The organism is Mumia sp. zg.B17 (assembly GCF_019550915.1).
GTDB lineage: Bacteria > Actinomycetota > Actinomycetes > Propionibacteriales > Nocardioidaceae > Mumia.
Window position 1 is genome coordinate 1 of record NZ_JAHWCI010000004.1, and the last position, 114605, is coordinate 114605.

The 114605-nt window shown below is 69.2% G+C and carries 107 protein-coding genes and 1 pseudogene (1 of these 108 running past the window's edge); 52 read left to right on the plus strand and 56 right to left on the minus strand.

What is annotated here, in order from left to right:
* From KV097_RS05095 to KV097_RS05145, 11 genes are all read left to right on the plus strand, one after another.
* Nucleotides 1-950, plus strand: a 950-nt coding sequence (locus KV097_RS05095; protein ID WP_255559231.1) for a carbohydrate ABC transporter permease, incomplete at its 5' end; no start/stop codon positions are given.
* Nucleotides 947-1756: a carbohydrate ABC transporter permease gene (locus KV097_RS05100; protein WP_220341489.1), complete on the plus strand. Its 810-nt coding sequence runs from the start codon at nucleotides 947-949 to the stop codon at nucleotides 1754-1756. The genes KV097_RS05095 and KV097_RS05100, both read left to right, overlap by 4 nt.
* 48 nt (nucleotides 1757-1804) lie before the next feature.
* Complete coding sequence (locus tag KV097_RS05105) at nucleotides 1805-4639, plus strand: sugar-binding protein (RefSeq protein WP_220365248.1); 2835 nt, start codon at nucleotides 1805-1807, stop codon at nucleotides 4637-4639.
* On the plus strand, nucleotides 4636-5382 hold the full coding sequence (locus tag KV097_RS05110) for a glucosamine-6-phosphate deaminase (protein WP_301021790.1): 747 nt from the start codon (nucleotides 4636-4638) through the stop codon (nucleotides 5380-5382). Before KV097_RS05105 ends, KV097_RS05110 begins: the two co-directional genes overlap by 4 nt.
* A complete protein-coding gene (lhgO, locus tag KV097_RS05115) occupies nucleotides 5379-6602 on the plus strand; it encodes an L-2-hydroxyglutarate oxidase (protein ID WP_220365249.1) in 1224 nt (407 codons plus the stop codon). The genes KV097_RS05110 and lhgO overlap by 4 nt, the downstream gene beginning before the upstream one ends.
* The gene (locus KV097_RS05120; RefSeq protein WP_220365250.1) at nucleotides 6599-7504 is read left to right on the plus strand and encodes a dihydrodipicolinate synthase family protein; all 906 of its coding nucleotides are present in this window, start codon (nucleotides 6599-6601) and stop codon (nucleotides 7502-7504) included. Before lhgO ends, KV097_RS05120 begins: the two co-directional genes overlap by 4 nt.
* A 13-nt stretch (nucleotides 7505-7517) precedes the next feature.
* Nucleotides 7518-8369 carry a fumarylacetoacetate hydrolase family protein gene (locus KV097_RS05125; protein WP_220365251.1) on the plus strand — a complete coding sequence of 284 codons (852 nt, stop codon included), beginning with the start codon at nucleotides 7518-7520 and terminating at the stop codon, nucleotides 8367-8369.
* A gap of 74 nt (nucleotides 8370-8443) precedes the next feature.
* Nucleotides 8444-9658 (plus strand): heparan-alpha-glucosaminide N-acetyltransferase domain-containing protein, encoded by a 1215-nt coding sequence (locus KV097_RS05130; RefSeq protein ID WP_220365252.1) that lies wholly within the window; start codon nucleotides 8444-8446, stop codon nucleotides 9656-9658.
* Nucleotides 9655-10224, plus strand: a complete 570-nt coding sequence (locus KV097_RS05135; RefSeq protein ID WP_220341483.1) for a hypothetical protein — start codon at nucleotides 9655-9657, stop codon at nucleotides 10222-10224. Before KV097_RS05130 ends, KV097_RS05135 begins: the two co-directional genes overlap by 4 nt.
* Before the next feature lie 59 nt (nucleotides 10225-10283).
* Nucleotides 10284-13406 (plus strand): PD-(D/E)XK nuclease family protein, encoded by a 3123-nt coding sequence (locus KV097_RS05140; protein ID WP_220365253.1) that lies wholly within the window; start codon nucleotides 10284-10286, stop codon nucleotides 13404-13406.
* Complete coding sequence (locus KV097_RS05145; RefSeq protein WP_220365254.1) at nucleotides 13403-16696, plus strand: exodeoxyribonuclease V subunit beta; 3294 nt, start codon at nucleotides 13403-13405, stop codon at nucleotides 16694-16696. Before KV097_RS05140 ends, KV097_RS05145 begins: the two co-directional genes overlap by 4 nt.
* 27 nt (nucleotides 16697-16723) lie before the next feature.
* Here KV097_RS05145 and KV097_RS05150 read toward each other — a convergent pair whose 3' ends face one another.
* A complete protein-coding gene (locus KV097_RS05150) occupies nucleotides 16724-17497 on the minus strand; it encodes a hypothetical protein (RefSeq protein ID WP_220365255.1) in 774 nt (257 codons plus the stop codon).
* A 153-nt stretch (nucleotides 17498-17650) separates the two neighbouring features.
* On the opposite strand from KV097_RS05150, the gene KV097_RS05155 reads away from it, so the two are divergent.
* Entirely contained in the window at nucleotides 17651-17935 is a 285-nt protein-coding gene (locus KV097_RS05155) for a type II toxin-antitoxin system Phd/YefM family antitoxin (protein ID WP_220341479.1), read from the plus strand.
* The gene (locus KV097_RS05160) at nucleotides 17932-18321 is read left to right on the plus strand and encodes a PIN domain-containing protein (RefSeq protein WP_220341478.1); all 390 of its coding nucleotides are present in this window, start codon (nucleotides 17932-17934) and stop codon (nucleotides 18319-18321) included. The genes KV097_RS05155 and KV097_RS05160 overlap by 4 nt, the downstream gene beginning before the upstream one ends.
* Nucleotides 18322-18369: 48 nt before the next feature.
* Here KV097_RS05160 and KV097_RS05165 read toward each other — a convergent pair whose 3' ends face one another.
* A complete protein-coding gene (locus KV097_RS05165; RefSeq protein WP_220341477.1) occupies nucleotides 18370-19107 on the minus strand; it encodes a D-Ala-D-Ala carboxypeptidase family metallohydrolase in 738 nt (245 codons plus the stop codon).
* Between the two features lie 144 nt (nucleotides 19108-19251).
* Here KV097_RS05165 and KV097_RS05170 point away from each other — a divergent pair, with 144 nt between their 5' ends.
* Both KV097_RS05170 and KV097_RS05175 read left to right on the plus strand, forming a co-directional pair.
* Nucleotides 19252-20217, plus strand: coding sequence for a hypothetical protein (locus tag KV097_RS05170; RefSeq protein WP_220365256.1), 966 nt, complete (start codon nucleotides 19252-19254; stop codon nucleotides 20215-20217).
* Nucleotides 20214-20639: a hypothetical protein gene (locus KV097_RS05175; RefSeq protein ID WP_220341475.1), complete on the plus strand. Its 426-nt coding sequence runs from the start codon at nucleotides 20214-20216 to the stop codon at nucleotides 20637-20639. The genes KV097_RS05170 and KV097_RS05175 overlap by 4 nt, the downstream gene beginning before the upstream one ends.
* 7 nt (nucleotides 20640-20646) lie before the next feature.
* Here the strand turns inward: KV097_RS05175 and KV097_RS05180 are convergent, their stop codons facing one another.
* The 14 genes from KV097_RS05180 to KV097_RS05245 all read right to left on the minus strand — a co-directional run bounded on the left by KV097_RS05180 (nucleotide 20647) and on the right by KV097_RS05245 (nucleotide 35526).
* The gene (locus tag KV097_RS05180; protein WP_220365257.1) at nucleotides 20647-21330 is read right to left on the minus strand and encodes a TIGR00266 family protein; all 684 of its coding nucleotides are present in this window, start codon (nucleotides 21328-21330) and stop codon (nucleotides 20647-20649) included.
* A 19-nt stretch (nucleotides 21331-21349) separates the two neighbouring features.
* The gene (locus KV097_RS19680; protein ID WP_220365258.1) at nucleotides 21350-23314 is read right to left on the minus strand and encodes a translation factor GTPase family protein; all 1965 of its coding nucleotides are present in this window, start codon (nucleotides 23312-23314) and stop codon (nucleotides 21350-21352) included.
* Between the two features lie 246 nt (nucleotides 23315-23560).
* Nucleotides 23561-23845, minus strand: a complete 285-nt coding sequence (locus KV097_RS05190) for a Fe-S cluster assembly protein HesB (protein WP_220365259.1) — start codon at nucleotides 23843-23845, stop codon at nucleotides 23561-23563.
* A 94-nt stretch (nucleotides 23846-23939) separates the two neighbouring features.
* Entirely contained in the window at nucleotides 23940-25967 is a 2028-nt protein-coding gene (locus tag KV097_RS05195; RefSeq protein WP_220365260.1) for a sulfatase, read from the minus strand.
* 58 nt (nucleotides 25968-26025) lie between these two features.
* Entirely contained in the window at nucleotides 26026-26949 is a 924-nt protein-coding gene (locus tag KV097_RS05200; RefSeq protein ID WP_220365261.1) for an alpha/beta fold hydrolase, read from the minus strand.
* Nucleotides 26946-27698 (minus strand): 3-hydroxybutyrate dehydrogenase, encoded by a 753-nt coding sequence (locus tag KV097_RS05205; protein WP_220365262.1) that lies wholly within the window; start codon nucleotides 27696-27698, stop codon nucleotides 26946-26948. Before KV097_RS05205 ends, KV097_RS05200 begins: the two co-directional genes overlap by 4 nt.
* Nucleotides 27695-28366, minus strand: coding sequence for a TetR/AcrR family transcriptional regulator (locus KV097_RS05210; RefSeq protein ID WP_220365263.1), 672 nt, complete (start codon nucleotides 28364-28366; stop codon nucleotides 27695-27697). The genes KV097_RS05205 and KV097_RS05210 overlap by 4 nt, the downstream gene beginning before the upstream one ends.
* The gene (locus KV097_RS05215; RefSeq protein ID WP_220365264.1) at nucleotides 28363-29940 is read right to left on the minus strand and encodes a class I adenylate-forming enzyme family protein; all 1578 of its coding nucleotides are present in this window, start codon (nucleotides 29938-29940) and stop codon (nucleotides 28363-28365) included. Before KV097_RS05215 ends, KV097_RS05210 begins: the two co-directional genes overlap by 4 nt.
* Nucleotides 29937-31013, minus strand: coding sequence for a branched-chain amino acid ABC transporter permease (locus tag KV097_RS05220; protein WP_220365265.1), 1077 nt, complete (start codon nucleotides 31011-31013; stop codon nucleotides 29937-29939). Before KV097_RS05220 ends, KV097_RS05215 begins: the two co-directional genes overlap by 4 nt.
* A complete protein-coding gene (locus KV097_RS05225) occupies nucleotides 31010-31885 on the minus strand; it encodes a branched-chain amino acid ABC transporter permease (protein WP_220344956.1) in 876 nt (291 codons plus the stop codon). The genes KV097_RS05220 and KV097_RS05225 overlap by 4 nt, the downstream gene beginning before the upstream one ends.
* A complete protein-coding gene (locus KV097_RS05230) occupies nucleotides 31882-32616 on the minus strand; it encodes an ABC transporter ATP-binding protein (RefSeq protein WP_220365266.1) in 735 nt (244 codons plus the stop codon). The genes KV097_RS05225 and KV097_RS05230 overlap by 4 nt, the downstream gene beginning before the upstream one ends.
* Entirely contained in the window at nucleotides 32613-33377 is a 765-nt protein-coding gene (locus KV097_RS05235) for an ABC transporter ATP-binding protein (RefSeq protein ID WP_220365267.1), read from the minus strand. The genes KV097_RS05230 and KV097_RS05235 overlap by 4 nt, the downstream gene beginning before the upstream one ends.
* Before the next feature lie 30 nt (nucleotides 33378-33407).
* The gene (locus KV097_RS05240) at nucleotides 33408-34613 is read right to left on the minus strand and encodes a substrate-binding domain-containing protein (RefSeq protein WP_220365268.1); all 1206 of its coding nucleotides are present in this window, start codon (nucleotides 34611-34613) and stop codon (nucleotides 33408-33410) included.
* Nucleotides 34614-34776: 163 nt separating this feature from the next.
* A complete protein-coding gene (locus tag KV097_RS05245; RefSeq protein WP_220365269.1) occupies nucleotides 34777-35526 on the minus strand; it encodes a VOC family protein in 750 nt (249 codons plus the stop codon).
* 98 nt (nucleotides 35527-35624) lie between these two features.
* On the opposite strand from KV097_RS05245, the gene KV097_RS05250 reads away from it, so the two are divergent.
* From KV097_RS05250 to KV097_RS05270, 5 genes are read left to right on the plus strand one after another with little or no spacing between them, the layout of a single operon-like run.
* Nucleotides 35625-37262 (plus strand): AAA family ATPase, encoded by a 1638-nt coding sequence (locus KV097_RS05250; RefSeq protein ID WP_220365270.1) that lies wholly within the window; start codon nucleotides 35625-35627, stop codon nucleotides 37260-37262.
* Nucleotides 37263-37273: 11 nt separating this feature from the next.
* Nucleotides 37274-37726, plus strand: coding sequence for a hypothetical protein (locus KV097_RS05255; RefSeq protein ID WP_220365271.1), 453 nt, complete (start codon nucleotides 37274-37276; stop codon nucleotides 37724-37726).
* Entirely contained in the window at nucleotides 37726-37941 is a 216-nt protein-coding gene (locus KV097_RS05260) for a DUF2997 domain-containing protein (RefSeq protein WP_220365272.1), read from the plus strand. The genes KV097_RS05255 and KV097_RS05260 overlap by 1 nt, the downstream gene beginning before the upstream one ends.
* Nucleotides 37922-38683, plus strand: a complete 762-nt coding sequence (locus KV097_RS05265) for a helix-hairpin-helix domain-containing protein (RefSeq protein WP_220341465.1) — start codon at nucleotides 37922-37924, stop codon at nucleotides 38681-38683. Before KV097_RS05260 ends, KV097_RS05265 begins: the two co-directional genes overlap by 20 nt.
* Nucleotides 38667-39296, plus strand: a complete 630-nt coding sequence (locus tag KV097_RS05270) for a 4Fe-4S single cluster domain-containing protein (RefSeq protein ID WP_220365273.1) — start codon at nucleotides 38667-38669, stop codon at nucleotides 39294-39296. Before KV097_RS05265 ends, KV097_RS05270 begins: the two co-directional genes overlap by 17 nt.
* 28 nt (nucleotides 39297-39324) lie before the next feature.
* Here KV097_RS05270 and KV097_RS05275 read toward each other — a convergent pair whose 3' ends face one another.
* The 4 genes from KV097_RS05275 to KV097_RS05290 all read right to left on the minus strand — a co-directional run bounded on the left by KV097_RS05275 (nucleotide 39325) and on the right by KV097_RS05290 (nucleotide 44009).
* Nucleotides 39325-41274, minus strand: a complete 1950-nt coding sequence (locus KV097_RS05275; RefSeq protein WP_220365274.1) for a hypothetical protein — start codon at nucleotides 41272-41274, stop codon at nucleotides 39325-39327.
* Between the two features lie 13 nt (nucleotides 41275-41287).
* Entirely contained in the window at nucleotides 41288-42217 is a 930-nt protein-coding gene (locus KV097_RS05280) for a MurR/RpiR family transcriptional regulator (RefSeq protein WP_220365275.1), read from the minus strand.
* An 82-nt stretch (nucleotides 42218-42299) separates the two neighbouring features.
* A complete protein-coding gene (locus KV097_RS05285) occupies nucleotides 42300-42833 on the minus strand; it encodes a hypothetical protein (protein ID WP_220365276.1) in 534 nt (177 codons plus the stop codon).
* 78 nt (nucleotides 42834-42911) lie between these two features.
* Entirely contained in the window at nucleotides 42912-44009 is a 1098-nt protein-coding gene (locus KV097_RS05290; protein WP_220365277.1) for an NAD(P)H-binding protein, read from the minus strand.
* 162 nt (nucleotides 44010-44171) lie between these two features.
* On the opposite strand from KV097_RS05290, the gene KV097_RS05295 reads away from it, so the two are divergent.
* Entirely contained in the window at nucleotides 44172-47573 is a 3402-nt protein-coding gene (locus KV097_RS05295) for a M14 family zinc carboxypeptidase (RefSeq protein WP_220365278.1), read from the plus strand.
* A 75-nt stretch (nucleotides 47574-47648) separates the two neighbouring features.
* Here the strand turns inward: KV097_RS05295 and KV097_RS05300 are convergent, their stop codons facing one another.
* Nucleotides 47649-50312, minus strand: coding sequence for a DEAD/DEAH box helicase (locus tag KV097_RS05300; protein ID WP_220365279.1), 2664 nt, complete (start codon nucleotides 50310-50312; stop codon nucleotides 47649-47651).
* Between the two features lie 135 nt (nucleotides 50313-50447).
* On the opposite strand from KV097_RS05300, the gene KV097_RS05305 reads away from it, so the two are divergent.
* The 5 genes from KV097_RS05305 (at nucleotide 50448) to KV097_RS05325 (ending at nucleotide 56261) form a co-directional block, all read left to right on the plus strand.
* On the plus strand, nucleotides 50448-53876 hold the full coding sequence (locus KV097_RS05305; protein WP_220365280.1) for a helicase-related protein: 3429 nt from the start codon (nucleotides 50448-50450) through the stop codon (nucleotides 53874-53876).
* 41 nt (nucleotides 53877-53917) lie between these two features.
* Nucleotides 53918-54439, plus strand: a complete 522-nt coding sequence (locus KV097_RS19685) for a GNAT family N-acetyltransferase (RefSeq protein WP_220365281.1) — start codon at nucleotides 53918-53920, stop codon at nucleotides 54437-54439.
* Nucleotides 54440-54525: 86 nt separating this feature from the next.
* Nucleotides 54526-54864 (plus strand): PadR family transcriptional regulator, encoded by a 339-nt coding sequence (locus tag KV097_RS05315; RefSeq protein ID WP_220341456.1) that lies wholly within the window; start codon nucleotides 54526-54528, stop codon nucleotides 54862-54864.
* Nucleotides 54861-55799 carry a hypothetical protein gene (locus KV097_RS05320; RefSeq protein WP_220365283.1) on the plus strand — a complete coding sequence of 313 codons (939 nt, stop codon included), beginning with the start codon at nucleotides 54861-54863 and terminating at the stop codon, nucleotides 55797-55799. The genes KV097_RS05315 and KV097_RS05320 overlap by 4 nt, the downstream gene beginning before the upstream one ends.
* Nucleotides 55800-55823: 24 nt before the next feature.
* Nucleotides 55824-56261, plus strand: coding sequence for a hypothetical protein (locus tag KV097_RS05325; protein WP_220365284.1), 438 nt, complete (start codon nucleotides 55824-55826; stop codon nucleotides 56259-56261).
* Between the two features lie 3 nt (nucleotides 56262-56264).
* On the opposite strand, the gene KV097_RS05330 is transcribed toward KV097_RS05325, so the two are convergent.
* The 3 genes from KV097_RS05330 to KV097_RS05340 are packed head-to-tail and all read right to left on the minus strand — an operon-like array spanning nucleotide 56265 to nucleotide 58735.
* Complete coding sequence (locus KV097_RS05330) at nucleotides 56265-56846, minus strand: GNAT family N-acetyltransferase (protein ID WP_220365285.1); 582 nt, start codon at nucleotides 56844-56846, stop codon at nucleotides 56265-56267.
* 60 nt (nucleotides 56847-56906) lie between these two features.
* Nucleotides 56907-57728, minus strand: coding sequence for a polyphosphate kinase 2 (ppk2, locus tag KV097_RS05335; RefSeq protein ID WP_220341452.1), 822 nt, complete (start codon nucleotides 57726-57728; stop codon nucleotides 56907-56909).
* 35 nt (nucleotides 57729-57763) lie between these two features.
* Complete coding sequence (locus KV097_RS05340; protein WP_220365286.1) at nucleotides 57764-58735, minus strand: hypothetical protein; 972 nt, start codon at nucleotides 58733-58735, stop codon at nucleotides 57764-57766.
* Between the two features lie 228 nt (nucleotides 58736-58963).
* On the opposite strand from KV097_RS05340, the gene KV097_RS05345 reads away from it, so the two are divergent.
* The gene (locus tag KV097_RS05345) at nucleotides 58964-59710 is read left to right on the plus strand and encodes a hypothetical protein (protein WP_220365287.1); all 747 of its coding nucleotides are present in this window, start codon (nucleotides 58964-58966) and stop codon (nucleotides 59708-59710) included.
* A 29-nt stretch (nucleotides 59711-59739) separates the two neighbouring features.
* On the opposite strand, the gene KV097_RS05350 is transcribed toward KV097_RS05345, so the two are convergent.
* Nucleotides 59740-60084: a YciI family protein gene (locus tag KV097_RS05350; RefSeq protein WP_220344937.1), complete on the minus strand. Its 345-nt coding sequence runs from the start codon at nucleotides 60082-60084 to the stop codon at nucleotides 59740-59742.
* A gap of 60 nt (nucleotides 60085-60144) precedes the next feature.
* Nucleotides 60145-60357, minus strand: coding sequence for a hypothetical protein (locus KV097_RS05355; protein WP_220365288.1), 213 nt, complete (start codon nucleotides 60355-60357; stop codon nucleotides 60145-60147).
* A 26-nt stretch (nucleotides 60358-60383) separates the two neighbouring features.
* On the opposite strand from KV097_RS05355, the gene KV097_RS05360 reads away from it, so the two are divergent.
* Nucleotides 60384-60962, plus strand: coding sequence for a CGNR zinc finger domain-containing protein (locus KV097_RS05360; protein WP_220365289.1), 579 nt, complete (start codon nucleotides 60384-60386; stop codon nucleotides 60960-60962).
* Nucleotides 60963-60987: 25 nt separating this feature from the next.
* On the opposite strand, the gene KV097_RS05365 is transcribed toward KV097_RS05360, so the two are convergent.
* The 4 genes from KV097_RS05365 to KV097_RS05380 form a co-directional block, all read right to left on the minus strand.
* Nucleotides 60988-61335, minus strand: a complete 348-nt coding sequence (locus tag KV097_RS05365; RefSeq protein WP_220365290.1) for a DUF86 domain-containing protein — start codon at nucleotides 61333-61335, stop codon at nucleotides 60988-60990.
* Nucleotides 61325-61618 (minus strand): nucleotidyltransferase family protein, encoded by a 294-nt coding sequence (locus KV097_RS05370; RefSeq protein WP_220365291.1) that lies wholly within the window; start codon nucleotides 61616-61618, stop codon nucleotides 61325-61327. The genes KV097_RS05365 and KV097_RS05370 overlap by 11 nt, the downstream gene beginning before the upstream one ends.
* 173 nt (nucleotides 61619-61791) lie before the next feature.
* Complete coding sequence (locus KV097_RS05375; protein ID WP_255559233.1) at nucleotides 61792-62106, minus strand: nucleotide pyrophosphohydrolase; 315 nt, start codon at nucleotides 62104-62106, stop codon at nucleotides 61792-61794.
* A gap of 13 nt (nucleotides 62107-62119) precedes the next feature.
* Nucleotides 62120-63835, minus strand: coding sequence for a DUF2075 domain-containing protein (locus KV097_RS05380; RefSeq protein WP_308289350.1), 1716 nt, complete (start codon nucleotides 63833-63835; stop codon nucleotides 62120-62122).
* 571 nt (nucleotides 63836-64406) lie between these two features.
* On the opposite strand from KV097_RS05380, the gene KV097_RS05385 reads away from it, so the two are divergent.
* Nucleotides 64407-64736, plus strand: a complete 330-nt coding sequence (locus KV097_RS05385; RefSeq protein WP_220365293.1) for a hypothetical protein — start codon at nucleotides 64407-64409, stop codon at nucleotides 64734-64736.
* A gap of 209 nt (nucleotides 64737-64945) precedes the next feature.
* Here the strand turns inward: KV097_RS05385 and KV097_RS19690 are convergent, their stop codons facing one another.
* The 3 genes and pseudogenes from KV097_RS19690 to KV097_RS05395 all read right to left on the minus strand — a co-directional run bounded on the left by KV097_RS19690 (nucleotide 64946) and on the right by KV097_RS05395 (nucleotide 66973).
* Nucleotides 64946-65515: a restriction endonuclease gene (locus KV097_RS19690; protein WP_308289352.1), complete on the minus strand. Its 570-nt coding sequence runs from the start codon at nucleotides 65513-65515 to the stop codon at nucleotides 64946-64948.
* A gap of 105 nt (nucleotides 65516-65620) precedes the next feature.
* Nucleotides 65621-66136, minus strand: a pseudogene (locus KV097_RS19695) (restriction endonuclease); the annotation flags it as partial.
* Between the two features lie 381 nt (nucleotides 66137-66517).
* A complete protein-coding gene (locus KV097_RS05395) occupies nucleotides 66518-66973 on the minus strand; it encodes a very short patch repair endonuclease (protein WP_220365294.1) in 456 nt (151 codons plus the stop codon).
* A gap of 213 nt (nucleotides 66974-67186) precedes the next feature.
* Between KV097_RS05395 and KV097_RS05400 the strand changes: the two genes are divergently transcribed.
* Nucleotides 67187-68326, plus strand: a complete 1140-nt coding sequence (locus KV097_RS05400) for a DNA cytosine methyltransferase (protein ID WP_220365295.1) — start codon at nucleotides 67187-67189, stop codon at nucleotides 68324-68326.
* A gap of 212 nt (nucleotides 68327-68538) precedes the next feature.
* Complete coding sequence (locus KV097_RS05405; RefSeq protein ID WP_220365296.1) at nucleotides 68539-69522, plus strand: NaeI family type II restriction endonuclease; 984 nt, start codon at nucleotides 68539-68541, stop codon at nucleotides 69520-69522.
* 302 nt (nucleotides 69523-69824) lie between these two features.
* Here the strand turns inward: KV097_RS05405 and KV097_RS05410 are convergent, their stop codons facing one another.
* From KV097_RS05410 to KV097_RS05445, 8 genes are all read right to left on the minus strand, one after another.
* Nucleotides 69825-70670: a DUF6339 family protein gene (locus tag KV097_RS05410; RefSeq protein WP_220365297.1), complete on the minus strand. Its 846-nt coding sequence runs from the start codon at nucleotides 70668-70670 to the stop codon at nucleotides 69825-69827.
* Entirely contained in the window at nucleotides 70670-71680 is a 1011-nt protein-coding gene (locus KV097_RS05415) for a hypothetical protein (RefSeq protein ID WP_220365298.1), read from the minus strand. The genes KV097_RS05410 and KV097_RS05415 overlap by 1 nt, the downstream gene beginning before the upstream one ends.
* Nucleotides 71677-73803, minus strand: coding sequence for a helix-turn-helix transcriptional regulator (locus KV097_RS05420; protein ID WP_220365299.1), 2127 nt, complete (start codon nucleotides 73801-73803; stop codon nucleotides 71677-71679). The genes KV097_RS05415 and KV097_RS05420 overlap by 4 nt, the downstream gene beginning before the upstream one ends.
* A 742-nt stretch (nucleotides 73804-74545) precedes the next feature.
* Nucleotides 74546-77494, minus strand: a complete 2949-nt coding sequence (locus KV097_RS05425; protein WP_220365300.1) for a vitamin B12-dependent ribonucleotide reductase — start codon at nucleotides 77492-77494, stop codon at nucleotides 74546-74548.
* Between the two features lie 45 nt (nucleotides 77495-77539).
* Complete coding sequence (nrdR, locus tag KV097_RS05430) at nucleotides 77540-78028, minus strand: transcriptional regulator NrdR (protein WP_220341425.1); 489 nt, start codon at nucleotides 78026-78028, stop codon at nucleotides 77540-77542.
* Between the two features lie 234 nt (nucleotides 78029-78262).
* Nucleotides 78263-78502 (minus strand): DUF6343 family protein, encoded by a 240-nt coding sequence (locus tag KV097_RS05435; RefSeq protein WP_220365301.1) that lies wholly within the window; start codon nucleotides 78500-78502, stop codon nucleotides 78263-78265.
* Between the two features lie 131 nt (nucleotides 78503-78633).
* Nucleotides 78634-79368 (minus strand): M50 family metallopeptidase, encoded by a 735-nt coding sequence (locus KV097_RS05440; protein WP_220344914.1) that lies wholly within the window; start codon nucleotides 79366-79368, stop codon nucleotides 78634-78636.
* 25 nt (nucleotides 79369-79393) lie between these two features.
* On the minus strand, nucleotides 79394-79804 hold the full coding sequence (locus KV097_RS05445) for an MmcQ/YjbR family DNA-binding protein (RefSeq protein WP_220365302.1): 411 nt from the start codon (nucleotides 79802-79804) through the stop codon (nucleotides 79394-79396).
* A gap of 101 nt (nucleotides 79805-79905) precedes the next feature.
* On the opposite strand from KV097_RS05445, the gene KV097_RS05450 reads away from it, so the two are divergent.
* The 3 genes from KV097_RS05450 to KV097_RS05460 all read left to right on the plus strand — a co-directional run bounded on the left by KV097_RS05450 (nucleotide 79906) and on the right by KV097_RS05460 (nucleotide 81985).
* On the plus strand, nucleotides 79906-80478 hold the full coding sequence (locus KV097_RS05450; RefSeq protein ID WP_220365303.1) for a DUF6318 family protein: 573 nt from the start codon (nucleotides 79906-79908) through the stop codon (nucleotides 80476-80478).
* A gap of 371 nt (nucleotides 80479-80849) precedes the next feature.
* On the plus strand, nucleotides 80850-81269 hold the full coding sequence (locus KV097_RS05455) for a PKD domain-containing protein (RefSeq protein WP_220365304.1): 420 nt from the start codon (nucleotides 80850-80852) through the stop codon (nucleotides 81267-81269).
* A gap of 56 nt (nucleotides 81270-81325) precedes the next feature.
* Nucleotides 81326-81985 (plus strand): sugar O-acetyltransferase, encoded by a 660-nt coding sequence (locus tag KV097_RS05460; RefSeq protein ID WP_304610672.1) that lies wholly within the window; start codon nucleotides 81326-81328, stop codon nucleotides 81983-81985.
* A gap of 26 nt (nucleotides 81986-82011) precedes the next feature.
* On the opposite strand, the gene KV097_RS05465 is transcribed toward KV097_RS05460, so the two are convergent.
* From KV097_RS05465 to KV097_RS05495, 7 genes are all read right to left on the minus strand, one after another.
* Nucleotides 82012-83187 (minus strand): hypothetical protein, encoded by a 1176-nt coding sequence (locus KV097_RS05465; protein WP_220365305.1) that lies wholly within the window; start codon nucleotides 83185-83187, stop codon nucleotides 82012-82014.
* A 77-nt stretch (nucleotides 83188-83264) separates the two neighbouring features.
* On the minus strand, nucleotides 83265-84398 hold the full coding sequence (locus tag KV097_RS05470; protein WP_220365306.1) for a hypothetical protein: 1134 nt from the start codon (nucleotides 84396-84398) through the stop codon (nucleotides 83265-83267).
* Nucleotides 84399-84539: 141 nt separating this feature from the next.
* On the minus strand, nucleotides 84540-85487 hold the full coding sequence (locus KV097_RS05475) for a fibronectin type III domain-containing protein (RefSeq protein ID WP_220365307.1): 948 nt from the start codon (nucleotides 85485-85487) through the stop codon (nucleotides 84540-84542).
* A gap of 357 nt (nucleotides 85488-85844) precedes the next feature.
* Entirely contained in the window at nucleotides 85845-86492 is a 648-nt protein-coding gene (locus KV097_RS05480) for a potassium channel family protein (protein ID WP_220365308.1), read from the minus strand.
* A gap of 56 nt (nucleotides 86493-86548) precedes the next feature.
* Nucleotides 86549-87775: a fibronectin type III domain-containing protein gene (locus KV097_RS05485; RefSeq protein ID WP_220365309.1), complete on the minus strand. Its 1227-nt coding sequence runs from the start codon at nucleotides 87773-87775 to the stop codon at nucleotides 86549-86551.
* A 190-nt stretch (nucleotides 87776-87965) separates the two neighbouring features.
* Entirely contained in the window at nucleotides 87966-89189 is a 1224-nt protein-coding gene (locus KV097_RS05490; protein ID WP_220365310.1) for a hypothetical protein, read from the minus strand.
* A gap of 51 nt (nucleotides 89190-89240) precedes the next feature.
* On the minus strand, nucleotides 89241-89603 hold the full coding sequence (locus KV097_RS05495; RefSeq protein WP_220347004.1) for a DUF1330 domain-containing protein: 363 nt from the start codon (nucleotides 89601-89603) through the stop codon (nucleotides 89241-89243).
* A gap of 146 nt (nucleotides 89604-89749) precedes the next feature.
* Here KV097_RS05495 and KV097_RS05500 point away from each other — a divergent pair, with 146 nt between their 5' ends.
* The 5 genes from KV097_RS05500 (at nucleotide 89750) to KV097_RS05520 (ending at nucleotide 92907) form a co-directional block, all read left to right on the plus strand.
* Nucleotides 89750-90103, plus strand: coding sequence for a helix-turn-helix transcriptional regulator (locus KV097_RS05500; RefSeq protein ID WP_220365311.1), 354 nt, complete (start codon nucleotides 89750-89752; stop codon nucleotides 90101-90103).
* A gap of 28 nt (nucleotides 90104-90131) precedes the next feature.
* Nucleotides 90132-90608 (plus strand): SRPBCC domain-containing protein, encoded by a 477-nt coding sequence (locus KV097_RS05505; RefSeq protein ID WP_220341411.1) that lies wholly within the window; start codon nucleotides 90132-90134, stop codon nucleotides 90606-90608.
* Between the two features lie 102 nt (nucleotides 90609-90710).
* On the plus strand, nucleotides 90711-91796 hold the full coding sequence (locus tag KV097_RS05510) for a low specificity L-threonine aldolase (protein ID WP_220365312.1): 1086 nt from the start codon (nucleotides 90711-90713) through the stop codon (nucleotides 91794-91796).
* Nucleotides 91793-92074 (plus strand): SelT/SelW/SelH family protein, encoded by a 282-nt coding sequence (locus tag KV097_RS05515; RefSeq protein ID WP_220365313.1) that lies wholly within the window; start codon nucleotides 91793-91795, stop codon nucleotides 92072-92074. Before KV097_RS05510 ends, KV097_RS05515 begins: the two co-directional genes overlap by 4 nt.
* On the plus strand, nucleotides 92071-92907 hold the full coding sequence (locus KV097_RS05520; RefSeq protein ID WP_220365314.1) for a serine hydrolase: 837 nt from the start codon (nucleotides 92071-92073) through the stop codon (nucleotides 92905-92907). The genes KV097_RS05515 and KV097_RS05520 overlap by 4 nt, the downstream gene beginning before the upstream one ends.
* Nucleotides 92908-92916: 9 nt before the next feature.
* On the opposite strand, the gene KV097_RS05525 is transcribed toward KV097_RS05520, so the two are convergent.
* Nucleotides 92917-93414, minus strand: a complete 498-nt coding sequence (locus tag KV097_RS05525; protein ID WP_220347000.1) for a hypothetical protein — start codon at nucleotides 93412-93414, stop codon at nucleotides 92917-92919.
* Nucleotides 93415-93693: 279 nt separating this feature from the next.
* Here KV097_RS05525 and lexA point away from each other — a divergent pair, with 279 nt between their 5' ends.
* On the plus strand, nucleotides 93694-94407 hold the full coding sequence (lexA, locus tag KV097_RS05530; protein WP_220341406.1) for a transcriptional repressor LexA: 714 nt from the start codon (nucleotides 93694-93696) through the stop codon (nucleotides 94405-94407).
* Nucleotides 94408-94441: 34 nt separating this feature from the next.
* Here lexA and KV097_RS05535 read toward each other — a convergent pair whose 3' ends face one another.
* Nucleotides 94442-96499: an ATP-dependent DNA helicase gene (locus KV097_RS05535; RefSeq protein WP_308289351.1), complete on the minus strand. Its 2058-nt coding sequence runs from the start codon at nucleotides 96497-96499 to the stop codon at nucleotides 94442-94444.
* A 236-nt stretch (nucleotides 96500-96735) separates the two neighbouring features.
* Between KV097_RS05535 and KV097_RS05540 the strand changes: the two genes are divergently transcribed.
* The 5 genes from KV097_RS05540 to KV097_RS05560 are packed head-to-tail and all read left to right on the plus strand — an operon-like array spanning nucleotide 96736 to nucleotide 101737.
* Nucleotides 96736-97710 carry an ABC transporter ATP-binding protein gene (locus KV097_RS05540; RefSeq protein WP_220365315.1) on the plus strand — a complete coding sequence of 325 codons (975 nt, stop codon included), beginning with the start codon at nucleotides 96736-96738 and terminating at the stop codon, nucleotides 97708-97710.
* Nucleotides 97711-97712: 2 nt separating this feature from the next.
* Nucleotides 97713-98432, plus strand: a complete 720-nt coding sequence (locus KV097_RS05545; protein ID WP_220365316.1) for an ABC transporter ATP-binding protein — start codon at nucleotides 97713-97715, stop codon at nucleotides 98430-98432.
* A 10-nt stretch (nucleotides 98433-98442) separates the two neighbouring features.
* Nucleotides 98443-99333 (plus strand): branched-chain amino acid ABC transporter permease, encoded by an 891-nt coding sequence (locus tag KV097_RS05550; RefSeq protein WP_255559239.1) that lies wholly within the window; start codon nucleotides 98443-98445, stop codon nucleotides 99331-99333.
* Entirely contained in the window at nucleotides 99333-100409 is a 1077-nt protein-coding gene (locus tag KV097_RS05555; protein WP_220341403.1) for a branched-chain amino acid ABC transporter permease, read from the plus strand. Before KV097_RS05550 ends, KV097_RS05555 begins: the two co-directional genes overlap by 1 nt.
* 5 nt (nucleotides 100410-100414) lie before the next feature.
* Nucleotides 100415-101737, plus strand: a complete 1323-nt coding sequence (locus KV097_RS05560) for an ABC transporter substrate-binding protein (RefSeq protein WP_220341402.1) — start codon at nucleotides 100415-100417, stop codon at nucleotides 101735-101737.
* A 110-nt stretch (nucleotides 101738-101847) separates the two neighbouring features.
* Here KV097_RS05560 and hflX read toward each other — a convergent pair whose 3' ends face one another.
* The 3 genes from hflX to KV097_RS05575 form a co-directional block, all read right to left on the minus strand.
* Complete coding sequence (gene hflX / locus KV097_RS05565) at nucleotides 101848-103326, minus strand: GTPase HflX (RefSeq protein ID WP_220341401.1); 1479 nt, start codon at nucleotides 103324-103326, stop codon at nucleotides 101848-101850.
* 31 nt (nucleotides 103327-103357) lie between these two features.
* A complete protein-coding gene (gene dapF, locus KV097_RS05570) occupies nucleotides 103358-104182 on the minus strand; it encodes a diaminopimelate epimerase (protein WP_220365317.1) in 825 nt (274 codons plus the stop codon).
* Between the two features lie 84 nt (nucleotides 104183-104266).
* A complete protein-coding gene (locus KV097_RS05575; RefSeq protein ID WP_220346997.1) occupies nucleotides 104267-105364 on the minus strand; it encodes a CARDB domain-containing protein in 1098 nt (365 codons plus the stop codon).
* A 127-nt stretch (nucleotides 105365-105491) separates the two neighbouring features.
* Between KV097_RS05575 and KV097_RS05580 the strand changes: the two genes are divergently transcribed.
* Complete coding sequence (locus tag KV097_RS05580) at nucleotides 105492-106136, plus strand: TetR family transcriptional regulator (protein ID WP_220341398.1); 645 nt, start codon at nucleotides 105492-105494, stop codon at nucleotides 106134-106136.
* Nucleotides 106133-106603: an SRPBCC family protein gene (locus KV097_RS05585; RefSeq protein ID WP_220365318.1), complete on the plus strand. Its 471-nt coding sequence runs from the start codon at nucleotides 106133-106135 to the stop codon at nucleotides 106601-106603. The genes KV097_RS05580 and KV097_RS05585 overlap by 4 nt, the downstream gene beginning before the upstream one ends.
* On the opposite strand, the gene miaA is transcribed toward KV097_RS05585, so the two are convergent.
* On the minus strand, nucleotides 106586-107515 hold the full coding sequence (gene miaA / locus KV097_RS05590) for a tRNA (adenosine(37)-N6)-dimethylallyltransferase MiaA (protein WP_220365319.1): 930 nt from the start codon (nucleotides 107513-107515) through the stop codon (nucleotides 106586-106588). The two genes, KV097_RS05585 and miaA, sit on opposite strands and share 18 nt — an antisense overlap.
* Before the next feature lie 65 nt (nucleotides 107516-107580).
* Here miaA and KV097_RS05595 point away from each other — a divergent pair, with 65 nt between their 5' ends.
* The gene (locus tag KV097_RS05595) at nucleotides 107581-107844 is read left to right on the plus strand and encodes an antitoxin (RefSeq protein ID WP_220341395.1); all 264 of its coding nucleotides are present in this window, start codon (nucleotides 107581-107583) and stop codon (nucleotides 107842-107844) included.
* A gap of 166 nt (nucleotides 107845-108010) precedes the next feature.
* Nucleotides 108011-111019 carry a beta-glucosidase gene (locus KV097_RS05600; protein ID WP_220365320.1) on the plus strand — a complete coding sequence of 1003 codons (3009 nt, stop codon included), beginning with the start codon at nucleotides 108011-108013 and terminating at the stop codon, nucleotides 111017-111019.
* A gap of 85 nt (nucleotides 111020-111104) precedes the next feature.
* Here KV097_RS05600 and KV097_RS05605 read toward each other — a convergent pair whose 3' ends face one another.
* Nucleotides 111105-111779, minus strand: coding sequence for a hypothetical protein (locus KV097_RS05605; protein ID WP_220365321.1), 675 nt, complete (start codon nucleotides 111777-111779; stop codon nucleotides 111105-111107).
* A 49-nt stretch (nucleotides 111780-111828) separates the two neighbouring features.
* Here KV097_RS05605 and KV097_RS05610 point away from each other — a divergent pair, with 49 nt between their 5' ends.
* Nucleotides 111829-112299: an NUDIX domain-containing protein gene (locus KV097_RS05610; protein ID WP_220365322.1), complete on the plus strand. Its 471-nt coding sequence runs from the start codon at nucleotides 111829-111831 to the stop codon at nucleotides 112297-112299.
* Between the two features lie 65 nt (nucleotides 112300-112364).
* Complete coding sequence (locus tag KV097_RS05615; RefSeq protein ID WP_220341391.1) at nucleotides 112365-112607, plus strand: antitoxin; 243 nt, start codon at nucleotides 112365-112367, stop codon at nucleotides 112605-112607.
* Nucleotides 112608-112629: 22 nt separating this feature from the next.
* On the opposite strand, the gene miaB is transcribed toward KV097_RS05615, so the two are convergent.
* A complete protein-coding gene (gene miaB, locus KV097_RS05620; protein WP_220365323.1) occupies nucleotides 112630-114120 on the minus strand; it encodes a tRNA (N6-isopentenyl adenosine(37)-C2)-methylthiotransferase MiaB in 1491 nt (496 codons plus the stop codon).
* Nucleotides 114121-114358: 238 nt separating this feature from the next.
* Here miaB and KV097_RS05625 point away from each other — a divergent pair, with 238 nt between their 5' ends.
* Nucleotides 114359-114605: the start of an amino acid ABC transporter ATP-binding protein gene (locus KV097_RS05625; RefSeq protein WP_220347015.1), read on the plus strand. 482 nt of this gene lie beyond the right edge of the window; 247 of the gene's 729 nt are visible here — the first part of the coding sequence; its start codon is at nucleotides 114359-114361; its stop codon lies off the right edge, out of view.

Below are 114605 nucleotides of genomic sequence, written 5' to 3' on the forward strand. Positions count from 1 at the left end.
CCCCGGCGGCGGGGGCGCCCGCCCGGGCGGCGCCCGCCCGCCGGGGGGGGCCCCGGCCGGGCGGTCGGCGGCGCCACGGTCCCCCCGGAGAGCCGCGAGCGGTCGCGTACCTCTACATCCTCCCCGGGTTCGTCGTCCTCACGCTCTTCCTGCTTGCCCCGCTGGCATACGCCGTGTGGCTGTCGTTCTTCGCGTGGGACGGGCTCTCCCCCGGCACCTGGGTCGGCCTTCAGAACTACGCCGACGTGCTGACCGACCCGACGTTGCGCGCCCCGTTCGGGCACGCCCTCGTCCTCGTCGTGTTCTTCTCGCTCGTCCCCGTCCTCCTCGGACTGCTCGCCGCGTCGCTTCTGATGCGGTCGACCGTCCGCGGCCGAGGCGTCTTCCAGGCGGTCGTGTTCGTGCCGCAGGTGATCGCCCTGACGGTCGTCGCGGTGGCGTGGAAGCGGATCCTCGCCCCCGACGGGCCGCTCAACGAGGCCCTCCGCGCGATCGGTCTCGACGGCCTCACCCGCGGCTGGCTGGGCGACCCCGACACCGCCCTCGTCGCCATCGGCGTCGTCGGGACGTGGCTCGGGACGGGACTGTGCACCGTGCTCTTCCTCGCGGGCCTCTCGCGGGTGCCGCGCTCGATCTACGACGCCGCCCGTCTCGACGGCGCCGGGTTCTTCCGCGAGACATTCGCGATCAGCCTGCCCTCGCTGCGCAACGAGCTCGCCGTCGCCCTGACGCTGACGATGGTCGCCGCGCTGCGGACGTTCGACCTCGTCTATCTCATGACCTCCGGCGGCCCGGGCGGCGCGAGCGCGGTCCCGGCGTACGAGGTCTACATGAAGTCGATGCGCCAGGGCGAGGTCGGCACCGGCGTCACGATCGCGCTGATCCTGGCGGCGTTCATCATGCTCCTCACCGTGCTGGTCAACCGGATCCCCGAGCGGGAGGAGCGATGAGCGAGCCTCGCCTCGAACGCAGCGTCACGATCGTCGTGCTCGCCCTCGGCACCGTGGTCGCGCTCTTCCCGATCGCGATGATCGTCGCGTCGGCGTTCGTCTCCGACAACCCCAACGAGACCGGGATCGTCTGGAGCAACCTCGCCACGGCGTGGGACGAGGGCCACTTCTCGACCTACATGCGTTCCAGCGTGATCGTCACCGTCTGCGTGGTGGTGCTGGCGACGGCGCTCTCGTGCCTGCTCGGCTACGCGTTCGGGACGATGCGGTTCCGCGGGTCCTCGGTGCTGTTCTACGTGCTGCTGCTCGGCCTGATGGTCCCCAACGAGGCCATCGTCGTCCCGCTCTACTACCAGCTCCGCGACCTCGGCCAGACCAACACCTACCAGGCGCTGATCTTCCCGCAGGTCGCTCAGTCGCTGGCCTTCGGCACGTTCTGGATGAGGGCCTACTTCCGCGGCACCTCGCGCGAGCTCGTCGAGTCGGCCCGGCTCGACGGCGCCGGCCACTTCCGCGTCTTCTGGTCGATCCTGCTGCCGATGGGCCGTCCGGCGATCATCACGATGGTCGTGCTGTTCTCGATGTGGACGTGGAACGAGTTCCTCCTGCCGCTGGTGATGATCCCCAGCAACGAGGACCTCCGGACGGCGCCGCTCGGGCTGACGTTCTTCAGCGGGCAGTACACCGGCTCGCCGTCGCTGCTCGCCGCGGCCGCGCTCATCGTGGCGCTGCCGATGCTCGTGCTCTTCCTGGTCGCGCAGCGGCACTTCATCCGCGGCATGACCGAGGGGGCGGTCAAGGGCTGACCCGCTCAGCCGCACGTCGACGATCGACCGAGAACCAGAGGGGGACTCATGATCCAGCGCACCACGAACACCATCGACTCCGGCGGTGCCGCACCACCACGATGGCGCAGGCTCGCCACGACGTCGGCAGCCGCGGCCTTGCTCGGCGCAGGGCTCGTCGCCGGCCCGGCCGCCGCGGCACCGGCGTCGTCCGGTCACGCCGACCGGCCCAGCACGGGGAGGCACTCGACGGCAACCGATCTCGACGTGCTCTTCGTGGGTGCCCACCCCGACGACGAGTCGGGACGGCTCTCGACCTTCGGCCAGTGGGGCGAGCAGTTCGGAAGTCGCGTCGGCGTCGTCACCATCACCCGCGGCGAGGGCGGTGGCAACGCGGTGGGTCCCGAGGAGGGCCCTGCGCTCGGCGTCATCCGCGAGCGTGAGGAGCGCGCTGCGGTGGGCACCGCCGGCGTCGAGGACGTGTTCAACCTCGACAAGGTCGACTTCTACTACTCGGTCAGCGCGCCGCTGCACCAGCAGGCGTGGGACGAGGAGGACACGCTCGAGCGACTGGTCCGGATCGTCCGTGAGACCCGTCCCGACGTCGTGGTGACGATGACCCCGGCCCCCACCCCCGGCAACCACGGCGGCCACCAGCAGGCCGCGCGGCTGGCCGCGGAGGCGTACGCCGTCGCCGGCGACCCGCGGCGCTTCCGCTCGCAGATCACGAAGGAGGGCCTGCGCGCGTACGCGCCGGACAAGCTCTTCCTGAACTCCGCCCGCGGCTCCGGCCCCGCCGGGTCGTCGTGCCCTCGCGCGTTCACCCCGACCGACCCGACCGACGACGTGTACGGCGTGTGGGCCGGCGGGCGGTCGGCCAGCGGCAAGACCTGGGCGCTCGTCGAGCGCGAGGCGCAGCGCAAGTACGCCTCGCAGGGCTGGGCCGGGTTCCCCGACCCCAGCACGGACCCCCAGGCGATCGGGTGCGACTACTTCACCCAGGTCGCCTCGCGCGTGCCGTTCGCCCGAGGCGACCAGTCGGCCGCCGCGGCGTCCCCGGCAGCGATGCTCCACGGTGCGGTGCTCCAGGCTCCGCGCGGGCTTCCGCTCGGCACCGGACTCGAGCTCACCGGCGAGACGGTCGACCTCGTACCCGGGCAGAGCGTGACGCTCACCGCGCGCCTCACCGCTCCCCCGCGCGCCCGCCTGGTCCAGGCGACCGGCACCGTGGTCCTCCCCGAGGGGTGGCGCGGGACGCGGTCCGTCAGGTTCGGGACCGTGCCGCGCGGACGGACGGTCACCCGCCAGGTCACCGTCACGGCGCCGGCCGACGCCGCGCCCAACACCCGGGCGCTCATCGGGCTCGACGTCCGCTCCGGCTCACGGACGGGCTACACCAACCAGAAGCTGTCGGTGACCCCGGACGTGTCCGGGACCCAGCAGCTCCTCCCCCAGGTCGCAGAGTTCGAGGCCTGGGCGCCGACGGTGGGCCTCCCGCAGCTCCGTGGGCTGGTCGCGCCGGTCCTGACCCTGCCCAGCGGCGGAAGCCGTACGGTCGGGATCGACGTCACCAACCGCAGCGACACCCCGCAGTCCGGCACGGTGACCGTGGACCTGCCCGACGGCTTCGCGACGGCCGACGACACCGTCGCGTACGAGGACCTTGCGCCCGGGGCGACGCAGCGCGTCGAGATCGAGGTCACCAACACCGACGACACGCTCCCGACGTCCAACGAGGGCGGGGCCGGCGGTGACTACGCCTACACGATCACCACGACCAGCACCTCTGGCTCCTCCACCGCCACGGCGGCGCTCGAGCTGGTGCCGACGGCACAGGTCGGCGAGACGGCGGCGCCGACGCTCGACGGTACGGTCGCCCCCGGGGAGTACGCCTCGACGCTCGATCTGTCGCGGCGGTGGGAGGGCGACGCCTGCACCTCGCCTGCCGACTGCAGTGCGACCGGCTACGTCACCCGTGCGGGCGACGATCTCTACGTCGCCGCCGAGGTGACCGACGACGTCAAGAGCGCCGTGCTCGCGGCGTCGGACTGCAAGCGTCACTGGCGCGTCGACTCCCTCGAGGTCGCCATCGACCCGACGGGGACGTCGGAGAACACCTCCACCACCTTCAAGATCGGGGCTCTCCCGTTCACCGCCGAGGGTCAGTCGTGCGCCGCCCGCGACGCCGACAACCGCCAGGGCCCGATCGGAGCGTTCCCGATGGCCGGGGAGGGCGGCTCGGACGAGACGACGCTCGACCCGGGCAACGTGGCGCCAGGGTTCGAGATGGCGTCAGCCGTGACCGCGCCCTACACGGGCTACGTCATCGAGATGAAGATCCCGCTGTCGGCGCTGCCGGCGACGGTCGACCCCGACCGCATGGGCTTCAACATGTTCGTCTACGACTCCGACACCCAGGACAAGGCGGGCCAGACGCGGCTCGGGTGGTCCACGTGGGGTGGCGTCCAGGGCGATCCCTACCGGTGGGGTCGCGTCGAGCTCGGCGGGGGTGCGACGCCGCAGGTCGAGACCACGCCGCCGACGCTGGACTTCCCGGCGCTCGACAGCCTCGACTCGCCGCAGTCGGTCGAGCAGGCCGTACGCTCCGGCGTCGGGCTCTCCGGCCTGCCGACCCTCGACCCGAGGCGGACCGCGCGCGTGGTCCGGGCGACGGTCCGGGGAGGTACGGCCATCGTGACCGTGGACGTGCGGCAGCGAGGCACCGCGCACCTCTTCGCGGTCGCGGGCGCCGATGCTCGCGAGGTCGGCTCGACCGAGGTCGCGCTGCGGCCCGGACGACACCAGGTCCGCATCCCGGTGACGGCGCGGCCCACGTCGGTGCTCCTCGGGTTCGATCCTGACCGCTCCGAAGGCACTGCGAGCTCGTCGGTGAGGGTGCGGTGACGCAACCTCTCGGAGCCACCGCCCGCCACCTGGTCCGCGACGACGCGGACCAGGTGGCGGCGACGGCCGCCGACCTGATCCTCGAGGCGTGCGACGACGAGTGCTCGGTCGGGCTGGCGACCGGATCGTCCCCGCTCGGCGCGTACGACGAGATCGTCCGACGCGTCAGGGCGGGGACGGCGCCGCGCCGGGTGGCGCGACGCGGCTATCTCCTCGACGAGTACCTCGGCCTCCCCGTAGGCGACCGGAACTCGTACGCGTCGGTCATCCGGCGCGAGGTCGCCGACGCCCTCGGCCTCGAGGTCCGGGGCCCGGACGGGCAGGCCGCCGACCCCGACGCCGAGGCCGAGCGCTACGGGCGCGAGGTGGCGGAGGCGAGGGTCGCCGTGCAGGTCCTCGGGATCGGGCGCAACGGGCACCTCGGGTTCAACGAGCCCGGATCGGCGCTCGACTCCCGCACCCGGGTCGTCCGGCTCACCGAGACCACCCGGCGCGACAACGCTCGCTTCTTCGACTCCCTCGCCGAGGTCCCCACCCACGCCATCACGCAAGGCCTCGGCACCATCATGCAGGCACGGCGCCTCGTCCTGATCGCCCTGGGTGAGCGCAAGGCCGACGCCGTACGCGCCGCTCTGCACGGACCGGTCGACCCCGCCTGCCCAGCCTCGGTGCTGCAGCGGCATCCCGACTCCTACCTCGTCACCGACCGGGCGGCCGCGGGTGAGCCAGGAGCGGACCGATGACCATGCGTCACGCCGTGATCGGAGGCGGGATCCTCGGCGTCGCTGTCGCTCGGGAGCTGCTCCGCCGCGACCCGGCCGCGCACGTCACCCTGCTGGAGAAGGAGCCGGAGCTCGCCGCGCACCAGACCGGGCGCAACAGCGGCGTGGTCCATGCCGGGCTGTACTACGAGCCCGGGTCGGCGAAGGCCCTGATGTGCCGGCGAGGGGTGGCGCTGCTCGAGGCGTACTGCGAGGAGAAGGACATCCGGCGCGTCACGTGCGGGAAGGTGCTGGTCGCGCTCGACGACGACGAGCGCGCACGCCTGGCCGGGATCGAGCGTCGGGCCCTCGCCAACGGCGTCCCCGGGGTGCGGATCCTCAGCGCGGCCGAGCTCCGGGAGATCGAGCCCCATGTGGCCGGGATCGCCGCGCTGCACTCGCCGTCGACCTCGATCGTCGACTTCGCGGAGGTGACGCGAGCTCTCGCTGCCGACGCGGTGGCGGCAGGAGCCAGCCTGCGGCTCGGCCACGAGGTCACCGCCATCGGTCGGCGGGGGGCCGAGGTCGTCCTGGCGGTCGCGGCGGGCGGAAGCACCACCGACATCGCCTTCGACCACGTGGTGGCGTGCGGAGGTCTCCAGAGCGACCGGCTCGCCGCCATGGCGGGCGACGACCCCGATCCGGTGATCATCCCGTTCCGTGGCGAGTACTACGCCCTCCGCCCCGAGCGGCGCAGCCTGGTCAAGGGGCTCGTCTATCCCGTTCCCGATCCTCGCTACCCGTTCCTCGGCGTGCACCTCACGCCCCGCGTCGACGGCGAGGTCCTGGTCGGCCCCAACGCCGTGCTCGCCCTCGCCAGGGAGGGGTACGACTGGCGCACCGTGTCCGCGCACGACCTGGCCCAGGTGGCTCGCAGCCCGGCGTTCTGGAGGTTCGCGCGTCACCACTGGCGGACCGGCGTGAGAGAGACGGCCGGATCGCTGAGCCGGCGTCGCTTCGTCGCCGCCGCCCGCGCATACCTGCCCGAGCTCGCCGACGACGACGTGGTCCCCGGGCGGGCAGGCGTCCGAGCCCAGGCGCTCGACCGCGACGGCGGGCTCGTCGACGACTTCCGCATCACCGCACGCGAGCGCCTCGTGATCCTCCGGAACGCGCCCTCGCCCGCTGCCACGTCCGCCCTTGCCATCGCCGAGCACGTCGGCAGCCTCGTCGCCGCATCCACCCGTACGGAGGACCTGTGAACGTCACGCTCGAACCAGGGCTGTGGGGCGTGCTCGCCACGCCCTTCGATACGGCTTTCGCCCTCGACCTTCCCTCGCTGCAGCGCGAGGTCGGGTCGTTCGTCGCCGACGGCTGCGACGGCCTGGTCGCGCTGGGCGTCTTCGGGGAGGCGGCGGCGCTGTCCGACGACGAGGCGGTCGCCGTCGCACGCACCGTGGCGGCGAGCACCGACCTCCCGTACGTGCTGGGGTTGTCGGAGCGCGACCCCGAGCAGGTCGTACGACAGGCCGACCGCCTGCTCGCCTCGGTGCCCCGACCGCCGGTCGCCGTGATGGCTCAGATCAACGACCCCGATCCCGGGTCGGTGGCGGCGTCGCTGCGCCGGCTGCACGAGGAGACAGGATCAGCGGTGCTGCTCCAGGACTACCCCGTGGTCTCCGGCATCACCGTCCCTGACGAGACGGTCGTCGCGATCGCCCGGGCGTGTCCGTTCGTCGTCGGCGTCAAGTCCGAGACTCCCCCGACGTCGCTCGCGGTCGCCCGCCTGACGGCTGCCCTGGACGTGCCGATCTTCGGTGGGCTGGGAGGAGTCGGGCTCCTCGACGAGCTGATGGCGGGCTCGGCCGGCGCGATGACCGGATTCAGCCATCCGGCCGCGCTCGCCGCCGTCCTGAGGTCGTACCGGGACACCGGCTTCGAGGACGCCCGGGCGCAGTGGGCGCCGTGGCTTCCGCTCGCCACCTTCGAAGGCCAGGTCGGCATCGGCCTGTCGATCCGCAAGGAGCTCTTGCACCGGCGCGGGATCCTCGGCACCAGTCGCGTCCGTCCGCCCGCGCGTGCCCTCCCGCCCGAGCTCGTCCCGCTCCTCGAACGCCACCTGGCCACCGTCCCGGCGTCCGGGCCCCTCTCGTCCGCCCTCTGAAGGAGGACCGCCCGTGCGACTCTCGACCATCCAGCTCAACGGCCGACCGACCGCGTGCGTGACCGTCGCCGAGGGACTCGCCCGGATCGACCAGGTGCTCCCCGGGGCGCCGGACGACGTGATGACTCTCCTCGAAGGCGACCGTCTCGGCGAGCTCGCCCGCGCGATCGCTGCCGGCGTCGACACCTCTGCCCTGGTCGATCCCGAAGGAGCGGTGCTCACGCCTTGGACGCGGCCGCGCAAGATCCTCGGCATCGGGCTCAACTACCGGGCGCACGCGGGTGACCTCGGCGAGGAGGCACCCCGTACGTCGCCGGCCTCGTTCCTCAAGGCCGACCACACCATCGTCGGGCCCGGCGAGCCGATCGTCGTCCCCGGCGACCTCGGCACGGTGACCTCGGAGGCCGAGCTCGGTCTGGTCGTCGGCCGGCCCTGCTACCGCGTCAGCGTCGACGAGGCGATGGCGTACGTCGCGGGGGTCGTCGCGGTGCTCGACCAGACGGCCGAGGAGGTCCTCCTCGAGAACCCCCGCTATCTGACCCGGGTCAAGAACTACCCCACCTTCTTCGCCTTCGGGCCCGAGCTGATCACCCTCGACGAGGTGCTGGCGGAGGGGCCGCTGGAGGATCTACGCGTCGCAACGATCCACAACGGCGCGGTCCACCGCGAGGACGTGGTGGGCGGCATGACGTTCTCCCCCGCAGAGCTGCTGAGCTTCCACAGCCACGTCATGCCGTTCTTCCCTGGCGACATCCTGTCGACCGGGACACCGGGCGCCGTGGCGATCCAGGCGGGCGACACCGTGCGGTGCGAGCTCGGCGACGGGCTCTCCTTCCTGGAGAACCCGGTCAGGTCGGTCGGGTGAGCGCTCCCCCGGCCGTACGCTGAGCGCATGACCGGCGATGTGACCCTCGTGATCGTGGTCTGAGCCAGGCGACGATGTCCTCCCCGGCGGCCGACACGCGCAGACGTGAGCGATCGACCATCCTCGCCACGCGGCGGCTGCTCGGGGTCGACGCAGCACGCGCCGTCGCGCTGATCGGCATGATGGCGACCCACCTGGAGTCCAGGATCGGGCCGGACGGCTCGACGTCCACGGTCCATCTCCTCGCGGCAGGGCGTGCCTCCGCCCTGTTCGCGCTGCTCGCCGGCGTCGGCATCGCGCTCGCCAGCGGCGGCACCCGGCCCCCGCGCGGGCGCTCCTGGCTCCAGGCTGCGGCCGCAACGTCGGCCCGGGCCGGCGTGATCTTCGCGGTCGGCCTCGTCCTCGGCTCGTTCGAGTCGGGACTGGCGATCATCCTCTGCTACTACGGCGTGCTCTTCCTGGTCGCGCTGCCGTTCCTCCGCCTGAGCGCGGGCTGGCTGATCGGGCTCGGCCTCGTCGCCGCGGTCGTCATGCCGGTGATCAGCCAGGCGTTGCGCCACACGGTGACGGTGCCGCTGGATTCGGCGGTGCCCGACATCGTCACGGTCGTCACCGATCCCGCCGACACCGTGGTCAACCTTCTTCTCACCGGCTACTACCCGGTGGTGACGTGGACGGCCTACCTCCTCGTGGGCATGGGCGTCGGCAGGCTCCCGCTCGGTCGGATCGGTGTCGCCGCCGGCATCGCGGTGACGGGCACCCTCCTGGCGATCGCAGCCTGGGTGAGCTCGTCGAGCTGGCTCGCTGGAGGCGGACTCGAGGTGCTGAAGGCGGCCGGCACGGGCGACACCCTCGCGTGGGTGCCCGTCGACGAGAACCTCCTGCACGTCGGGTTCGCGGGGAAGACACCCACCTCCTCGTGGGCATGGCTGGGGATCGCCTCACCGCACTCCGGCGCGCCGCCGGACCTCCTCCACACCCTCGGGACCTCGCTGGCCGTGCTGGGTCTGATGCTGATGCTGGAGCACGTGATCGGGCGGTTCCTCTGGCCTGCCGCCGCGATCGGGAGCATGACGTTCACGCTCTACTCGCTGCACGTCGTCCTCATCTCGACGCTGCTCCCGCGCACGATCGACCACGCGCTCCTCGTCCACGTCACGGTGGCGGCGCTGATCGCGGTCCCGTGGCGCCGCTACGTCGGCCGCGGGCCGCTCGAGGCGGCCGCCGCAGCCGCCGCCCGGGGTGCGGCACAGGCCGTCGGAGGAGGCGGCCGTACGATCGATCCGTGACTGCCACGACCTTCCGGATCGGCGACGGACAGCCGGTCGCGTACGAGACCGCACTGCACTTCTGGGTCAAGAGCGCCCGCGAGGTGCTCGTCGAGAAGGCGCGCGAGTACGGCGGTGACGTCACCGATCAGGACCTCGCGGCCGAGGTGCAACGGCGTACGGGCGTGAAGGCGCAGGGTCAGTCGGCGACCTGGATCGGCGACGTCCTCGCCGAGGTCGCCGCCGACGCCCACGAGCGCGGCGAGCCCGCGATCACGTCGCTGTGCGTGCGGGCCGACGGGACGGTCGCCGACGGCTACCGCGAGGCCGTGGCGCGGGTGACCGGCTCGCCGGTCGCCGATCCGGATCGCCACGCGGCTGCGCAGCGGTTCGCGTGCTACCAGCGGTACGGTGCGCCGCTCCCCTCCGACGGCGGCCGGCCCCGACCGTCCTCCCGGGTCGCCGCGCACGCCCCACGGACGTCGCGCCGGGAGCCCACGCTCCGCAAGGTCGAGCGTCCCGGCGTCGTCTGCCCGCGGTGCTTCCTCGAGATGCCGGCGACCGGCGTGTGCGACTCCTGCGGCTGAGGTTCGCCCCGAACCTCCCTTGACCCCGCTACGGTCGGGAGAGCACGAGAGGGGGGCGGATGTCGACTCGGGTCCTGACCGCGCCCTACGGGCGAGCCGCACTCGACGCGCTGACCGCGGTGGTCGCCGAGGCCAAGGGCACCGACCCCATGGCGCCCGTCACCGTGCTCGTGCCGACCAACGTCGCCGGGATCGTCGCGCGGCGTCACCTCGCTCTGGGCCTGCGCGACGGCGCGCCCGGTGTCGCCGCGCTGACCGTGACCACCCTGCCCCGGCTCGCCGAGCAGGTCGCCGCGGCCCGGATGGACCCTCGACGGCCGGCGACGCAGCCGGTCCTCGCCGCCGCGTGGCGCCAGGCGCTCGACCAGGACCCCGGCGTCTTCGCTCCGGTGACCGACCATCCCGCGACGATCCGTGCCCTGGTCGCCGCTCATCGAGAGCTCCGCGACCTCTCCCCGGGCGGCCGCGCCCGTGCGCGCGACTCCACGGGCCTCTCGGCCGACCTCATCCGCCTGCACGAGCAGGTGGTGGCCCTCACCGACCCCGTGTCGTACGACGCGACCGACCTGCTGCGCGAGGCAACCCGTCTCGTGGAGCAGGGCGCCCCGGGCGCCGCCCCGCTCGGTGCGGTCGTCCTCTTCCTTCCCCAACGCCTCACCCGGGCCGAATCGGGACTCGCGCGTGCGCTGGCCGGGACGTCCGACTGCGTCGTCGTCGCGGGCATGACGGGGGTTCGGCGCGCGGACTCCGCCGTCCGTCACAGCCTCGATCTCATGGGGCTCGCTGTCCCGGAGGAGACGGCCGTCCCTCGCCCTGTCGCCTCTCGGGTCCTGCACGCCTCCGATGCCGACGACGAGGTCCGCTGCGTCGTGCGCGAGGTCGTCGCAACCCTGGACCGAACGCCCGCGCACCGGGTCGCCATCCTCTATGGCGCCCGCGTCCCCTACGCGCGCCAGCTCCACGAGCACCTCGAGGCGAGCGGGCTCACCGTCAACGGCCCGGCGACCCGCGCCGTGCAGGAGCGCGCGATCGCACGCGGTCTCCTCGGCATCCTCGACGCCGGCCGGACCGGTCTCGGCCGGGCGGACACGTTCACCGCACTCGCCGAGGCACCGGTGCTCGCCTTCTCCGACCGGCGCGTCCCGGTCTCGCGGTGGGAGCGGATCTCACGGCGCGCGGGCATCGTCGGACGAGGCGACTGGCGCACGCGTACGACCACCTTCATCGCCGACCAGCTGCGGCTCAAGGACCAGGAGCTCGCGCAGGAGAGCCCGCGCGAGGGACTTGTCGCGGCCGCCGATCGGGAGATCGGCGCCGCCGGCGCGATGCTGGAGTTCGTCGACCTCCTCGAGCAACGGTTCGAGGAGGCCGCGCGGATCAGCCGCTGGCAGGACCTGCGCACGTGGGCGCTCGACCTCCTTCACGACCTGTACGGGACGTCCGAGGCGTGGGCCGCGCTCCCTGCCGAGGAGCAGTACGCCGCGGTCGCGGTCGAGTCGGCGATCCACGGTCTGGCGGCGCTGGACGCGTTCGAGCTCCCGGTCGACGTCGAGACGCTCGCGGAGATCCTTGCCGTCGAGCTGGAGTCTTCGCTCCCCCGCGTCGGTCGCTACGGCGAGGGAGTCTTCGTCGGTCCGGTGTCGGCAGCGGTCGGCATGGACCTCGACGAGGTGTTCGTGCTCGGTCTGAGCGAGGACTCGTTCCCTGGCCGCCTGCACGAGGACGCGCTGCTCAGCGACACGCTCCGCACGGCCACCGGCGAGCTGGATCCTCTCCGCTCGACCCTCGACGACAAGCAGCGCCACCTCCTCGCTGCGCTGGCCGCGGCGCCGAGGTCGACCGCGTCCTTCCCGCGGGGCGACCTGCGGCGCAGCACCACGCGGATCCCGAGCCAGTTCCTGCTTCCCAGCCTGCGCGAGCTCACCGGCAACAAGGAGCTCGCGGCGACCGAGTGGGACCACCCGGACAAGCACCGCGCGTCCACCGACGGACTCCTCGTCGGCAGCCGCTCCTTCGCCGACGGCATCCTCACGACCGACCTCCCGGCGTCCGAGCAGGAGTGGCAGATCCGCGCCGCAGCCAGCGGGACCCTGCTCGCGCCGGAGCCCGCTGCGCTGCTGTCCGCGGCACGTGCCCTGATCGACGCACGCGCGAGCACCCGGTTCACCCGTTACGACGGCAACCTCGCCGGTGCGGCCGGCCTTCCCGACTACGCGCACAGCGATCAGGTGGTCTCACCCACCGCCCTCGAGTCGTACGCGCGGTGTCCCTTCGCCTACTTCGTCCAGCGACTGCTCCGCGTGGAGCCCTTGGAGCAGCCCGAGGAGATCGTCCAGATCTCGGCGGCGGAGATCGGCACCCTGGTGCACGGCGCGCTGGATGCCCTCATCACCGAGAGCGCCGGCGCCGGCACTCTCCCGTCGTACGCCGAACCCTGGACCACGTCGCAGCACCAGCGGCTGCAGGAGCTCGTCACCGAGCGTGCGATCGATCTCGTCGAGCGCGGGCTCACCGGCCACCGGCGGCTGTGGGAGGCCGAGCTGGACGCCCTGCGGCAGGTGGTCGCACGCATGCTCGTGGACGACGACGTCTATCGGGCGCGGCGTGACGCCGAGGTGGTCCGAAGCGAGCTCGAGTTCGGCATCGGGAGCGATCGAGACCCCGTCGCTGTCGCACTGCCGGACGGTCGGCTGCTGATGCGCGGCAGTGCGGACAAGGTCGACCGGACACGTGACGGCGTCCTTCTGGTCACCGACGTGAAGACCGGCCGGGCGGACCCGTTCCGTGAGCTGGGGCAGGACCCGGTCGCCGCCGGGACAAAGCTCCAGCTCCCCGTGTACGCGCTGGCGGCGCGTGAGCGCGTCGCCGACAAGCCGGTCACCGGTGTCGAGGCGATGTACTGGTTCGTCCGCCGCAACGCCGGTGAGCGGATCCCGGTCACGCTCGACGACGATCTCGAGACGCGCTACGCCCAGACGCTCCAGACGCTCGTCGACGGCATCGCCGCGGGCGTCTTCATCGGACGCCCGAGCGCACAACCGGCGTACGGCTTCGTGGAGTGCGAGTTCTGCACACCGGGCGGCCTCGGCCACAAGGAGGCGCGACAGCGCTACGAGGACAAGCGGAGCGACGCCGCGCTCGTGCACCTGATCGAGCTCGTCGACCCTGAGGCGCTGGCATGACGTCGCTCACGACCCTGAACGACAAGCCCGCCCGCGACCGGATCACGACAGAGACCGACCGCAACCTGTTCGTCGACGCCGGGGCCGGCTCCGGCAAGACCCGAGCACTGGTCGACCGGGTGACGTTCCTGGTGCTCGACGCCGAGGCGCCCGTGCCGCTTCGCCACATCGTCGCGGTCACCTTCACCGAGAAGGCCGGGGCCGAGCTGCGGGACCGGCTGCGCGTCGCCTTCGAGGGCGCGCGACGCTCGTCGGTCATGCCGGAGCGCCAGGCGCGCGCCTCCGAAGCTCTCGAGGACCTCGACTCCGCCGCCATCGGCACGCTGCACGCCTTCGCGCAGCGCATCCTGACCCGACACCCGATCGAGGCGGGTCTCCCCCCGCTGATCGAGGTCCTCGACGAGGTCGCGTCCTCGGTGGCGTTCGAGGAGCGCTGGACGGTCATGCAGCGCGAGCTCCTCGACGACGACGCGATGGGCACGGCCTTGCTCCTCGCCCTCGCCGCCGACGTGCGACTTGCCCACCTCCGCTCGTTGACCCGCGCCTTCAACGCCGACTGGGACCTCATCGCCGACCGTGTCCCGCAGCGCGCCCCGGCCATCGTGCTGCCCGACCTGTCCGCGCTCTGGGAGGCAGCGTCCAGACTCGCGGCGCGGGCTGACGAGTGCACCGACGAGAGCGACAAGTTCCTCCCTCGTCTGGCCGCCTTCGGTGCCTGGGGCGACGAGCTCCGGACTGCGGTCGACGATCGCGCTCGATACACGACGCTCCTCCGCGCCGACACGCTCAAGACGTCGTACGGGCGCGGCGCGAACTGGCCCGATCTCGCGGGTCTGAAGGCAGCGTGCAAAGAGCTCCAGGCTCGCGCCGCCTCCGTCGCCCACGAGGTGACCGAGGCGACGCTGCGGCCGCTCGCATCCTGGATCGCTCACCGGGTGCGCGCCGACGCCGAGCGCCGGGCCGCGGAGGGCCGCGTCGAGTTCCACGACCTGCTCGTCCTGGCGCGCGACGTGCTGCGCCGCGACGCGGACGTGCGTGCCGCTCTGCAGACACAGTTCCGGCGCATCCTCCTCGACGAGTTCCAGGACACCGACCCGATCCAGATCGAGCTTGCCGTCCGCATCGCCGGTGGCCGCGACGCCGACGCCGAGGACTGGCACGACGTCGTCGTCCCGCCGGGCTCGCTCTTCGTCGTCGGCGATCCGAAGCAGTCGATCTACCGGTTCCGCCGCGCGAGCATCGCGCTCTACCTGGACGCCCGAGACTGGTTCGGAGCCGACGACCGCGTGACGCTGACCACCAACTTCCGCACCGTCGCTCCCGTTCTGGGGTGGGTCAACGACGTTTTCGCGACCGTGATCGAGGCGTCACCCCGCTCCCAACCGGAGTACGCCCCGCTCGACCCCGCGCGGAGCGAGCACCCGTCCGTCGGACCGGCGGTCACGGTGCTCGGTCGCGTGGAGCACACCGAGTCGATCAGAGCAGATGCGCTGCGTGCCGTCGAGGCCGCCGACGTGGCCGCCACCATCCGGCGGGCGCTCGACGAGGGCTGGACAGTGCGGGACGAGCGGACCGGGGGGTGGCGACCGGTCGTGCTCGCGGACGTGGCGATCCTCATCCCGTCCCGCCTCTCGCTCGAGGCGCTGGAGACCGCGCTCGACCGCGAGGGCCTCCCCTACCGGGCCGAGTCCAGCTCGCTGGTCTACCAGGCGGCCGAGGTCCGAGACCTCCTGACGGCTGCACAGACGATCGCGGATCCCAGCGACCAGTTTGCGAGCGTGCAGTCCTTGCGCTCGCCGCTCTTCGGGTGCGGCGACGACGACCTCTGGTCCTGGAAGCACGCCGGCGGGTCGTTCCACGTGCTCGCTCCCACCACGAAGACGCTCGAACGCCTCGAACGGCCCAATCATCCGGTGGCTGCCGGGTTGGACGCGTTGCGCGACCTCGTCCGCCGGGCTCGCTGGATGACGCCGAGCGAGGTCCTCACGACGATCGTGGCCGAGCGGGTAATGCTGGAGACCGCCGCGGTCGGCCCCCGCGCCCGCGACGGGTGGCGACGCCTGCGCTTCGTCGTGGACCAGGCCCGCGCGTGGTCGGAGGTGGAGCACGGAGGGCTCCGTGCCTACCTCGAGTGGGCCAGGCGTCAGGCCGACGACGCGGCGCGCGTCGCCGAGGCGGTGCTGCCCGAGACCGACGTGGACGCCATCCGGATCATGACCATCCACGGGGCCAAGGGCCTGGAGTTCCCCGTGGTGGTGCTCTCCGGCATGAGCACCCGCTCACAACGGCGCAAGGGCGTCCAGCTGCTCTGGACCGACGACGGCTACGAGGTGCGGCTCGTCGGGCAGGTCCAGACCAACGACTTCGAGGAAGCGGCCCCGGTCGACGAGCAGATGGACGCCCTGGAGCGTCGGCGCCTGCTGTACGTCGGTGCGACCCGAGCGCGCGACCATCTCGTGGTGTCGTTGCACCGGGTGGCCGACAAGACCGACACCAACGCGTGCATCCTCGCCGACGCCGGTGCAGGAGAGAACGCCTGGGCGACCGACGCTTCCGGCCTCGACGGCGACTCCGCTCCTGCCGAAGGCGCTCGTGGACGTCGGCGTGACCTTTCTCCCATGCCGCCGCCCGATCTCGCCGCCTGGCAGGCCCTGCTGGACGACGCACGTGCCGCAACCCGACTCACCGCGGTCCAGAGCGCCTCGGGCCTCGAAGGGACCGATCCGGAGATCGTTCTCCTCGACACCCCGCCGGCAGACGCCGGCCGCGCCAAGGGTGGGCGCGACGTCGAGCTCCCCCCGTGGCGCAAAGGTCGTTACGGGTCGGCGGTCGGACGTGCGGTCCACGGGGTGCTGCAGGCGGTCGACCTGGCCACCGGTGCGGGGCTCGACGACGCGGTCGCTGCGCAGTGCCGCGCCGAGGCCGTGACGGACTTCTCCGCCGAGGTTCGCGCTCTCGCAGCCTCCGCGCTCAAGGCGCCGGTGGTGAGACGTGCCGCTGAGCGGGAGCACTGGCGGGAGTCCTACGTCGGCACCGTCAGCGAGGACGGCACGATGATCGAAGGCTTCGTCGACCTGATCTACCGCGACGACGACGGCACGCTGCACGTCGTCGACTACAAGACCGACGACGTCCCGCAGGCTGCGCTCGGCGCACGGACGGCCTTCTACCGCCCGCAGGTGGCGGCGTACGAGGAGTGCCTCCGCGCGGCGACCGGTGCCTCTGTCACGACGTCGCTGCTCTTCCTCGGCGTCGGCCGTGAGGCGTGGGAGGTCCCCGTCGGTCGGTGAGCCCGACGTCGCAACGCCGGCTTCGCGTCAGACCAGCGCGTTGCGGGCACGCTGCTCGTAGAGCGCCAGGAAGGCCTCGAGCAGCTGGAGCGCGGCCAGGGCGGGCAGGAGGGCGTTGGTCGGAGCGCCGAGCGCGGCCCACGGGCGTCCGTGGGCGAAGGCAGAGCCCAGCGTCCACGGAAGGAGCACCCCGAGGCTCGGCCGCGGGAGCTGCGCGTCGGCGTACGCGACGGCTGTCTCGACGCGATAGCCGCGCCGGACCTCGTCGACGTCGAGCCGACGACGACGCGCGACCATCTCGAGGGAGATCAGCCGCGCCTCGGCGGGGGGAAGGCTCGGCAGGCGGAGGTGCCGGGTCGCCGCCTCGGAGTCGGCGATGTCCTGGGCGTGCCATCGCAAGGTGCGTTCGATGCGGTCGTCGCGGCTGGCGGGTCCGAGGATCCAGTAGGCGGTGGCGAGGTTCTCCAACGCGCCGTGCGCGAGCGACCAGGTGGCCGCCGAGTGCGGGGCGTCCGCGTCGACCACGAGTGTCTTCACGGCATGCAGGTGATCGATCCCCGCGGTCAGGCACCGCCGAAGGGTCTGGCTGGTGGCATACGGGCCGCTGGTGATGTCGTCGGCCGACAACGACGACCCGGACGCCACGGGGAACTCCTCGCGCGCGCTGCAGCGCTGCATCACACGCTCGATCAGGACGCCGTTGCTGGCCCATCTCTCCAAGGCCTGCTCATCGAGGTCGACCAGGGCGAGCTCAGGGACGGAGCGCCCCGTCGCGGTCGTGGTGGCGTGGTCGTCGAGCATGCGGGAGTCCTTGGCCGAGGGCAGTCACGGGGGTCGAGCGTTCCCGTGGAGGGCGGGGGTGCGCGTCACCGTATCGGAGCACGGACACCACGTTCCACTCGCGCGGTCGACCCGCGACGTCCGCTGTGTGTACATCGCTGTACGTTGTTGTACATGTCCACCGTCACGATGAGTCAGGCACGGGCCCAGCTGGCGGCGCTGCTGGACCGCGTCGAGGCTGGCGAGGAGATCACGATCACCCGCCACGGCCGCGCGGTGGCCCGCCTCTCCGCTCCCCGCACGGCACGAGCGGCACGCGCGGACCATCTCTTCGCGGCGGCCGACGCCATCGCCGACGAGGTCGACAGCTATCGAGGGCTCCCGCTTCCCCGCGCGCCCCGAGAGGCGGATGCGGACGCCGCGGTCCGGTCGCTCCGCGCGGACCGAGACTCTTGGTGACGGTCGCCTTCGACGCTGGCGTCGTCATCTGTGCTGCGGTCGCCGACCAGCGGGGCGCGATCCTGCTCGACGCGATCGACGCCTCGTCTCCCGACGTGCCGGTCGGGATCGGATCGACGCTGCTCTTCACCGAGGCGCTCACGGTCGCCGACGACCGTCGTGACGAGCGCCTCCGCATGATCGCGATCCTTGGCCGGCTCGCGCTCCTCCCCGTCACTCAGGACGTCGCCGTGGTGGCTGCCGCCCTCAAGCTCCGGCACCGGCTCAAGACTCCCGACGCGCTGCACCTCGCCACCGCGATCACCGCGGGTGCCGATCAGTTCGTGACGATCAACCGACGCGACTTCGGCTCGCGGATCACCGAGATCGACATCGTCCACCCGTGAGCGCTGTCCCGCCTGGCGGGCATCTGTGATGCCCGCCAGACGGGCAGCTCAGATGCCGCAGGTGGGTGCGGACCAGAAGCGCGACGCGGGTGCTGCCACATGGACGTGGTCGTCGTGACCTGGGTAGCCCGGCCCCAGGATCATCGCGAACCCGTGGTTGCGTGCCTGCTTCGCGATCGTGCAGAACCCCTGGGAGCCGGCACCGAGATCGGCGGCGTCGCCGTAGAGGTGCCGACTGTTGGACGCTCCTCCGACCGCGCTGTTGCACGACGTGCTGCGGAAGCCGCTGTTGACCGTCAGTGGTCGATCACCCAAGGCGTGGCGGAGTGCCTGGAGCTTCCACATCGTGACGAGGGCGTTCGCCCGTGCCGTCGCAGCGGACACCGCCCCGCCCGACCAGGTGCTGTTGCACCGGTTCAGCTCGGCATAGCTGAAGTTGGCCGGCGTGCAGTCGTCGTCCTGCAGCGCGTAGATCTTGGAGTACGTCTGGGCGTTCGCGACTCCGTCGGCAGTGAGACCGTACGCCTGCTGGAAGCGCGTGACGGCCGCCTTGGTGGCGGGGCCGTAGCTGCTGTCGAGGGCGAGGACACCCCCGGAGCCGGGATAGCCCGACACCCGGATCTGGAGCTGACGGACGTCGTCACCCGTCGATCCTTGGGACAGCGTGCGGGACCACGTGTAGCAGGCGTCGGCAGAGGCCGGACCGGCCGTGGCGACCACGCCGAGCGTGGTGGTGGCGATCACGAGGGCAAGTGCTGCGACGAGATGACGGATGGATCGGACCACGGTCTGCCTCCAGGGGTGAGGATCGTTGTGCCAAGGTTCGTCGCACTCGTCGATCTTGGCAACCCCCAACCGCGGGCGCACCGCCTGAGGGAGGCTGTGGACAACGCTGACGCGTGACGGTCGGTTCGCGGAACAGTTCGGCGCATGCCGCTGTTCGACCCGTACCCCGCGTCACCCGAGCAGATCCTTGCCTCGGCCGGCGAGATCGAGGGCCGCGCCACTGCCGTGGGCTCCGTCGTGGACGAGACGGTCCGCCGGGTCGTGGCGGCCTCGTCCCACGTCGACGGGTCGCTCCTCACCGCGATCCCGCTGGGGGCGGGGCCGGTCATGGCGCTGGGTGGCCAGGTCGACGAGCGCTCCCGATACGCGGCGACCGTCGTCCGGGCCTGGGCTGTCAGCGTGACGATCTACGACGCAGGTGTGGAGGCGCTCAACGCGGAGTACGACGCGGCCGCCGCCGATACTCGCGCGGCGACGACCGCCGACCTTCATCACCGGCACGCCGTGCTGGAGGGCTCGCTCGACGACGCCGCGCGGCAGCTCGCCAGGCTCCTCGACGCCGGCCCGTCGGACGACGGCTGGCGACGGCTCGGCGGGCTCGGCCCCGTGCCTTCCTCGTACGCGCCGCCCGTGGCACGGCCCCGGCGCGGCGGCGACCCCGCCGCGATCACGGCGCTGACGGTCCTGCTGGGCGATCCACGCGCCTGTCTTCCCGAGACCGGCAACGTCGCGGACTGCCTGGTCGAGGCCGCCTCGGTCCTGCCGGTCGGCAAGCTGCTCAAGCTCCGCAAGCTGCTCAGAGCCTTCGAGAAGGCCGACGACGTCAAGGACACCAGCAACTACGTCGACGACGTCGCCGACGTCCTCGATGAGCTCCCACACGGCCGGCGGCGGCACGTTCGTACGGTCGCAACCGAGCAAGAGCTCCGCGACCTCTACGGTCGCCTCACGTCCCGAGGTCTGCCCACCGAGATCGATCGCTACGACGGAATCGCCGTCAAGCGCCCAGATGGCATCATCATCGGACTCCGGGAGGAATCACGAAGTGGTGGTGTCACGATCGACGTCATCGCTGGGGACGGCATCAAACGGAAGGTTCATATCCAATGAAGTCGGCAGATGGCCTGACCCTTGATCAAGAGATCCTCTCCAGCGGCTGCCTCGATTGGGTTGATGCCTCAGAGGTCATCGGTATCGCCCGCAATCTCGACTCCGCGTCCGCGCTCGACCCTGCGGACCTCCGCGATCTCTGCATCGGTGTCATCGCGCGGCTTTCCGCGAGCGGGTTGATCGAGATCGGTGAGCTGGGCAAGGACAGCCGATTCGTCCCCTGGGACGGAAGCGAGCCCGAGAACCTCCGCCGCCTCGCGCGCGAGTGGGCACGGCGCGCGGACCCGTACCCCCAGATGTGGGACCTCTTCTGGCTCAACACGACGCCTCGCGGTGACGAGATCGGCAACGCGATCACCGACTGGGTCAACGCCGACCCCGAGACGCGAGGTCCTGCTCCCTCGGTCGACCCGGCACGGTGAGCGGGTGTCAGTTCGAGCTGGTGTCCCGCGGCAGCTTCGGGATCAGCCAGCCGAGGAACGCATCCTGGCTCCGCGTCTGCAGATAGACCCGTCCGGGGCCGGTCAGGTCGACGACGAAACCCTCCCCGCTGAGCAGCGTCGACTTCCAGCCGCCAACCTTGCGCACCTTGAAGTCGACCCCCTCGCTCCAGCCGACGAGGTGACCGGTGTCCACGACGTGCCGCTCCCCCGGCGCGAGGTCCATCGTCTCGATCGCGCCGTAGCTCGCGACGAGCAACGGCCCGGTGCCCGTGCAGCGGAGCATGAACAGACCCTCGCCACCGAAGAACGTCTTCGCGCCGCCCCACTTGCTGTCGACCTCGATCTCGGATCCGGCGGCGAGGTAGGCCCCCGACTGGAGAAACACGGTCTCTCCGCTCAACGTCCACGTCACGATGTCGCCGGGCAGCACGGGCGCGAAGGTGATCGTGCCCGGCCCACCCTGCGCAGTGAAGGTGTTGACGAAGAACGACTCGCCACCGAGCACCGCTCGACGCAGACCCTTGAGCATGCCGCCGCCGGTCGAGGTCTGGATCTCGACGTTGGACGACATCGCCATCATGGCTCCACCCTCGGCCTTGACCGACTCGCCGGGCGAGAGGGTGCAGACGGCAGCGGCGTAGCCAGGGCGGCTGGTGATATCGATGTCCATGTGGGCAGTGTGCCAACTCCTACCGCCTTACGCTGTGGAACCACGCGTCGCGGTCTCGGGGGTCTGCACCGGTCCGTCGTCGGGTCGGCGGCGTGCCGCCCTGCGGTACGGGTGCATGGTGGTCCAGCGACGCGGTCAGCACGGCCTCCCCACCGCTCAGGTCGGACAGGCGACGCGAGAGTTCCGGCACCGCCACCGAGGGGAGGTGACCGGTGAGCACGGTGAACCCGTCCTGAGGCGCCGATCCGGCCACCGTCCCGCCGAGCCGGCCGATGAGCGAGAGCACGCGCGCCAGCGCCTTGTCGGGGAGCTCGACCTCGTACCGGTCGATCGGCTGGCACACCTGCGTCCCGGCCCGCTCGAGTGCGGCGATGACGACGACCGCCGCGAGGTTGCGGAAGTCGGCGCCGACGCTGGACATGGCCTTGTTGAACGACTGGTGCGCGTGGCTCTGCCGAGGCCAGTAGCCCGACGTCGTCATCGTGACGAGGCAGCCGGTGACCTCCCACCCACGGAGCCCTTGTCGGAGCGCCGCCCGGGCACCTTCCTCCGTCGCAGCCACGAACGCCGGTGGGAGGTTGCCACGCTCGCTGCCCGCCGAGAACGCGACGCCGCTCCCCCGCGCTCCCGGCTCCACCCGAAGGCCGATCGTTGCCAGGTACGGATTGCCGGCGACGCCGATCTCCTCGAGCGCGTCGCCGTCGCCGACGACCCGCTCGAGGCACACCACCGAGGTCTCCGCGAACCTGACCCGCACGCCGTAGCGCTCCTCGAGGACGGCGGCGATGACCTCCTTCTGCACCTCACCATGGAGCCGGACGACGGCCTCCCCCTCGACCTCGTCGACACGCAGGTCGATCAACGGGTCCTCGTCGGCGAGGTCGGCGAGCCCGGCGAACATCGTCGCCCGCTGCGTCGGGTCGTCCGGGGTGACCACGGTCTGCATCGTCGGCGGCGGAAAGCGGTACGAGGTCCGTCCCGGTGCGCTCCCCAGCACGTCGCCGATCCGGACGTCCAGCCCTCGCACCACCGCGACCTCGCCCGCCTCGACCGACCTCGTCGTCTGCAGGCCGCCGGGTCGACTCACCGCGAGCTCGGTCACGGGGGCCGGGGGGAGGCCGGCCGCGGTGACCTTCTCCCGCACCCGGAGCGTGCCGGACCACCATCGGACCCACGCGCGACGGCCCCGCACGTCGCGATCGATCGCGAATACTGTCCCGCCGCTCGGGTCCTTCGCCGCCGGAGCCGGGCGAAGGAGCGTCGTGATCGCGTCACGCAGGGCATCGACGCCGGCGCCGGTGATCGCTGAGCCGACGAGGAGCGGGGTCACGGCCCGTCGGAGTACGGCGTCGCGGAGGCCCGCCGCGAGCTGGTCCGGCATGATCGGCCGGCCCTCGACCCAGCACGCCAGGACGTCGTCGTCAGCCGACGCGACCGCCTCGATCAGCCGCGGGTCGTCGGACTCCACCGCCTCGACGCGCGCGTCGCGGTGCCCGATGTTCCGTACGTGCGAGAGCACGGTGACGTCGGCCGTCAGCCGCCGCCGTACCTGCGAGACGACGTGGTCGAGATCGGCGCCGCGCCGGTCCACCTTGTTGACGAAGAGCAGCGTCGGCACGCCGAGCCGCCGGAGGGCGCGCCAGATGGCGACCGTCTGAGGCTGCACGCCTTCGACCGCGGACACGACGAGCACCGCGGCGTCGAGGATCAGCAGCGAACGCTCCACCTCTGCGATGAAGTCCGGGTGGCCCGGCGTGTCCACGATCGTGACCGCGAGGTCGTCGAGCGCGAAGGTCGCGACGGAGGCACGGATCGTGATCCCACGCCGACGCTCCAGGTCGGAGGCATCGGTGCGGGTGGTTCCGGCGTCGACGCTGCCGAGAGCGACAACGGCACCGGCGTCATACAGGAGTCGTTCGGTCAGGCTGGTCTTGCCGGCATCAACGTGCGCGACGACTCCGAGGGTGAGTGGGGACGAGATCACAGGGCAGCTCCACGACTGGACGGAAGACGGTCCGGGGCGTGGTCGCTGCTGGCATGCTCGTGGTGCCTCTCACTGGTGGTCGGTTGTCTGCACCCTGGCACGGCAGGCGCGAAACGGTCGAACGGATTTCGACGGGCTGCCACCGGTTGCGGCCCCATGGGCCGTGACGAGACGAAACCGCCCGCGGTCTCGACGGATGCCGAGGCCGCGGGCGGCTCTCTCGTACGACGGTGTCGTACGGCGTGCCTACTGCGCCGGACGCTCGGCGAGCTGGAACTGCACGGCGCCCTCACTGGTCACCTGGGCGTCGAGGATCTTGTCGTCGAGCACCTGCGAGGCGGCGCCGTCGAGGTACACCTTGGCGTCTCCCGACTCGACGAGCGTGTCGCCCGGCTCTCCGACGAAGACCGCCGAGATGGCGAACCCCTCGTCCGTCGGTCCGCTGATGCGGAGCCCCCCGTCCTCGGACGGGACCTGCTTGTTGATGAGCGTCGTGACGATGTCGCTGGCGTTCTCGGTGAGGGTGAGCATGAGCTCTCCTTCCGTGGCGGTCAGATCACCCCACCGTTCGTCGGGATGCCGGCCCGTTCAAGTCGGGCGTCCACTGGGTGGACACTCGACTCGCCTAGCGGCGGTGCGCGGTGACCCCGTCGAGCGTGATCGTGCCGTCGTCCAGGCGGACGCTCGTCGCATACCGGTACCTCGCCCGTACGGCGGGGTCCGCGAGGTCGATCGCTCCCCCGACGTCGACGGAGAAGAGGAACTCCCACCCGCTCCCTTGGTCGGCGTACGCGGTCGCGGTGGTGCCGCGGAGCACGAAGGCGTAGCGGGCGTCCGGTCCCGCGAGGTCGACCGTCCCGTCGAGGTTCCCCAGCGGCTCGGCGCCGGCGGTGATGAGCGTGCCGTCCACCCGAAGGTCCCAGCCGACCCGGTTCAGCCCGTTGTGGTAGCGGAAGAGCAGGTAGTTGTCGGCATCCTCAGCCAGTCCGACGAACACCGTGTCCTGGTTGCCCGCCTCCGCGAACGTCCCGGGGTCCAGGACGAGCGCGACCTCGTCGGAGGTCGGTGACACGTCGGAGAGGAAGACGAGGTGCGTCAGCCGCGAGGCGGAGACGGCGAGCTGCCCGTCCCGTACGGCCACCTCCCCCAGCCGCGCGCCGACCGGCAGGGTCGTCCAGCGCGACAGGTCGCCGTCGAAGGTCTCGGCGAGCTCGCGGCGTGGGTACGCACGCCTCGACGGCGCTGGCGGAAGCAGGTCCACATCGGCCATGTGCGCGCGGAGCATCGCCCGCAGGATCCGCTCGGTCACGACCTCGTCGGCGGAGATGTCGGTCGTCTCGCCGGGGTCGCGCGCGAGGTCGTACAGCTCCGTCCGTCCGTCACGCAGGTACTGGACGAGCTTGTGCCGACCGTGCCGCACCGCAGCGTGCGGATGGGTCCGTCCGATGAAGTGGGGATAGACCCAGAACAACGTGTCGCGCCGGAGCCGGCCTCGGCCCGTGAGCAGCGGCGCGATGCTCCTCCCGTCGAACTCGCGCCCGGGCCGACCACCGGCGAGGTCGAGCGCGGTCGGGAGGATGTCGATCGTGCTGGTGGGCGTCGTGTCCTGACGTCCAGGACGGATCGTCCCGGGCCACGAGGCGATCAGCGGCACGCGGATGCCGCCCTCGTACAGCTCGCCCTTGCCGCCACGCAGCGGCACGTTGGCGTCGCGGTACGGGCCACCGTTGTCGGCGGTGACCAGGAGGAGAGTGTCCTCGGCGATCCCCAGATCGGTGAGCGTCGCGGCGATGCGCCCGACCTGGTCGTCGATGCTCTCGAGCATCGCCGCCAGCACCGGCCGGTTGGGCGACTCGTCCGCGCCGGGCTTCGCGCGGTACTTCGCCACGAGCTCGGGCTTCGCGTCCAGGCTCGTGTGGACCGCGTAGTTCGACAGGTGGAGGAAGAACGGCTCGTCGCGGTGGCGGGTGACGAAGTCGACGGCCTCCTGAGCCAGTCTGTCGGTGAGGTACTCGCCGGGCTCGCGCGCCGGGAGGCTCGGCATGAAGGAGTACGGGTGGAAGTAGTCGCCGTCGCCGATGTACAGCTCCTCGGAGGCGATCGCCTCGTCGAAGCCGTGCGCGAAGGGGTTGCCGGGACGGCTCCGGTAGTCGCCGGAGTAGCGCTCGGTCAGGTGCCACTTGCCGATCAGGCCGGTCGTGTATCCGTACGGTCCGAGAACGTCGGGCACCGTGCGGAAGTCGGTCGAGAGGTGCTTGTCGCTGGGCGCCGGCTCCCCGCGCAGGAAGTCGGTGATGCCCGTCCGCGCGGGATAGAGGCCGGTGACGAGCGCCGCGCGGGTCGGCGAGCACAACGACGCCGCCGCGTACGCCGACTCGAACCTCAGGCCTTCGCGTGCCAGACGATCGATGTGCGGGGTCTCGTTGAAGCTCGTCCCGCAGCAGCCGATCTCGTCCCAGCCGAGATCGTCGATCGAGATGACCAGGACGTTCGGTCGCCGCCGGCGTCGCCACGTCACGGCGTCCGCGCGGGTGACCGCGCTCGGCGCCACCGTCAGCGTGAGAGCACCCGCAGCGATGCCGCGGAGCACGGTGCGCCGGGTGGGTTCGGGGACGTGCTCGGAGGCCTCAGGAATCGACATGGGCGTGGTCACCTTTCGCTTCTGGCACGAGGTGAGTCGTGCAGCCGTTCGAGGCTAGTGACGCGTCGGGTCAGGGGTCGAGGTTCTCGGTCGGGATGAGCGAAAGGCTGCGGGCGATCTCCTCGCGGATGAGACCCGCCACGGCGTCCGCCCCGGGCGCGGACAGGACCAGGGTGTAGTGGTTCAGACCGTCGACGCGGCAGTGCCGGACGCTCGGGGTGCCCGCGAGCAGGGCGGGGATGCGGTCGTCGGAATAGAGCCCGGGTTCGTCGTCGAGAAGGCCTCGCGGCACCGTGACGAACAGGGTCCGGTGGCGAAGACGTGCCAGTGCCTGCACCGGAGCGGCGCCGCCGTTGAGGTCCACCGTGTCCTCGGCCATCGTCGCGTAGCTCGTCGCCGCCCGTAGGCGCGGCGGCTCCCCGACCAGGTCGTACGCCAGGTAGTCCTCGAGCTCGCGGGACCAGGCCTCGGTGAACGCCGGGTGCCGCCGCCAGAACCCGAGGTAGGCGTCGGTGTCGGCGAACTCCATGGCGAGGCGCTCCGCGGTCGGCCCGAGCACCATCGCGATCACCTGGTCCGCATCGAGCCCTGCGGGGACGTCCAGCGGCAGCCCTCCGTCCAGCAGTACCAGGCTGCGCACACGCTCCGCGTGCTGGTCAGCGAGGACGCAGGCGACGAAGCCGCCCATCGAGTGCCCGACCACGGTCACCGCCTGGGCACCGACGGCATCGAGTACGCAGGCCAGGTCGTCCGCGTGCGCCGTCATGCCCGCAGGTCCCGTGACGGCGTTGCTGCGGCCCCGCCCTCGAAGGTCGGGAGCGACGAGCCGGACACCGGGAAGGCGCGCAGCGAGAAGGTCCCACGACCGGTGCGACGCCGTGACGCCGTGGACGAGCAGGAGCGTGGGCGCCGCGATGTCGGTCGCATCCCAGATCCCGACGCGCAGGTCACCCCCTCGTACCGAGACGTCGACGGTGCGGTAGCGCTGCGTCATCGCGCGGTCCACCCGCCGTCCATCGTGTACGAGGCACCGGACACCATCCCTGCGTCCTCGGAGCACAGCCACGCGACGAGCGACGCCACCTGCTCCGGCTCGATCAACCGCTTGACCGCGGTCTCGGTGAGCATCACCTTCTCGACGACCTCCTCCTCGGGGATGCCGTGCGCCCGCGCCTGGTCCCCGATCTGCTTCTCGACGAGCGGTGTCCGGACGTACGCGGGGTTCACGCAGTTGCTCGTCACCCCGTACGGACCACCCTCGAGCGCCGTGACCTTCGAGAGCCCTTCGAGCCCGTGCTTGGCCGCGACGTAGGCCACCTTGTACGCGCTGGCGCGCAGGCCGTGCACGCTCGAGAGGTTCACGATCCGTCCCCATCCCCGCTCGTACATGCAGGGAAGGGCGGCGCGGACGAGCAGGAACGGCGCCTCGACCATCAGGCGCTGGATCAGGCGGAAGTCGTCGGGAGCGAGCTCCGTGATCGCAGCCACCCGCTGGATCCCCGCGTTGTTCACCAGGATGTCCGTGTCGAGGACCACGCTCTCGAGGGCCTCCGTGTCAGCCAGGTCGACCACCCAGGTGTGGCCGTCGATCGCATCGGCAGCGCGGGCGGTCGCCTCCCGGTCGATATCCGCGACCGTCACGTCAGCGCCGCGAACCGCGAGGGCGCGCGCACAGGCGAGGCCGATCCCGCTGGCCCCTCCCGTGACGACAGCGCGGCGTCCTTCGAGCGGGTGGTCGGTCATGACCTCTCCTTCGGCGCGAGGCCGCCGTTGACCAGGCGCATCATCTCGTCGATCACGTGGTCCGGGACGGCGGCCGGAGGGTTTCCGTCGGCGTCGCGCTCCCACAGCAGATAGCGCATGCCGAGCAGCTCCCCCATCCCCATCAACGCCCACGCCGCGACCTCGGGATCGATGTCACTGATCTCCCCCGCCGCCTGCGCCTTGGCGAGACCGGCGCGATAGCCCTCCACGATGCGGGTGTAGTGCAGCCGGAGCATCTCGGGTGACACGAACTCGGCCTCCCGCACGATCCGGTAGAGCGCCGGATGCTCGGCGGTAAACCGGAAGAACCCTTCGAAGCCGGCACGTTCGGCCTCCAGGCGGTTCTGCGCGCCGCTCATCGCCTCGGCCATCGAGTGCCGGACGCGGCGGTTCAGGTCGACGACGAGCGCTTCGAAGAGGGCCTGTTTGGAATCGAAGTACAGATAGAAGGTGCCGAGCCCGCATCCTGCCCGTTCGGTGATCTTCACGATGGAGGCGTCGTGGTAGCCGAGCTCGGCGAACACCGCCTCGGCCGCGACGAGAAGCCGAGCACGGGTCGCCTCCCCTCGTTTGCCCAGCGGCCGGCCCTGGGCGGAGGACACCGTCTCCACCTCGTCGAGCCGGAAGTCGTCGGCGGCACTGCTCATTTCTGTCCCCCTGTCGTCATGGCGTCCTCACGCAGTCGCGGCCGGACGATCTTCCCGAGAGCGCTGCGAGGGAGCACCTCGCGCACGTGTACGTCCCTGGGGACCTTGAAACCCGCGATGCTCCCGCGGAGGTAGGTCTGGATCTCGTCCGCGGTGAGGCGAGCCCCCGACCGCGGCACCACGAACGCGGCACCCACCTCGCCCCACACGTCGTCGGGGACGCCGACCACCGCAACGTCGGCCACCAGCGGGTGCGCAGCGATCGCCGCCTCGATCTCGGCGGGTGCGATGTTCTCGCCACCGCTGATGTAGATGTCCTTCAACCGGTCGACGATGCGGTAGCACCCGTCTGCGTCGCGGTTCGCGAGGTCGCCTGTCGCCAACCGGCCGGCGACAAGCGCTTCGGCTGTCGAGCGCGGATCGCCGAGGTATCCGGCGAAGAGGCTCGGCCCGCGGACCCACAGCTCACCCGTGCCGGGACCGACGACGTCCTCGCCGGTCGCGATGTCCCGCAGTCCCACGTCGACGTACGGATAGGGCCGCCCCACCGCGCCGGGGTGGGCCTCCGCCTCGTCGGCACGCAGCATCAGGACGTTGGGACCGGCCTCGGTGAGCCCGTAGCCCTGGGTGATCCGCACGCCGCGGTCGGCCCATCGGCGCCAGAGCGGGTACGGCATCGCCGACCCGCCCGACATGGCCACGCAGAGACTGGAGACGTCGGCCTCGGGGAAGAGCGCATCCTCCGCCAGGAGGTGGTACTGCGTCGGCACGCCCATCATCGCGGTGATCCGGCGCTCCCTGATCAGGCTCAACACCCGGGAGGGCTGGAACGAGCGCTCGATCACCACCGTGGCGCCGGCCCGCCAGGCGAGCAGCGGCTGAATGTTCCAGGCGGCGACGTGGAACTGCGGCAGGGTCGCGAGCACGACGTCCGACGAGGTGATCTCCACCGCCTGGCCGAGCGCCAGGTTGTTCCAGAAGCAGCTCGCGTGGGTGAGGACGACCGCCTTGGGTCGTCCGGAGCTGCCCGAGGTGACGATCACCAGCAGAGCGTCGTCGTCGCGCGCGGGGCGTGGTGCCACCAGGTCGCCGTCGACGGTGCCCCTCAGTCCCATCGACGGTGGGACGGCTGCCTCGACACCGGTGGTGCCGAGCTCGGCCACCGGTGGCACCGTCGGCAGCCGGGTCAGGGTCTCGCGCCCGAGTGCGGAGTACTCGTCCTCCACCAGCAGGAGCGCCGGATCGACCGTCGCGACGAGCTCTGCGAGCTCGCTCGCGGTCAACCTCCACGAGAGCGGCACCAGCGCGAGAGCGGCTTGTGCGCAGGCGAAGAAGACGACGACGTGGTCGATGGAGTTGCCGGTCAGCGTCGCGATGCGGTCACCGGGGGCGTACCCGGCGTCCTGCAGGGCACACGCCAGATCGCTCGACCGTCGGGCGAGCGCCCCGTAGGTGATGGTGACGCCGCGGTCGTCGATCGCCACGGCGTCGGGGTCCTGGCGGGACCGGTCGACCAGCCACCGCCCGAGCGTGTGGGCGCCCTCGTCGGAGCTCGGCCACGGCTTCTGCGTCATGCTGCCGACTCTGCCAGCGGAGACTCGTCGCGACCCTCACGACGCGTCCGGGTGCGGGTCGTGGTCCGGGCTGCGCCCGCGATCCCACCGGGGAAGAACATCACCACGAGGATGAACACGGTGCCGAGGATGAACATGGGCTCGGAGAGCGGGACGCGCAGCACCGCCGGCAGCGACTCCACGGTGTCCGAGTGTGCGAGCAGGGACAGCCGCTGGTTGAGCACCGTGTAGACGACGGCGCCCACGATCACCCCCCAGCGCGACCCGACGCCGCCGAGGACGACCATGACGAGGATCGTGATCGTGAGATCGGCGGACACCACCCGGGGCACGGTCCCGCTCTGCAGCAGGAGATAGACCGCACCCGTCAACGAGGCGAGCACGCCGGCGACGGTGAAGACGACCAGCTTCGCCGCGTACGGCCGGATCCCGAGCACGCGGACCCGCAGCTCGTTCTCGCGCGTGGCCGCGGCGACGTGGCCGACCCTCGAACGGTCGATCCACACGACGACCGCGTAGACGAGCACCAGCATGGCCAGCGTCACCCAGTAGAGGTTCCGCGTGTTCGCCACGCCCACCATCCATTCCGGGACCTGGGCGGTGGCCAGGCTGAGTCCTTCGTCGCCACCGGTGGAACCCCAGGGATTACGTCGGACGAGGACGGACGCGGCCTGGGCGAACGCGAGGGTGACCATGGCGAACGGGATCCCCGTGACGCGGAGGCTGATCGCTCCCGTCACCTGGGCCACCACGAAACAGCCGACCAGGGTGACCAGCAGCGCGGACCACAGCGAGAGGCCCGTGCGCTCGAGGACGATCCCCAAGCCGTACGCTCCGGCGCCGAAGGCGAGCGCGTGACCGAACGAGAGCAGTCCCGCAGTGCCGAGCATGAGGTTGTACGACAGCGCGAGCGCGGCGAAGACCATGCACAGAGCGAGCAGGCTCAACGCGCCCGGCTGGTAGGTGGCACCGGGCAGGATGCCGGGGACGCGCACGTTGAGCAGCGGCAGCACCGCCATGAGCACGATCAGCGCCGTGCCGCCGACGGCGGCGGGGATCGGTGGGCGAGTCATGCGCGGGCTCCCATCAGTCCGGTGGGGCGTACGAGCAGGACGGCAGCGAGCGCGAGCACGACGACGAAGTCACCCGTGCCCGAGAGGTAGTAGTTGGCGAACTGCTGCAGCAGCGCGACCAGCACCGAGGCGACCGCCGCACCGGTGAGCGAGCCGAGTCCGCCGATCACCGTGACGATGAACGCGAAGATCAGCAGCGAGCCGCCGAGGCTCGGCGACACGTAGCCGAAGTAGTGCGACGCCAGGACACCCCCGAGTCCGGCCGCGGCCCCGCCAATGGTGAAGACGAGCGTGAACGAGCGACGGACGTCGATCCCGAGCGCGGTGACCATCGCGCGGTTCTCCACGCCCGCGCGGATGATCATCCCGTAGCGGGTATGCCGCAGGAACATCACGATCGCGACGAGCACGACGCCGGCGACCGCGATCACCACGAACCGGTCGTTGGGGATCGCAGCTCCGGCGATCGAGGTCGTACGGTCCAGCCACTCCGGCCCGCGGATGAAGCGCGCGTCCGACCCCCAGATGCCTTCGAAGAGGGCCACCGTCGCCAGGGACAGTCCGACGGTGACCAGGACCTGCTCGATGTGACGCTCGTAGAGCGGGCGGATGAGGACGAGCTCGGTGAGCGCCGCGACCAGCGCACCGACGGCCGCGCCCACCAGCATCGACACCGCGAACCCGAGCCAGCTCGTCGCGTCGATCCGCTGCGCGACCATCCAGCCGAGGAATGCCCCGAGCGTGAGGAAGCTGCCGTGCGCGAAGTTCAGCACGTGCATCAGGCCGTAGATCAGCGACAGCCCGGAGGCCACGAGGAAGTAGAGGGCACCGAGTCCGAGACCCGTCACCGCGAGCAGGACGACGGTGCTCACCGCGCCACCTCGCTCGAGATGTCACCGTGGACGCCGAGGAGCCGTGTCGTGAGGTCGGCGTCGTCGAGGAGTGCGGTGGCGTCGCCGGTGTGGACGACGCGACCACCCTCGATGACGATCGCCGGGCCGGCCAGGCGGCGTACGACGTCGAGGTTCTGCTCGACCAGGAGGATCGGCACCGTCTTCGCCGCCTCCTCGAGGGCGTCGGTGACCTCCAGGACGACGCGTGGCGCGAGCCCCTTGGTCGGCTCGTCGACGAGGAGGATGCGGTTGTCGTTGACGAGGGCGCGGGCGAGCGACACCATCTGCTGCTGACCTCCGGACAGCGTTCCCGCCACCTGGTCGCGACGGCCCACGAGGTCGGGGAACAGCGCGTCCACGAGATCGTGGCGGGGTTGCGCCGTGCGTACGGCGAGCCGGAGGTTCTCCGCGACCGTGAGCTTCGCGAAGACCTCCCGGTCCTCGGGCACGTAGCCGACGCCCCGCTGCACGATCTTGTGCGTCGGAAGGCGATCGATGCGCTCGCCGGCGAGCCGTATGTCTCCCGTGCGGTGGATCAGGCCGAGGATGGCGCGGAGCGTGCTCGTCTTGCCGACGCCGTTCCGACCGAGGATCGCCGTCACTCCGGACGACGGCACGGTGAGACTGACGTCCTCTACCACCTGCTGTCCGTCGATGTCGGCGCGGAGATGCTCGACGGCGAGCACCGGCTCACCGGGCGTGCTGGTCATGCGCTCGCCCCCAGGTAGGCGTTCTGGACGGTCGGATCAGCCATCACGGCCGCGGGTGTGTCGTACGCGAGAAGGTGGCCGAAGTGGAGGACGGCCACCTTGTCGACGAGGCCGAGCAGCACATCCATGTGGTGCTCGACCATCAGGACGGTGCATCCCTTGTCGCGGTGGAGCGAGCGGATGATCGCGCCGAGCCCGGCGACGTCACCCGACCCGATACCTGCCATCGGCTCGTCGAGCAGGATGACGTCCGGGTGGCACGCGAGGAGGACGGCGATCTCGAGCTTGCGCTTGTCGCCGTGCGAGAGGCCGCCGGCAACGACGTCAGCCTTGCCGGCGAGCCCGACCTCGTCGAGGTGGTTCGCGGCCGCTCGGCTGGCGGCGTCGCTGCGCCGCGGGAACCGGACGACCGAGAGGCTGCCTCCGCGTGAGACCTGTGCCGCCAGCCTGACGTTCTCGAGCAGGCTGAGATCGGGGAACAGGCTCGACGTCTGGAAGGTGCGCCCCAGTCCCGCACGCGCTCGCTTCGGCACCGACATCGCGGTGACGTCCTCGCCGTCGAGCAGCACCGCGCCCTCGGTGGGAGCGGTCAGGCCGGAGATCACGTTGAACAGGGTGGTCTTGCCTGCGCCGTTCGGGCCGATGATCCCGACCATCGCTCCCCGGTCGACGGTGAGGTCGATCCCCTCCAGGATGGTCGCTCCCCCGATCCGCAGACCGAGCCCTCGGACCTCGAGCGCGGGCGTTGCTGCTGCCGTCATCTCGCCGCCGTCCTCCTCTGCGTCACGCCGTCACGACGCCTCGGGCGGGGCGACCTGGTCGGCCGGGACGACGTTGGCCACCTCGGGCACGAACGCGTCACCATCGGCGACGAGCTTGGCCTGGAACATGTCCTGGACCAGCGCGTGGTCGCTGGCACGGATGGTGGTCGCGCCCTTGGGACCGTCGAACGACCAGCCCTCGAGCGCCTTCACCATCGCGTCGACGTCGTCGCCGCCCTCCTCGACCGCGCGGACGATCATCTGTCCGGCGACGAATCCGTCCGGCGAGAAGAGGTCGGGCTGGCTGCCGTTCTCCTCGAGGTAGGACACGAGCGCCTTGTTGACCTCGTTGTCGGTCGCGGTGCCGAAGTAGTGGCTCAGGAAGTTGATCTTCGCCGAGGCCGGTCCGTAGGCGCCGTACGTGGCGACGTCCCCGAGGCCGGTCACCACCGGTGCAGCGTCGAAGACTCCCTGCTGCTCCAGTGCCTGCCACATGCTGCCCGAGCTCGCACCGGCCCAGGCGACGAAGACGAGGTCGGGCTTGCTGTTGACCACCTGGCGGGCGAAGGAGGTGAACTCCGTGACGTCCTCCGCCACCAGGACGGGCTTGACGGTCCCACCCTTGGCGCCGGCACCCAGCACCGCCTGGACCGCGGCGACGTTGCCCTGACCGAAGGCGTTGTCCTGGGCGAGGACGGTGATCGTCTTGCCCTGAACCTCCTCGAGGAAGGTCGCCGCCGTCGCGACGTCCTGGAAGCTCTGCCGTCCCGATCGGAACGTGTAGTCGTTGATGCCGGTCACGGCATCGGCTGCTGCGGGCCCGGCGATGTAGAGGACCTTGTTCTGCTCGGCCTGCTCGGCCAGCGCGAGCGCCACGCCGGAGGACGCCGTGCCGGCGATGATCTTCACACCGTCGCCGATGTATTCCTTGGAGAGCTGCACGGCCTTGTCGACGTCGCCGGCGTCGTCGCCCTCGGTGATCTCGATCGTGGTGCCGTCGACCTCGTTCGTGCCGTCGGTCGCATGGTCGAGACCTGCCTCCAAGCCCTCGAGGTAGGCCTTGCCGTACGCGGCGAGGGGCCCGGACTTGGACGTGATGACTCCGACCTCGACCGTGTCGCCGTCAGCCGCGGCGTCGTCGTCCGACGACGGAGCGCATGCCGCGAGGGTGAGCGCTGCGGCGAGCGCTGCGATGGGGGCCGCGAGGGTGCGGCGAGTGTTCTTCCGTGTGCTCATCTCCGTGCCTTTCCTCCCTGAAAGGACCGAACCTGAAACCTGATTCGGGTTCCAGAAACGTAGGGCTCCGGAGGATGTGATGTCAACCACATGGCTGGTCGCGCTGGGGCGCGGGCAGCACCCAGCACCCGCCCTGGGCAGGTGGGAGCGGGACGAGCGGAGCCTAGGGGTGGGTGAGCCGGGTCCGGGAGAGGAACGCGTCGGGGCTGCGTGACTCCAGGAGCTCGAGGCGGACACCGTCTCTCGTGGTGCCGTAGCAGACCGCGGCGATGCCACCGCTGGACTCGGTGACCGGGTGGTGCCACGTCGTCCCGTCGATGCTGCCCCGTACGGCGTCGATGCCCTCGACATCCACGCACAGGTGGTTGACCCCGAGGTCGACCGGACGCGCGGGTGCGTCCTCCGCACCACCGCTCACCTCGACCGTGACCGGACCGGGGATGGGCGGGACCGCGTGCGCCGCGGCGTCGGCGACCTGGACGAGGACCCCGACGAGGCCGCTCACCCCTTCTGCGGCGACCAAGGTCACCGGCGTGCCATCGGGGCACCGTACGCGGTGGTCGCCCAGGGGCGTGCCGCCCGCGTCGACCGCGCGGGCGTACGCCTCGTCCGGATCCGTTACCGCCCACGCGAGACCCTTGACGCCGGGCGCACCACGAGGCCGTACGGCGGGGGTCGGCGACGAGAACGCGAAGAGCTCCATGAACGCCGCATCCGTCCGGAGCAGCACCACGTCGGCCGCGGTTCCCTCGGTGGCCAGCGACTCGTCCGCAGGGGCCGTCCCGACCGGCCAGCCGAAGGCACCGTGCTCGGTCGCGCCGAGACCCTCCACCCAGAAGCGTCGCGCTGCCTCGAGGTCGGCGACGCTGATGCCGACGTGGTTGAGAGCGACGATCCGCCCGGCGTTCTCCATGCCCGGAACCTATCGGTGGTGCGGCGGGCCGGTCGACCTCTCGCGCTGACCCTGTGTGTCGGGCAAGATGTGCGCAGCGCACCGGAGGGGGGTCGGACATGTCCGCGTTCCAGGACACACTCAGCGTGTTGCTCAAGGCGCGGTTCGCCATCCTCTACGTGGAGACGTTCGAGGAGCGCCGGGTCGAGCACGAGATCGCCGCGGCTGTCGGACCTGAGGGACTGCTCCCCAAGGCCCGCCCGGTCTTCGGCTGGAGCATCACGACCGGACTCGTCGACCCGGACGGGGCGGCACAGGGCAACACGACCGAGCCGGCCCGAGCTCTCGAGTCGATCCAGCGGCACACCCAGCCCGCCGTCTTCGTCTTCCGCGACCTCCACGCGCACCTGGGTGACGGGAACCGGCCGGCCGACCCAGCGATCGTTCGCCGGCTGCGTGACGTGGCGGCCGCCTTCCAGCAGGGCACCAGCGCCCGGTCGCTCATCCTGGTCTCCCCCGTGGTGCGGATCCCTCCAGAGCTCGAGAAGGACGTCTACGTCCTCGACTTTGCCCTCCCCGGCGAAGCCGACATCCGCGCGATCCTCGACAGCATCATCGCGAGCAACGCCGACGGCGGCAGGATCAAGGTCAACGTCGACGAGCCCGACAAGGACCGGATGATCAAGGCGGCCCTCGGGCTCACCGAGCTGGAGACCGAGGGCGCGTTCGCGCGTGCCATGGCCAGCAACGGACAGCTCGACGCCAGCGACATCGACGTCGTCATCCAGGAGAAGCGACAGACCGTCCGCAGGAGCGGGGTCCTCGAGTACGTCCCGTCCGACCTCGATCTCACGCAGGTCGGCGGGCTGGAGAACCTCAAGCGCTGGCTCGGGCGGCGCGCCGACTCCTGGCTCGCCGAGGCCCAGGAGTACGGGGTGCCTGCACCGAAGGGTGTCCTCATCACCGGCGTGCCCGGCTGCGGCAAGTCACTCACCGCGAAGGCCGTGGCCTCCGCCTGGGGGATGCCCCTGCTCCGCCTGGACATCGGCAAGGTGTTCGCCGGCCTCGTCGGCTCGAGCGAGCAGAACATCCGGAGCGCGATCCGAGCGGCCGAGGCTGCCGCACCGGCCGTTCTGTGGATCGACGAGATCGAGAAGGGCTTCGCCGGCGTGTCCGGCGGCGGAGGTGACTCCGGGACGTCGGCTCGGGTGTTCGGCACGTTCTTGACCTGGATGCAGGAGAAGTCCACGCCGGTCTTCGTGATCGCGACCGCCAACGACGTCCAGTCCCTGCCACCCGAGTTCCTCCGCAAGGGCAGGTTCGACGAGATCTTCTTCGTCGACCTTCCCGATCCGGTCGAACGCGACGAGATCTGGCGGCTCCAGATGATCAAGCACATCGGCAACGCCCCCGCGCACGCCTCCTTCACGCCGGACGACCAGCTGGTCGCCGATCTCGTCGACGCGACACAGGACTTCTCGGGTGCCGAGATCGAAGAGGCCGTCATCGCGTCCCTCTTCGACGCGTTCGCGCAGAAGCGCGCGATCCGGGGAGCCGATCTGAGACTCGCGGTGGAGCGGACGGTCCCCTTGAGCATCACCCAGCGGGAGGCGGTCGCCGCGATGCGTTCGTGGGCGGGCCGACGCGCTGTCTCGGCCAGTCTGCAGACCGCACTACGCGAGCCCGACGTCGCGCCCGGCCCCGTCCCGGAGATTCCCGCACCTTTCGAGTCCGGTGGACGCCGGATCGACTACTAGGACGGACGCGCATGAGTCTTGAGATCCTGCTGATCCCTCTTGCCATGGCGGCCGTCGGCGCCGCCAAGGCAGCGATCGACGACGGTCCGCGGGGCCTGGGGCCGAGGGAGCTGACGGTCCGGTCACGACTGAGCGACGGAAGCCTGGTCGCCGGAGCACTCGCCGATCTGGACGCGACGGTGAGCGTGACGAGTCCCGACGAGATCCGTGCGTCCTTCGATGCGCGCGCCCTGTCGCTGGACCGTAACGACGAGGGCCTGTGGGTCGCCCGCTTCGACGAGACCTGGACCGAGGAGGAGGCCCTGGGTCTCGTCACGGACCTCGACGCGGCCTACGGCGTGTGCGTTCAACGCGAGGTCGTACGCAAGATTCGGGAGCGAGCACCGGCGGCCGGCCTGTCCATCGCCGAGGAGTCGGTGGACGACGACGCCGTCACCCTGGTGCTGGACGTGAGGAGCGACTGATGGCGACACGCAAGCAGCTCCGCGTTCGTGTCGCGCGAGACGGCACGGTCTCGGCCGAGACGATCGGGTTCACCGGTCCGGAGTGCCTGGATCAGGTGGCCGTGCTCGAGGATCTCCTCGACGCGCTCTCGAGCTCCAGCTCCTTCACCGAGGAGTACTGGCAGACCGACCACGTCCAAGAGGAGGGGCAGAGCCTTGACACAGGACGCGGGTGACATCCTTCTCGCTCAGCAGTCGACCCGGTGGAAGGTGGCGAACAGCCTCTGGCTCGCCGTCCTCGTGCTGGGCTTCGGGTGCTTTTCCTTCGTCGGCTGGATCTGGGCGGCACTGCTCGCGCAGTCACGGGTGGTCTCGCGGGCGGCAGTGCTCTGGAGCAGCCTCGGGATTGCCGTTTTCATCGCCATCGGCGCGACGCCGGGCACTGAGGCCGACCCCTACGAGATGGCCGAGCCCTGGGGCACGATCGTGATCGTGGCCATGGCCGTGGCGTGGGTCGGAGGCCTCATCCACGCAGGGATTCTCTGGCGTACCGTCCTCAAGGAGCGCCTACTCCGGCTGGACCGGATCGCCTGGGCGGTCGCCGAGCACCGGAGTTCTCAGCCGCCGGTCCCATGGTCGACCTCGCCCCCACCTCCCCCGGCGCCCTTCCTCGGAGTCAGCGCAGCCGACTACTACGGGCCACCGACCTCCGCGCCTCCTCCGCAGCCCCCCGCCTACCTCGACATCAACGCCGCCCCCGCCGACGCCATCGCGTTCCTCCCCCGCATCGGTCCCCAGGTCGCCGGGCAGATCGTCGCTGCCCGCACTCGCACGGGCGGGTTCCGTGACCTCGACGACCTCGCAACCTCCGCACAGCTCCAACCGCACCAGGTCGCCGGGATCCGGGGCTCCGTGACGTTCGGGCCCTTCAACCCTCAGCGACCACCTCAGGGTCCTGGGCGTGTCCTCGACATCTAGCCCCGTGCGGGTCGCTCGCTCGATCCCCCGGACGACGGCCGAAGGCCCCGGCACCCGCTTCGCGCTGTGGGTGCAGGGCTGCACCCTGCAGTGCCCGGGCTGCTTCAACCCTCACCTCTGGACCCAGCGCGGTGGCGACCTCGTCGCCCCGGAGACCTTGCTCGACGCTGTTCCCGCCGATGTCGAAGGCGTCACGCTGCTGGGTGGGGAGCCGTTCGAACAGGCCGGCCCTCTCGCCGTCTTCGCAGCCCTGGTCCGGCAACGTGGACAGAGCGTCATGACGTTCACGGGGTTCACCCTCGACGACCTCCGGAGGAAGGAGAGCGGCGACGTCGACGCGTTGATCGCGCAGACCGACCTGCTCGTCGACGGGCCCTTCCTCAAGGATCAAGTCGACCTTGCGAGGCCATGGGTCGGTTCGCGCAATCAGCGCTTCCACGCGCTCGGACCGCGATACCGCACGCTCGTCGACGAGCTCGACGGCATCGGCGATCGTCTGGAGATCCGCGTGAGCGCCGACGGGACCGTCAGCGTGAACGGGTGGGCGCCGACCGCCACCCTCGACCTGATCTTGGCGGACCTCGGCCGCAGGCAGTCGCGGACGCGACGATGACGGCGCGCCCGTGACCGCCTGACCGACCTCACCGCATCCGCAGCAGCCGCGCCTCCCCCGCCCGCAGAGTCAGACCACCAGAGCGCTGACGCGACCAGTCGTCGTCGCCGGGGTCGTACGCCTCCGCCTCGGCGGGCAGGGTGAGGCGGACGCGAGCGCGGTCGCGCCGTGAGTAGTTGGCGACGAGCGTGTGCAGCCGGTCGTCGGCATCGACGAACCGGCCCAGGACGACCGGGTCACCGCTGACGGCGGAGACGAGCGCGTCGCCCTCGAACGGCGCGAGTCCCGCAGGCGGGTTCGCCAGCCCGGCGACCTGCACGGCGGTGGAGGTCAGCTCCAGCATCTGCTTGCCGAGCGGTGCGAGATAGTCGGCGTTGACCTGCTTCGTGTCGCGATAGAGACCGGTGCGCTTGCCCTCGACGGTGATGAGGCCGTTCGTGAACGCCTCGCCACGCGCGGGGTCCGGCGTCCAGTACGTGAAGTACTGGATGCCCTTGCAGCCGTACGCCAGGCTGATCGAGATCTGCCACAGCAGGTCCGCCTTGGTCGGGATCGCGTGGTTCGCATAGCCGACGCTCTGGATGTAGATCCACGGGTCACGCCCGTGCTTGAGGGCGGCAGCCCGCACCTGCGCCCAGTTGTCGAAGTAGCCCAGGTCCTCCCCGCTGGCCAGGATCGGATAGCGGTCGAACGAGAGCACCGGCGAGTCGATGTCGCGGGCCGCCTGCTCGTAGCCGGCACCGAAGCCGGGGAAGAGGTTCACGTACGACAACGCGTCGGCGTACGCGTCGTTGGCCATCGCCACCGCCTTCGCCACCAGCGGCAGGCGGGCCACGCTGGGCTCGTCGAAGAGGTGCAGGCCGGCGAAGGCGCCGTACCCCGATCCAGCGGGCAACCGCCACGCGCCGAGACCCTCGTCGAAGCTGTCGCGGAACAGCGTCGCTCCCCCGGCGCCGGTGATCACGACGTTGTCGAAGTACGCCGACTCCGAGCCCGCCTCGCGGAATCCGGCCGAGCCGGCGGCGTGCGTGCTGTCGGTGGTCGTGTCGACCAGCACGCCGTCGATGCGGGTGGTGATCGTCGATCCGCTCAGCGCCGTCTCGACGTGATAGGTCCGACCCTCCTCGAGCTGGTACGGCAGCGCGACCTGCGTGACGATCGGGTTGCCGTTGACGAACACCGCCTTCTTGAGCACCGCCTTGCCGTCGCTCCCCTGGGTGGAGAGCAGCCACACGTACGCGTTGGCCTCGTCCTTGATCCGGAACGCCCACCCGGCCTGCGCATAGCCGCCCGCACCGGTACGTAGCGGCTCGGTGTCGAAGGCGAACGTGTAGTCCTGCCACGCCGCACCATCCGCGACCCATCCGATCGAGCCGCTGCCGCTCCCCCGCAGCACGTGCAGGCGGCCGCCGACCGTGCGCCACGACGGCGCGTAGCGGTTGACGGCGTTGGTGATCCGCTGGCGCAGCTCGTCCTCGCTGATCGTGAACGGCTGGGCCGGGTCGCCGACGTTCATGGTCTGCAGCAGCCACTTGATCTCAGGGTCCTCGACGAGGACGTAGACGCCGGCCTCGTCGGCGACCCGCAGCATGTGCGTCGTGATCTGGACGTCGGAGTTCGAGTAGTTGCCACCGTGGACATAGGTGAAGCCCGCCTCGGCGATCTCGCGGTAGCGCTCGACCGTCGTCTCGGTCGGCGGCGGCGGCCAGAACAGGCCGATCGGGAACCGCCCGTCGTTCATGATCGGGCCGCCGGTCGTGGCCGACGCAGCGCGTGCGAGTGCGGCTGCCGCGGTGGCGGCACCAGCGGCGGCCGCGGTGGCCGTGGTGGCCGTGGTGGCCGTGGTGGCTCCGGTCGTCGCGCTCGCCGCTCCGCCGCCGAACGGCGACGCGACCCCGGCGGCCACCAGGGCTCCGCCGAGTGCGAGGAAGGACTTGCGACTGAGTCCGTCGGCGGGCGGGTCGGATTCTGCGGTCATGGGTCCCCCTGGGTCAGTGTTGGCCGGTCGTGTCGGTACGGGTCTGGGTGCGGCGTCGTTCGGGTCGGCGTGGCCGGACGGCACGCTCGGTCACGGACAGGAGCTGGACGGTGCGGTCGTAGTCGTGCTGTCCCACGGCGAGATAGAGCATCTCGACGACGGCGAGCTCGGAGTGACGGGACGCGAGCGGACCGTCTTGGAAGGTCGTCGCCTCGGCGACGGTGACCAGGACGTTGTCGGCGAGCGCGGCCAGCCGCGACCGTGGCCCCGCGGTGATCGCGACCGTGAGTGCGCCACGGTCTCGTGCGGTGGCGAGCATGTCGAGCGTCTCGTCGGTCTCTCCCGAGTACGAGATCGCGATCGCGACGTCCCCGTCGCCGAGCTGCGCGGCTGCGACGAGGCCGTCGTGGACATCGGCGTACGTCCAGCACGCGATGCCGATACGGCTCAACCGGAGCTCGAGCTCACGGGCCATCACCCCGCTGCCGCTGACCGCGTACACGTGGACGCGCTTCGCGCCGCTGATCGCTCCGGCCGCTGCCGCGACGGCGTCGAGGTCGAGTCCCGCGAGGGTCGAGTGCACGGCGCGGGCGCCGACCGCCTCGAGGGTGCGGGCCACGTCGGCGAGCGAGTCGCCGGGGGCGATCTCGCGACTGATGTCGGCGTTCCAGCTGCCGTAGGCCGTCGCGGCCGCCTCCCTGATGACGCTGACCCGCAGGCTGGGATAGCCGTCGAGACCGAGCGTGCGGCACAGGCGAGACACCGCCCCCGTCGAGGTGCCAGCGCTGGCGGCGAGATCGCTGATCGTCCCCGCTACCGCGGAGTGCGGGTCGTCGAGGATGCACTCCGCGGTGAGACGCGTCGACTCGGGCAGGTCCGGCACGAGCATGCGCATCCGGGCGAGGACCCCGTCCGTCGGTGCTGTGATGCCGGTCACAGTCATGACAAGGACTATCGCGCGCTGCGGTCGTACGCGCAAGAGGCGATAGGGATTCTCAGCGAGTCAATCGTGCCCGCCCGCGCTCTCAGTAGCCGAACACGTGCGCGCTGGTGACGTCGATCTCCCGCCGCGCATCGCCGAAGAAGGCACCGACCCGATGGGCGACGCGGACGAACGGGCGCTCCCGAACGGTTCCGTCGGCGCGCGTGTTCGCCTGAGGAACGATCAAGAAGAGGTGTTGCGCATCCGGCGCGACATGCGTCTTCCACACGTCCTTGAGGTCGTGGTTGTTCGTGACCGTGCCGCCCCGTTCGACCTCGGCAATGACGCCGCGCCCGGTCGCGAGCGGGTAGAAGAAGTCGGGCCGGGCCCGCGTGACGAGGCCGTCCTGCGGTGTCAGCACGATCTCCTCGCCGAACCCGAGCCGCGCACGGAGAAGCATCGCGACCAGACTCTGGATGGCAGCGCTCTTCGCTCCGTAGACATGGGCGGCCGCGATGTCCTCGACGCTCGTCTCCAGGTATGTCCGCAGGTCCGAGGCGAGCGGGTCCACCGCCGCCAGCTCCCTCTGCTCGACGGCGGTCAGTGCGTGCTTGGCGAAGCGGACGTACTCGACCACGCCCCGCAGCTTCGCAGCTCGGACGCAGCGGAGCTACTCGGAGCGGCGGGAGCGGCTCCCCCGGCTCAACTCATCGACTCAGATGTCGGTCGGCATCATCGCCGTGCCGCTCTTCATCCGCTCGCGGAAGCTGCCGGTCGGGAACTCCCGGTCCTTCAGCCTCTCCATGAAGCCCCGCAACGTGCGCGTCCCGTACGCCGGCGCAACGTGGTCGACGACCGACCAGTACTTCGCGGCCTCGAGGTAGTAGGCCACCGGCGCGACCTTCTTGCTCATCTTGCCGATGCGCCGCAGCCGCGCGATCTTCTTGTCCCACGTCGTCATCGCCACGACATCCCACTGCGGCTCGCGGCCGGTGATGTCGAACATCATCTGCCCGGCGTCCTTGAGGGTCACCACGTTGTCCTCGACCCAGGGCCCACCGACGGGAAGGACGCGACCGTACGCGTCGGCCGCCAGCACCTGGTTGGTGATGAACTCCGCGAGGTCCTCGCGGGCGATCGGGTTGACCACGTTGTACTCGCCGTGGTCGAAGATCCGGTACGGCAGCCCGTTCTTGACGTCGCCGAACGTCATCGACAGATAGGGGTAGTACGCCGTCGGCCGGACGATGGTCCACGGCAGCGCCCCGTGGTGCTGCCCCATGAGCTCGCCCTCGACCTGCAGCTTGTAGACCTGCGGGATCAGCTCCGGCCTGTAGGCGCCGAAGTCGCTGACCTGGATGAACTGCTGCACCTCGTGGGCGACGGCGGCCTTGATGCCGTTGACGACGGCCTGGTAGTCGACGAGCTCGCACTCCTCGGCGTCGTTCGGGCGGCGCCCGCTGAGCAGGGAGATGACGACGGCGGTCGGGGCCACCGCCACCGCGTTCACGACGTCGTCCAGACGCGTCGGGTCGCCGGCGACGACCTCGGCCTCAGCAAACTCGGCGTCGTCCTTCACCGACGCGTCACGCGCCAGCACCACCGGTCGGTAGCCCCGGCGAGCCAGCTCGGGCACCAGCGCCCGGCCGATGTAGCCCGTGCCCCCGAGCACCAGCACGCGTTCGCCGCTGCCCTGGCCGGCCGGACCGGTGACGTAGGTGTCGGACGACGTGGCGAGCAGTCGGGCTCGCAGGTCCTCGCTGTGCTGGAGGGCTGCGTCGGTATCGAGGGAGGTGATCGTGCTGTAGGCCATAGGCGAATCGTATATCTTATTGCGCCTCGCCGGGCCGGTTTCGTGGCCCTTTCCCACGCGTCCGAGCGGCCGGCCGGCCGGGAGGTGAGCGGCGGTGTGACGCATTTCACCTTACGGTGACCTTCATCCACTCTTCATCACCAGAAGCAAGGACGTAGCCGCATGAAGAGATCGTCGCCCCTGCGCCGGAAGGTCGCCGCCGTCACGCTCGCACTGACGGTTCCCGGCCTCATCGCCGCCACCACCACCGCACCGGTTGCCTTCGCCGAGCCGTCCACCCCCGGTCCCGACAGCGCCGTCACCCTCGAGCGCCTCCCCGACGAGGTGCCGTCCGTCGTCGAGATCACCGTGCCCAGCGCGGCCAAGCTCGACCAGCTCGTCGCCACCGGCGTCGACCTCGACCACGGTGTCGAGCAGCGTCCCGACGGCCTCGAGGTCCGCGCCGTCGTCACGCCGAACGAGATCAAGACGTTGAAGAAGGCCGGCTTCGACACCGGCGAGGTCCTCTACACCTCGGAGGACACCGAGGCAGCGCTCGCCGAGCGCGACGCGACGATCAACGCGGCGAAGGCGGAGAACGAGGCGTTCGCCGACGAGGCGACCCACCCTGACGTCTCCGACGTCAAGATCACCCGCGCGCAGTACTACACGGCGTTCGGCATCCCCGTCCTCTCGGTCGAGGCCAAGTGGGCCAACGGGCAGGACGCCACGGACGCGCTCACCGTCGAGCGCGACAGCGGCCCCGGCACGGCGTTCGGCAGCGGCGGCACCCAGACCATCAGCCGCTTCGTCGACGCCGACGTCTACCTCTATCACCGCGGCGCGAGCCCGACCACGGGCGCCGAGGCGCTGACCTCGCGGCCGGACCGGGTCCGGATCACCAGCCCGACCGGCGACGTGGCGATCGCCAAGGTCACCGACTGGCTGCCGACGGGCGACGAGGAGGACCCGTTCAAGGGTCCGGGCTACCAGCAGGACTTCGTCAGCTCCTACCTCGACCCGACCCAGCTGTACGACCGCATCAAGCAGCTCGCGACGGACTACCCGGAGCTGGCCGAGATCGTCGAGCTGCCGTACAAGACCAACGGCTACCGGCGTCTCGCGCAGTCCGTCATCCCCGCTGGCGGTGCCGCCGCGGACGACGACCGCCGCGTGGCGATCGACTCGAAGCAGTTCGGCTCCGAGGGCGGCAACGGGATCACCGTCACGGTCGTGCACCCGACGACGGCCGACCAGCCGCTGACCGTGACGGTCGCCGACAAGGCGATCACCGTCTCCTCGGCCACCGACGCCAGCGGTACGGCCACGAGCACGGCAGCTCAGGTCGCCGCGGCCATCAACGCCAGCACGGGCGCGAGCGCGCTCGTGTCGGCGTACACCTACCGCGGCAACGCCGGTGCCGGTGTAGTGCCCGCAACGGCGGCGACGACGCTCACCGACGGGCTCAACGCCCCGGCGACCGTCGCACGTGCGCCACAGCAGGTCTATGCGATCAAGATGGGCAAGGTGCGCGACGGGTCCAAGCCGGGTGTCTTCTTCTACGCCCAGGAGCACGCACGCGAGTGGGTCCCGCCCCTCGTCACGATCGAGACCGCCGAACGGCTGCTGCGCAACTACGGCACCCATCCGGCGACCCGCGACCTCCTCGACAACCTGGAGATCTGGGTGCTCCCGTCGGTGAACCCCGACGGCGGCCACTACTCGTTCTACGACTTCAACTCGCAGCGCAAGAACCTCGTCAACTACTGCGACAAGACCGGCACCGCCGACGCGAACGCCCGCAACTCCTGGGGCGTGGACGTCAACCGCAACTACGACGAGTACAGCCTGTTCGACGGCTACTCCGGCGCCTCGCCGGTCTGCACCAGCGGGACGTTCGCCGGGCCGTCGGAGCTCAGCGAGCCGGAGTCGCGCAACGTCGACTGGGTCGCGGCACGGTCCAACATCCAGTGGTCGATGAACGTGCACAGCTCCGGCAACTACTTCATGTGGTCGCCGGCGGCGTACAAGGTGCCGGGGCGGATCACCGCACCGGAGCCCACGCTCGAGGAGGAGTCGCTCTTCCAGGGCGCCTCGTCGCGGATCCTCACCGCGATCAAGCGCCACCGCGGTCTGTCGGTGACTCCGGCGCGGACCGGGCGGGTCGTCGACACGCTCTACTCGGCGGCGGGCAACTCCGGTGACATGCTCTGGTACAAGTACGGCATCTACGCGTGGGACTTCGAGGTCGGCTCGACGTTCCAGCCGCCGTTCGAGGCCGAGACCCCGACCGGGCCGGGCGCGCACCAGGAGGCGATGGAGTTCTCCAACGGCCTGGTCGAGATGCTGCGCATCGCGCGGGACTACGACACCGACACGGTGCCGCCCGTCAGCGACGTGAAGGTCACCTCCAGCACCGTCGAGGGCAAGGTCAACGTGGAGTTCTCCACGAACGAGCCCGCGAGCATCTTCTACACGACCGACGGCACGGTGCCGAACCTGCGGTCGACGATGTACGCGGCCGCCGGCCTGCGTGAAGGCGGCGAACGCCTCAAGGTCGACAAGGGCGCCGAGATCCGTTGGATCGCGGTGGACAGCCGCGGCAACGTGGAGCGCAACTTCGTGCCGGGCCGCGAGGGCAACTACCGGACCTGGATCGCCGAGGTCGGGTACGAGCCGCCGCTGCCCGCGTCGGCCACGTCGCTGACGCTCGACCGTACGACGGTCGTCGCCGGCAAGACCGGGGTCACCGCCTCGGTCCAGGTCACGACGCCCGGTGCCGGTGACCAGCCGACTCCGGAGGGGGTCGTCACCGTGTACGTCGACGGTGAGGCGTCCGGATCGGCGGAGATCGACGCGCAGGGCCGCGCCACGGTCCCGCTCGCGGCGATCGCGACGCCGGGCAGCCACCTCGTGACGGCGACGTACGGCGGGAGTGCGGAGCTGGCGCCGAGCACGTCCTTGCCGGTCGTTCTCAGGGTGACGGCCGCGACGAGCGTGCCGGTCGCTGCGGCGACGCTGACGGTGAAGCCGACGCGCATCGCCGCCGGCAGGTCGACTGCCGTGGCGACGGTCGGGGTCCGGGTGACCGAGGACGGCCGGACGACGGCCGGCTCGGGGGCGGTCGACGTGCTCGTGGACGGCCGGCGGGTCGGCACGGGGACGCTGGACCGACAGGGCCGTACGAGCGTGAGGCTCGGCCCGTTCCGTACGGCGGGGCCGCGGATCGTGACTGCTCGTTATCGCGGGACGGCCACCGTCGGTGCCACCACCGCGGGGCCGGTGGTGCTGAGGGTGACCAAGGCGAGGGCCACGGTCGGGGTCAAAGTCACGCCGAAGCGCGTGACGACCTCGCGGCGCGCGAAGGTCGCGATCACGGTCAGGGCCAAGGGCGTGAACGCTCGCGGTACGGCGCTGGTCAAGGTCGGGACGCGGTCGTTCGCCGTCCGGGTGAACGCGAACGGCAAGGGGTCGGTGCGACTCCCCCGCCTGTCGCGAGGCACCAAGAAGGTGACCGTGCGCTATCTCGGCAACGCGAACCTCACCTCGGCGAAGAAGGTGGTGCGGATCCAGGTCCGGCGATGACCGTCTGAGAACGCACGGCGAGGGGCCGGTCGCCGGGAGGCGGTCGGCCCTTCGTCGTTCGGCGGAGGCTCGCGGTCACTTCCCCGGCGTGTCGAGGTCCTGCGTCAGCAGCCGCTTGCGTTCGGTGGCCACGACCTCCCGCGCCAGCTCTCCCTCGGAGATGTCGAGGGCCTCCGGTGCGCTCTCCGCGGTGTCGCTGACCCGGGCGAAGTCGTCGAACAACCGCCGCTTCTCGGCGAGGATCTCGGTGATGCGGCGATCCACGCCGTCCTCCGACAGCAGCCGGTGGACCTGGACGGACTTCAGCTGCCCCATCCGGTGCGCACGCGCCACCGCCTGCGCCTCGGTCGTGGGCTTGAGCTGTGGCTCGCAGATGATGACGACCGAGGCTGCCTGGATGTTCAGGCCGACGCCGCCCGCGACGATCTGCGCGACCAGCACGGCACCGTTGCCGGCGGCGGCGAACTTGTCGACCATGTCCTGCCGCGCGGCCGCCGGCACCGAGCCCGTCAGCGGTCCGAAGACCGGGCCGGGGAGCTCGCGGGCGACCCGTGACAGCACCTCGCGGAAGTGTGAGAACACGATCACGCGCCGGTCGTTCGCCTCGGCCTCCTCGACGACGTCGATCAGGCGTTCCATCTTCTGGCTGTCGCTCGCGAGCATCGCCGCCTGCCGCATCGCCATGAAGTTGCCCGCCACCACGGCCTCGCGGTACGCCCGCTCGTCGTCGTGGGTCATCGGCAGCCACTCGTCCACCTCGACCAGCCCGGGGAGCTCGTCGAGGACGTCCTCCTGGTTGCGCCGCAGGTACGCGGGCGCCACCTGGCGCCTGAACCGGTGCGGCGCGAGCCCGTGGACGTCGACGACGAGGTCCGGGCGGACGTAGCCGACGAGGTTGCGGAACTCCTCGACGCGGTTCTCCAGCGGCGTCCCAGTGAGCAGCACGGCACGTTCGGCGCGGTCGAGCAGCGCCGCCGTCCGCTGGGAGCGCTGCGCGGCTGGGTTCTTGATGTAGTGCGCCTCGTCGACGACGACACAGCTGAGCGTGTCGACCTGGTCGAGGTACGGGTCAAGGCGACCGAGGGTCTCGTACGTCGTGACGGCGACGCCGCCGCGGCGTACCCATGCCTGGGCGGCACCCTCGCGGCTCGGCCCGTGGACGCGAAGTGCCCGCAACGTCGACTTGCTCGCGACCTCGCGGGTCCAGTTGGTCACGACGGCCGCGGGACAGACGACGACGAAGTGCGTCTCCCCCGCGCTGTGCAGGTGCGCAAAGACCGCCAGCGCCTCGACGGTCTTGCCGAGGCCCATCTCGTCGCCGATGATCACCTTGCGCTGCACCAGCGCGAACCGCGCCGCAAAGCTCTGGTAGCCGCGGAGCGAGGCGTTGAGCGCGTCGCCCTTGAGCTCGAGGGCGCGCACGGCCTCGATGATCTCGTCCGGGAGGTCACCGTGCGTCTTGGCGTCGTCCTCGACGAGGAACCCGAGCTCGGCGAGCATCGCGAAGTAGTCGGCCGGCCGTGCCAGGAAGTCGTCCCACGGGTCGTCGGTGACGCGCGGCCGCGCTGGACCGCGACCACCCGTCGCGATTATGGTCGCCCTTCGTACGACCTGGTCCGCGCCGGCGAGGAGGTCGACGACCTCGTGCCCTGCGACACGCAGCACGAGCACGTGGGTCACGTGACCGCGCACGGCGGAGGCCAGCGGCCTGAGCTCCTCGGTCCGTGCGAGGTCGGCGGTCGCGCCCCGGGTCGCGCGCGCGGCGTCCCAGCTCGCCAGGTGGTCGAGCAGGCGTGTCGTCTCGCCGTCGCGACTGGCCACATCGATACGTACCGGTGTCTCGTCGTACGTGATCTGCCAGAGGGTGCGGGCAGCGCCGACCATCTGCGTCGCCGTCGTCGGACCGAGTCCCGGGAGCGAGGCCAGCTCGCGGCCGGCGGCGAGGACCTGCGCGATGGTCGCGACCTGGGCGTCCCGCAGCGGACCGAGCCGAAGCCGGTCCCGCGTCGCGTCCTTGAGAGCGTCGATCGGCATCTCCGCGAGCAGCCGGTCGACCGCGGCGACTCGTACGGCCTCGCCGGCCTCCTTCGCCGCGTCCCTGTACGACGACTCCGCGGCGACGGCGCGGGTGATCACGGCGACTGCCCCTGCGAGCGGGTGCAGCACCTCGCCGGGCACGATCTCCGGAGCGCGGCCGAGGTGCGCGAGGTCGTCGGCCAGGCCGAGCGAGGGCTCGAGGAGGTCGGACACGGTCATCCGCGTCCCGTCGTGCATGTCCGTCGAGCGTGCGAGGTGCTCGAGCCGTGACCCGAGACCGAGGGCGGAGCCCCAGGCGTGCAGTGATCTCAGGACGTCCGCGGACGCCGCCGCCTCCGCCTTGCGCTCGCGCCCGGTGAAGAAGCGCCGGGCCGAGACCAGGGGCGCGACGTCGTGGGCCACGTGCAGCTGGTCGTCGAGGCGCCGCAGCATCGCGTGATCGGCGTCGGTGAGGGCCGGCAGGTTCGCACGGTGGGCGAGCAGCTCGAGCAGCCGAGCGTCGTCGCGCGTCAGCGGGATCGCCCGCCACGCGGGGCGTCCGTCGTACGCGACCGTGACGACGCGCGTACGGAGGTCGTCGATGTACGCGCGCACGTGCGCGTCGACGTCCTCGCGCCGGCGGGTGACGGTGTCGGCGGCTGCGGCCCACCGCTCGACGTCGCTCACGAGGGCGCGCAGCTGCTTGCGTTCGTCTCGGTTCATGACCTCTCACGGCTCGTGCGTCGGCGGGTTCCCGACGCAAGGCTAGTGACGCGCGCGGACGGTCCGACGGCCCCGTTCGTGTCAGCGGTGCTGGCTAGAGTCAGGCGGCTGCCACTCTCGGGAAGGACATGGTCGTTGACGCTCGAAGAGGTCACCGCCGGCGTACGCCTCGCCGGTCTGGTGCCCGGTGAGGCAGTGCTCGTCCTCGCCGCGCAGTGGCACGGTGGTGACGCACTCGAGGTGACCTACAAGCTCGGCTCCGGCGGCCTCGCGCAGCGCGTGCTCTTCCGCGACGACGAGGCCACGCTCGGGTCCGCGGAGGCCGGGGGACGCCCGTTCGACGCGGCCGCCTCCGACTTCGCGATCGTCGCCGAGGCGCAGCGCATCACGCTCGCCGGTCTCTTCGACCCGATGCTCGCGGTCGCCACCAGCGACGTGCAGCCGCTCCCCCACCAGATCCGTGCCGTGTACGGCGAGATGCTCCCGCGCACGCCGCTGCGCTTCCTGCTCGCCGACGACCCCGGCGCCGGTAAGACGATCATGGCGGGCCTCTACATCAAGGAGCTCCTGCTCCGTGACGACGTCAGGCGGTGCCTCATCGTGGTGCCGGGCGGGCTCGTCGAGCAGTGGCAGGACGAGCTGTTCCTCAAGTTCGGGTTGTGCTTCGACCTGCTCACGCCGCAGGCGGTCGACGCGTACGGCGCCGGCAACGTGTTCGAGCGGCACCCGCTGCTCATCGCACGGATGGACCACCTCGCGCGCAACGAGGGCCTCCAGCGCCAGCTGGTCGACACCGAGTGGGACCTCGTCGTCGTCGACGAGGCGCACAGGATGGGTGCCCGCTACTTCGGCGGCACGGTCCACAAGACCAAGCGGTTCCTCCTCGGCGAGCGCCTCGCACGCACGACGCGGCACTTCCTCCTCATGACGGCGACCCCGCACTCGGGTAAGGAGGAGGACTTCCAGCTCTTCCTGACGCTGCTCGACCGCGACCGGTTCGAGGGCAGGTTCCGCAAGGGCACCCACTCCGGCGACACCTCCGGCCTCATGCGGCGAATGGTCAAGGAGGACCTGCTCAGCTTCGAGGGCAAGCGACTCTTCCCCGAGCGGATCGCCGAGACCGTCCCGTACGCGCTGACGTCGCTCGAGCGCGACCTGTACGAGGACGTCACCGCTTACGTGCGCGACGGGATGAACCGCGCCGACCGGCTCGAGGGCAAGCGCCGGACCACCGTCGGCTTCGCGCTCACGGTGCTGCAGCGGCGCCTCGCGTCGAGCTCCGAGGCGATCTACCAGTCCCTCGTCCGCCGTACTGCGCGCCTCGAACGCCGCAAGGAGGAGATCCTCGCGGACGCGCTCGAGGCGGGGGTCGAGCTTGAGGTCGACGACCTTCCGGACATCCCCGACGACGAGGAGTACGCGGCCGCCGAGCTCGAGGAGCTGGAGGACGAGCTGGTCGACGCCGCGACCGCGTCCCGCACCATCGTCGAGCTCGACGCCGAGCTGGTCGAGCTCGCCGGACTCACGCGGGCCGCACAGCAGGTGCGTGACGCCGACATCGACCGCAAGTGGAGCGAGCTGCGCACGATCCTCGAGACCGAGACGCTCGCCACCGCGCCGGACGGACGTCCGCGCAAGCTCATCATCTTCACCGAGCACCGCGACACGCTCGCCTTCCTCGAACGCCGCATCACCGCGCTGTTCGGCAGACCGGACGCCGTCCTCGCCATCCACGGCGGCGTGCCGCGGTCGGAGCGACGGCGCATCACCGAGGAGTTCACGACCAACAGCCGCGCCCAGATCCTCCTCGCGACCGACGCCGCCGGCGAGGGCCTGAACCTCCACGCCGCCCACCTGATGGTCAACTACGACCTCCCGTGGAACCCGAACCGTCTCGAGCAGCGCTTCGGACGCATCCACCGCATCGGCCAGACGGAGGTCTGCCACCTCTGGAACCTCGTCGCCAGCAACACCCGGGAGGGCCAGGTCTTCCAGCGCCTCCTCGACAAGGTCGACGAGCAGCGCAAGGCGTACGGCGGCAAGGTCTTCGACGTCCTCGGCGCCGCCTTCGACGAGACACCGCTGCGCGATCTCCTGATGAACGCCATCCGGTACGGCGAGGATCCTGCGGTGCGCGCCAGCATGGAGGAGGTCATCGATCACCGCGTCGCCGACGGGATCGCGGAGATCCTCGCGGAGCAGGCGCTCGCCGGCAACTCGCTCACGGAGGCCGACGTCGCGGCCATGCGACGGCAGATGGACGAAGCCCGGGCGCGCCGCCTCCAGCCGCACTACATCGAGCTGGCGTTCACCGCCGCGTTCACCCGCCTCGGCGGGCGCATCACGCGCCGGGAACCGGGCCGGTACGAGATCGCTCACGTGCCGGCGCAGGTCCGCAGCAGCGCGCACGGACCGATCTCGTCGCGCTACCACCGCGTCACGTTCGACCTCGCCTGCATGGAGGCGGACGGTCTCGAACGAGCAGACCTGCTGGCTCCCGGTCATCCACTCCACGACGCGGTGATGGCCGAGTCGATCACGTTGCTCAGCGGCTGTCTGGAGCGCGGGACGGTGCTCGTGTCGGCAACGCTGGACCGACCCCAGCTGCTCGTCGGGGTCGTGGAGGAGATCGTCGACGGCACGGGCGGCTCTGTCGCGCGGCGGTTCGGATACGCCTACGTCGACGAGCTGGGCGTCGTGACGGGCGCCGGGCCGGCCCCGTACCTGGACTGCGTCGCCGCACCTCCGACGGCCGACACCTCGAGCGCGCGCCGCTGGCCGTGGCTCGTCGACGCCGAAGCCAAGGCGATGAGCTGGATCATCGCCCACCAGCTCCCCTCGTACCTCGCCGACGTGCAGCCCGCCCGGGCCCGTGACCTCGCCCGGGCGAGGATGCTGGTCAGTGGACGTCTCGAGAGCGAGTGTGAGCGGCTCGAGCGTGATGCCTTCCTGGCCGCGCAGAGCGAGAGCGTCGGCGAGAGGCCCGCGGAGTCGTCGGACAGTCTGCGCCGCAAGGCTCACGAGCTGCAGGCGAGACTCGAACGCCGCCTCGCCACCCTCGACAAGCAGGCCACGATGTCGACGAAGCCACCGCGCATCGTCACCGCCGCGCTCGTCCTGCCGCTCGGGTTCGTGGACGGCGACCTCCCCCGCCACGCGCCGATGCACGCCGTCGCCACGAAGGAGGTCGAGCGGCGGGGCGTCGATCTCGTCCTCGCGTGCGAACGCCGGCTGGGGAGGTCACCGGAGGAGCAGGCGTTCAACAACCCCGGGTACGACGTCCTCAGCACCGAGCCGAACGGCGACACGCTCCGCATCGAGGTCAAGGCGCGGATCGCGGGCGCCGACGACTTCTTCGTGACGCACAACGAGGTCGTGACGGGCAAGAACGCGGCGCCGCGTTATCGGCTCGCGATGGTGCGCGTCGATCCACGCGGCGCGGCGTACGACGAGGTCCGCTATCTCGACGACCCCTTCGCCGGCGTGGACCTGGGCGGCTTCGAGGCCACCGGACATCGCGGGAGCTGGGACAGGATGTGGGCGAAGGGGCGCGAGCCGCACTAAAGCGCACGTGCGGCGGTGCGGTGCTCTGCTTCAATGCCCCGGTGGCGACGACACTGACCATCCCCTCCCCCGCGCTGTACGACTCCTGGGCCGAGTGCGTCACCGAGTTCGACGGGGACGGGCTGGATGGCTCCGGCTCATGGAAGGTCGACGGGTTCGGCCCTGACCGTGCGAGCTTCGATGCCCTCCTGGAGATCGCCGCCGCCGAGGCCGACGCCAGCCGGAGGTTGCCCGAAGGCCTGGTCCACTGCGACGCCTACTGGATCACCGATCCCGCCGACACCGTGATCGGCTTCATGGCGCTGCGTCACTCGCTCGCGACCGACTTCCTCCGTACGGAGGGCGGCCACATCGGCTACTCCGTACGACCGAGCCGCCGCCGGCAGGGTCATGCGTCGCGCGCCCTCGGGCTCGTCCTCGACCGGGCCCGCGAGCGTCAGCTCGATCGCATACTCGTGACCTGCGACGAGTCGAACACCGCCTCGGCGCACACCATCGAGAGCCAGGGCGGTGTCTTCGAGAATCACGTCGGCGTGAAGCGGCGCGACTGGATCACGCTCTGAGCCAGAGGGCATCAGAGGGGCCCGCGAGCGTCGGACAGTGACGTGTGACGTGCGCATAGTGTGTGTCGTACTGTATAGTGCAACGCGTGGACGACGAACTGATCCAACAGCACCTGCAGGAGCTGCGCCGCGGCACGGTCGTGCTCGCGAGCCTGCTCTCCCTGCGACAACCCGGCTACGGCTACGGCCTGCTCGAGTCGCTCAGCGAGGCGGGCATCGCGGTCGACGGCAACACCCTCTATCCGCTGCTGCGCCGCCTGGAGAAGCAGGGCCTGCTCACCAGCGAGTGGAACACCGAAGAAGCCAGGCCCCGGAAGTTCTACCGCACCAGTGACGACGGCGACCGGCTCGCCGACATCCTCGTCACCGCCTGGCACGACATCGACACCGCGCTCTCGCGCTTCACGACCGGAGGCACCCCATGACCACCGCCCTGACCGACAGCTACGTCCGCGCCGCCACCCGGTGGCTGCCCGGGCAGACCCGGCGCGAGGTCGAGGCGGAGCTGCGCGAGCGCATCACCGACACGGTCGCGGCGCGCGGCGACTCCACCGACGCCGAGCGCGAGGTGCTGGAGGAGATGGGCGATCCGTTGCTCGTCGCGGTGGAGTACACCGGTCGCGAGCCGCGTCTGATCGGTCCGCGGTTCTTCATGCCATGGCTGCGCCTCCTCGTGCTGGTGCTCGTGATCGTCCTCCCGATCGTCGGTACGGTGCACATCATCAGCGGCGTCACGTCCGACGACAACATCGTCACGACGCTGGTCGGCGCGGTCGGCGTCATGATCAGCGCCGCCATCCAAGTCGCGTTCTGGGTCACGGCTGTCTTCGCCCTCGTGGAATGGTCAGGCGTCGGTGAGAGCGAGGTGACAGAGCGCTGGACCGTGGACAAGCTGCCGGCCGCGGCCGCGACCCGTTCCGGCCGGCCGTACGCGGAGACGATCGCGAGCCTCGTGTTCCTGGCCGTCATGGCGTTTCTGCTGATCGGGCAGCAGACCAACTCGCCCATCCGTCTCGACGGCGAGAGCATCCCGGCACTCGACCCGGCTCTGTGGGGGTCGTGGATCCCGATCGTGCTCGGCCTGATCGCGCTCGAGATCGTGTTCACCCTCTGGGTGCACATCAAGGGATGGACGTGGACGGCGGCCGGCATCAACGCGGCGTTCGGCGTGGCCTTCGCTGCGGTGACGGTGCCCGTCCTGAAGAGCGGCGACTTCCTCAACCCCGAGCTGGTCGATCGTCTCGGGTGGGATACCTCGACACTCGACCAGGTGACACAGGGGATCCTCGTCGGCGTGCTCGTCGTCACCGCGTGGGACGTCATCGACGGTGTCCTCAAGGCGCGGCGCGCCAGTCGCTGAGGAGGGAACCTTTCGGGTGCGACGATGACGGCCATGTACCTGGACCGCACCACGCGACGCCTCCTCTACCTGTTGAGCGGGGTGGCGTTCATCGAAGGGCTCGTCGCCATGGCGTGGACCGTCTACTTCGGCTGGCTGATCATCGAACTCGGACTCTGGCACGCGGGATGGTTCACTGCCGCACTGAGCGCGGCTGGCGCGGCGTGCTTGGGCATCGTGCTCGTCCTGCCAGTCGGCACGAGGACCGCTCGGGGCTGGGCGGTGGGGCGCGTCGGCCTCGGAGGGTTCGTCGCTGTCAACGCCTGGGCGGCGTACTCCGTGGGGTCAGGGTGGCTCGGCATCGGTCGGAACCTGCCGCTGGTGTTGCTGCTCGCCGCGTTCGCGGTGCTCGGGGCGGTGGCGAGGAGGCGCGTGCGGCCCGTGTATCTCGCGGCGCGCGCACCGTCGCAGCAATCGCGCTGAGCATCATGAGGAGCGCAGGTCGCGGCGTACGAGGACGCGGGGGAAGCCGTTGAGGACCGAGTCCGTGTCGGCTGCCTTCGTGAACCCTGCTCCCTCGAACATCGCCAGCGTGCCGACGTACGCCATCGTGAGGTCGACCTTCGCGCCGCCGTTGTCGACCGGATAGGCCTCGACCGCCGGCGCGCCGTGGTCGCGGGCGAAGTCGACGGCGCCCTCGATCAACGGGCGCACGATGCCCTGGCCACGGTGCCCCGGCCGCACCCGCACGCACCACAGCGACCACACGTCGAGGTCGTCGACGTGTGGGATCCTGCGGTTGCCCGCGAAGCTCGTGTCGGCACGCGGATGCACGCCCGCCCACCCGACGACCTCGTCCCCGTCGTACGCCAGGACACCCGGCGGCGGGTCCTCCTTCACCAGATCGCGCATCCGCTCACCCCGGGCGGGGCCGGCGAGCGACTGGTTCTCCTTCGACGTCGTGAGCCGGTAGCTCAGGCACCAGCACACGTTGGCGTCAGGGCGCTTCGGCCCCACCATCGTCGCCACGTCCTCGAACGACGTGGCCGGTCGCACCTCGATCCCCATGGCCGACGAGCGTAGAACGCGCCACCGACACGCGCACCCCTCTGCGGGGGACGGCGAGGGTCAGCTCTCGAGCACGTCAGCGACGTGGTCCGGCACGTACGTCGCCCGCTCCCGCGGCGGTCGCTCGTACGAGCTGGTGGCGGCCGGCCGGTCGGGGATCTCGATGCCGGGAGGCTCGACGTCGGTGTACGGGATGGTGGACAGGAAGTGGGCGATCATGTTGAGCCGTGCGCGCTTCTTGCTGTCGGACTCGATCACGAACCACGGGCTCGTCACCGTGTCGGTGTAGGCCATCATCTCGTCCTTGGCCCGCGAGTAGTCCTCCCACCGGTTGATCGACTCGATGTCGGTCGGACTCAGCTTCCACCGTCGGATCGGATCGGCGGCCCGGGACTGGAACCGCTTGAGCTGCTCCTCGTCCGACACCGAGAACCAGTACTTGCGCAGCAGGATCCCGTCATCGATCAGCATCTGCTCGAACGTCGGCGCCTGCCGCATGAACAGCGCGTACTGCTCCTCGGTGCAGTAGCCCATCACGTGCTCGACTCCTGCGCGGTTGTACCAAGAGCGGTCGAACAACACCATCTCCCCCGCTGCGGGCAGGTGCGGGACGTAGCGCTGGAAGTACCACTGCGTCCTCTCGCGCTCGGTCGGTGCGGGGAGCGCGGCGATGCGCGCGACGCGCGGGTTGAGGTTTTCGGCGACGCGCTTGATCGTGCCGCCCTTGCCGGCGGCGTCGCGGCCCTCGAAGAGGATGACGATGCGCGCCCCGCTGTGGCGCACCCACTCCTGGAGCTTCACCAGCTCGATCTGCAGCCGGGCGAGCTCGGCCTCGTACACCTTCTTGTCGAGCTTGGGATGCTTCTTCGCTGCGGCGCTCATGACGGGACACTAGCGCTGGTGGCCTTCGATGGCGCTCAGGAAGCCCCGAAGTTTTCGGTCTTGACCAGGCGGCCGTCCTTCATCGTGTACTCGACGGTGTAGTCGATGCCCGCCGCGCCCGCATCGGGCTGTGCCTCCCCACCTCTGGTCGTTGCCATGCCGTCCGCCACCGCCACACGGATCGTGGTCGAGTCGTACGCCGTGGCGGTGATCGTCGGCGTTGTGGTCAAGGTCCAGGTCACCCGGGGCGCACCAGCGACCTGGGCGTTCACGTCTCGGAACGGGCAGCCCGGCGGATCGGGCTTCCGGCTGGCAAGACACGTGTCGAGCTCGGCCCGGGCAAGGCCCTCTGCCGCCTCGAGTGCGGCGGGCGTCATCGTGTACTCCAGCGTGTCGGTGACGTAGACCGGCAGTCCTTCCTGCGCGACGCCCCCGACAGGCGCCCTGATCGTCGGCGCAGTGACCAACGGTGCTCGGTCGGGCAGGGTCACCTCCCACATCCCGGGGAGCGCGGCGAACCGCGGCGAGTCAGGGTCGGGCATTTTCATCTCGACGCCGTTCACCACGACAGCAGGCGTGCCTCCGTCCATCGAGTTCGTGAGGTCGACGACGGGGACCTCGGGCGGGCTCAGCTTCCACCGGTCGAAGATCCCATAGCTGCTGCCGTCGCGGACGACGCTGAACTCCTGCTCGACGGTGCTTCCGTCGAGCTCCCAGGACGCCTCGACCACGGCCGCGTCACCGTCGCGCCGAACAGTCCGGACCTCGACGTCGTCCGGACGTCCCTCGACCTTCTCGTACACCTCGTTGCTCAGCAGGGCCTGCTCCGAGAAGGGCAGCTCCGACTCCGCGATCGCGAGCGCGGCCTCGGCGTCACCACGACCGAGCGCCGCCATGTAGTCCTCGACGGGTCCCGTCGGCGAGAACTGGGTCGCGTTGATGACGCTGCGAGCGACGAACACGGTGATGAGGAGCACGAGTGCGGCGATGACCCCTCGAACGATCATGGCCGTACTCCGTGGATCGGCCGAAGGGTCAGTGCGCGGTTCGTCGAGCATCGCGTCTCCTTCGCGGACGAGGCCATCAGCACCGGGGACGGCACATGTCTAGCAGCGCGCGGGGTCACCTGAGGGGCGCGAGGGTGATCTGGATTGTCGGTCGAGACCCTCTGTCGTGCGACGCTGCCTGCCATGCACCGCTCATCGAACCGCACGCGATCGCCGTGGCTTCTCGCCATGGTCTGCGCCGCGCTGTGCCTGGTCGCCGCGTGTGACGGCAGTGACCAGAACACGAGCGACGCGAAACCAAGCGGTCAAACTCAGGGCGACCCCAACGCGAGCGACCCGAGCCAGAGCGGGGAGCCCGAGGAGAAGGTTGCGGCCCTGACGAAGGCACAGCTCAAGACCGCGCTCCTGACTCGCGCGGATGTCGGCGCGAGATATCGCAAGACCAGAGCGGACACGTCGGATGGGTCCGAAGACTCAGAAGGCTCAGATCCCAGCGACATCGGCTGCCTCAAGAAACTCGACACGATCGAAGAGCCGGAGGGAGACGCTCCGGAGGTCGAGGTCGCCTTCGAGAAGGCCGGTGACATCAGCTCGAGCGAGATCGACAACAGTGTGACGTCGCTGTCGACCCCTGATGTCGCCGAGAAGATGCTCGACCAGATGGCCAACGCCTTCGCGGAGTGCCGGAAGCTCGCGATCTCCGAGGAGGGGGTGACGCTGAAGGGGAAGGTGACGACGAATACAGACATGACCATTGACGGCGTTGATCAGCAGCTGAACGTCCTCGTCCGCGGGAAAGCAATATATCGCGACGTTCGGTTCCCGATCACGTTTCGATGGGCGTTCGTACGGATGGGCAACAACCTCGCGTACGTCTCGCTGATCGATCTTGGCCCCTCCGACCCACAGCAGTTCGCGGGTCTTGTCTCGACTGCTGTGAGTCGCCTCGGAAGCGTGATGGACGACTCTGCCTGAGGGATGACACGCACCCCGCGACGCGGCGGTTACATCGCGTCGTCCGGCATGAGCTCCCATACCTCCTGCTCGCAGCGACACCCAGCGGCGATCTTGGCGGCCCACCCGCACGCCTCCTCGTACGAGGCGACGTCCACGATGGAGAACCCTCCGACGGGCGGTCGGCGTGCGGGCTCGGTGATCGGGACGGCCCGACCGTCGGTGGAGACGGTCACCCCCGAGACTTCACCGCTGTCGATGCCGCCGCCGAAGACCCACACCCCCGCCTGCTTTGCCTCGTCGACCACGGCGTGCGAGTCGATGGCGGCTTGCGCGAGCTCGTCTGGCGAGAGGTTCATCGTGCCGTCGGCGAACGAGATCAGATAACGCGCCATCCCAGGGCTCCACTTCGTCGGTTCTTCAGGTGGTGAGAAGACGGCGTGGGGTTGCAAAAGTCATCGGTGGCGCGCGTCGACCACGCGGCTCGTCCCGGCCGGCGGCGCGTCCGGGTGGCGCTGGAGATCGACCCGCCGCGCGCCGCACTCCGGGCACCGGACGTAGCGAACCATCCCGTCGGAGGTGGCGTGGTGGGACTCCGTCAGCCAGGCGTGCTCGTGGGTGCTGACCGGCAGCTGTGCCGTGGTGTCTGTGCGGTGGCATGTGCTCATAGACGCAACAGTGGTGTAATGGTCTTATGCATCTCAACCCTTACGGCGAGTACGCGGTGCTGCTGGCCGCCTCACTCGCCAACGACTGGCCCGAGGACCGCGACGGCATCGCCGCTCGGGCCCGCGAGCTGGGTATGACGATGACCTTCCCCGTAGGCCCCGACGATCATGCGGGGGCCCGCCGCGTCATCGACGACTGGCTGGCGATCGTCGACGCCACCGAGCCGACCGAGCGCGCGCGGCTGCTGAATGCGCAGATGGCGGTCGCCGCTGCGTACCCGCGCCTCACCGATCACGACGACGAAGGCTGGCACCTTCACTACCGCGACGACAACGACGCCCTCCCCCACGTGCTCCGCGCCGTCATCAGCGTCGGCACCGCGCTGCACCTGACCACCCGCGGCATGCACCGGCTGCGCCGCTGCGAAGCCGGCACCGCACCCGACGACCCCTGCACCAACGTCGTCGTCGACGTCACCCGCAACGGCCGCCAGCGCTACTGCTCCGTCCGCTGTGCCAACCGCGCCGCCGTCCGCCGCCACCGCGCGCGTGCGGTGGGCGTGGGCGGGGGAGACCAGGAGACCAATGCGGCGCTTGCCACCTGAGCGACGTTCGGAGTGGCGCGCCTTCCTATGACGGCAGTTCCGGCATGAGTCGCGACAAGACCTCGATGAGCGGGTCGATATCGGTCGTGACGTTTGCCCATACCTGGCGATCGTCAACGACCGCGTAGCCATGAATGAGCAGGTTCCTGAAACCGATGATCTGCCCGATGTACGGGATCTCGGCCGCGACCTCGGAGTCTTCTTTGCGAACCCGTCCCAGCGCCTCACCGATAATCTCGAACTGCCGCTCAACAGCGGACCGCAGCAGAGCATCGTCCGCGTAGTCACTCCAGGACTTGTTCGCGCAGAACTCGCGGATGCGCGTCGCAGCACGCCAGGCATCCCACAGCAACGCCGGCGTCTTAGGCTGCATAGACGTCCTCGGCAGTCTCGCGCGCGGTCGCGGCGAAGAACGGATTCTCGAGCGCGCGAGGAGAAACGAGATCAACAGGTCTTCCCAGCAGCTCCTCGAGATCTGCCTTCAGCCCGAAATAGTCGCTCAGTCCGGCGTCACTGGTGAACTCCGCCAGAAAGTCCACGTCACTTCGTCGAGGATCGAAGTCGGCCGTCGTGGCGGAACCGAAGACCGTCAGCCGGGTAACGCGGTGGCGTCGACAAAGCACCGCAATGGCGTCGTGGTCCAGAGTGAGAGCCATTGCGCCTCCTGCGATTCGTCTGACAGCGCGGTAGTAGTGTCACACGCGTTTCCCCCGAGCCGAGCGTATCCAACGAAGGCGACATCCTGACACTTCACATGGGCGGCCGAGGGCAAGAAGCTCACTCGTTGTCGTGTTCCCTCAGGGGTCACTGGAGACCCGCGACGGGCTGCTTACGCCCGGTGCTTCTCCGCGTTCAGCTGCATCTTGCGCGCCGCCGCCTCCCCAAGGTCGATCTCCACCACATCGGCCAGTCGGACCAGATAGAGCAGCACGTCAGCCATCTCCTCACCTACCCGCGTGTGGAGCGGCTCACCGACGGCAGCGTCCCGCGCCTCGACGGCGGGCAGCCACTGGAACAGCTCAGCGAGCTCACCAACCTCGCCGACGAGTGCCAGGAGCAGCGACTTCGGGTCGTGAAACCTCTCCCAGTCGCGCTCCGCAGTGAACGCGCGCATCACGTCGCGCAGTGACAACAGGTCGGACATGCCGGCCAGCCTTTCACGCCCGCTCAGGGATCAACGACTCCAGCAGAGCCTGCGTCTCCGGATCGGTGGAGTAGACGATGGTCCCGCGCATCCCCCGCGTGAGGAGCACCTTGTACGCGTTGCGGACGGCACGGTCGAACTCCTCGTACGAACCTCGTTTGACGGCGGTGTCGCGACTCCGGTCCGGTTGAGCAACCCAGTGATCACCGCGCCATACAAGGTCGGGCCCGAGGATGACGCCCGAATAGTCGTACTCGAATCCCTGCGCGGTGTAGATGCACCCGACCTGCTCGAAGCCCGCCGGGTCGGTCGCCCAGAACGGGGTGCCAGGCGCGCCGCCATGGGAGGTGGGCTTCCGGTTGTTCCATGGCCGGTGCCAGTCTCCGATCTTGACGTCGGGAACGAGCCCGCCGCCCTTGATCGGGTCGCTCCACTCCCAGCAGTAGCCTGCTGCTATCCGAGCTCCATAGCCCTCCCCGAGCATTTCCCGAAGATGGTCTTCCATCGGGCTGGGGGCGTCGGCGAGGCGGAGATCGAATGTTGTTTCGTCACCTTCCCACGCGGTGGGTCCGCCCGACTCGAGCCCGAGCAGGCGGAGCACCCACTGCTCGTACGCACGGCTGCCGCCACAACGGAACTGGCCGTCGAGCGAGATCACGCGGGTTTCGAGACCTTGAGCTCGCGCCGCATCGCGAATGTCGTCGACGGTGCCGATCTCACCTGGCCGGACCACCTGGTGCTCATCGAGGAGGAACACGGGCACTCGCGCGGCATCGATCAGCTCGGTGACCTGCAGCTTTCCTGTCCGTTCTGTCGCCTTCGTGTAGCGGTTCGCGGATGTCTCACGCAGGCGGTGGGCCTCGTCGCAGATGAGAACGTCGATGCCGTTCGGCTGAGCGGTGATGAACTGGTTGAAGTACTTGAAGAGCGACCTCACCCGCGGCGCGCGGGCCCCAGCGACACGACGCAACGTCTGTGTGAAGGCCGACGAGCCCGTGGCGTGCAGCGCGGTCATCCCGCGGCGCGAGAGTTCGCCGAGAACAGACAACGCGATCACGCTCTTGCCTGATCCGGGGCCGCCCGAGATGACGAGCACCTCCTTGGCGTTCAGTCGGTGCGCACGCTCGACCGCGCGGATGACGAGCGAGTACGCGACCTGCTGCTCGTCGAGGAGGACGAACTGCTCGCGTCGCTGTACCTCATCGGCTGCGAGCGCCATCAGCTGCTTGCTCGGCCGGATGGCAGAGGAGAGGAGGTCGTCAGCGACGCTCACCCCCGGGGCGTCGCTGAGCTTCGTCTGGAGGAACTCGAGGAACTCCCCGCGCCGCTGTCCGGTGAAGAGGCGCCCCTGCTCATCTTCGCGGAGCTCCCACAGGTCGGAGACGTCGAGATCGGTCGCGTTGTGCAGGTACGCCGCGCCAGAAAGATGGTCAACGTCACCGCCTACGGAAGCAACGAAGTCGGAGATGTAGGTGCAGTAGCGCCGAACCTGCTCGACCGGGTGCAGCCGCTCCCCTGCGCCATCGAGCTGAACGATCGTGTCCGAGTCCTCGAGTAGATGCGCCCGCGACCACTGTTTGAGCTCGATGACGACATACGACGACTCCCCCGTGCGCGGATGGGTGCCGCAGAGGATGACGTCAGCTCGCTTGCTCGTCAGCGGGAGCTGATACTCGACCAGCGCCTCAACCTTCTCCAGACGTGCCTCGACGAGGTCTGCGGACAGCACTTGGAGACTTCGCTCCCACGAGCGCACTTCGGCTGGCGCCACTGAACGTCCGAGGCGATGCCGGAACTGCTCGGAGAGCACAGGCACCAGAGATCCATCCTCGATCTGAGCACGCAAACGTGCGACAGACCCGCGATATAGCGGCACGACCCACCCCAGGAAGACACGACGACTTCCCGCACGGGTGGAGGCTTGTCAAGGACGCGCCTGTCGGGCCGTAACGGACTTACGGTCGCGATCGTAGCGGGGGGCGGCTCGGGCCGGACCGTGACCAACGGATGCGGGATCCTTCGCTCTGGGTTTCGCGCCCTCTGTATCGCTAGAACGTCACCCGTGACGATCAAAATTGCGGCCAAACTGGAGTGACAGCGCCGATTCTCGCCGCCATTCTTGAGCAATCTCCGACGACCCCATCCGCCCTCTCATCGACGCGCTCGATCCGCTCCTGGTCCGCGCCGGCTTCCTCGAGGCGCAAGGCGGCGGCGACATCGCGCTCTACTGCGCGGCCTTCGTCGACATCGCCGAGGACTTTCCGTACCTGCCCCAGGCGCACGACGAGCAGTCCGAGTCGATGGAGGGCGCATGCGTCGACCTCACGTTCAGCCTGACGCCCACCGGGCTGCTCAAGACCATCGAGTTCGAGGCCCACGCCCTTGAGGACACGCTGGCTGACATCGGCGCGCGTGACGACGCTTGGCTCGGCCTCGATGCCTACGACCGGCCAATCGCCGAGGTGAAAGCCACACTGTATGACGTACTCTCGCGGCTCTTTGGCAAACGGGCTCTTGATCGGGGCACGGCAGAGGTCGACGACGCGCTCTCGGCTTCCCTAGAGACTCGGCGTCGACGTCAATTCGAGGACAGCTGGTCGTCCGTCGTGTTTCGAGTCGAGCTGTCGTAGCGCGGGGATGAGCTCGAATGTTGTCAGTTCTAAGCGGGGGTGAGGGCTGCCCTCCGAGGTAAGGGCACTGAGCAGCACCTCGGAATCTCTTGGATTAAGCGCTGGTAAGGCAACGAAGTTGGCGCCAGTGCGCGATCACGCGCCGCTTATGGCACAAGAACGCCGGCATCCGCGCTACGCCGCGGCGGCTGGTGCCGAACCACAGTGGGTTACATCCAAAGGACCTCCTCGGGTCGCCGATGAGTCACCGCGGTTCCGTAGCCGTCAATCACGGAGTCAAGTAGGGCGGCGAGATCGCCCCCGTAGTTGGCCATCACCATCCGACGGATGGTGGTGGCGAGGGTGCCTCCCGAGATCAAGACAACCGGGTATTGGTCGTCGATGATCTCGACCTGGGCTGACCGTGAGAACGAGCCAGTCGTGACGTAAACGCCGATCCAACCCCGCCGCAATCGCGCAACTACCCGAGCGACCTGCTCCGCCGAGATCGACGATCTGGGCAGGATGCACTTCGCCTGGCCTAGGGCGACCACTGGTGTGCTTGCGGCCGGCGAACCCATGTCGATACGTCCAATGAAGTCGACTCCCCCGTCACCTGATGACCGCGAGAGCCAGCCCTCCCTGTATCGAGCTCCAGACTCACGGAGTACCTCCGCTGCCACCTTTGATGCAAGAAGCTCGAATGCGTGCTTCCTGCCGTCGAAGAACGCGTAGACCTGCTGCAGGACCTGGTCCTCGGGGCTCCCCGGCGAAGGTTGCTGATCCTTGGAGGACTTCACGGAGCTCGCAAGGACACGGCGACGGACGCCGGGCACAGCGATACGCCCCTGCTTTACCCAACGAGTCCACGATTCGGGTGCGTGCCGGAGCGTCTGGTCCGCCGTGAGGTCGGAGTCGCGTCGATCGTCAATCCACCGCAGGTCAACGCCATCTATCTCGCCACCGGACACGACAGCCAGGTCGAGCGCCAAGTTGGGAAAACTCCGACCCGTCTCGGGATCGCGCTGCACCACGTGCTCAAGGCGTTCGATGATTGCGGCACCACAGAACTCGACATGTCCCTTGACCACTGCGCGTCCGGCTCGATGCACGGTGATGCTGCGAAACAACAGAAGCGGCGGCGCAAGCAGGCGTTCGGCGCCGCTGGTGCCCGCATGAAGTCGCGCCGCTTCGAGCAATAGCCGGTTGCCCTTCGTCGCCCCCGGTAAGCCGATGGTTCCCGGCTTGTGATCCCCGAAATACCTGACGTGTCCATGGTCAAGGTCGAACTCGTCATGCCATGGGTTCGTCTCGTGGCCCGCCTTCCACGGACTGGACCGAATAGCAATGAGCGCCCGGCGGCTACCGTCTGGGCCCTTCACTTCGGCGGGCGAGTTGATCCCCGCTTCGAGCATCACCATCGGTCGGCCGAGGGCCGCCGGACTCAGTAGCCAGTGATAGTTCAAGAAGCCGTCAAGCTCGGCATCGATTTGGTTGGCTCTGCGGGCGTATCGGAGTTCGTCATGAAGCAACACATGGCGTGGGCTCGACTCACCCGACGGATTTGGCCACACGACGTCGACACGCGCCCGATGATCCACGCCAGAACCTCCAGACAGATTCAGGTTGAGGCATACAACCTACCGAGCCCTCAGGCATAGGAGGCGGAGGACGGCGGACAACCGAAGCATTCAACTGCCGCTCGAGCGCACTCACGGCATCGGCCGGTCGCGGTCGGGGCGCCGCGAGACCGCACCACCATGCGTGCACCCCGCGGGACGGCGACAGGCGCGAAGCTCGAGTCAGTCGGGGCAACTTCCGATCACCGCGTCCGGAGTACGTCGATGGCGCACCGCGCGTTCGATAGCGTCTGCGACCTCGCTCGGGAGCTGATGCTCCCAGAAGCGAAGCACCAGCCACCCCTCCTCCTGCAGTCTGGCCGAGGTGTCGAGGTCTCTCTGGCGGTTGTCCGCAACCTTCTCTGCCCAGTAGCTCGCGTTCACCTTCGCGACGGTGTGGTGCTCCGGACACCCGTGCCAGAAGCATCCGTCGATGAACACAGCCACTTTGACCCGGGGGAAAACTAGGTCGGCACGCCGATTCAGGACTGCTATGGGCCGCGTGTCGACCCGGTACCGAAGGCCGCGGGCGTGCACGATCCGTCTCACGGCTAGCTCAGGTGCGGTGTCGCGCCCGCGATTAGCTTTCATCGACCGGCGCGTGGCCTCCGATGATGCCCAGGATGGAGAACCCGGCATCCAGCGACCTCCCTCAGACTGTGCGATGGGGCCAATGGCCCCGATGGGCGTCCGGCAGGCGGCGTTCGCAGGCCTAACTCTCCACGCCCGACCTCACTATCATCGCCGAGGCAGATTGTGCGCGGGGAAGCGAAGCGGCTTCCAACACGTCGCTCTGGTCACACCACGGCGTTGCTTCCGAGACTGTCCGCGCCTGACCGTACGCTACGTTCCATGACCAATCCGACTGTGATCGACCTCTTTGCTGGCTGCGGGGGAATGACGGTCGGGTTCCACGACGTAGGTTTCGAGCCGGTGCTCGCCGTCGAGTGGGACCGGCTCGCGGCCGCAACATACGCTGCCAACTGGGGCGAGGACCATGTGATCGCTGGCGACATCGCTGCCGTCGAGAAGCATCAGATCCCGCGAGCCGATCTCATGATCGGAGGCCCGCCGTGCCAGGGTTTCTCGAACCTGGGCCTAAAAAAACTGGACGACCCGCGAAACCAACTCTGGCGAGAGTACATGCGGTTCATTCGGACAGCCGAGCCCCAGGTGTTCGTCATCGAGAATGTGGATCGATTCTCGAAGTCTCCGGAGTTTCAGATGCTGGTCAACGAGGTTGATCATGGCGTTCTACAGGATTACGAGATCTCATATGGGGTACTGAACGCTGCCGATTACGGCGTCTCGCAGCGTCGCCGGCGGACCATCGTGATTGGGTCGAGGGTCGGCAAGATTGAGCTCCCTAGCCCGACGCACGCTCGCAAGCCGGAGCCTGGTTCTGGCCTATTGCCATGGAGGACCGTTCGAGATGTCATCGCAGGGCTGCCAGCTCGCCCGGGAAGCACGGAGCTTCCCGATTCTGTGACGGAATTCTTCGGCGAGCCGATGCCGGGTGTCTTCAAGGGACTCGACATCCACTTCCGGCGCAACCCCAACCAGCTTTCTCTCGATCGATACTCGTATGTCCCGCCGGGAGGGGGCCGCTTCAATCTGCCGGTCGAACTGCTCCCCCGGTGCTGGCGTGAAAAGCCGACTGGGACAACCGACGTGATGGGCCGCATGCGCTGGGACGCACCGTCGCTCACGATCCGGACTGAGTTTTTTAAGCCCGAGAAGGGCGCCTACCTCCACCCTCAGTGGGTGCCAGGGCGACACCGAGGCGAGCACGACCCGAAGTACATCAAGGGCGACCCAGAAATGTCGGTAGACCGCGTCATTACTCACTATGAGGCCTCTCTGATCCAGGACTTCCCGAAGGAGTACCTCTGGGTCGGGACGAAGACAGCTATTGCGAAGCAGATCGGCAACGCCGTCCCTTCAGGGCTTGCCCGCGCTATCGCGAAGCAGGTCCGACCGTTCATCGTCTGAAAGCTGAGACGGCGCCGTTCGCCAGCTGAGAGACTGCCCCCGTGAACAGTGGCCCACTGATGCTTGACGAACCGCCGAGGACGCCCTCACAAGACTCGCGCGCCCGCGCGATTCGACGCAGGCGGAACACTTTCCGCACCCACCCGGCGCCGGTGGCCCCTATGGGGAAGGTCCCAAAGGCGTGGTCGATCGGTAGCAGTCTCCGTCAGGGGGTGCCGACCGAGCTGACAAGCCTTGTCGAGTGGTTTGAACACGAGCCCGACGCACGCGAGAGGTTCCGTTGGGCGCTACGGGACTCGCTCGATGAGCTTCTCGACGGGCAGCGAACGGGACGCTGGGCGTACCAGCACCTTTCCAAGACCGAGAAGACTTACCTCGGCACGGCCGTCGAGGTGAACCTGACCAAAGAGTTTGAGTTCTCGAACGGGGACGATCTCGATTGGCGGATCGCAGGACGAGACGTCGACTGCAAGTTCTCGAAGGATCTTGGCGGCTGGGAGATCCCAATGGAGATGTACCGCTGCGCCGACCACGAGGGCCGGCAGGGGAAGTCGGACTACCCGGCGCTGGTCACGTGGCTCGACGACGACACCAGCAGGTGGGCGGCAGGGCTCATTACAATCACTGACGAACGTCTTCGTTGGCGCACCGACAAGCACACCGGCGAGGCACGCAGGGCGTACAACCGCGACAACAAGCGAAGACTCGCGGAGGCATCGGCGCGCGATGTCCACTGGCTGTGGGGTGGCCTGCAGATTGACCTTCCGCGAAATTTGCTGCTCCACATGGATCCAGTTGCCCGAGACCGCATCTTCTCCTTCCCGCGCTCGGGACAGGCTCGAGTGGATCAACTCTTCCGGGAGGTTCCAGATTCGATCGTGAGCCGTCGCGTAGTCCTTACTGTCGCTCAGCAAGACGACGCCCCCAAGCGCGCCCGTGACGCGCGGCTGAACCTCCGAGGAGAAGGGATCTTGGTCCTCGGTCATCAGGAATCACACCCACACATTGCTAGAGCCCTGGAACTCCCCGTCCCGGTTAAGGGTGAGTGGATCGCCACCCGCGTGGTACCAGTCGAGACAACCGACACCCGCCCCTTCTTCAGCGTCGCAGAGCAGCGGTGGGCGCGAGCTCTGCCGGACGAACCGATTGTTCCCGCGCCCGGATTAACGCAGGGCGTGGACGTGAGCTGGACGTGAACCTCGGTGCGCCACCGGAATGGGCGCTGAAGCAGGTCAATGGGCAACAGCCATGCCTGAACAGCGAAATTGATGCTGCTTCCATGAGAGCAGCATGACAACGAGATGCAGGGCATCGTAATCGCATTGAATCGATCACGAACTTTCTCGATGCTAAGACGGAGGTCGACTGGCGAGGTAAGGAGCCGTTGATTCGCTTTCGGGCGTGATGCCAGCGCCCGTCATTCACGTGGGAACAGGAACCAGTTGATCAGGTAGTTTTCGGTTCGGCAGCTTACACTCCCCAGCCTCATTAACGCCAGTTACGGAACGTCCAGATGCGGTCCGGCGCCGACGCGGGGCTGGTTGGCGGGCATCTCGGCCACAACTTCATCTAGAAGTCTCGTGAACTCGGTCACGCATGCTTCTGACACTGCGTCTTCGAGTGGCCCATCGGGAACGACATCGTAGATCGTCGTTTCATCAATCCCATCACTCCCCTCGAGCCACGCCTCCGTGGCGGCGGAGTCGAGAGGGACGTCGATAGTCACGGCGTCGATCAAGATGGTCCTCGCAGCGGTATTGACTGCCTTGGCCACCGCGTTTACTTGGTCGCTCGTCGCCATCTTGCCGCCGTTGTAGAGCCGCAGTTTCTCAAGCGATGCTTGAACGAGCGCCCGGTTATGAAACGCATCCAGGCGCATCCAGGTGTTAGGCACGTCCTGCATCGAGAAGCCGACAGCCACGGGGCCATAGTCACCGCCGTCGCGCATGAGTTCTGCCCCCCACCACAAGCGCCCCACAGCGTTCTTGTCCTCACGGCCGAGAAAGCGATCGACTGCCGTTGCTCCGCTGTCTCCTGGGAAGCGCCAGTGCACGTACTGCGGAGCCGCGACCACTGCAAGCCAGGCCCACACACCCCGCCGGGCGGCCTCCCGGCGGGTCAGCCGGAGGACGTGATGCATCCGCGGCGCGAGCCAGGCGTCCGACTCCTCGGATCGTTCGGTGAACCGACGCATACCCTCGTCGATTACATTGATCAGCGGTTCGACGTCGATGGCGCGGTCCGGAAATTCCGTTACGTAGTCGCTTGGGTCGAAGCCAGCCGCCGTCTCAAGAAAGCTGACTGGGAGTTCAGTGACACCGACCAACTCGCGGAGCTTCTTCATCACTCATCCTCCTGTTCGTGCTCGGCCTCGGGCTCTAGGCCGAGACGGCTGATCCCTAGGCGCAAGAGCCTGCTCGATCCAACATGTCTATCGACGGCGCTGATTAGCGTTGACTGGACCTGGCCCGCCCCGTCGTCCGAGTCCAACATCGCCATGACCTCGGCTAGCGCGTCGTCCGATGACTTCTTGGGGTAGGCGTGATGAAAGAGGGTTTGCAACAGATCTGACTGCCAGTCGGAGTCGGGCCACGCCGGGGCTTCTCCGTCCTCATGTCGAACCGCTCCCAAGGCAGCGTTCGCCGCCGCGAGGAAGAACTTGGTGGCGATGGTCGCCCGGACTTGATCATGCAGCGATTGCTCCCCTAGAGGCCGATGCGACCGGTCGCGCAGCAACGGCTCAAGCCCCGGGAAAGCGGCGTTAAGGAAGAGGACAGGCTCGTTGGGGTCCAGGAAGTGGTAGTAAGGCTCGCCCTTCACCGTAGTGAGGACAGGTGGGTCGACGTCCCTGTCGTCGAAATCTCGCCACACCACTGTCAACGCACCACGGACGGGCGAGCGCGGCAGGTCGTCGAGATAGACATGCCACGAGTCGGCAATGCCGACAATGCGGTGTTTACCCGCGGGGACGTGGTCGGTGATGTAACCCGCGGCCGATATACGGCCGAACCAAAAGGGACGGTCAACGGAGATCCGGCCGCGCCAACGGCTTCCATCGCTGTCGGGCGCCAGCTCGAATGCCTGGCGCGCGTTGGTGAAGCTGCAATGAACGACCACGTGAGCTCGGGGATCGCCGCCGTCTCGAATGCGATCGCGCAATTCTGTCGGCGGGCCCACCATCTCCACAGGGATATCCACCGTGGACCAGTTCCGACGCTCGAGGTTCGACATGTCGACCACGCGAGCGTCCGGGTCCCGCCAGGACCCGCGCGCGAGATCGCCGTCCGTCGTCGGATGGCCCAGCGTGATGGTGACATCACCGGCAAGGATCGGATACGGGTAGACCGTTCTCACGCTTCACTCCTCGACTCCACGACACGGTTCACGTCCACGGCGACAACGGCGCTCTCTGCTGCGATGGGATGCGACGCGGGATCGCTGACCCCCCGAAACTTCGCTGTCTTCACCCCGGGTGCAACACGAAGGCGCCCGCCATCCAGCAGTTCACAGCCGCTGGAGGCGGACAGCTCAGCCCAACGCACCGTCGTCCCTGCACCAGTCTCCGCGACGAAACGAAGAACAGGCGTGAACGTCCACCCCTTCGATTTGGGGGGCATCTGGACTGTGACTTCTGTAAGCTCCCACGCCCCATCTGAACGCGGCGCTCCCACCACGGGTGCGACCACTCGGGGTCGTGCCGTAGATTGCGGAGGCACTTTCAGTCGAAGGAGCTCCCTCAGCGACTGCGGCCCGTCGGAAGGTTCGCGTAGCGGGACGGTCACGACAGACTTCAACTCGCGAAGGACCGCTCGCTCGAAGTCATCCAGCATCGTCTTCACCCCACGCACCCGGTAGCTCGTACCGAGCTCGGTGGTGACCTTCCACGCGTTGTGCGACGGCGGCTCAGCAGTACGCAGGAACAGCTCTGCACGGCGGTCATCCGTCCCGGTCGCCGCTGCTTCACCGGCAAGGAGCACAGCGAAGAACGGACGGACACCAACGCCCAGGCCTCGCGGCTTGAGAGTGGTCACGCGCATAAAGGCGCCCCGCATCGTTACGACGGTGTTCGCGAAGGCATGGTCGACCTCGTCATCAGCCGCCTGCCGCACGAGAAGTACGGCCTCGTGCTGCAACTCGTCGTGCTCTGGGTGTTCGAGCCTACGAGGAACACGGAGAGCGACGTGCCGTTCAACAACGTCGCCGGCAGTTTGCATCTCCTCAACAAGCTGACCCTGCCGAGCTTTCTCGATCAGGTCGACGAGGGGCTTCATCTCGGCCGCGGGGTCGATTTCCTCCTCGTGCAAGACCTTTTCACGGCCGTCGGCGAGGATGTCGACGGCCTTGACAGTCGCCCGCAGGATTGGCGGCGCCTCACGCTGGCGCACCAGCGCAGCGAAAAAGTTCAGGGCAATCGCGGACGACATCTCGCGCGCCATCTCTACCAGGTCGCTGGTCTCACCCGACGGGTCGTGTGCGGCAACCACGAGGATGCTTGTGCCAGTTCGCGCGGGTCGACTCAGCCGCAGTTCCTCGAGGATCGGCGGGCTGACGTAGGTCGAGCGTGCCGTGCCCTCTCTCTTGGGATCGGGGTCGGGCACACCGAACCATCCCGGGCCCGCGTACTCTCCACGGTCGGGCACCTCGTGCCAGGGAAGACTGATTCGACCCACGAGGCGACGATCTTGCTTCGAAGTGCCCGGCTCGGCCTCAGACAGATTCGAGGCAAAGAGCAGAAGTCCGAACGCTGAAGCGCGCTGAATTGTCGATTTGCCGAGGCCGTGCGAACCTGCCGAGCCCTCATCCCGCTTAATCGTATCCATGACATTCCGCACGAGGGCGCTGTAGTTACCCGCGCCGTACTCGCCTCCGACTAGCCCCACGCCGTCGAGGTCTTCGATGCGAAGAACCACTAGCTCACCAGCGTCCACGCCCTCGAGGGCATGACGTACAACCCGTGCCTGTTTTCCCGTGCCCTCAGCAACTGCCTCAAGGTGTGGGCGCAGCTCGTAGAACCGCATCGTCCGGAGGAAAGCTGATAGCCGCTCGCCCCGAAGCCTTTCGAGGACGAAGTCGGCTGCCACCGTCGGTTCGCCGGTCCGCCGCGCGTCACGTATGTTTTGCGCCGCTTCGCGGATGATCGTCGTGAGGTTGGGGTCAAAGCTGCTACTCGCGGCGTCCCCAAGGACTCGCTGTCCGTCGGGTGACTGCTTCCTCATCCACCAGAACAGCGGTTCCCGTTCTTCGGCCAACCGCTCCTGGCTGACCTCCGGCGGGTTGCCCTCGCCGTGTTCGAGCCACGCCGCAGTGACCTGGAGAGCGCTCGCAAGCTCGGAGAGGTTCTTGCGACTCGGTCGTTTCCCCCCAAGCCAACCCGACACAGCACTCGGTGCCACACCAACGATCCTCGCCAACTCGCCTGGAGCGACTCTCTTCGAGCGCATCGCGAGCTCAAGCCGCTCATAGAATGCATTCGTCATTTTGCCTCCCTACGACGAAACTGTAGCCGGTATAGCGGATGAGGGGAAGTCCGACTTCACAAAACATGAAGTATCGTGCCCTGGTGCCACCGTGAGCTACGCTGGCTTCACAAGCCATGCAGGTCCCGCCGTCGGGCCGCATCTTCTCGCCCAGCAGGGGCTAGCGGCGCCCCTGCTACATCTCCGCGATCGGCGCCTTCGCCCCGCCAGCCGCCCGGCCCCGACGAAGCGGCGCCCGCGCGTGCAGCAGGCGGCGCGACCGCCCGGCCGCTCGCATCGTCGTCTCGCCAGCCTGAGTCGAGCATGCTCGGCTGCTCCGTACCTACGACAGGGGGACCGAAGAAGTTCTCACTCTTCACCACCTCTGATGTCGGCAGCTTCTCGACAAGGCGAAGCAGCCGTAATTGTTGCTCCTTCCTTCAGGTCGCGCTTAAAGATTCGAGGGCGGCGCTCGCGCACGGCCTCGACGGCAGCCTTAGATGAGCGTTGCCAATGACGATCATCACCAGCCGCGCGGAACCCACCTAGCCCTCGATGGAAGCACAGTCTGACCTCCGGTCGGGCAGGTTCCCAGGCACTACCGTGGACTATCGCAGTTGATCATTGCGGTCGCTCCGGGACAACGACCACAAGCTCGCCGTGCAGAGCAGGGGATCACGGTTACGCAGGTGAAGCCTGAAGCATCGGGAAGTGTGAGTGGGGCGCCCCTTCCGGGACGCCCCACTTCCCCCGCACACCACCGTCAGCTGCAGCCGCTGGTCGCTCCGCAGCCCTCGCACACGTGGCACGAGCCCGCCGGCCGCATCTTCGTCCCGCAGGTGAAGCACAGCGGGGCGTCGACCTCGGTCCCGGAGATCACCTGCAACAGCTCGGCGCTGGTGTGCGCCTGCTTCGGTGCCGGACGAGCCGACTCAGCGACGATCTCCGCATTGGCAGCATCGACCTGTGCCTCGCGCTCGATCTCCGCCTCAGCAGCAGCATCGACAGCCGCCACAGGAGCAGAAGCCGACTCGGACGGCTTCGTCTTCAACGACTCCGGCTCCGACATCTCCTCCTCCGGCGGCGCGTACGACCCCGTGTCCAGCTGGCGCTGACGCTCGTCGGCCGAGTGGATGCCCATCTGCGAGCGAACCTCGAACGGCAGGTAGTCCAGCGCGAGCCTGCGGAAGATGTAGTCCATGATCGACTGCGCCATCCGCACGTCCGGGTCGTCGGTCAGACCGGCCGGCTCGAACTTCAGGTTCGTGAACTTCTGGACGTACGTCTCGAGCGGCACCCCGTACTGGAGGCCGATCGACACCGCGATCGAGAACGCATCCATCACGCCGGCCAGCGTCGAGCCCTGCTTGCCGAGCTTGAGGAACACCTCACCGAGGCCGTCGTCCGGGTAGGAGCCCGAGGTCATGTAGCCCTCGGCGCCACCCACCGTGAACGACGTCGTCAGCGACGGGCGCGTCTTGGGGAGACGCTTGCGGATCGGCTTCTCGACGACGACCGTCTTGACGGTCTCGACGACCTCGGCCGGCTTGGCGGCGTTCGAGTCCTTGCCCTTGTTCTCGCCCTTGCCGGACGAGAGCGGCTGGCCGACCTTGCAGTTGTCGCGATAGACCGCGAGCGCCTTGAGGCCGAGCTTCCAGCCCTGGAAGTAGATGTCACCGATCTCCTCGACGGTCGCCGTCTCCGGCATGTTGACCGTCTTCGAGATCGCACCCGACAGGAACGGCTGCGCCGCCGCCATCATCCGGACGTGACCCATCGGCTTGATGGACCGCTCCCCCATCGCGCAGTCGAAGACCTCGTAGTGCTCGGTCTTCAGGCCCGGCGCGTCGATGACATGACCGTGCTCGGCGATGTATTCGACGATCGCCTCGATCGTCTCGTTGGTGTAGCCGAGCTTCTTGAGCGCGACCGGGATCGTCTGGTTGACGATCTGCATCGAGCCGCCACCGACGAGCTTCTTGAACTTGACCAGCGAGAAGTCCGGCTCGATGCCGGTCGTGTCGCAGTCCATCATGAAGCCGATCGTGCCGGTCGGAGCCAGCACAGACGCCTGAGCGTTGCGCCAGCCCTGCTTCGTACCGATCTCGATGCCCTGGGCCCACTGCTTCGTGGCCTCACGGTGCACGGCGATGTCCATCGCGTGCATCGTTCGGACCGCGTCGTTGGCAGCCTGGTGCTTGCGCATCACGCGAGCGTGCGGCTCGGCGTTCTGGGCGTAGCCCTCGTACGGGCCGACGACACCGGCGAGCTCCGCCGAGCGACGGTACGAGGTGCCGGTCATCAGCGAGGTGATCGCCGAGGCGAACGCGCGGCCGCCGTCGGAGTCGTACGCGAGACCCGACGCCATGAGGAGCGCGCCGAGGTTGGCGTAGCCGATGCCGAGCTGACGGAACTTGCGCGTCGTGTCGCCGATCGCCTCGGTCGGGAAGTCGGCGAAGGTGATCGAGATGTCCATCGCGGTGATGATCAGCTCGACGGACCTCACGAACTTTTCCACATCGAACGAGCCGTCATCCTGCAGGAACTTGAGCAGGTTCAGCGACGCCAGGTTGCACGACGAGTTGTCGAGGTGCATGTATTCGGAGCACGGGTTGGACGCGGTGATCCGGCCCGTCTCCGGCGTCGTGTGCCAGTCGTTGATCGTCGAGTCGTACTGGATGCCCGGGTCGGCACACTCCCAGGCCGCCTGCGCGATGTCCTTGAAGAGCTTCTTGGCGTCGATGGTCTCGATGACCTCGCCGGTCGTGCGAGCACGCAGCCCGAACTCCGAGCCCTCCTCGACCGCACGCATGAACTCGTCGGTCACGCGGACCGAGTTGTTGGCGTTCTGGTACTGGACCGACGAGATGTCGTGCCCGCCGAGGTCCATGTCGAAGCCGGCGTCACGGAGGACACGGATCTTGTCCTCCTCGCGCGCCTTCGTCTGCACGAACTCCTCGATGTCGGGGTGGTCGACGTCGAGCACGACCATCTTGGCCGCACGACGCGTCGCGCCGCCCGACTTGATGGTGCCCGCGGACGCATCGGCGCCGCGCATGAACGACACCGGCCCCGAGGCCGTACCGCCCGAGGAGTGCAGCAGCTCCTTGCTGGAGCGGATGCGGGAGAGGTTGAGGCCGGCGCCCGAGCCGCCCTTGAAGATCAGACCCTCTTCCTTGTACCAGTTGAGGATCGAGTCCATCGAGTCGTCGACGGCGAGGATGAAGCAGGCCGAGACCTGCTGCGGGCTCGACGTGCCGACGTTGAACCACACCGGGCTGTTGAAGCTGAAGACCTGGTGAAGAAGCATGTGGGTGAGCTCGTGCTCGAAGACCTCGGCATCGGCGTCCGTCGCGAAGTAGCCGTTGTCCTTGCCGGCCTTCGCGTACGTCAGGACGACACGGTCGAGGAGCTGCTTGAGGCTCTGCTCACGGGTGTCGCTGCCGACGGCGCCACGGAAGTATTTCGTGGTGACGATCGTGGAGGCGTTGACGCTCCAGAAGTCGGGGAACTCCACCCCGCGCTGCTCGAAGACCGTGGCTCCGGTCTTCCAGTTGGTCTGCACGACGTCGCGACGCTCCCACGTCACCTCGTCGTACGGGTGCACGCCCTCCGTCGTGTAGACCCGGTTGATCGTGAGGCCCTTGCCTGCACGCTTGGTGGCTTTGCGCCCGCGCGCAGCCCCGCTCGGTCCACTGACCGTCTCCGTCATCGTGTGCCCCTTCTCCCCGTGTCCCCGTGAATGTGTTGGTGAGTCTCAGCTGCCGGCGGAGTGCTGCTCCGCGGCGAGCTCGTGGTTGGCGTCGGCCACCATCAGCGTCGCGATCTCGTCCGCGAAGTCCGACACGTCGGTGAAGTTCTTGTAGACGCTGGCGAACCGCAGATAGGCGACCTTGTCGAGCGCCTTGAGGGGCTCGAGCACGGCGAGCCCCACCTCGTGCGAGCTCACCTCCGCTCCCCCAGCCGCACGCAGCGCGTGCTCGACCTGCTGGCCGAGTCGCGCCAGGTCGTCCTCGTCCACAGGGCGGCCCTTGCACGCCTTGCGCACTCCACTCACGGCCTTGTCGCGCGAGAACGGCTCCGTGGCACCCGAGCGCTTGCACACCGTGAGCTGGATCTGCTCGACGGTCGTGAAGCGCTTGTTGCACGCGGTGCAGCTCCGGCGACGACGGATCGCTCCGCCGTCGTCGGCGACACGGCTATCGAGGACTCGGGTGTCGGTGTGCCGGCAGTACGGGCAGTGCATCCCGAGCTCCTCTCGCTGTGGACGGAATGTGGAGAACCGCCGGTCTTCTGTGGGGTTCGCCACTGGTCCTTGTGGACTAGATGTGGATAACTACATCCGTGTAAGTACTAGATGTAGTGGCTACCGTACGCGTCCGCCGCAAGCCCATGCAACTTATCTTCACTCCGCGGACCGACATTTCTGTCGTTGCAGGTCAGACGGTGTTTGGCGGGTACGGCGCGGCGTGTCGCATGGTCACACGGGGCGACGCGACCTGCGGCTGCGCATCTTGCGGACGATGACCGCCGTGTCCACGAGGGCGACGACCGCGATCACGGCCGACGCCAGGCCGAGGACGACCATCACGTCGGTGGCATCAGGGAGCAGCAGTCCCCACAGCGCGAGCGCGGCGAAGACGACGAACCCGCCCAGGGACAGGGCGAGCCGCATGCCGTACGCGCTGAGCGCCTTCTTGGGCTCCGAGCCGGTGTGCATGAGGGACCCTCCTTCGGTGTTACCTGTACAACACCAGGGGTGCCCCGATCCATCCCTCGTACGCGTCGAGAAACAACGGTCTGACCTGCGCAAACGAGCCGGAGCGGAGCCCTCGCCACCACACGGCGCCTTCAGCCGACGACGCGCTCGACGGTGTCGACGAGCATCCACGCCGCTCCCCCGGCGCATGCTGCCGTCGCGAGCCAGAACGACGCCAGCCAGATGGTGGCCGGGATCCGCGTGAGGAGCGCGAGCGCCACCGCGTCGGACTCACCGCGGCTGCGGTGCCAGGCGCGGCTGCGCCAGGTGTCGGCGAGAGTACGGAGGCCGCCGAGGAGCAGGAACGCACCGACGCCCACGGCGGCGCCGCTCTGGACGACGGGCGGAGCCCACCACCACAGGGCGGCGGAGGCGCCTGCGCACGCGAGCAGCACGAGCACGGTGAATGCGCTGCGCGCCCACAGCAGGCAGCCGACGAACACGACGGCCATCACGAACAGGCCCGGCGCCGCCCACCCCTTCACCGCCACGAGCACGGCGAGCAGTCCCGCGATCGCCGGCGCCGGGTAGCCCGCCCACGCGCACACGACCATGCCGAAGCCGCTGGCCTTGCCGCGGGTGTGGGTGACGCCGGATGCGTCGAGGCGTACGCGGAGCGCGGTCAGCTTGCGGCCGGCGAACACTCCGCCCAACGCGTGCCCGAGCTCGTGCGCGACGGTGACGACCACGCTCGTACGGCGCCACAGCGGGTTGGCGACTGCGGCGACGGCCAGGGCGAGCGCGAGGACCCACACCAGAAGGTCCGCCGAGGTGTAGGCGGCGGGGTCCACGGTCGCGAGGCGCGACGAGAAGTCGTCGGAGGTCACCTTCCGAACCCTAGGCGTTGTGCTTTCACGCCTCCTGAGAGCGGGCGTCGGCCTCCGCGACGCGGCGCTTGGGGGCGATGAGCCGGAACGAGGCGTCAACGAGCTCCCTGACCTCGCTCCAGTCGACATCCGCTGCGGCGAGGTCGAGCGCGCGCCAGCCGAACGGGCCGTAGTAAGCCGGGACGAAGAACCGATCGTCGTCGTCGAGCGCAGGGAGCTCGGACTCGTCGACCTTGACGATGAGCGCACTGGGCACCTGGCGGTGCTCACCCGGGCGAAGCTTTTCGGAGCCTCCGAAGGCGGCGAAGATCTTGCCGCACCGGAACGTCGGCCGGCCGTGCGAGACGCGCTCCTCCGTACCCGGGTAGGCGAGGCAGATCTCACGCAGCTGGGCCAGGCCGGGGTCGTCGTCGCTGAACATCACCGGGTGCGCCATGAACCGAAGTCAACCATCTGCCGGGGACACCGCACGGGTCTTCCACAAGCCGTGGGACGACGCCTTCCGTGTGAACCCGCGGTGCCACTACGTTTCTCGCCATGACGTACGCCCGGGCGGCCCTCGCCGGCCTTGTCCTGCTTGCGGTTGCGGGGTGCACGGGAGGCGACCCGGCCGGCGGTGACCCGAGCGATCCGCCGTCCTCTGCCTCTCCGCGCGCGACGCCCTCCCCCACCCCGACGCTCGCCCCACCGACGATCCCGCCCGAGGCGCAAGAGTTCGGAGCGAAGGGGGCGGCGGCTTTCGTCGAGTACTGGTATGAGGCGATGCGCTATTCGGCGATGACTGGGGACAGCCAAATCCTTCTCGACGCCTCTACCGACGAATGCGATACCTGCTCAGCAATGGCCAAGTACGACGCAGGGCTCCATGCGGCTGGCGGCGGTTACGAAGATCTTCCTTGGGAGCCCACCGTGACGGCCAGTCAAGCCGAGCGGGACTACTTCGTCGTGACGACCACCGTTGCAACCAAGCGTTATCGATACCGAAAGACCGCCGACGCTCCATGGGTCGTGGTGTCTCCAAAGGGTCGGGCACATCTTTTCCGACTTAGGAATTCTCCCTTTGGGTGGAGGGTCATCCACCTTGTCGAACAGGCAAAGGCGCCCCGGTGAGCGTCGCTACAGTCCTTCTAACGCTCTCCCTAGTGATAGGTGCCAACCCACCAACGCCTACGCCCAACGACGACAGGGACGAGGTTTACCTGGAGGACGAGAAACGTGATGACCAAGCTTCCCCTCCGCCCGGAACCGTCAATCCCGCACCAGCGGCACCTACCACCGAATATCGCTGGCAGCCGATGTGCTCGCCCGGCTCCGGCAGCGACGCGACTTGCAGCCTCGCGTACGCGTGCCCCCCAGAACAGACGATGTGGAACCTCTACAGTCGACCGCCCGGCGGTACCTGGACGATCGTTCGATCGGAATGCCGGGGTGGCCAACCCGGCGGCGCCGGCTCCGTCGCGCCGGTCATCACGCCCGGTGATGTGCTTCGCGAGGTCCGTCGCCTGCCGCTCCCGAAGGCATCGCTGAGCATCCAGCCCGCTGACCGTACCCTCGTCAACCTGGACACCGTGTTCTCGACCGTGCCACCGGCGTTCGACCGGACAGTGACGATCCTCGGTCAGCGCGTACACGTGACAGGGACCGCCAGCCGCTACACCTGGCACTTCGGCGACGGCGCGACGACCGCCACCACGGGTCCTGGTCGCCCGTATCCCGCTCTGGACGTCACCCACCGCTACGCGAAGGCCGACCGCACCCACCGCCCCCGCGTCGATGTCACCTTCACGATCAGCTACGCCGTCAGCGGTGGACCGACCCAGACGCTCGGGCAGACCATCACCACCGATGGCGTGCCCGCAGCGCTCACGACGCACGAAGCCGTGCCCGTGCTCATCGACTAACCCAGAACGGACGAACGCCACGACGGTGCCGACCGCTGCCTCGTACGGTGGTCCGCATGACCGCGCCGACCGAACCGTCCCACCCTTCCGAACCGTCCCACCCGACCGACCCGTCCCACCCGACCGACCCGACCGACCCGACCGACCCGACCGAGCACCGTGAGCCCTCGATGCGCGAACGGATGCTCGCCGGCGACCTCTACGTCGCCGACGACCCGCAGCTCATCCGCGACCACGAGCGCGCTCTACGCCTCACGCACGCGATCAACACGGCTGACCCCACCGACCGCGAGCGGCGACGCGAGCTCCTGTCGGAGCTGTTCGGAGGGTTCGGCGAGGACAGTGTGATCCGACCACCGCTGCACGTCGACTACGGGCACCACACGACGATCGGAGCACGAACCTTCGCGAACTTCGGGCTCGTGATCCTCGACGTCGCGACCGTCACGATCGGTGACGACGTACAGATCGGCCCGTACGTCCAGCTGCTCGCGGCGACGCACCCGCTCGAGCCCGGCCCGCGGCGCGACAAGTGGGAGTCGGCTGCGCCGATCGTGATCGGCGACAACGTGTGGCTCGGCGGGGGCGTCATCGTCTGCCCCGGCGTCACCATCGGCCGCGACACCGTCGTCGCCGCGGGCTCGGTCGTCACGCGCGACCTCCCCGCCGGGGTCCTCGCGGCAGGCACGCCGGCCCGCGTCGTCCGCGAGCTCTGACTCGCGGACGACGCCGGTCGATGCGCTCAGCGCACGCGGAACCGCTTGACGACCTTCGGGCTCCAACCGCCGATGTTGTTCGCGCGGACCGTCACGGTGAGCTTCCCGCGGCGCAAGGCCGACTTCTTCACCGTGTACGACCGCCGTCCCGGCTTCAGCGTCACTCGCTTGACCACCTTGGAGCCCTTGCGGAATACCAGCTTGTACTTCTGCACCGCTCCACCGCCGTTGTCGGCGGGCTTGGCCCAGCGCACCTTCCGCTTCGCAGCGCGTGTCTTCCCGGTGACCCGCACCGAGCGCACGGCCGAGGGTCGCTTCGGGAACATCGTCGAGAACACCTGGATCGCCCGCGACCCACGGGTCGTGACGATCCGACCGTTCAGTGCGACGGCCGCCTCACGCGGGTTGATGCTCGCCTTCGTGCCGCGCAGCACCCGCAATGGACGGACGTTGCCGTTCGCCGTCGGAGCGAATGCGCTGATGCTCCGGCGTGCCGCGTCTGTGACGTACACCCGGTTCGCCGCGTCGACGTCGACGTGGCGCGGCGCCCTGAGGCCCGTACGAGACCCCCAGATACGCGCGGCCGGAGCGACGTCGCCCGTCGCGCCGGGCGCGAACCCGAGCACGCCGTTGGCAGTCACCGCCCAGATCCAGCCCCGTCCGTCCAGGGCGACGTCCCGCACGCCACCCGCGGCGGCCAACCCCGTGCGAGCGCCAGAGATGAGGCGAGAGGGCGGATCGTTGTAGGTCGCACCCGCCGGGTATACCCCCAGCGACGTCGCCGTGGCGATGAGCTGATCACCCTTCCGCGAGACGGCCAAGGCTCGGGAGCCATTCGGCGCGTGGAGGAACCTCAGATCGGGCCCCGTGAACCGTGGGCCGAACTTCGCCACGTACGTGTTGTCGTCGAAGATCGCGTTCAAGACATACGTGGAGCCTGCGGCGTCCACTGCCAGGTCGACGTTCGACTCGTGGTTTACGGAGCCCGGAGCCGGGTTCAGGACGTGAGACGGCTTGACGTTACCGTCCGCACGCGGTCCGAACACGCGTACCCGGTCGGAGAGCGCCCGCGCGACGAACGTCGTCGCGTCGGGAGCGATCCCCACCACCTGAGCGTTCTCGACCTGGGCGCGCGAGCCACCGATGACCCGGCCCGGGCCGTAGTCGACGGTGTCTGCGTCCGCGGCGCTCGCTCCTGCCACGGTCACACCGCCGCGACGAGCACGATGCTCCCCGCGGCGGCGATCGATCGTCTTGTCCTCATTCGTCTTCCCTCCCCCTACCGAACCCGGAACTTCTTGACGGCCTTCGGGCTCCAGCCCTTTGCCGTCTTCGCCCGCACCGTCACGGTCAGCTTCCCGCGACGCAGCGACGACTTCCGCACCGTGTAAGACCGCCGGCCCGGCTTGAGCGTCACCCGCTTGACCACCTTCGAGCCCTTACGGAACACCACCTTGTACGAGCGGACGTCGCGGCCCCCGTCATCAGCCGGCTTCTTCCACCGCACCGTCCGCTTCTTCGCCGACGCTTTTCCTGACACCCGCACCGACCGCACCACCGACGGACGCCCCGGAAACAACGTCCGGAACACCAGCACGTCCTCGCGCGGGAACCCGGTGACGGCCAGTCCCCCCCGACCGTCGATCGCGATCTGAGCACCCACCAGGATGGTGCTCAACCGGGAGCGCGAGCCCTCCAGCGACCGGATCGGCGTTGCCCGACCAGTGGCGTTGGCGGCGAAGACGCTGACGACCGTCCCACCTCCCTGCCCTTCGTCGTACTCCGAAGAGACGTACACACGGTCCATCCCGTCGACAGCAATATCGGTCAGGTCCCGGAAGGTGCTCGTCACCGGCGTGAAGCTGCGGAGCGGCGCAGTGTCGCCTGTCGCACCGGCCGCGAAGACCCGCAGGACGCCGCCGTCGTTGACCCATAATGCTCCCTTCGAGGTAAACGCCAGCTGCGCGAGTCCGCCTCCCAGACCGGTCCGCGGACCCACCAGACGTTGCGTCGGAGTGGCGCCCGTCGAGGCCCCCGCGGCGTAGACGGCGACCTCCCCCAGCGCATTGCGGCTCACCGCGACCTTGCCGTCCCGAGACACTGCCAGGTGTCTCGAGAACACGCCCGTCTCGAAGGTGCGGAGCGGCGCAACGTCTCCGTAGGCGTCGCGTCCGAACACCGACACACGACCGCCGTTAGACAGCACGTAGACACGTCCTGCGCCGTCGACCCCTACGTCATCCACCTCGTCGAGGGCCGCCCTGGCGCCGCTGATGGTCCGCGTACGGTACTGCACCCCGTTGGCCGACGGCCCGAGGATCCAGATCGTGTCCGGACCGGGACGGAAGTCAGCGAGATAAAGGGTCCCGTCGGACCTCGCCGCGAGCCCCGCCGCAGAATTGAACTCAGGCACCGGCCGGATGACACGGTCAGGCCTGTAGTCCACGGTGTCCGCCGACGCTGACGTCGCGCCGAGAAGTGTTGCCCCTGCCATCGCGACCGCGGTTACTCCCACGGTCGCCGCTCTGTATGTCCTCATTCTTCCTCCCCCTGCTCACCGGACGCGGAAACGTTTGACGACCTTCGGGCTCCAGCCGTTGGAGGTCTTCGCCCGCACCGTCACGGTGAGCTTGCCGCGGCGCAGCGCCGACCTCTTGACGGTGTACGACCGCCGTCCCGGCTTCAGCGACTTCGCCCGCAGCACCTTCGAGCCCTTGCGGATGACGACCCTGTACTTCTGCACCGCACGGCCACCGTCGTACGACGGCTTCTTCCACCGCACGGTCCGCTTCGCGGCCGCACCTTTGCCGGTCACACGGACCGCCCGCACCTTGGACGGCCGTGTCGGGAACAGCGTTCGCCACACGCCGATCGACCGCTTCCCGATCGACGTCACCATGTCGCCCCTCGCGCCCACCGAGAGCCCAGGGCGACGCGTGCGGGGAAGCGGCACGTTGAGCACCTTCAGCGGAGCGACGTCTCCGTTCGCTGAGGGCGCGAAGACGCTGACGCGGCCTTGCTGCAACGCGTACACTCGACCGGCCGCGTCGACGCGAGGCAGGGCTCCACGCGGGCTAAGCCCTGTTCGGGGGCCGTCGATACGCACCGCTGGAGCGACGTTTCCCCGAGCGCCCGGCGCGAACGCAACAAGAGCGGAGGACGAGATCTTCGAGGCCCAGACTCGCCCGTCGGGGCCTACGGCGAGCTGGTGTCCCTGTTCCGGGCCAACCAGTCCCGTCGCCGGTCCCTTGATCACGCGGATCGGCGTCGCTCTCCCACGGGCATTCCGGCCGTAAACCTCGATCGCGTCACCGTCCCATTTGAGGATGGCGACCTCACCGGTGGGCGAGACCGCCATCGACCCTCCCACGTCGTCGACGATGAGCCTGCGGAGCGGTGCGCGCTTGGCGAACCGCGGCGCATACACCTTGATCTCGGTGTAGTCGTCGTTCGACGCCACCACGTACACGCGGCCGACCGCGTCGGTTCCGAGTCTGGTCACCCCCTCCGAACGAGCTTCAGGGAGTTTCCTCACGAGCAGTGGTCTGGCGTTGCCGCGCGCGCCGGGGGCGAACACCCGTACTGAAGGGGGCGTCGTCTTCATGACGTAGCTCGTCCCATCGGGACCGATGGCGACGGCCTCGGCGCCGCCGACCTTCGCCCGATCCCCCCCGATGACGCGCGGCGGTGTGTCCACCGTGTCCGCCGACGCGGACAGGGAGCCGGCGAGTACGAGGCCGCCGGCCGTCATGACCGCCGCGGTAGCGGCGGTAGCTAATCGTGAGATGCGCATGGTGCGCCCTGCTTTCGTCGTTGGAGTGAGGTGTGACCGTTTACGCGTGCGTCGAGCAGCAGACGCCTAGGCCCGACGGCGGCGCGTCACACCGGACACCGCGAGGGCCACCACGGTCACGAGATAGACCTGCCCGATCAGCGCCTCCAGCGCCGCCAGGATCTTGCCCGTGTCCGTCACCGGCGAGAGATCGCCGAAGCCTGTCGTCGTAATCGTGATCAGGCTGAAGTAGAAGTAGTTCACCGCGTCGTCGTCGGCCCCGCCTTGGGCGAAGAAGCCTCCTTGCACGATCCCCACCACGGCATACGTACCGGCGAAGGCGATCCCCAGGAGGACGTAGACCGCGATGACACCGAGGACGATGTGCACGTCCAACGACGGGTCGCGGAGGACGTGCACGCCGATCGTCGTGATGGTCGCGAGGCAGAGCAGGATGACAGTGATCGAGTAGACGGAGACGGCCGTCTCGCTGTCGAAGCCCTGAGCGCCGCCCGAGACGACGACAGCGACGGCAGCCAGCACCGCCGAGGTCACCATCACCGAGCGGCGCGCTCCCGAGGTCCTCTGCGCGAAGAGCAGCACCGCGCCGAGCAGCGTGGTCACCAGCGGACGCAGCGCACTGCTGTCGACGGGGACCAGCAGGATGACGACGGCGAGCAGAGCGAGCACGATGCCGTACCGGTCCCGGCGTGTCCCCCGCCCATGCCCGTCCACGACACGTGAGCCTAGGGCTCGCCGCCGTCATCCGCAGTGCCTATGTCTCGCCGGTGCTACCGCGTGACCGTGAAGGTCAGCGGCGTGCCCGGGCCGTACCCCTTGCGGTTCCGTGCCTGGACGACGACCGTGCTCGTCCCCGCAGGCAGGTTGCTCCGCTTCAGTGTGTAGGAACGTCGCGATGCCTTCAGCCGGGCGACCTTGACCGTCCGGGTCCCCTGCTTGACCGTGACGCGGTAGCGGGTGACGCTCGCGCCACCGTCTCCCAGCGGCCGCGCCCAGCGCACGACCCGGTTGGTCGCCGTCGGCGATCCTGACACCGAGACTCCCCGCGCTGCCCACGGCACCGTGATCGCCCGCAACCGCGGATAGACGGTGATCCTGTTGTCGCCGGTGACGGCGACCTTGCCCGTACGACTGACCGAAAGGCCGTCGACGTGGCCGTGCCGCCGGTTGCTGACGACGAGCTGAGGCGTGGCCTCGCCCGTCGCGCTAGGACCCAGGATGTAGACGTGGCCCGAGTGCAGACCGATGTAGGCACGCCCCGCACGGTCGAAGGCGAGCGGCTCCGGCTCCCACAGGCCCGCTCCGGGCCAGTCGGCGGTGATCCTGCGCTCCGGCGCCACGTTGCCGTTCGCACCCGGCGCGAAGACGGAGATGAACTCTCCCTCCCCGAACGTCGCCCAGATGCGACCGTCGACGTTCATCTTCACGTCGATCACCCCGCCGAGCTCTGCCTTGTCACCGGCAATCTGGCGCACCGGCTTCGCCGTGCCCGAGGCCGAGCGGCGGTAGATCTTGATGCCGTTCGAGCCCGCGACCATCAGCCGGTTGTCCGGTGTCATCGACACCGAGCCGACAGCCATCCCAGTACGCAGCACACGAATCGGCCGCACGTTGCCGCGTGCATTCTTGCCGAAGACGAGGACACGCTTGTTCCCGTTGGCGACGTAGAGACGCCCCACGGAGTCACGCGCGATGCCACGAGGCTCGAAGATACGGCTCCGCGCTCCCCGAAGGGAGTACAGCGGACGCGCTTTGCCGCGGGCTCCTGCCCGGTAGACCACGACACGATCACGGTGGAAGTCGGCCGCGTACGTCCGTCCGGACGCGCTGAGGTGCACGTCCCAGGGCGGCTTTGCCCCTGCCTTCGTACCGATGATCGTCCGCTCAGGTCGGACGCTGACCGGGTCGCCCGGTGCTGCCTCGGCAGGAGCGCTGACCAGCAGAGCGCCGGCCAACGCCGCGCTGGCGACGACGCCGATGAAATGAGTTCTTCTCATGGTTCCCCCTGCGTCCGCACGTCCTGGAGGATCTCCTCCGAGGACCGGCTTGGACGTGATGTATCCCGCTTGTACGACGGGTGCCCGGCATTCTTGGCTGCCGACCTCGGCCTCCGCAAGGCAATTCGAGTGACATCGAAATGGCGGAGCCGGCTCCCATGAGCCGGCTCCGCCACGCGGACGGTACGGACTACTTGCGCACGCGGAACGACTTCTTGGCGTTCTTGCCGAAGCCCTTCGTGTTCTTGGCCTTGATCAGCACGACGTTCTTGCCGTTGCGCAGCTTGGAGCGCTTGATCTTGTACGACCGCTTGCTCGCCCCGAAGTTCTTCCTCAGGAGAACCCTGTTGCCCTTCTTGACGACGAGCCGGTAGCCGGTGATCCTTGCGCCGCCGTTGTTGGCGGGTGCCTTCCACGAGACCTTGCGCGTCTTGGCCCTCTGCTTGCCGGCGACCTTCAACGCCCGCGGCTTGCCCGGGACCTTGACGACCGGGGCCGGCTTCGGGAAGAGCGTTCGGAACTCGAGGACGGACGGTCCGCCGAAGTTGGCGACGGTCAGTCCTCCATCACCGGCCACGGAGAGATGCCCCGGGCTGCTGAGCTGTGTCGCCGGTCCGCCGAGGACCTTCAGCGGAGCCACGTTGCCTTCCGCGGACGCCGAGAAGGCGACCACCGTGCTGACGGCGTTGAAGTTCGACGCATAAACACGTCCCTTGGAGTCGGTGCCGATACCGACGATGGGTGCCGCGAGCTCCGTCTTCGCCCCGGAGATCGTCCGGAGCGGCGTCGCGCCGCCGTTGGCGTTCGACGCGTACGCACGCAGCGCCGCGCCGGCGTCGGCCCAGGTCGCCCCGTTGCTCGTGACGTGCACACCGTTGCCCGCGGGCAGGCCAGTGATCTGACGCGTGGTTGACGCCGGGTTGCCTGCCGCGGCCGGCGAGTAGACGTTGATGGTCGTCGCCTTGCGGACGAAGATGCTGCCCGTCGGGCCGATGTCGAGGCCCAGGGCGGCGCCCGCGCCGGTCCCGAACGTCTTGACCGGTGCGTCGCCGGTGTCGGCGTCCGGCGCGAAGACCGAGATGAGACCGTTGTTGTTGGCGACGTACGTGAACCCGTTGGTGTCGACGTCGACGCCACGCGGTGAGTTCAGCCCACTGTTCATCGTGCGGATCGGCATCGCCGCGCCGTTAGCACCGGCGGCGTAGACGACCACGTTGTTCTGACCGAAGTTGGCTACGTAGGTTCGCCCTCCGGCCTTGGCCAGGCCGAACGGGCTGGTGGTGGCGCCGGTGATCTTGCGTACCGGAGCGGTGTTGACGTCGTCGGCCGAGGCCGTCGGCGCAGTGGCGACAAGGGTGCCGCCGATGAGTGCGCCTGCGGCCCCGAGGCCGACCACGCGGATCGTTCTGTTCATTGGAATCTCCCCCTTCGCGTTCCACCGTGCGCGCGCAGGGGGTCACGGCACTCAGATTTGTTCGGCGGGCAGAGGCGTGCCGGTCGCGCCAGCGCGGCCCAGGATGTCCGTTGCGCGATGGTCGTCGCCGACCCCGTCGACGAGGATCGCGACCGAGTCGGAGTTCTCTGTACGCAGCGGCAGGATCGCCTGGTACGGGTCTGACTCGTACCAGCGCGTCGCGTGGTCATGGTCGGGGAAGGCGATGATGACGATGTCGCCCGGCCACTCGCCTTCCAGGGTGCGTACGTCTGCTCCGTGCACGAGGAACCGGCCCCCGTACGGGGCGAGCGTCGCGTCGATCCGCTCCAGGTACTCGACGATGTCGGGTCCCATCGTGATCTCGCGAATGTGGGCGATTGCGTAGGCAGTCATCAGTGATCCTCTCGGTAGGTGAGGCTCCGAGCCTGCTTGACGGGACGGGCACGAGTCGATGACCTCTGAGGTCATGGGGTTGACATCTGGCGCGACTGGGCCGCACTCTAAAACCAATCAGTTATAAAACAGATTGGTTATGGCGAATGACGGACGACGAGCTGGACGCCGTGTTCGGGGCCCTCGCGGACCCGACCCGCCGCGCGATCCTCGGGCGGCTCGCCCACGGTGACGCCAGCGTCAACGAGCTCACCTCGATGTTCGCGATGTCGCAGCCGGCGGTGTCGCGGCACCTCAGGGTCCTCGAGCGGGCTGGCCTGGTGTCTCGTACGCAGCAGGGGACCATGCGGCTCAGCCACCTCGAGGCGGCACCGCTGAAGGAGGCGACCGACTGGATCGCCGACTACCGCGCGTACTGGGAGGACAGCTTCGCCCGCCTGGACGCACTCCTCGCCGAGGCCGACGCCATCGACTCCGAGCCACCGTGTGCCACGTCCTGACCGATCACCGAGACCCTCAGGGGGAACCATGTCCGACCTCACAGTCACGGCAACGCCCGGCACCTCGACCATCGAGTTCAGCCGGACGTTCACCACGACGCCCCAGCGTCTGTTCCACGCCAACGTCGACGACGAGTGGCAGAAGAAGTGGCTCGGCCCCGACAGGCTCGAGACCGAGATCATCGTCAACGAGGTCCGCGACGGCGGCCGCTGGCGCTGGCTCCAGAGGGAGCCCGACGGCAACGAGTACGTGTTCCGAGGCGTCTACCACGGTGAGCCCTCGGTCGAGAACGGCATCACGCGCACGTTCGAGTTCGAAGGGATGCCCGGTCACGTGTCGCTGGAGACCCTCCGCTTCACCGACCTCGGCGACGGCCGGACCCGGATGGACGCTATCAGCGCGTTCGCCTCGGTCGAGGACCGCGACGGGATGGTCGAGTCCGGCATGGAGGGCGGGATGGAGGAGGGCTTCGTCCGCCTCGAGAAGCTCCTCGCCGACTCCTGAGACTCCGCCCCCGATGTGATGGGTTCCGCACCCTTTCCGCAGAAGATTCGGTGCACAACCCGTCACATCGGGAAAGCGGGCGGCGGCACTAGGCTGGCGGACGTGGCAGCGTTCGCATCAGACAACTACGCCCCCGCCCATCCCGCGATCCTCGAGGCGATCGCTGCGGCGAACGACGGGCACGCGGTCTCCTACGGCGAGGACCGGTGGACGGCACGACTCACCGAGCTCGTACGGCACCACTTCGGCGACCAGGCCCAGGCGTATCCCGTGTTCAACGGCACCGGCGCCAACGTCGTCTCCCTCGGTGCTCTTCTCCCCCGTTGGGGATCGGCGATCGTCACCGACGTCGCGCACCTCCACACCGACGAGAACGGCGCCCCCGAGCGTGTCGCCGGCATCAAGCTGCTCCCGGTCGCCGCGCCGGACGGCAAGATGGTCCCGCAGTCCTTCGGCGAGTACACGATCAACCTCGGCGACCCGCACCGCGCACAGCCGCTGGCCGTGTCGCTGACGCAGTCCACCGAGCTCGGCACCGTCTATTCGGCCGACGAGGTCCGTGGCCTGGTGGACACCGCACACGCCTATGGGATGAGCGTCCACGTCGACGGGGCACGGATCGCGAACGCCGCCGCGCACCTCGGCCTCTCGCTCCGCGCGCTCACCACCGACCTCGGCGTCGACGTGCTGTCGTTCGGCGGCACGAAGAACGGCATCCTCCTCGGCGAGGCGGTGGTCGTCCTGAACCCGGGCGCAGTCCACGGGATCGAGTTCATCCGCAAGATGTCGATGCAGCTGACGTCGAAGATGCGGTACGTCTCCGCGCAGCTCGCCACACTCCTCGATCCGAAGCGCGATCTCTGGCTCGCGAACGCGACCGCAGCCAACGCCCGGGCGACGCAGCTGCGCGCCGGCGTCGACGCGTTGGCCGACGAGCTCGCACGGGACGGACGTGTGCACGAGTCGGGGGCGCCGCTGCTGCACGTCGCGAACCCGACCCAGGCCAACGTCGTCTTCGCCACGCTTCCGCGGGCGGTTGCCGACGCGGTACGGGTCGAGCACCCGTTCTACGACTGGCGCGCGGGATCCCACCCGGACCTCGTCGAGTCTCGGTGGATGTGCTCGTGGGACACCACCGAGGAGGACGTCGCAGCATTCCTTACGGCGTTGCACAAGGCGTTCGGATGACGCAGCCCCGCGTCGAGATCACCTACTGCACGTTGTGCCAGTGGCTGCTTCGCGCGGGATGGATGGCCCAGGAGCTGCTGAGCACGTTCGGGACCGAGCTCGGCTCGGTGACGCTCGTGCCCGCGACCGGAGGCGTCTTCCGGATCACGGTCGACGACGACGTCGTGTGGGACCGCGCCGTCCACGGCGGCTTCCCGGACGCGGCGGAGCTGAAGCGCCGGGTCCGGGACCACATCGATCCGGACCGACCTCTCGGGCACGCGGACCGCGATCGATGAGCGAGCCGCCTCTCCCCCGCCCGGACGACGCCGTCCGCTGGTCCCTCGAGGTGCGTGATGCTGACAGCGACGAAGTGCTCGCGGCCGTCCAGCCGGAGCTGGTGCTGCCCACGGCGAGCATCGGCAAGCTCGTGCTGCTCGTCGAGGCGGCACACCAGATCGCGACCGAGCGGATCGATCCCGCCGAGCAGCTCAGCCGCAGCGCCGACGACTGGGTCGCCGACTCGGGCCTCTGGTATCGGCTCGCCACCGACACGCTGCCCGTCACCGACGTGTGTGCACTGATCGGCGCGGTGAGTGACAACCTGGCGACCAACGTCCTGCTTCGTCGTCTCGGTCTCGACACCGTGACTGCCACGGCGGAACGCATCGGGATGCAGCGCAGCCGGCTCCTCGACCGGGTGCGCGACGACCGTGGGCCCGAGCACCCGCCGGCCCTGTCCGTCGGCTGCGCCACCGACCTGGCCGGCTTCTGTGCGGGTCTGCACCGTCGCGAGATCCTCTCGCCCGGGATCAGCGAACGGGTCAGCGGATGGCTCGCGGCGAACACCGATCTCTCGATGGTCGCGAACGCCTTCGGTCTCGATCCGCTCGCGCACACCGATCCGGACCGCGGCATCGTGCTCTGGAACAAGACCGGCACGACCTCCAACGTGCGAGCCGACACCGGAGTGGTCTCGGGTCCCGCCCGAACCGTCGCCTACGCGGCCATCGCCGAGTGGAGCGACGGTGCCGAGCCGTCCGTACGCGACCACGTCCTGCGCGCCATGAACGCCCTGGGCACCTGGCTGCGCGAGGTGGTCACCGACGACCGCGGCGTGTCGACCCAGTAGGGCTCGGGCTCAGTAGATCGGGACGTAGATCGTCTCGCCTGCCGTGACCTCGCCCGCGCTCGTCAACGAGTTGAGATCGGCGATGTCCTTGACGGTCGACCGGATGTCACCCTCGGGGTTGGCCTCTGAGGCGAGGTCCCACACGGTCTGCCCTGGCTCGAGCGTGACCACGCGACTGGGGACGGGCTCGGCCTGCTCGGAGGTCGCGATGACCCGCGCACCCAGAGCCACGGTGAGGCCGGCGATCGCGATCAGGGCTGCGATGAAGACGACGAACCGACCACGGCGGGTCAGGCGGTAGCCCGATCGACCGCGGGTGCGGTCGGCCGGCTGCTGCCGACGAGGCCGAGGCCCGGGCCGCGGGCCTGGTCGCGGAGCGGACCGACGGTCGCCGCGCATCCCCCGGCCCGCCGGGTGCCGCTCGATGCAGCGCATCAGCGGCGTGTCGATCGCGACGACGGTGCGGTCGGCGACGGGACGCTCGAGGGTGCTGCGGACGGTGCTCATCGTGTCCTCCATCTCTCGGACTCGTACGGTCTGCCGACCGAAGCGAGGCGGCGGATCAGCTCGTGCATCCGGACCGGAAACCGAGCGGGTTGCCGAACGTGCGTTCGATCGAACATGTGTACGAACCTAATCACACCGACCGACAGAATTGGAAGGACCGTTCGAACATGCTTTCGACGTGTCCGCCAGATGGGCGCCTGAGGACGACTTCATCACGACACGCCGACACGATCGAACATATGTTTGATCACACCGGCGCCGCGGTCTAGTGTCAGGGCCATGACGAAGGCCGAGGTTTCCGAGCTCCCCGACGGACCGCCGGACGCGAGCGGGCTGACTCCGCGTCAGCGCCGCGTCCTCGAGATCATCCGCGAGTCGCTCGAGCAACGCGGCTATCCGCCGAGCATGCGCGAGATCGGCGCGGCCGTCGGTCTCGCCAGCGTCTCCTCCGTCGCTCACCAGCTCAAGGTGCTCGAGCGCAACGGCTTCGTCCGCCGCGACCCCAACCGCCCCCGCGCGATCGAGGTCTTCCTGCCCGACATCCTCGCGGCGCGCCGGTCGATCGGTGACGCGGTCGACTTCGGCTTCGACGAGACGGGCGCGGGCGACTCCCGCCCGGAGCCCGCCTTCGTCCCGATGGTCGGCCGGATCGCCGCCGGCGGCCCGATCCTCGCCGAGGAGCGCGTCGAGGAGGTCATGCCCCTCCCCCGCACCCTGGTCGGCGAGGGCACGCTCTTCATGCTCGAGGTGCGCGGCGACTCGATGGTCGAGGCGGCGATCTGCGACGGAGACTACGTCGTGATCCGGCAGCAGCCGACCGCGGAGAACGGCGAGATCGTCGCCGCCCTTCTCGACGGAGAGGCCACCGTCAAGACGCTCCAGCGCAAGGACGGCAAGGTCTGGCTCCTGCCGCACAACCCGGCGTACGACCCGATCGACGGCACCGACGCCACCATCCTCGGCAAGGTCACGACAGTCATGCGGCGGGTCTGACCCGCGCAGGCGAGACCGTCAGCGGCTGCGGCGCTCAGGACGCTCCGGCGTCCAGGCGCTGCAGCGCGCCGAGCACGAGCTCGCGGTCGACCGTACGCCACATCGGCGGCATCGAGGACGCCAAGAAGCTGCCGTACCGCGCGGTGGCCAGTCGTGAGTCGAGCACGGCGACGACGCCCTTGTCGTCGGCGCGTCGGATCAGGCGCCCCGACCCCTGCGCCAGCAGGAGCGCGGCGTGGGTCGCGGCGACCTGCATGAAGCCGTTGCCGCCGTGCCGCTCCACGAGCCGCTGCCTCGCGCTCATCAACGGGTCGTCCGGGCGGGGGAACGGGATGCGGTCGATGATCACCAGCTGGCACGTCTCCCCCGGCAGGTCGATCCCCTGCCACAGGCTGAGCGTGCCGAACAGGCACGTGCGCGGGTCCTCCACGAACCGCCTCGCCAGCTCGGGGAGCTGCGCGTCACCCTGACACAGAACCTCGACGTCGGGCATCCGCTCGCGCACGGCCTCGGTAGCCGCCTCCGCGCCGCGCCGCGACGAGAACAGCCCGAGCGTGCGCCCACCGGCGGCTCGCACCAGATCGACGATCTCGTCCAGGGCCGCGGCACCCATCCCGTCGCGTCCCGGCGGAGGGAGATGCCGCGCGACGTAGAGCATGCCTTGCTTGGCGTAGTCGAACGGCGACCCGACGTCGATCGCACGCCAGGCGTACGACGCCGGTGACCCGTCGCCGTCATCGTCCCCGCCGCTGTCACCGCGACCGCCGGACGCGCCCTCCTCCGTACGATCGGACACCCACAGCCCGACGCTGCGCGCCACCGGGTCGAATCCGCCGCCGAGCTTGAGCGTCGCACTCGTCAGCACGACGGTGTTCTCGGCGAACAGCTTGTCGCGGAGCGTGAGCGCGACGTCGACAGGCGCGATCCGCAGCTCGTTGCCACCCCGGGCACCCTCCCGCTCGGCCATCCACAGCACGTCGGCCTCGGAGGCCGCGGCCATCCGCTCGGCGACCTTGCGCACGTCGTCGACCATCGCCTTCGCCTGCTGCCGGGCGGCGTCACCGTCGCCGGAGTCCTTGGGCTCCTTCGGCATCGCCGAGTGACAGTCCCGGGCGGCGTCGCGCACGAGGCTCAGCGCGTCGGCCAGCTGGTCCGACGGCGAGGCGATCCGGCCGGGCGCCGTCACCTCCAGCGCCTCGCGGAGAGCATCCGAGGCGTCCTCGAGGTCATCGGCCTCGCGCCCACGGACGTACGAGCGGGCGCGGCGAGCCGCCCGCTCCACCGATGGCGGGGCGAGCTCGGCGGTCGACGCCTGGGTCACCCGCGCGACGAGCTCGTGCGCCTCGTCGATGACCACGGTGTCGTACTCAGGGAGCATGGGCACCCCGTCGATCGCGTCGATCGCGAGCAGGGCGTGGTTGGTCACGACGAGGTCGGCGCCGGCCGCATGGTCGCGGGCCGCCTCGGCGAAGCACTCCATCGCGTACGGGCAGCGCGACGCGCCGAGGCACTCCCGCGCGTGGACGCTGACCTGCCGCCACGCCCGCTCGGTGTGCGACGGCGCGGCGTCCCGGTCGCCGACGCCTCCGCGGTCGGACTCCTCCTCTGCCCAGGCACGGAGCGTCACGACCTCCTCCCCGAGCGACCCGCTCGGTGCCTCGATGAGCACACCTTGGTCGTCGGGCGCTCCTTCGCGGATCCGGTGGAGGCACGCATAGTTGCCGCGACCTTTGACCACGGCGGCACGCGGCGTGCGCTCGAGCACCGCGCCTGCCCCGTCGAGGAGGGCGGGGATGTCTCGCTCGACGAGCTGGTGCTGGAGGTTGAGCGTCGCGGTCGCGACCACCACGCGGCGATCGTGGAGAAGGCTCGGAACGAGATAGCCGAGCGACTTGCCGGTGCCGGTACCGGCCTGGACGAGCAGGTGCTCGCCTCCGCTGAACGCGTCGGACACCGCCTCCGCCATCTCCACCTGGCCCGGCCGCTCGACACCACCCACCGCTGCGACGGCGGCGTGGAGCACCGCACGCAGCTTGGCGTGGCGACCGGGGTCGGCGGTCGCGAGGGGCGGGTCCGAGATCGACGAGGTCACCGACGCAGCCTACCGAGAGCACGGCCGCTCACGGCCGAGCGACTCACAGGCCCCCGGCAGCGCGACACCCCCGATGTGTGGCCCGCGTCACCATCCGGTAACAATTGGACACCCACCGCGACTAAGCGCTTGCTTAGTTCCCCCGAATCGGTAGCGTTCGCCGGGCAACACCGCCATGTGTCCGGGGTCACACCACCGTCCCCGGCCGCACGACACTGCACCTCGGAAGGACTCGCATGACCCCTCCCATCGAGCCCACCCCCGAGCCCCCACCAGGGGGCTCACCAACCGGACCACCCACCGCCTCGACAGATGCCTCGGCGGACTCCTCGACCACGGCCTCTGCGGAGTCCTCGCCCGCCGCGGACAGCTCCGCCACGAACGACGGCCGATTCACCGCCGAGGGCGTGACCGTACGGTTCGGTGGCCTCGTTGCCCTGGGCGACGTCGGCCTCACCGTCGAGCCCGGACAGGTCCACGGCGTGATCGGCCCGAACGGCGCCGGCAAGACCACCTTCTTCAACGTCTGCTGCGGGTTCGTCCGCCCCGACTCCGGCACGCTGACCTGGGAGGGCCAGGAGCTCACCCGCCTCCGGCCGCACGACCTGGCAGGTCTCGGCATCGCCCGGACGCTCCAGGGCGTCGGGCTCTTTGCCGGCATGAGTGCCCTCGAGAACGTGATGACGGGCGCGGGGGTCCGTTCGGAGAGCGGCTTCGCCTCGGCCGCCCTGGGGCTGCCTCGGGGACGCCGTGACGAGAAGGCACTTCGCGAGCGGGCGATGCAGGCCCTCACCGACCTCGGCGCCGCACACCTCGCGCCCCGTTATCCCGGGATGCTGCCCTACCCGGAGCAGAAGAAGGTCGCGCTCGCCCGTGCCCTCGTGGCCGAGCCGCGCCTCCTGCTCCTCGACGAGCCTGCCGCTGGGCTCTCCGAGGGCGAGATGGACGAGCTGGGCGACCTCGTCGGGCGCCTCACCGGCCGCATGTCCGTGCTCCTCGTCGAGCACCACATGGACCTCGTCATGCGCATCTGCGACACGATCACCGTCCTCGACTTCGGTGAGGTCATCGCCCGAGGGACGCCCGCGGAGATCCAGGACGACCCGAAGGTCGTCGCCGCCTACCTCGGTGCGGACGTGACCGGAGGCAGCGAGATCGACACGGCGTCGCTCGCGACCACCCCAGCCGGCGCCGCCGCGAAGGAGGGCTGAGCATGCTCACCCTCACCGATCTCACCACCAGCTACGGGCCGGTTCGTGCGCTCGACTCCGTCGACATGACGGTCGAGGCCGGTCGGATCACCGCGGTCCTCGGCGCCAACGGCGCCGGCAAGACGTCGCTCTTGCGGACGATTTCCGGCCTCGTACGCCCCGCCGCGGGCACCGTCACGCTGAACGGCACGGACATCACCGGGGCTCCCGTGGAGTCGATGGTCCACCGCGGCATGGCGCACGTCCCCGAGGGTCGCGGCGTCATCGCCGAGCTGACCGTCGAGGAGAACCTCCGCCTCGGCGCCCGCGGGGCCGCCAAACGACCGAGCGACACCCCGGCTCCGGTCCGTACGCTCGACGACGCCTACCAGCTGTTCCCGGTGCTCGGGGACCGGCGGAGTGCACAGGCGCACACGCTCTCGGGCGGCGAGCGCCAGATGCTGGTCATCGCCCGCGCGCTGCTCTCCCGGCCGACCCTCCTGCTGCTCGACGAGCCGTCCCTGGGACTCGCGCCCCGGATCGTGGCGCAGATCTTCGACCTGCTCCGCACGCTGGTCGCCGACTCGGGCCTCACCGTGCTCCTCGTCGAGCAGAACGCCCGCAGTGCCCTGTCCATCGCGCACACCGGTGTCGTGCTCAACCTAGGCAAGGTCGTCGTGACCGAGTCCGCCGAGGTCCTGCGCAACGACGCCACCCTGCGCCACTCGTACCTCGGGTTCTGAGGAGGACACCATGAACGGCGACATCCAGAAGCTCCTCAACATCCTGCTCAACGGACTCACCCAGGGCATCGTGATCGCTGCCTTCGCGCTCGCTCTCGTGCTGATCTTCCGGTCGACCCGGATCATCAACTTCGCCCAGGGCTCGCAGGCGATGTTCACCACGTACGTCGCGCTGACGCTGCTCAACCGCGACTTTCCCTACTGGGCCGCGTTCGCCATCGCTCTCGCCGCCGGCTTCCTCATCGGGGCCGTGCTCGAGCGTGTCGTCATCCGCCCGCTCGAGGGCGGCATGGAGCTCAACATCGTGATCGCCACGCTGGGCCTGTACGTCGCGATCCAGGCGCTGGCTGCGATCCTCTTCGGGTCGGACTACCAGTCCTTCCCGTCGCCCGTCGGAGTCAACGGCTTCCAGGTCGGTGACACGAACCTCGCGCTCACCCCGACGAGCATCTTCATCCTCTGCACGGTCGGTGTGGTGGTCGTCGGCCTCACGCTCCTCTTCCAGAAGACGCAGCTCGGCCTCACGATGCGTGCGGCGGCCTTCGACGGAGAAGTGTCGCGCATCCTCGGCGTCAAGGTCTCCCACCTGCTCACCTTCGGGTGGGCGCTCGCCGGCCTCGTCGGCGCCGTGGCGGGCATCCTGGTCGCCAGCGGACAGTTCATCTATCCGAGCTACATGGAGACGCTCATCGTCTTCGGCTTCATCGCCGCGGTCATCGGCGGCCTCGACAGCCCGGTCGGCGCGGTCGTCGGTGGCCTCCTCCTCGGCCTGGTGAACTCCCTGGTCTCCGGGTACGTCGCCTCGGGTCTCGTCACCCTGGCCGCGTTCGTCCTCCTGATGGTCGTCCTGCTCCTCAAGCCGGGCGGTCTCTTCTCCAGCACCAAGACCAGGAGGGTCTGATGTCGACCGACAGCACCACCAAGCGCCTGCTCGACCTCAACCTCACCCGCAACCTCCTCATCAGCCTCGCGGTCCTGGTCGCGGGCATGCTCCTGCTGGAGTCCACCGACCGCTACACCAACACGCAGCTCTCCTCGCTCACCTACTACGCCATCGCGGCGATCGGCCTGACCGCCCTCACCGGCCTCAACGGCCAGATCTCGCTGGGCCACGGGGCGCTGATGGCCGTCGGCGCCTATACGACCGCGCTGATGCTCGACACGGAGACGCCGTTGCCGTTCCCGGTGGTGGCCCTGGTCGCCGTCGTGGTCACGTCGGTCGTCGGGTTCGTCGTCGGCATCGGCGCGGCACGGCTGCACGGCCCGTACCTCGCCGGCGCCACGCTGGCGCTGGCGGTGGCTCTCCCGAGCGTCGCCCTCTACTTCAAGGGCACCTTCAACGGCGAGGTCGGCCTGACCGTCGCGTCTCCGCGACCGCCGGAGTGGTTCGTGTCGTTCATCGACGCGGTGTCCGGCGAGTTCGCGACGTCGTCCAAGTACGTGGCCTACCTCGGCCTGATGTGCCTGGTCGTGGCCCTCTTCTTCGCACTCAACCTCCGCCGGTCCAAGATCGGACGCCACTGGCGTGCCGTTCGTGACCAGGAGGTCGCCGCAGAGATCGCCGGCATCAACCTCGGCCGTACCCGGGTGCAGGCGTTCGTCATCAGCGCCGCGTACGCCGGCCTGGCCGGCGCCGTGATGGCGATCGTCGTCCGGCTCGCCGCGCCGAGCGCGTTCACGATCGTCCTCTCGCTCTCGGTGCTCACTGCCGCGGTGATCGGCGGTCTCGGCAGCATCACCGGCGCGTTCATCGGCGCCGCGGTGCTGGTGTTCCTTCCTCCGTGGGTGACCTCGCTGTCGACCGGCTCGGGCCTGTCGGACACCCAGGCCGCACAGATGTCACCCCTGATCTACGGCATCGTCCTCATCCTCGTGATGCTCCTCGCACCTGGAGGAGTGATGGGGACTCTCTCGACGGCATGGCGGCGTGCACGACTGCGCCGTCCCAACCCTGCAACACCCACCCAGAAGGGATGAGATCCATGGCTCATCAGCCCACATCGGCGCGCCGGAGTCGCCGGCTCGTACTCGGAGCCGCGCTGGCTGCCTCCGCACTGGTCGTCGCTGCGTGCGGCGGCGGCGGAGACGGCGGCGACTCGAATGATCCCGGTCTGACCGAGGACTCGATCAAGATCGGCGGCCACTTCCCGCTCACGGGTGTCGCAGCACCCGGCTACAGCGAGATCCCGCTCGGCCACAAGGCGTACTACGACTTCGTCAACGCCAACGGAGGTGTCAGCGGCCGCGACATCGAGTTCATCGCGAAGGACGACGGCTACAACCCTGCCAAGACGTCCGAGGTCGTCAACGAGCTCGTGCTCAAGGACGAGGTGTTCGCGATCGTCGCCGGTCTGGGCACCCCCACCCACCAGGCGGTGACCAACTTCCTCAACGCCGAGGGCGTCCCCGACCTGACCGTCTCCTCCGGCTCCCTCCTGTGGGACGACCCGAAGGAGAAGCCGATGACCTTCGGCTGGCAGCCCGACTACGAGTCGGAGGGCAAGGTGATCGGCCAGTACATCGCCGAGAACCTGCCCGACGCCAAGGTCGGTGTCTTCGGTCAGGACGACGAGCTCGGCGAGGACGGCACCCGCGGTCTCGAGCAGTACATCGCCGACCAGATCGTCTCCAAGGTCACGTACGTCCCCGGCAACACCGACGTCGGTCCGCAGATCGCCGAGCTCCAGAAGTCCGGCGCCGACGTGGTCGTGGGCTTCAACGTGCCCTCGTACACCGCTCTCTCGCAGCTCGTCTCGATGAAGCTCAACTACAAGCCGACCTGGTTCTACACCAACGTCGGCTCGGACTCGGGTCTCGTCGGGTCGCTCCTGGAGGAGTTCTCCAAGGGCGCGATCAAGGGCAGCAGCCCGCTCGCCGGCGTCTACACGACGACGTACATGCCGCAGGCCTCCGAGCCGGACAACGAGTGGACCAAGCTCTGGCAGAAGGTCTGGGACGAGTACGGAGACGGCTCGCCGCTGACCAACTACAAGGTGTACGGCATGTCGCAGGCGTTCACGCTCGTCGACGCGCTGAACCGCGCGGGCGACGACCTGAGCCGTGAGTCGATCGTCGAGACGTTCGAGCAGGACGGCTCCAAGCTGAGTGGCCCCAACTACGTGCCGTTCCGCTACTCCGAGGACCGTCACGCGGGCATCGGTGGCCTGAAGCTGGTCCAGATCCAGGCCGACGGCACGACCGCCGACAAGACGCCGGTCCTCCAGACCGACGTCGGTGACGCGGAGATCGAGGAGTTCACCGGAGACGTCGGCACGCCGCCGGAGTCGGGCATCCCGGGGAGCTGACCTCCCGCAAGACTGGCTGTGCGCTGGGCACCGATCCTGGAGGGGACCGAGGTGCTCAGCGCACAGTCGCGTCAGGCGTCAGGCGAACGACCCGTCAGGCGAAGGGCCCCTCAGGCGTACTCGGCGACGGCGCCCGCGAGCTCGTCGTGCACCCGGGCGACGACGTGAGTGCCGTGGGCGGTGTGCTCGAGCGTGTCGATCTCACCGTGGAGGTGGATCTGGTTGAGCAGGTCGCCCCGGTCGTACGGGAGGACCACGTCGATCTTGACCGCCGGCTGAGGGAGGTCGGCCTCGACCGCGGACAGCAGCTCGCCGATGCCCTCGCCGGTGCGGGCCGACACCACGACGGCGTGCGGCTCGCGGGCCAGCAGGCGCGACACGACCATCGGGTCGGCCGCGTCGGCCTTGTTGATCACGATGATCTCCGGCACGTCCAGCGCGCCGATCTCGGCGAACACCTCGCGCACCGCCGTGATCTGGCCCTCCGGGTCGGGGTGCGAGCCGTCGACCACGTGCAAGACCAGGTCGGCGTCGGCGACCTCCTCCAGCGTCGAACGGAAGGCCTCGACGAGCTGGTGAGGAAGGTGCCGGACGAAGCCGACGGTGTCGGAGAGTGTGTACTCGCGTCCGTCGGAGGTCTCCGTACGCCGGGTGGTCGGGTCCAGGGTCGCGAACAGCGCGTCCTCGACCAGGACCCCGGCGCGCGTGAGCCGGTTGAGCAGGCTCGACTTGCCGGCGTTGGTGTATCCCGCGATCACGACACCGGGCACCTTGTTGCGCTGGCGCGTCGCGCGCTTGGTGTCACGGGTCTTGCGCATCTCGGTCAGCTCGCGCCGCAGCTTGGCGATCCGGTCGTTGATGCGACGGCGATCGGTCTCGATCTTGGTCTCACCGGGACCGCGCGACCCGATGCCGCCACCGTCGCCACCGACGCGGCCGCCGGCCTGACGAGACAGGTTGCCGCCCCAGCCGCGGAGGCGCTGCTTCATGTACTGGAGCTGCGCGAGCTCCACCTGAGCGCGACCCTCGCGGGACTTGGCGTGCTGGGCGAAGATGTCGAGGATCAACGCCGTACGGTCGACGACCTTGACCTTGGTCCGGTCCTCGAGGTTGCGCAGCTGACTGGGTGCGAGCTCTCCGTCGCAGATCACGGTGTCGGCGCCGGTCGCCTGGACGATCTCGGCGAGCTCCTCGACCTTGCCTCGGCCGACGTACGTCGCCGGATCAGGCCGCTGACGGCGCTGGACCATGGCGTCGAGCACCTCGGAGCCGGCGGTCTCGGCCAGCAGCTTGAGCTCGGCGAGAGAGTTCTCGGCATCGGTGGCCGAGCCGTCTGTCCATACGCCGACGAGAACGACCCGCTCGAGCCGCAGCTGGCGGTACTCGACCTCGGAGATGTCCTCGAGTTCGGTCGACAGGCCGGCGACGCGTCTCAGCGAGTTGCGGTCGGCCAGGTCGAGCTGGTCACCGTCGTGGGTGTCGAGGTCGATGGGCTCGAAGCGCTCCACCGGATCGACAGAGTCCACCGACGGCACGTCGGTAGCGGTGTCGGCGAACTGGTCAGTGGGGTTTTCGTTCTGTGCAGTCATCTGATCCTTGCAACGTCGGCGGTGGCCTCGATCATCCCAGCCAGGTGAGATCACCGCGAGCAATTATGACGGCCGGTCCGGCGAGTACGGCGTGCCCGTCGGCTTTCCAGGTCACGTGGAGCGTGCCGCCCGGCACGTCGACCCGGTAGGTGACGTCGCCGCCGTCGGCGGGATCGGCCCCGTCCGTCGCTGCCGTCGCCAGAGCCGCCGCGACCGCCCCCGTGCCGCACGAGCGGGTCTCGCCCGCACCCCGCTCGTGCACCCGCATCGCCACATGACGCGGGCCTCGCCGCGCGACGAACTCGATGTTGACACCCTCGGGGAAGACCGCCGGGTCGTACTCCGGCTCGACCAGAAGCGTGCCCGCCTGACCGAGGTCGTCGACGAAGGCGACGGCGTGCGGGTTGCCGACGTCGACCTGACGGGCGGCGCGGGCGGTCCCCTCAGCGACGACCTTGGACTCCCCCTGCAGACGCGGGACACCCATGTCGACGGCGATGGCGACGCCGTCGTAGGTCACGACCTTGATGCCGTCCCGGGTTGCCACCGGCACAGGGACGGACGAGTCGACGAGCCCTTCCAGGGCCAGGTAGCGCGCGAAGACCCGTACGCCGTTGCCGCACATCTCGGCGATCGACCCGTCCGCGTTGCGGTAGTCCATGAACCACTCGGCACCCTCGCCCGGCGCTGCGCGTACGGCGCGCAGGACGCCGTCGGCGCCGATCCCCCGCCGGCGGTCGCACAGCGCGGCCACGAAGGTCGCGTCGAGATCCCCGTGCACCGTCCCGTCGGGGTCGGGAAGGATCACGAAGTCGTTCTCGGTGCCGTGGCCCTTGAGCCACGCGAAGGTCGTCACCCCCCGAGTCTAGAGGGGTGACGACCTTCGCCCACGCCGGCAGAGCTCAGCGCCGACGGGTCGGCTCGATCACGGTCGTTGCCGCTACCGCGGGTGGGTGATGTCGAGGGTGACCGTGGCTTCCCAGGTACGACCCGGGTGAGTCCGGGGTGCTCCGCCGCCCTTGAGGACGATCCGGCTCAGGTCGGCGTTGGCCGAGACGCTCGCAAGCTCGTCGGGGGTGTCGACGATCGCGAAGCGCATGGGGCTCTGGGCCCAGGTTTCTCCGCGGCAGTCGACCGCGGTCACGGGGGTGGTCGACTGGGCGACGAAGTTCAAGGAGAACTGGCCGAAGAGCGACGGTCGACCAGGGACGGGGAGGTGGACAAGGGCCTGACTCAAGAGCGCTGGTTCCCCTGTGACCCGTTGATCTGCCGTCGACGTGACCCGGCAGGCGTCGTTGTTGACCCGTTTGTAGACCGTCCTGCCTGACACGGTCCCCTTGTCCCACGTCACCTCGAGATAGAACGGCCTGCCCTGGAGATATGTCAGCTCCGCGGGCACGTTGAAGTCGAACGTGGCTGCACTGTCGATCTCTGTGGTGACGCTCCCTACCGAAAGACGAGTGCGATCCTTCCAGTCGACGTGTCCACGAACGTTGACCTTGACCTTGACCGCATCGTCGGGGGGAGCGGCAGCGTTGCGCCTGGTGACGGTGACGCGTCGCTTGGCCACCCGGCAGTTGTTGCGCTCGTTGGACTCACGCACCTTCTTCTTCGCATCCGCGCACGCCAGCAGCCAGTACGTACCCGGCCTGGTCGCCGCCGCCACCCGCACCGAGCGTGCCTTCACCGCGTGCTTCTTGCCCGGCTTCAGCACCTTGACCGCACGACTCCCGAGGACGACGTCCTTCTTGTCCCACTTCTTGTTCGCCGACAGCGCGTACCGCGTCACCGACCGCTTCGCCTTCTTACGGCCCTTGTTACGCGTCGTGTCACTGACCTTCAGCACACCACCGGCGACCACCTTCCCCGGCGACACCGACACCGCCGACACCACCAGATCCGGACGCTTCTTCGGCGCGGCCGACGCTGAACCGGCTCCCAGCATCGTCATCACCAACCCCAGCCCGAGTCCGAGCACCCACAACCGACGCGGCATCAGCTCACCCTCCACCCGCAGGGCACGTTCGGCCCCGCTCATACCCGCCAGCCTCTGCCCTGGGTATGCGGACGCGCATCGTCCTCCAGGACCCCACCGTCTCCTCCTCGCGGACGAGGAGCTCCTCCTCTGCGCGGTCGCGATGCGGCCGCCGCGGTAGGGTTCCCCGGTGCAAGACTCCGAGGATGCAGTGCCGCGCCACGAGCAGAAGGAACGCACGCGGCAGGCACTTCTGGACGCGGCGCTCGATCTGACCGACGAGCACGGGTTCGCCGGCGTGAGCCTGCGCCAGGTCGCCCGGCGCGCCGGCGTGGTCCCGACCGCCTTCTACCGCCACTTCGCCAGCATGGAGGAGCTCGGGCTGGCGCTCGTCGACCAGTCGTTCGGGACGCTGCGCGGCATGATGCGCCAGGCCCGCCAGGATCCGGAGACCTACTCCGACGTGATCGCCGCGTCGGCCGCGATCATCGTGTCGCAGGTCCGCGCCCACCGTCCGCACTTCGCCTTCGTCGCGCGGGAGCGCTTCGGCGGGGTCCCTGCGGTCCGCAGTCGCATCCGCACCGAGCTCCACAGCTACGTCCGCGACCTGGCGGGGGTGCTCCGGACCTTCCCTCAGCTCGACACCTGGGCCGAGGGCGACGTCCGGACGGCGTCCCGGCTGTTCGTCAACATCATGGTGTCGACCGCGGAGCAGGTCATCGAGTCGCCCGACGAGCCGGACCTCATGGAGGAGATCGAGTCCGAGGCTCGGCGCCAGATGCGACTCATCGTCCTCGGCTACGCCGGCTGGCGCTCGGAGGCCGTGGCGCGATGACCACCCGCCGAGCTCGCCCCGTGGTCGCGACCCCGCACGTCGGGGTGGTGACCGGCGCGGTACGGGTCGGCGTGCCGCAGCAGACGACCTGGGACTACGTCACCGACTGGGAGCTGCAGGGCGAGTGGATCCCCGCGACGACCGTCCGGGTCGTGGGTGATCAGATCGTCGCGGTGACCGGGGTCGGCCCGGTGCGGGTCACCGACACGATGCACGTCGTACGGTCCGACCCGCCGCGGGTCTGCGAGGTCGCGCACACCGGTCGACTCATCTCCGGCACCGGGCTGTTCACCTGCGAGCCCACCGACGACGGCGGCACCCTGTTCTCGTGGGAGGAGCGCGTCAGGGTGCCCGGCGGCGCGGTCGCCGGGGTGGTCTGGCGACTGGCCTCCCCGGTCCTTCGCATCTCGTACGGGATCGCGCTCGGCCGGCTGCGCCGCAGGCTCGAGTCACGCCACGCCGGCTGAGCCGTCCACCACCCGTACGGCTCGTTCCAGCAGGTCGGGGGCGTCGTACGGGAGCCACACGATGCGCGGGTCCTTGCGGAACCACGAGTCCTGCTTCCGCGCGAACTTGCGTGTCCCACGGACGGTCGCCTCGCGTGCCTCGTCCTCGGTCATCGTGCCGTCGAGGTAGGCCAGCACCTGCGAGTAGCCGAGCGCACGGCTCGCCGTCCGTCCCTCGCGCAGACCGCGCTCGGTGAGCGACCGCACCTCCTCGACGAGGCCGTCCTCCCACATGCGGTCGACCCGTCGGGCGATCCGGTCGTCGAGCACGTCGCGCGGCACATCGATCCCGATGAGTCGGAGGTCGTCGTAGAACGCCGTGTGGGCGGGCAGCGACGCGGCGAACGGCCGTCCGGTGATCTCCACGACCTCGAGCGCTCGGACGATCCGGCGTCCGTTGGACGCGAGGATCGATCGCGCCGCCTCAGGGTCGACCCCCGCGAGACGCCGGTGCATCGCCTCCGGCCCCTGGGTCTGCAGCTCCTCCTCGAGACGTGCCCGGACGCCCTCGTCGGTCCCGGGGAACTCGAACGCATCGACGACGGCGCGCACGTACAGCGCCGAGCCGCCGACGAGCACCGCCACGCCGCCGCGTGCCCGGACGTCCTCGATCGCCTCGCGCGCCCAGGTCTGGAACTCCGCGACCGTCGCCGGTGCCGTCACGTCGAGGACGTCGAGAAGGTGGTGCGGGACGCCGCCGCGCTCGGCGGCGGGGAGCTTCGCCGTACCGACGTCCATGCCGCGATAGACCTGGTAGGCGTCGACGTTGACGATCTCGCCGCCGATGCGCTGCGCCAGCGCGACGGCGAGATCGGACTTCCCGGCGGCGGTCGGCCCCACGACGGCGACCACTGGAGAGCTCACGGCGACCATTCTGACGTAGATTCGAGAGTGTCCAGCACCCAGTACGCACCGACCCATGACAGGGAGAGATCGGCATGAGCACGTTCGACGAGGCCTTCGAGAGGTTCAAGGACTCCAGCGCGGACCTGGCCCGCGAGATGAAGGAGCGGGCGAGCATCCTCGTCACCGAGAACGGCGACACGATCGACAGCGCGCTCGAGAAGGTGCGGGACATGGCCAAGGACCTGACCAAGGGCACGTACGACGACAAGATCGACAAGGCCCACGCCGCCGCGAAGGAGCAGATCCACAAGCTGGACAAGGGCCAGGACCCCGACGGCCCCTCTGCCGTGGGGTGACCTGCGGCCTCGCGGCCTCCTCACGACGAGCGAGAGATGCACGTTCGACAACCGGGTGTTCTGATGGGGTAAATGTCCCAGTTTGTTCCTGCTTGATCCGGTCTTTGACTGGATGGGATCTCGGGGCAGGCATCGAAGTCGGGGGTTCACTCGCATGTTTCGACGAATGATCACGTACGCTGCCGCGGCCGGCCTCGTCGCCGCCTCGGTAGTCTTCATACCTTCCATCACGCAGGCACAAGAAGACCTGCCGTGGATGAACACGAGTCTCACACCGGAGCGGCGGGCCGACCTGCTGATCGGCGCGATGACCCTGGACCAGAAGCTTCAGCAGATCTACAACCAGCCGTTCTACAACGAGGACCTGGATCCGGACGGGGATCCCGAAGACAGCCCCACGGACCGGAACGACTGCAACTTCACCATCATCGGCCGTCACATCGAGGGCATCCCGTCGCTCGACATCCCGACCTTCCGGCAGGCCAACGGCGGCACGGGCATCCGAGGCGGCGACTGCCTCCCCGAGCCGACTGCAACGGCACTCCCCGCCCAGGTCTCGTCTGCGGCGACGTTCAACCGCGACCTCATGGGCGACTGGGGCAACGTGCTCGACGTCGAGCTCGAGGCGTGGGCCGACCAGGTCCTGTGGGGACCTGGCATGAACATGATCCGCACCCCGTACGGCGGGCGGAACAACGAGTACTTCAGCGAGGATCCGTACCTCACCGGCGTGATGTCGAGTGAGATCATCAAGGGGATCCAGGCCCGCGGCGTCAGCCAGGCCACGGCGAAGCACTTCGTCGCCAACGACTCGGAGTACCAGTTCGAGCGCTGGACGTCGGCCAACCGGGTGCCCTCTCGTGCCCTGCACGAGATCTATCTGCTGCCGTTCGAGATGGCCGTCAAGGACGCCGACGTGTCGTCCGTGATGTGCGCCTATCCGGACCTGAACTACACCTACAACTGCAGCAGCTCACCGCTCCTTCAGCAGACGCTGCGTCAGCGCTGGGGCTTCGACGGCTACGTCTTCTCCGACCGGCGCGCTCAGCAGAGCACTCTGGGCGCGCTCAGGGCCGGCGTGGACGTCGAGCTCGACGAGTCGCCCGAGTGGTACAAGCCGGAGATCCTCAAGCAGTACATCAACTCGGGTGTGATCACCGAGGCAGACATCGACGGCCTGCTGCGTCCTCGCTACATCAAGATGTTCGAGTTCGGCAACTTCGACAACCCGTTGACGTCGTTCCAGTGGGACAAGATCGATCCGCTCATGGCACCAACCGGTGCCCACGCCCAGGTCGCCAAGCAGGCAGGCGCCGAGGGACTCGTCCTTCTCCGCAACCAGAAGAACATCCTGCCTCTCAACGCCGGTGCGGTGGAGTCGATCGCCGTGATCGGTCCGCAGTGGTTCGCCCGCGAGGCCTCGCTGCCGCCGCGCAGCGGCAACCGGTCCCAGAACATCACGGTCAACGAGCCGTTCCAGGTGACACCCGTCCAGGGTCTGCAGAACGTGCTCGACAGCAAGAACTCCGACGCCACGGTGACCCTCAACACGGGGACCAACATCGCCAGCGCGGAGAGGGCGGCCCGCAACGCCGACGTCACCATCCTCATGGTCGGTGACGTGGCGCGAGAGACCTGGGACAAGAACGCCTACTGGCCCGAGGAGAACCCGAACAGCACCGCCGCGGGCGCGCCGAACGAGACTCCGAACCTCGATCTGCCGACGATCACCGGCACCAACCAGCAGGAGCTCATCCCGCGGGTCCTGGCTGCCAACCCGAACACGATCGTCGTCATGAAGACGCAGGGCCAGGTCAACATGCCGTGGATCGACGACGTCGACACGATGGTGCAGGCGTGGTATCCGGGCGAGTGGGACGGCCAGGTCGTTGCCGACGCCCTGTTCGGCGACACGAACTTCTCCGGCAAGCTGCCGCTCACGATCGGGAAGACCGACCACGAGGCCGCCTACGAGACCACGGAGCAGTACAACGGCTTCGAGGAGAACACGGGCACACCCGGCGGCTACGGGCGCGACCCGCAGTGCATCGATCCGGCGGAGCAGCCGCCGTGCACCGTCTCGGGACCAAAACCGCAACGCGTCGTCCGCTACACCGAAGGCCTCAAGATGGGCTACCGGTGGTACCAGGCGACCGGGACCGAGCCGTACTTCCCGTTCGGATACGGACTCTCCTACACGACCTTCGACTACAAGGACCTGAAGGTCACCGAGGTGGGAGGCGGCAACGGACACACCGCGCTGAGGGCCGACTTCACGGTCACCAACACCGGCAAGCGTGCCGGCAAGGAGGTCCCGCAGGTCTACCTCACGCTTCCGCGGCAGTCGGGCGAGCCGTCGAAGCGGCTCGTGGGGTTCGACAAGATCGACCTCGCTGCCGGCCAGAGCAAGAAGGTGTCGGTGCTGATCGACTCCAACGCCTCCAACCACCCGTTCTCCTACTTCGTCCCGGACGACGCGGACGATCTGAGGAAGTGGGCGGACGGAGAGTGGGCGACGGCAGACGGTAACTACACCGTCCACGTGGGCCGCTCGTCGGCCGACACACCGCTGCAGAAGACGCTCAACGTCAACTTCAGCAACCGCCGTCCGACGGCCCAGAACGTCACGGGCGTGAAGGTGAGGCAGGGACGCTCGGTCATCATCAACCTGAGGGCGAGCGATCCGGACGGGGACGCCCTGTCCTACACCTACTCGGACCTGAAGGGGAACACCGTGACACCGATCGGCAACGGCTCGGCGGTCCGGTTCACACCCAAGCGCGGGTTCACAGGTAAGACGTCCTTCCGCTACACGGTCAACGACGGTCACGGCGGCGAGGCCTCAGCACAAGTCTTCGTGACGGTGACACCGGCACCGAAGACCGCCTCGAGGATCACCGCCCTGAAGGTCAAGCCGAAGCGAGTGACGACCGCCACTCGGGCGAGGGTCTCGTTCCGGGTCGTGTCAGGCGGAAAGGCCGCGCGCGGCAAGTACGTGATCAAGCGAGGCAAGCGGGTCGTCGGACGCGGCACTCTCAACGCCCGAGGCCGGGCCAACAAGCGGATCAAGCGGCTCGCGGCCGGTAGGAAGCGGATCACGGTGACCTACCGGGGCTCGTCGACCGCCAAGCGCGCCAGCAAGTCGAAGACGATCCGGGTCTACAGGAGGAGGTAGGAGGGCCGGACGACAGCAGGACGGAGCCCCTGGCGCTGCGGCGCCGGGGGCTCCGTGCGTGCCGGGCCGGCACCCGCAGCCCTGGCTACCCGCGCCAGACGGCGACCCAGTAGGCGACGCCGTAGGGCGAACCGTCGTAGGTCAGCTGCGCCGCGATCTCGTCACCACCATCCACCCGCACCGTCGCAGCCAGAGCCCGAAAAGCCGGGACACCGCTCGCCCACAGGTCGGCCGCGAGGGCGGGATCGAGCGCGCCGAGGGCGTCGAGGTCGGCGCTGGCCAGCGCCGTACCGATCACCGCGTCGAACGCCAGAGCACGGACGTCGACGTATCCCGGCGCGGTCTTGTCGCGCTTCGCGCTTCCGTCGGCGAGGACCACCAGGGCCGTACGTCCGTTGACGGGGAGATCGACCGCCTCGCCGCTGGTCTCGGCGAAGACACGCGGGACGGTCGTGCCGACGGCGTCGAGGAGCCATGCGCCCAGCGGGAGCGCCGACCCGGGCCGCACGCCGGCGCCTGTGCCGGTGGCGTCGCTCGAGCGCTCCCCGTACCCATACGGCGTGAAGTCCGCCGCCACGTCGTCGAAGCGGGCGTCGGCCGGTCCCGGCGCGAGCACGAGGACACGGTCGGCGTCGGAGGTGACCTCTCGGACCGCGTCGATCGCGTACGACCGCAGGGTCTCCAGCTCCCCCGCCGCACCCGCGGCGATCTCGGGCACGAGAAGTGGGGTCTGCGGGACCACGGCGACGGAGACGGGCACGCTCCCGAGGCTAACCTCCTCGTCAGCGGCGCGGCCTAGAGTGCTCGGCATGAGCCATGCCCTGGTCCCTGCCTCCTACGTCCTGATGCTGCGCGGCCCGATCGGTGACGAGGAGATCCTGCTCCACCTGCGCCAGAACACCGGCTACCGCGACGGGCACTGGGCGATGATCGCGGGCCACGTCGATGCGGACGAGTCCGCACGGACGGCTGCCGCCCGCGAGGTCAACGAGGAGACCGGCGCCACGGTCGATCCCGAGACGCTCCAGCCGCTCACCACGATCCACCGCTGGATGCCAGGTGGCCCGCCGGTGGAGCAGCGGGTCGACTTCTTCTGGATCGCCCGCCGCTGGGACGGCGACCCGCGCATCGCCGAGACCGACAAGGCCGTCGACCAGCGATGGTTCAGCCTGCGCGACCTGCCCCAGCCGGGTGTCGTGCACGAGGAGGTCGTGATCGAGGCCTACCTGCGCGGCGACGTCCCTCCGATCATGACGCTGACCTCCCATGTGACGCGCTGACCTCCGCCCTTGCTGAGATCCTGGATGCCTGAGATCACCCACCACACCGTCGTCCGGGAGGACCCATGGGACTGCTCGACAAGTTCACGAAGAACGCCCGCCTGAGGGGCAAGGCCAAGAACCTGCTCAACGAGCACGGCGACAAGATCGACAAGGGGATCGACAAGGCCGCCGACCTCGCCCGCGGCAAGGCCGGGAGCAAGCACGGCGACAAGATCGACAAGGGCGCTGACGCGCTCAAGGACGGCCTCGACAAGCTCGACGGCGACCCGACCAACCGGAGGCGGCCGGGCGATCCACGGCCCTGACGGCGCCGTCGGTAGCGCGGCGTCAGGAGGCGCAGGCGGGGCCGTCGGCGACCGGCAGGGGGGCCGGTGCGCCGATCGAGGGCATCCCGAGCCCGACGCCGACCGGTGTCGGCGTGTTGCGGGCCGCCCAGGCGTCGCCGGCGGGCGTACGCCGCACCGCGAGCGGGGCGCCGTCGGCCATCAGGTGGTGGGGAGCCGCGCTGGTGATCACGGTCGTGACCATGTCGCCCGGCCGCACGTCGACACCGTCCGGCCGCGCGAAGTGCACCAGCCGGTTGTCCCGAGCCCGACCCGTGAGCCGGCGAGTCGCCTCGTCCTTCTTGCCACCCTTGCCAGCGCTCGTGTCGGCGACGAGCAGCTCGACGGTCGACCCGACGAGCGCGGTGTTCTCCTGCCACGAGATGTCGTTGACGAGCGCCACCAGGCGGTCGTACCGGTCCTGGACGACCGCCTTCGGCAGCTGCTCGTCCATGGTCGCGGCCGGCGTGCCGGGCCGCGGGGAGTACTGGAAGGTGTACGCCGACGTGAACCGCGCCTGGCGCGCGACGTCCATGGTCTCGAGAAAGTCCTCCTCGGTCTCACCGGGGAAGCCGATGATGATGTCGGTCGTGATCGCGGCGTCCGGCATCGCGGCGCGCACGCGGTCGATGATGCCGAGGTAGCGGTCCTTGCGGTAGGAGCGGCGCATCGCCTTGAGGACACGGTCCGACCCGGACTGCAACGGCATGTGGAGCTGCGGCATCACGTTGGGCGTCTCGGCCATGGCTGCGATGACGTCGTCCGAGAAGGCGGCCGGGTGCGGCGAGGTGAACCGCACTCGCTCCAGGCCCTCGATCTCCCCGCAGGCCCGCAGCAGCTTGCCGAACGCGAGCTTGTCACCGAACTCGACGCCGTACGAGTTCACGTTCTGACCCAGGAGGGTCACCTCGACCACGCCGTCGGCGACGAGCGCCTCGATCTCGGCGAGGATCTCGCCGGGGCGGCGGTCCTTCTCCTTGCCGCGCAGGCTGGGGACGATGCAGAACGTGCAGGTGTTGTTGCACCCGACGCTGATCGAGACCCAGGCGGCGAACGCCGACTCGCGCTTGGTCGGGAGCGTCGACGGGAAGACCTCGAGCGACTCGAGGATCTCCACCTGGCTCTCCTCCTGCACTCGGGCGCGGTCGAGCAGCGCCGGCAGGGAGCCGATGTTGTGGGTGCCGAAGACGACGTCGACGTACGGCGCCCGCCGGGTGATCGTGTCGCGGTCCTTCTGGGCCAGGCAGCCGCCCACCGCGATCTGCATGCCCGGGTTCTCACGTTTGATGCTGGCGATGTGACCGAGCGAGCCGTACAGGCGGTTGTCGGCGTTCTCCCGGACGGCGCAGGTGTTGAACACGACCACGTCTGCGGGCTTGGCCGCACCCTCGGGTGCCGCGGCATATCCGGCGTCCTCGAGCAGCCCCGACAGGCGCTCGGAGTCGTGCACGTTCATCTGGCACCCGTAGGTGCGCACTTCGTACGTCTTCGTCATAGCCCTCCCAGAGTACGGGGGCAGCACGGCCGTGGCTCGGGTCACCCACCCGGGGCAGAACGGCCGCGAGGGCCGTCCAGCGCGGTCACGTTCTCACAACAACCTGCCGTCCCGAGTCACGCCGGTTTGGTGCATACCCGTACGGGCACCTACGTTGTCCCACATGTCCGATGACTCGTACGACTCGGTCACGCCTGCGCCGACGGGCTCGACCAGCTCGACCGCGACGGCCGCCCACATGGTCGCCATGGACGACGTTCAGAAGTGGTTCGGGGACCTCCACGTCCTCAAGGACATCAATCTCCGCGTGAAGCCGGGCGAGGTCGTCGTCGTCATCGGGCCGTCCGGCTCGGGCAAGTCCACGCTCTGCCGCGCGATCAACCGCCTCGAGCCCATCGACGAGGGCACGATCGCCATCGACGGCGAGGTGCTGCCCGCAGAGGGGCGCAAGCTCGCCCAGCTGCGTGCCGATGTCGGCATGGTCT

Excerpts from the sequence above, each read along its gene's own strand:
- KV097_RS05435 (WP_220365301.1), bottom strand. The coding sequence starts at position 78,502 with ATGCACACCGGCTCGGAGCCCAAGAAGGCGCTCAGCGCGTACGGCATG.
- miaB (WP_220365323.1), bottom strand. The coding sequence starts at position 114,120 with ATGACGAAGACGTACGAAGTGCGCACCTACGGGTGCCAGATGAACGTG.
- lhgO (WP_220365249.1), top strand. The coding sequence starts at position 5,379 with ATGACCATGCGTCACGCCGTGATCGGAGGCGGGATCCTCGGCGTCGCT.
- KV097_RS05600 (WP_220365320.1), top strand. The coding sequence starts at position 108,011 with ATGATCACGTACGCTGCCGCGGCCGGCCTCGTCGCCGCCTCGGTAGTC.
- KV097_RS05500 (WP_220365311.1), top strand. The coding sequence starts at position 89,750 with ATGACGGACGACGAGCTGGACGCCGTGTTCGGGGCCCTCGCGGACCCG.
- KV097_RS05190 (WP_220365259.1), bottom strand. The coding sequence starts at position 23,845 with ATGCTCACCCTCACCGAGAACGCCAGCGACATCGTCACGACGCTCATC.
- KV097_RS05245 (WP_220365269.1), bottom strand. The coding sequence starts at position 35,526 with ATGGAGAACGCCGGGCGGATCGTCGCTCTCAACCACGTCGGCATCAGC.
- KV097_RS05155 (WP_220341479.1), top strand. The coding sequence starts at position 17,651 with ATGTCCACCGTCACGATGAGTCAGGCACGGGCCCAGCTGGCGGCGCTG.
- KV097_RS05545 (WP_220365316.1), top strand. The coding sequence starts at position 97,713 with ATGCTCACCCTCACCGATCTCACCACCAGCTACGGGCCGGTTCGTGCG.
- KV097_RS05255 (WP_220365271.1), top strand. The coding sequence starts at position 37,274 with ATGAGTCTTGAGATCCTGCTGATCCCTCTTGCCATGGCGGCCGTCGGC.
- KV097_RS05370 (WP_220365291.1), bottom strand. The coding sequence starts at position 61,618 with ATGGCTCTCACTCTGGACCACGACGCCATTGCGGTGCTTTGTCGACGC.
- KV097_RS05595 (WP_220341395.1), top strand. The coding sequence starts at position 107,581 with ATGAGCACGTTCGACGAGGCCTTCGAGAGGTTCAAGGACTCCAGCGCG.
- KV097_RS05385 (WP_220365293.1), top strand. The coding sequence starts at position 64,407 with ATGGAGGGCGCATGCGTCGACCTCACGTTCAGCCTGACGCCCACCGGG.
- KV097_RS05410 (WP_220365297.1), bottom strand. The coding sequence starts at position 70,670 with ATGAAGAAGCTCCGCGAGTTGGTCGGTGTCACTGAACTCCCAGTCAGC.
- KV097_RS05445 (WP_220365302.1), bottom strand. The coding sequence starts at position 79,804 with ATGGCGCACCCGGTGATGTTCAGCGACGACGACCCCGGCCTGGCCCAG.
- KV097_RS05100 (WP_220341489.1), top strand. The coding sequence starts at position 947 with ATGAGCGAGCCTCGCCTCGAACGCAGCGTCACGATCGTCGTGCTCGCC.
- KV097_RS05235 (WP_220365267.1), bottom strand. The coding sequence starts at position 33,377 with ATGACGGCAGCAGCAACGCCCGCGCTCGAGGTCCGAGGGCTCGGTCTG.
- KV097_RS05295 (WP_220365278.1), top strand. The coding sequence starts at position 44,172 with ATGAAGAGATCGTCGCCCCTGCGCCGGAAGGTCGCCGCCGTCACGCTC.
- KV097_RS05230 (WP_220365266.1), bottom strand. The coding sequence starts at position 32,616 with ATGACCAGCACGCCCGGTGAGCCGGTGCTCGCCGTCGAGCATCTCCGC.
- KV097_RS05460 (WP_304610672.1), top strand. The coding sequence starts at position 81,326 with ATGACCGCGCCGACCGAACCGTCCCACCCTTCCGAACCGTCCCACCCG.
- KV097_RS05375 (WP_255559233.1), bottom strand. The coding sequence starts at position 62,106 with ATGTCCGACCTGTTGTCACTGCGCGACGTGATGCGCGCGTTCACTGCG.
- ppk2 (WP_220341452.1), bottom strand. The coding sequence starts at position 57,728 with ATGAGCGCCGCAGCGAAGAAGCATCCCAAGCTCGACAAGAAGGTGTAC.
- KV097_RS05175 (WP_220341475.1), top strand. The coding sequence starts at position 20,214 with ATGAAGTCGGCAGATGGCCTGACCCTTGATCAAGAGATCCTCTCCAGC.
- KV097_RS05495 (WP_220347004.1), bottom strand. The coding sequence starts at position 89,603 with ATGACTGCCTACGCAATCGCCCACATTCGCGAGATCACGATGGGACCC.
- KV097_RS05515 (WP_220365313.1), top strand. The coding sequence starts at position 91,793 with ATGACGCAGCCCCGCGTCGAGATCACCTACTGCACGTTGTGCCAGTGG.
- KV097_RS05210 (WP_220365263.1), bottom strand. The coding sequence starts at position 28,366 with ATGAGCAGTGCCGCCGACGACTTCCGGCTCGACGAGGTGGAGACGGTG.
- KV097_RS05490 (WP_220365310.1), bottom strand. The coding sequence starts at position 89,189 with ATGAACAGAACGATCCGCGTGGTCGGCCTCGGGGCCGCAGGCGCACTC.
- KV097_RS05350 (WP_220344937.1), bottom strand. The coding sequence starts at position 60,084 with ATGGCGCGTTATCTGATCTCGTTCGCCGACGGCACGATGAACCTCTCG.
- KV097_RS05325 (WP_220365284.1), top strand. The coding sequence starts at position 55,824 with ATGACGGCCATGTACCTGGACCGCACCACGCGACGCCTCCTCTACCTG.
- KV097_RS05585 (WP_220365318.1), top strand. The coding sequence starts at position 106,133 with ATGACCACCCGCCGAGCTCGCCCCGTGGTCGCGACCCCGCACGTCGGG.
- KV097_RS05425 (WP_220365300.1), bottom strand. The coding sequence starts at position 77,494 with ATGACGGAGACGGTCAGTGGACCGAGCGGGGCTGCGCGCGGGCGCAAA.
- KV097_RS05505 (WP_220341411.1), top strand. The coding sequence starts at position 90,132 with ATGTCCGACCTCACAGTCACGGCAACGCCCGGCACCTCGACCATCGAG.
- KV097_RS05145 (WP_220365254.1), top strand. The coding sequence starts at position 13,403 with ATGACGTCGCTCACGACCCTGAACGACAAGCCCGCCCGCGACCGGATC.
- KV097_RS05140 (WP_220365253.1), top strand. The coding sequence starts at position 10,284 with ATGTCGACTCGGGTCCTGACCGCGCCCTACGGGCGAGCCGCACTCGAC.
- KV097_RS05200 (WP_220365261.1), bottom strand. The coding sequence starts at position 26,949 with ATGACGCAGCGCTACCGCACCGTCGACGTCTCGGTACGAGGGGGTGAC.
- KV097_RS05220 (WP_220365265.1), bottom strand. The coding sequence starts at position 31,013 with ATGACTCGCCCACCGATCCCCGCCGCCGTCGGCGGCACGGCGCTGATC.
- KV097_RS05395 (WP_220365294.1), bottom strand. The coding sequence starts at position 66,973 with ATGCCGGGTTCTCCATCCTGGGCATCATCGGAGGCCACGCGCCGGTCG.
- KV097_RS05240 (WP_220365268.1), bottom strand. The coding sequence starts at position 34,613 with ATGAGCACACGGAAGAACACTCGCCGCACCCTCGCGGCCCCCATCGCA.
- KV097_RS05320 (WP_220365283.1), top strand. The coding sequence starts at position 54,861 with ATGACCACCGCCCTGACCGACAGCTACGTCCGCGCCGCCACCCGGTGG.
- KV097_RS05560 (WP_220341402.1), top strand. The coding sequence starts at position 100,415 with ATGGCTCATCAGCCCACATCGGCGCGCCGGAGTCGCCGGCTCGTACTC.
- KV097_RS05615 (WP_220341391.1), top strand. The coding sequence starts at position 112,365 with ATGGGACTGCTCGACAAGTTCACGAAGAACGCCCGCCTGAGGGGCAAG.
- hflX (WP_220341401.1), bottom strand. The coding sequence starts at position 103,326 with ATGACTGCACAGAACGAAAACCCCACTGACCAGTTCGCCGACACCGCT.
- KV097_RS05400 (WP_220365295.1), top strand. The coding sequence starts at position 67,187 with ATGACCAATCCGACTGTGATCGACCTCTTTGCTGGCTGCGGGGGAATG.
- KV097_RS05275 (WP_220365274.1), bottom strand. The coding sequence starts at position 41,274 with ATGACCGCAGAATCCGACCCGCCCGCCGACGGACTCAGTCGCAAGTCC.
- KV097_RS05150 (WP_220365255.1), bottom strand. The coding sequence starts at position 17,497 with ATGCTCGACGACCACGCCACCACGACCGCGACGGGGCGCTCCGTCCCT.
- KV097_RS05525 (WP_220347000.1), bottom strand. The coding sequence starts at position 93,414 with ATGAGCACCGTCCGCAGCACCCTCGAGCGTCCCGTCGCCGACCGCACC.
- KV097_RS05360 (WP_220365289.1), top strand. The coding sequence starts at position 60,384 with ATGCATCTCAACCCTTACGGCGAGTACGCGGTGCTGCTGGCCGCCTCA.
- KV097_RS05520 (WP_220365314.1), top strand. The coding sequence starts at position 92,071 with ATGAGCGAGCCGCCTCTCCCCCGCCCGGACGACGCCGTCCGCTGGTCC.
- KV097_RS05300 (WP_220365279.1), bottom strand. The coding sequence starts at position 50,312 with ATGAACCGAGACGAACGCAAGCAGCTGCGCGCCCTCGTGAGCGACGTC.
- KV097_RS05170 (WP_220365256.1), top strand. The coding sequence starts at position 19,252 with ATGCCGCTGTTCGACCCGTACCCCGCGTCACCCGAGCAGATCCTTGCC.
- lexA (WP_220341406.1), top strand. The coding sequence starts at position 93,694 with ATGACGAAGGCCGAGGTTTCCGAGCTCCCCGACGGACCGCCGGACGCG.
- KV097_RS05340 (WP_220365286.1), bottom strand. The coding sequence starts at position 58,735 with ATGATCGTTCGAGGGGTCATCGCCGCACTCGTGCTCCTCATCACCGTG.
- KV097_RS05205 (WP_220365262.1), bottom strand. The coding sequence starts at position 27,698 with ATGACCGACCACCCGCTCGAAGGACGCCGCGCTGTCGTCACGGGAGGG.
- miaA (WP_220365319.1), bottom strand. The coding sequence starts at position 107,515 with ATGGTCGCCGTGAGCTCTCCAGTGGTCGCCGTCGTGGGGCCGACCGCC.
- KV097_RS05215 (WP_220365264.1), bottom strand. The coding sequence starts at position 29,940 with ATGACGCAGAAGCCGTGGCCGAGCTCCGACGAGGGCGCCCACACGCTC.
- KV097_RS05420 (WP_220365299.1), bottom strand. The coding sequence starts at position 73,803 with ATGACGAATGCATTCTATGAGCGGCTTGAGCTCGCGATGCGCTCGAAG.
- KV097_RS05260 (WP_220365272.1), top strand. The coding sequence starts at position 37,726 with ATGGCGACACGCAAGCAGCTCCGCGTTCGTGTCGCGCGAGACGGCACG.
- KV097_RS05105 (WP_220365248.1), top strand. The coding sequence starts at position 1,805 with ATGATCCAGCGCACCACGAACACCATCGACTCCGGCGGTGCCGCACCA.
- KV097_RS05290 (WP_220365277.1), bottom strand. The coding sequence starts at position 44,009 with ATGGCCTACAGCACGATCACCTCCCTCGATACCGACGCAGCCCTCCAG.
- KV097_RS05550 (WP_255559239.1), top strand. The coding sequence starts at position 98,443 with ATGAACGGCGACATCCAGAAGCTCCTCAACATCCTGCTCAACGGACTC.
- KV097_RS05540 (WP_220365315.1), top strand. The coding sequence starts at position 96,736 with ATGACCCCTCCCATCGAGCCCACCCCCGAGCCCCCACCAGGGGGCTCA.
- KV097_RS05250 (WP_220365270.1), top strand. The coding sequence starts at position 35,625 with ATGTCCGCGTTCCAGGACACACTCAGCGTGTTGCTCAAGGCGCGGTTC.
- nrdR (WP_220341425.1), bottom strand. The coding sequence starts at position 78,028 with ATGCACTGCCCGTACTGCCGGCACACCGACACCCGAGTCCTCGATAGC.
- KV097_RS05575 (WP_220346997.1), bottom strand. The coding sequence starts at position 105,364 with ATGAGCGGGGCCGAACGTGCCCTGCGGGTGGAGGGTGAGCTGATGCCG.
- KV097_RS05610 (WP_220365322.1), top strand. The coding sequence starts at position 111,829 with ATGAGCCATGCCCTGGTCCCTGCCTCCTACGTCCTGATGCTGCGCGGC.
- KV097_RS05485 (WP_220365309.1), bottom strand. The coding sequence starts at position 87,775 with ATGAGAAGAACTCATTTCATCGGCGTCGTCGCCAGCGCGGCGTTGGCC.
- KV097_RS05330 (WP_220365285.1), bottom strand. The coding sequence starts at position 56,846 with ATGGGGATCGAGGTGCGACCGGCCACGTCGTTCGAGGACGTGGCGACG.
- KV097_RS05345 (WP_220365287.1), top strand. The coding sequence starts at position 58,964 with ATGGTCTGCGCCGCGCTGTGCCTGGTCGCCGCGTGTGACGGCAGTGAC.
- KV097_RS05280 (WP_220365275.1), bottom strand. The coding sequence starts at position 42,217 with ATGACTGTGACCGGCATCACAGCACCGACGGACGGGGTCCTCGCCCGG.
- KV097_RS05555 (WP_220341403.1), top strand. The coding sequence starts at position 99,333 with ATGTCGACCGACAGCACCACCAAGCGCCTGCTCGACCTCAACCTCACC.
- KV097_RS05355 (WP_220365288.1), bottom strand. The coding sequence starts at position 60,357 with ATGAGCACATGCCACCGCACAGACACCACGGCACAGCTGCCGGTCAGC.
- KV097_RS05365 (WP_220365290.1), bottom strand. The coding sequence starts at position 61,335 with ATGCAGCCTAAGACGCCGGCGTTGCTGTGGGATGCCTGGCGTGCTGCG.
- KV097_RS05130 (WP_220365252.1), top strand. The coding sequence starts at position 8,444 with ATGTCCTCCCCGGCGGCCGACACGCGCAGACGTGAGCGATCGACCATC.
- KV097_RS05180 (WP_220365257.1), bottom strand. The coding sequence starts at position 21,330 with ATGGACATCGATATCACCAGCCGCCCTGGCTACGCCGCTGCCGTCTGC.
- KV097_RS05450 (WP_220365303.1), top strand. The coding sequence starts at position 79,906 with ATGACGTACGCCCGGGCGGCCCTCGCCGGCCTTGTCCTGCTTGCGGTT.